This is a genomic window from Enterobacter sp. 120016 (assembly GCF_018383635.1).
In the GTDB taxonomy this organism is placed as follows: Bacteria; Pseudomonadota; Gammaproteobacteria; order Enterobacterales; family Enterobacteriaceae; genus Enterobacter; species Enterobacter asburiae_D.
This window is the reverse complement of sequence record NZ_JAHAWC010000001.1, coordinates 230,687-344,487: the sequence shown is the minus strand read 5'-3', so window position 1 is coordinate 344,487 and position 113,801 is coordinate 230,687. Positions and strand designations below refer to the sequence as shown.

Below are 113,801 nucleotides of genomic sequence, written 5' to 3'. Positions count from 1 at the left end.
ACGGCGCAAACGGTCGTGATTGGTGAGCCGGAGCAGATGGCCGCCAGCGCAAAAGCGCTCTATGACGCCGGGGCCACGCTGTTAAAGGTGAAGCTCGACGATCGCCTGATCAGCGAGCGGATGGTCGCCATTCGCTCGGCGGTGCCCTCGGCCACGCTGATTGTTGACGCCAACGAGTCGTGGCATCCCGAGGGGCTTGCCGCACGATGCCAGCTGCTGGCCGACCTGGGCGTGGCGATGCTGGAGCAGCCTCTGCCAGCGAAGGATGATGCGGCGCTGAAGAATTTTATCCATCCGCTGCCCGTCTGCGCGGACGAGAGTTGCCATACCCGCGAGAATTTGAGCGCGCTTAAGGGCAGCTATGAGATGGTCAATATCAAGCTCGACAAGACCGGCGGGCTGACAGAAGCGCTTGCCCTGGCGGCGGAAGCGCAGGCGCAGGGCTTTTCCCTGATGCTGGGATGCATGCTCTGCACATCCCGGGCGATCGGCGCGGCGCTGCCGCTGGTCAATCAGGTCCGTTTTGCCGATCTGGATGGCCCGACGTGGCTGGCGGTTGACGTTTCACCTGCGCTTAATTTTACCAGCGGCGTGCTTCATCTCTGAGGCTGCCAGCGAAGAAGCTCCATCATCGCTTTCAGGTAAATTTCGCTGGCTTCGTCGGAGGATATCGGCGGGAATTCAGCGGTGATGCAGGGCAGGCTTAAATCGGCGCACCAGCTTCCAAAGGACCCGGGGGTTTCATAACCCACGCTGGTGACGAGCGGCAGGGCGAAAGCCTGCGCCAGCCACGCGCCCAGTTCGGAGTGACGCGGATCTTCAATACAGGCCAGCGGATCGTGGAAGGAGACAACCCATGCGGGGTGGATCTTATGGATAAGCTGGCACAGCGCCTGCGTTTCAGGCTCGGAACCGGGCTTGTCGCCCGTCAGCAGCACCACGTCCCGCTCCTCGGCGGAGCTGTTCCAGCGATAAACCGTTTCTCCGGCGCGCCAGTTTGCCGCCGGGAAATTACGGTTCAGGTCGATCCCCCTCGCATTCGCCCGTAGTCCAAGCTGGCAGCCATCCGGATTCACGGTAAGAATCACATGATGGCGTCGCAGTGAAGGCGTCAGCGTCCGCAGCGCGCATGAAAGCGTGACGATAGACGAGTTCTCATCTCCGTGCGTGCCGGCAATGACCAAACCGCTGTTGCGATCGGCATCGGGCGCCGGGAACCAGATCAGCGATGCGCCTAAAAATGAGCGGCCATATTGCTCAGCGCCCGGCGGAAAGGCCCCGCGCTCCGCTCGTGGTCGGGTGATTGCCATACGAAATCCTGATAAAGAAGTCTCTACTGGCAGTGTTGTGCAAAACTCGCTGTTAATCAAATAGTTTACGTGAAGGCTGAGAATTGCCTCAAATCACTATTCCGGACGAAGGTATTTGCATTTCTCTGTTTCGAAACAAATAATTACGCATCTGCTTGTTACCTGAATTCATTAAAGGGGATCTTATGAAGCATCCTGTTTCGCGTCTCTGTGCTGCACTGTACCTGTGCGGACTCTCTACACTCTCGTACGCTGCTGATGTGCCACAGGGCACGGTACTGGCGCAAAAACAGGAGCTGGTCAGGCATATTAAAGACGAACCGGCTTCGCTCGATCCGGCAAAAGCGGTGGGATTACCCGAGATTCAGGTGATTCGCGATCTTTTCGAAGGGCTGGTAAATCAGAACGAGAAAGGGGAACTGACCCCAGGCGTGGCGACGCGCTGGCAGAGCAACGATAACCGTATCTGGACCTTCACCCTGCGTAACAACGCGAAATGGTCTGACGGTACGCCCGTCACCGCGCAGGATTTCGTCTACAGCTGGCAGCGTCTGGTTGACCCGAAAACCACGTCTCCGTTTGCCTGGTTTGCGGCGCTGGCGGGTATCAACAACGCCCAGGCCATTATCGATGGTAAAGCGGCGCCTGACACCCTGGGCGTGACGGCGGTGGATGCCAGGACATTACGCGTCCAGCTGGACAAACCGCTACCGTGGTTTAGCAACCTGACGGCAAACTTTGCCTTCTATCCGGTGCAAAAAGCGAACGTTGAAAGCGGCAAAGAGTGGACGCGTCCGGGCGCCCTGGTGGGCAATGGCGCATACGTCCTGAACGACCGCGTGGTGAATGAAAAACTGGTTGTCGTTCCGAATACCCACTACTGGGACAATGCGAAAACGGTCCTGAAAAAAGTGACTTTTATTCCAATTAATCAGGAATCATCCGCCACCAAGCGCTATCTGGCGGGGGATATTGATATCACCGAATCGTTCCCGAAAAATATGTATCAGAAGCTCCTGAAGGACATTCCGGGACAGGTGTATACGCCGCCTCAGCTCGGGACCTATTACTATGCGTTTAACACGCAGAAGGGCCCGACCGCCGATGCCCGGGTTCGTCTCGCGCTGAGCATGACTATCGATCGCCGCATTATGGCGGAAAAAGTACTGGGCACAGGCGAGAAGCCGGCCTGGCATTTCACGCCTGACGTGACGGCAGGTTTCACGCCGGAACCTTCACCGTTCGAGCAGATGTCCCAGCAGGAGCTGAATGCGCAGGCGAAAACCTTGCTTCAGGCCGCAGGCTACGGTCCTCAGCGTCCGCTGAAGTTGACCCTGCTGTACAACACCTCGGAAAACCACCAGAAAATCGCCATTGCGGTGGCGTCCATGTGGAAGAAAAATCTCGGTGTGGATGTCAAACTGCAAAACCAGGAGTGGAAAACCTATATCGACAGCCGTAATACCGGCAATTTTGATGTGATCCGCGCGTCATGGGTAGGTGATTACAACGAGCCCTCGACCTTCCTGTCCCTGCTGACCTCAACCCACAGCGGCAATATCTCGCGTTTCAATGAACCGTCCTACGATAAAATTATCAACCAGGCAACGCTGGAAACCACGGCGAAAGCGCGTAATACGGACTACAACATGGCGGAGAAAATCCTCATGGAGAAAGCCCCCATCGCGCCAATTTACCAGTACACCAATGGCCGCCTGATTAAGCCCTGGGTGAAAGGTTATCCCATCAATAACCCGGAAGACGTGGCGTATAGCCGGACGATGTATATTGAGAAGCACTGATGTTTACGAGTCCACTTCTCTAAAATCCAGAACTGGCGCGGAGTTCAGCGCCAGTTGCCCCTTCTGATGCTCTCCCGCCACAGCAAAAAGCGGTACTTTCCTGACGATATTCACTGCTGATAATTGCATGAGTTGAAAATCGCCGTCTACACTTGAAAAAATAATATCCTTTGTCCTACGTATTTAAAACGAGCAGCAAACTCCAGTGAGGTCAACATGTCTGTCACCAACAGAGATTTGCGCGATCTTGTCGAAAAACAATTAAAATATACCCTATGTGTTAGCTTAGATAAGGCTACCAACGGCGATATATTCAATGCTGTTGCGCTGGCGGTGCGGTATTTTCAGCAAGATCACTTTCTTGATAGTCAGGCCCGTCAGCGCGCGGAAAAGAAAAAGCGCGTTTATTATCTCTCAATGGAATTTTTACTCGGGCAGTCATTACGCAATAATCTGATGAACATGAATTTGTTAGATGATATGCGTCAGGTTGTCAATGAACTCGGATTTGATTCCGATAATATTTTTGATGAAGAACCCGATGCGGCACTTGGGAATGGGGGGCTGGGGCGCCTGGCCGCCTGCTTCATCGATTCTATGGCTACGTTAGATATTGCTGCTTCAGGGCATGGTATCAAATACGAATATGGTTTATTCAGGCAGACGTTTGAGAATGGTCAGCAAGTCGAACATCCGGATGACTGGCATTCCAGGCACTCCCCATGGCTGGTTGAACACCATAGCCAGGCAATGCTGATCCCTATTGGCGGTTTTATTGAACACGCAGATGATGCCAATGGCAATTACAATCCAATGTGGATGGGATGGAATACCATCGTGGGCATCCCTAATGATTATTTCGTTTCTGGTTACAGAGGTAGTACCACAAATAAACTTCGGTTATACAGTGCCGTAGCCTCTGATTCCTTCAATATTCATATATTTAATCATGGCGATTATATAAAAGCAGTCAGTGAAAAAATTGCATCTGAAAATATTTCAAAAATACTCTATCCTTCTGATGAAATTCTCTCAGGCAAGGAGCTACGGCTTACCCAAGAGTATTTTCTTGTGGCATGTACTTTGCGTGATATTTTGCGTGAATATGCTGAAACTGAAACGGACATTTCGTTACTGCCGAAGCATGTTGCTATCCAGCTTAATGATACGCATCCCGCGCTGGCTGTTGTAGAGCTGATGAGGATGTTGGTAGATGAATATAGTCTTCCCTGGCAACAGGCCTGGGATATTACACAGAAAACCTGTGCATACACGAACCACACGTTGATGCCCGAAGCGCTGGAAACCTGGCCTGTGGCGCTGTTTGAAAAACTGTTGCCGCGACACCTGCAGATTATTTTTGAGATTAACCATCGTTTTCTTGATGATATCGCCTCCCGTTGGCCGGATAAACCGCATTTGTTGGCTTCCTTGTCTCTGTTTTCGGAGGATAACGATAAGAGAATCAGGATGGCAAATTTGGCCATCGTCGGGAGCCACTCTGTAAATGGGGTGGCGTTACTCCATTCCGAGCTTATCAAAACACACCTTGTCCCTGATTTTTACTTCATAACGCCAGATAAATTCATTAATCAGACCAACGGAATCACGCCGCGCAGATGGCTGCAGCAGGCGAATACTCATCTCGCCGCATTTCTGAATCAACAACTAGGCACCCGATGGCCAACGGATTTACATCTGCTTCGCCAGTTGGAGAAACACGCAGATGATACGGGCATTATCGACCAAATTCGCGGCATTAAATTCAAAAATAAATCCACGCTGAGCCAGATCGTGTCACAGCGTTATGGGATTATGTTGGACCCAATGGCCATGTTTGACTGCCAGGTAAAACGCATTCACGAGTACAAACGTCAGTTGCTGAATATTTTGCATGTTATTTCACTCTATATTGATATCAAAGATAATGGGAGAACCATAGCGCCTAAAGTGCATCTCTTCGCAGGGAAAGCGGCTCCGGGCTATCGAATAGCAAAGCTAATTATTCAGTTAATTAATACTGTCGCGAATAAAATCAACAGCGATACACGTATTGCCGGGCAGTTGAAAGTCGTTTTTCTTGAGGATTACAAGGTTTCGTTAGCTGAAAGGATCATTCCGGCTACAGATCTTTCGGAGCAAATTTCTACTGCAGGTACTGAGGCATCGGGTACCAGTAACATGAAGTTTGCGTTGAATGGTGCATTAACAATGGGCACGTACGATGGTGCGAATATTGAAATACTTGATGCGGTAGGGGCGGAAAACTTCTATCTTTTTGGCGCTATTGCTGAAGATATCAATAAAATACGTTACAATGGTGAAAATAACCATTTTTATAACCAAAGTAATCCGCGAATGATGCGTGTTGTGGACACGCTTACCTCTGGCGAGTTTACCTCCGATCGAGAACTTTTCGCACCTTTACACCATATGCTGACTACAGCCGATAATTATTGCCATCTGCTGGATTTTGACAGCTATAGCCAAACTCAACATCAGGCGATGACGGATTATGAACATCCGCATCAATGGCATCGAAAAGCATTGCTAAATATCAGCCGAATGGCGGAGTTTTCGAGTGATAGAACCATTCAGGGCTATGCAAGAGATATCTGGGGAATAAATTGCTGATGGTTATTTTCCAGGTATCTTTCGGGAGCAATGTCGGTGATTTAATAAGCTAGCATGCTGCGGCAAATGCCGAGGGTGATTATGAACTTTGAAATATATAGTGAAAAAGGCGTACAGATAGTTGTTCCACTGGTTCGCCGGTTGGATACTTCTGTCGAGTTGGCCTTCAAGCAGCAGGTGCTGGAGGTTATTGAAAAGAACAATAAAAAGGTATTGCTGGATTTTAGTCACGTAGATTTTATTGACAGCAGTTGTCTCGGCGCACTGGTGTCGATACTCAAGAGTTTAAACGGCAAAGGTGAACTGGTGCTGTGTTCGCTCAATAGCAACATACATGACCTCTTTAAGTTGACCAGAATGGATCGTATTTTCTCCATCAAGGATAATCGGCAGGATGCATTGCTGATGTTGATGGACTGATATCACAGCGCTTTTTGGTGAAGCATGATGGATTTTTTGCCAACGATTAAAATGAGAACTGGCGCATTCTCGCGCCAGTTCTGCAAAACATGCCCGCTTAGCTGCCGTTATGAGTGGCCTGATGCTCGGTATCTATGATTCTAACAGCGCATTAAACTTCGCCAGCCACTGCGGATGCGCGGGCCAGGCGGGAGCCGTCACCAGGTTGCCGTCTACATGGGCCTGATCGATGCCGATAGTGGCGTAGTGTCCACCCGCGAGGCGTACCTCAGGCGCACAGGCCGGATAGGCGCTACAGGTTCGCCCTTTCAGGATACCCGCGGCAGCAAGCAGCTGTGGGCCGTGACACACTGCGGCAATCGGCTTACGCGCGGCGTCAAATGCCTGCACCAGCTTTAACACGTCCTCATTTAGCCGCAGATACTCGGGCGCTCTCCCGCCGGGGATCAGCAGCGCGTCGTAGTCCTGTTCCTTGACGGTGGAAAAATCGGCGTTGAGGGTAAACCGATGCCCCGGTTTTTCGCTATAGGTTTGGGCGCCGTCAAAGTCATGGATTGCCGTCATGATGTAGTCGCCCTTCGGTTTGTCGGGGCAGACCGCATCCACCTGATGGCCAATCATCTGCAAAGCCTGAAAAGGCACCATGGTTTCGTAATCTTCGGCGTAATCGCCAACCAGCATCAGGATCTTCTTGCTCATCATTCCTCACCTTTTTTTAATAAAGATGATTAAGATATAGCCTGGCATGGCTGAATTGCCGGAAATAAAAAAGCCCGTCAGAGCACGGGCAACATAAGCAAATGAATAAGTGATTCGTTATCAACATTGTTGGAGGATAACGCCGCGTATTTTACGCGGCTGTAAGGGAAGCAGATACCTGACATATTCGGTAGGTGAAACAAGCGATTAAACGTGCGTTACGTTGCGTCGAAGGTCGGGTAAAGGCTATTTTCAAGAAATTCGACGAGATACCAGATCTCACCGCTAAAAATAAACCAGAAGCCAAATATAATAAGGAGTAAAATAATTAAGGTGAGTATTATTTCAGTTTTTCCCATTGCAGCTTTAACCCACCTGAAGCTAATTGATTCGAGGTGGGCATTGTAGCGGGGCTTTCCTGGATACTCCAGTTTCATGCAGCAAGGACTTTATTACGTCCATCATTTTTAGCGCGATATAGCGCATCGTCCACACGCTTAAACAGCTCGTCAATACTCTCCCCCTGCTCATGCCGCGCCACGCCAATGCTGACGGTAAAGCGCGGTAAGCCCGGGATCGTAATGTGGGCAACGGCTGCACGGACTGACTCGGCAATCTGCAACGCGGTATCGAGAGAGGTATGGGGCAGCAGGATGACGAACTCTTCGCCCCCCCAGCGGAACACCAGGTCGCCCTCCCGACTACAGGCTTCCAGCGTCCGGGAAAGGGCGATAAGCACCTCATCACCTTTCAGATGACCGAACAGGTCGTTAATGTTTTTGAAATGGTCGGTATCCACCAGCAGCAGGCTAAATTGCTGCTGCGCAGGAAGTTTATTCAGGTTGCTCTGATCGGTAATCGCGTAGAACTGCCGCCGGTTGAGTAGCCCGGTCATGGAGTCACGTAATGCCGCATGTTCCAGCTCCTGCTCCAGCCTTTTTTGCTCGGTGATGTCGTGGATGATGCACAGCATCAGCTTGTCACCGTAGATCTCAATGGGCCCGGCATACGTCTGAACGTGGCGGGTGGATCCATCGGCAAGGCGGTGAACAAAATTGAGCGGCTTATGTCCGCCGGGCAGCGCGGCAATCGCAGTCATAATAGGCATCACATCACGCCCCAGGGTATTGATTTCCCAGGTATGCTTACTGCACATGTCATCATGTGAATAACCATAAAAATTGAGCGCGGCCAGATTGGCATCGACTATTTGACCATCGCGGGCAGGATCGATTAGCAGCATCGGGGCGCTGTTGGTCAGAAAAAAGCGCGCATAAAAACCCTGTTTTTTCCGCTGGTAGTTGGCGGAACGGCTGGCTTTCAAACCTGAGAGTATTTGTGGGGAGATCCCCTCGAAAACAATCACATCTCCCCAGGGAGCGTAGTGGGCAAGCGAGAGACGACAGGTTAACGGCGTATTCTGTCCATCCCGGCTTAGCGTCCAGATTTCGACGATCTCCTGCTCTGTTTTCAGCTCAGGAACATACATCGACAGGAGGGTTTGCGCACTGGCAGAGTAGATCCCTTTGCGCAGGTCATCGATCGTTTTATCCCCCATGATCTGCGTTGCGGCCACATTCGCAAAAATGATCTGTTCCGACACGGGTGAAATGAGCCACACGGGTGTTTTAATTACATTCAACGCATCAAAACAAGGTTGCGACATAGGCATTTCCTGTTCATCGGCACGCTGGGGCCGACAGTCATGACAGAATTGACTCGCGTGTACTCCTTTGAAACATACTCTACAAAATCCCGTCAGGCATGGTTTTTTTGTGAAGCAAATACATGTTCCGAATGAATTTTACCAATTGGTATAATTTGCTTGTCGGAGTTTATTTGCAGAAGCAGCCATGGCACCTGTTCGGCAGGCAAGGGTCGGGAAAAAAGGTATCCCTGCAGGTAATCGCAGCCGAGACGGGTGAGGACCGCCTGCTGTTCTTCCGTTTCGATCCCTTCTGCCACCACAGTCATCTCCATGGTCCGGGCGATACTGATGATGGTTTCAACCAGCTTGTAGCTTTTTTCATTTTCCAGCATCGACGTTACAAAACTTCTGTCGATCTTAAGCTCTTTAGCCGGAAGCACGCTCAGCATCAGCAGGTTGGAATAGCCCGTACCAAAATCATCAATCGAGACGACGCTCCCCGCATGATTAAACGCATTGAGCAACTCAATGCTGCGGTCGAGATTTTTAAGCGCGGTGCTCTCCGTTACCTCAAGGATCAGCCGCGACGGAGACAGGCTATATTTTTCCAGCATCGACGAAATGATATGGAAAATGTCCGGCTGTTCGAACTGGACGGGGGATAGGTTGAGCGACAACGTCCACTGGCTGAACCCTTGTTCAGTCCAGAAATGAAGCTGTCGGCATGCCGCTTCAATGGCCCAGTTACCTACCGGAATTATTAAGCCTGTTTGTTCCAGCGAGGGGATAAAAAGATTAGGCAGCACAACGCCTTGCTCAGGATGTCGCCAGCGCAGAAGGGCTTCAAAACCGTGAATGGTTTTCTCTCCCGCATGCCAGGTTGGCTGGTACCACAGTTCAAACTGATCGCGTTCAAGCGCCTGGGAGAGCTCCTGCAGGAAACCGGGTTTCGCCGGGATCGCCGTTGACATCTCGGCCCGGTAAATCGCCCAGCCGTTGCGGCCATCTTCTTTGACATGATGTAAGGCTGCATCCGCCTTGAGCTTCAGCTCGTGCAGCGTTTCGCCATCCTGGGGATAGAGGCTGACGCCCGCGCTAATCGTCGTGCTCAACGTATGTCCGCAGATAGACAGGGGGCGACGTACATCCCCGAGCAACGAGGTGAGCAGGACGTTGAGCTTGTCGTCATCACATTCAGGCACCAGCAGGATAAAGGCGTCGCCTCCCAGCCTTGCCAGGGTCATCTCACGCGTGAGTCGGGCCGTGATGCGCTGCGCGACGGTGATCAGTAGCTCATCACCGACGCTGTGACCCCACGTGTCGTTAACGCGCTTGAAATGATCGACGTTTAGGAAAATAACGGCAAATGGCTTCTTGCTCAGCAGCGCGCTGCGCAGACAATCCTGCATGCGGAGATCCATCTGGTGGCGGTTTGCGAGCCCGGTGAGCGCGTCAAAACGCGCCTGTAGCTCAAGCTGGCGGTTGAGCTGCTGCAGATTATCCGTCAGCCGGCTGGTGCGCCGGTGAGAATCGATAAGTGAAATGATTAACATCACCCCGAGCAGGCAGAGCGTGGTGACTGAAACCCAGATGGATAACCCCAGCTCGCCAATCCCACCGGGGAGGGTGTGCGCCATTTCCTGAAACTGCGCGGCGCTCATGCCGGTATAGTGCATCGCGCAAATCGCGGCGCCCATAACGAAAGCCGCGAGAATGCGATCGATAAAGACGCCTTTTTGTTTATCCCGCAGACGGAAAGCCAGCCACAGCGCGGTGCCGGAGGCAACAACGGCAATAACCACGGATACCGCCACAATGCGGCGATCCCAGATGATGCTGTCCAGAATCAGGGCCGCCATACCGATATAGTGCATAGACACCACGCCAGCGCTCAGGATTGCCGTGGCGAGGATCAGTCGAAAGGGAGAACGTTTTTTGCCCGTGACGGCAATATTAAGGGCCGTGGCTGAAGCAACCACCGCGACGCCCAGTGACGCAAGGGTTAACCAGAGGTCGTAGCTCATCATCATGGGCATTTGCATCGACAGCATGCCGATAAAGTGCATTGACCAAATGCCAATGCCTAGCGTAACCCCACCGGCAATGCGCCAGAACAGGGCAGCCTTGCGGCTGGAAAGGGGGATCTTTCCGGCGCTGTCCAGCGCCACAAAGGAGGCGATAAACGCCACCAGATAAGAGATAGCGATTAACACAGGGTCCCACGATATATTGAGCATTATGCAATCCCACGCCTGAGAGGGTCACCGATTTCGCCTGCCGGGTACATCTTTATTGGGCAACGAACATGCGCATTCAAACCATATTAGTTATTTATCGTGAACTATGACCAGTCATATTAAAACTCTAAAACTTATTAAGAATATAAAATATATTCTATTTGTTAATGTATTAAGCATTGCTAAACAAAAACGAATAACAGTAGCAAAGCTCCTTAAATATGAGGGCGATCGTATCGTCTCACCGCGGGCGATACTATCGCTTAAGATGGCTGGAGACCAGTATCACAGCATCCTGCGCAGAACATTTTCACTAATACGCTCTTTTTATCTGACTTAAGACAAATCTCAGGATGCTAACGGCGAAACCAAAAACAAGCGTCGTTTGCGATGAAAAACTTGTGAGCCAATGCTATAAGTCTTAATGCCGACCAAAATATAAAATGTGGGTATTATCATGCTAAAAGATATTAGTGTCAGGACCTTTATTATTGGGTTCCTTTTATCTCTTTTTTTTGTGAATGCAGGTGTCGTTGTTCTATTTTCCAGCAATGCTTCTCTCTTTATTTCGCTTAATGTCATCAACTTCGTTGCGCTATTTTTGCTCTGGGTCTATATGACGAAGTATCTTGTGACGCCGATCAATACGGTGAAGAAAAGTATTGAAGAGGTGACAGCAGGTAACCTTGGCGTCTCTATCCCTGAGTTTGGCAACAACTGTGCGGGCCGACTCATCCCGGGGATCAATAGCCTTTCCGGCAACATTGCAACGCTGGTGCGCGAGATCAGGGCGTCATCGCAAACCGCCATGACCTTATCGGATCAACTCTCGACACGGAGCGCTCAGCTTTCGGTGAAAACCGAGCAGCAGTCTGCGTCTTTAGTGCAAACCGCAGCCAGCATGGAGCAAATGGCCGCGAGCACCAGGAACAATGCCGACAACACCCGTCTGGCGAGCGAGCAGGCCACGGTGGCGACGTTACAGGCGCGCAAGGGCGGCGAGCTGATGGGGCAGGTCGCCAGCAATATGCAGTCTATTACCGAATGCGCACAGCAGATGACGGAGATTATTTCGCTCATTGACGGCATTGCATTCCAGACGAATATTCTGGCGCTTAACGCGGCCGTTGAGGCGGCAAGGGCGGGCGATCACGGAAAGGGGTTTTCTGTCGTCGCGGAAGAGGTAAGACACCTGGCGCACCGCAGCGCAGAGGCCGCAAAGAATATCAAAACGCTGATTGACGTCACCAGCAATAACGTCACCCAGGGGGCCAGCGTTGTGTCACAGGCAGAGAAAAATATGCATGAAATCGTGACCGGCTCGGGGAATGTCAGCCGGTTGATGGACGACATTTCCGCATCGACGTCAGAGCAGGAGAAAGGAATTTCTCAGATTACGCTGGCGCTATCGGAGCTGGAGCGGGTCACGCAAAGTAACGTGGCAATGGCAGAAGAACTCAACGGCTCCTCTGACGTACTGCGCAATCAGGTGATTGAGCTACAGGCCCGAACGCGCAATTTCAGACTCGACCCGGGTTCCTCTTCCTTATCATCTACCGGCTCGCCATCCTTCCTTCAGCGACCAGAGCACTCGCTCTGAAAACCCGCAATCATGTCACCGCTTTTCTTGCCGGGTGGCGCTGCGCTTACCCGGCCTACACTCTGCAACAATATCAATACATTACCCCCTTCACAGTAGGCCCGCGAAAGCGTAGCGCCGCCGGGCGAAACGCACGACATGTACATTTCCTGAACGATATCAGCGCGATGGGATACATAGTTGTTGCTTAACCCCTGATGAAAGCTAGACTGACACCGAAAGAGCTAAAAAGGTGGAGGCGCGGTGGAAAGCATTAAAGGATCTGAACTTAACGTTCCGGACGCAGTTTTTGCGTGGGTGCTGGACGGTCGCGGCGGTGCGCGACCGCTGGAAGATAATGATGTGATCGACAGTGCGCATCCCTGCTGGCTACATCTGAATTACACCCATACGGACAGCGCGGACTGGCTGGCCTCGACTCCGCTCCTGCCTAACAACGTGCGCGATGCGCTGGCGGGTGAAAGCCTGCGGCCCCGCGTGAGCCGAATGGGTGACGGTACTCTGATCACCCTGCGCTGTATTAACGGCAGCACGGATGAGCGTCCGGACCAGCTGGTTGCGATGCGTGTCTACATGGACGATGGGCTGATTGTCTCCACCCGGCAGCGTAAAGTCCTCGCGCTGGATGACATCGTCAACGATCTGAAAGAGGGCACCGGGCCGGTCGACTGCGGCAGCTGGCTGGTGGACGTCTGTGACGCTCTTACCGATCATGCGAGCGAGTTTATTGAAGAGCTTCACGACAAAATCATCGACCTGGAAGATAACCTGCTCGATCAGCAGATCCCGCCGCGCGGTTTTCTGGCCCTGTTGCGTAAGCAGTTGATTGTGATGCGCCGCTATATGACGCCGCAGCGCGACGTGTATGCGCGTCTTGCCAGCGAAAGACTCACCTGGATGAATGACGATCAGCGACGCAGAATGCAGGATATTGCCGACAGGCTTGGGCGCGGGCTGGACGAGATTGATTCCTGTATTGCCAGAACGGCGGTGATGGCGGACGAAATCGCGCAGGTGATGCAGGAGTCGCTGGCGAGAAGAACCTATACGATGTCCCTGATGGCGATGGTCTTTTTACCCAGCACATTTCTTACCGGGCTGTTTGGCGTGAACCTGGGCGGTATCCCGGGCAATGCCTATCGCTATGGCTTTACCGCGTTTTGCGTCATGTTAGTTGTTTTGATTGGTGGTGTTGCATGGTGGTTGCATCGTAGTAAATGGCTGTAAATTTACGCTTTTTTGTTCTTTTACCGGGATCAAAACGCTCTTTTAATTGAGCGAAGTCAATAAACATCTACCCCGTAAGGTGCAATATTACTCCCGCAGGTGAATGCAACGTCAAGCGATGGGCGTTGCGCTCCATATTGTCTTACTTCCTTTTTTGAATTACTGCATAGCACAATTGATTCGTACGACGCCGACTTCATAGTCGGCTTTTTTTTGCCTCCTGATTCTCAGCGTCTACCCTAAAAGGGACGACAGCAAATTCTGGAGGGAATGATGAGCATCCTCAACGCTCTGCTACTGCAACAATCGCGTCAATCCGATCCTATCCCCAGCGATCCGGTGCCAATGCCCGATCCCATCCCGCGCCCGCAGCCGATGCCCGACCCGCCGCCGGATGAAGAACCGATTAAATTGTCGCATCGGACCGCGAGATCTGCGAGGATACGCGCAATCTGACCGCAAAGATGACCACGAGAGACTACTGTGACCGCTTTTTCTACCCTGAATGTTCTGCCCGCCGCCCAACTCGATAACCTCAACGAGTTGGGATACCTCACGATGACGCCTGTTCAGGCGGCCGCGTTGCCCGCCATCCTCGAGGGCCGTGACGTGCGCGTGCAGGCGAAAACGGGCAGCGGGAAGACGGCGGCATTTGGCCTTGGCCTGTTGCAGCACATTGATGCGGCGCTTTTTCAGACCCAGTCTCTGGTGCTATGCCCGACCCGCGAACTGGCAGACCAGGTTGCGGGTGAACTGCGTCGCCTGGCGCGTTTCCTGCCCAACACCAAGATTTTAACCCTCTGTGGCGGACAGCCGTTCGGCGCGCAGCGTGACTCACTCCAGCATGCGCCGCACATTATAGTCGCCACGCCCGGACGCCTGCTGGATCACCTGCAAAAAGGCACCGTCTCACTGGACGCGTTACAAACGCTGGTGATGGATGAGGCAGACAGGATGCTGGATATGGGCTTCAGCGATGCGATTGACGAGGTGATCCGTTTCGCACCGGCCGATCGCCAGACGCTGCTGTTCTCTGCGACCTGGCCGGACGCTATCGCCGCCATCAGCGGGCGCGTGCAGAAAGATCCACTCACCATTGAAATCGACAGCGTAGATGCGCTGCCCGCTATCGAGCAGCAGTTCTTTGAAACCTCGCAGCAGGGGAAAATTCCGCTCCTGCAGAAATTGCTGAGTCAGCATCAGCCTGCATCCTGCGTGGTGTTCTGTAATACCAAAAAAGACTGTCAGTCGGTCTGTGATACCCTCAATGCCGCCGGGCAGAGCGCATTGTCGCTGCATGGCGATCTGGAACAGCGCGATCGCGATCAGACGCTGGTTCGATTCGCTAACGGCAGCGCCCGTGTTCTTGTCGCAACCGACGTCGCTGCGCGCGGTCTGGATATTAAATCCCTTGAACTGGTGGTGAACTATGAGCTGGCGTGGGATCCTGAAGTGCATGTGCACCGTATTGGCCGTACCGCACGAGCAGGGAACAGCGGTCTGGCGATCAGCCTCTGCGCGCCGGAAGAGGCGCAGCGCGCCAACATTCTCTCTGAGATGCTACAGATTAAGCTGAACTGGATGAATGCCCCTGTTGGCGTCAGCCTGGTGCCGCTGGAAGCCGAAATGGCGACGCTGTGTATTGATGGCGGTAAAAAAGCCAAGATGCGTCCAGGTGACGTATTAGGCGCGCTGACCGGGGATGTGGGTCTGGACGGAGCGGATATCGGTAAGATTGCGGTCCATCCGGCGCATGTCTACGTAGCGGTTCGCCAGGCGGTGGCCCATAAGGCATGGAAGCAGCTGCAAAACGGGAAAATTAAGGGTAAAACCTGTCGCGTACGCCTGCTGAAATAAAGAATTAAGCGTCTCAGAAGGTATTTCTGAGACGCTACTCGCTTACTTCACTTCAAGCACGTTCAGACGCAACTCTTCAAACTGACTATCATCTTCTTCCGGCTGCCAGCCGGCTGGCTGCATGGGAATATCTTCCCGGTCAAACGCCAGGTCGCCGCCATTCACCACGTCTGAGTCATGGTTGATGCCTTTAAAGTCGAACAGTTCAACATCCGCGAGATGGGAAGGGACAACGTTCTGCATCGCGCTAAACATGGTTTCGATACGACCCGGATAACGCTTATCCCAGTCGCGCAGCATGTCGCCAATCACCTGACGCTGCAGGTTCGGCTGAGAACCGCAAAGGTTACATGGAATGATCGGGAATCCTTTAGCCTGAGAAAAACGCTCAATGTCTTTTTCACGACAGTAGGCAAGCGGGCGGATCACAATGTGTTTGCCGTCATCGCTCATCAGCTTAGGCGGCATGCCTTTCATCTTGCCGCCGTAGAACATGTTGAGGAACAGCGTTTGCAGGATATCGTCGCGGTGATGGCCCAGCGCAATTTTGGTCGCGCCCAGCTCCGTCGCGGTACGATACAGAATGCCGCGGCGCAGACGAGAGCAAAGTGAGCAGGTGGTTTTCCCTTCCGGGATTTTCTCTTTCACAATGCCGTAGGTATTTTCTTCGACGATTTTGTACTCAACGCCCAGCTTCTCGAGGTATTCCGGCAGAATATGCTCCGGGAAACCCGGCTGTTTCTGGTCAAGGTTGACCGCCACCAGCGAAAATTTCACCGGTGCACTTTGCTGAAGATTACGCAGGATCTCCAGCATGGTGTAGCTGTCTTTACCCCCTGACAGGCAAACCATGATGCGATCGCCTTCTTCAATCATGTTGAAGTCTGCAATGGCTTCGCCCACGTTACGGCGCAGTCGCTTTTGCAGTTTGTTCAGGTTGTATTGCTCTTTTTTGTTAATATCTTGATTTTCTTGCATTTATTACTACCTTCGGAGCCAGTAGGGGCATAATAGGGGCAAAATTTTTTCAGCGTGCCAGCTTATCGTTAAGCATCAGCACCTGTTCGCCATTCATTTCTTCAATCCACGCACCGTAGACTTCATAAACCATTTGCGCGTTTTCATGCCCCATCTGGCTGGCTATGAAAGACGGGTTAGCGCCGGCAGATAAAAGCCAGCAGGCAAAAGTATGCCGCGTATGGTACGGATTCCGGCGGCGAATACCAGCACGTTTTACAGCTGCGTTAAATCTGGAGCCGATACTCGATAAAGAGTAGTAGGCCTTCTGTATGCCCTTGCGCATCTTGGGCATGAAAACAAATCGCAGGTTTTGATATTCCATCGCACCATACTCACGGTGATGAAAAACAATCTCGGTTTTGGGCTGTAACGAAGTCAGCGTACGCTGTGCCTTCAAGGCCTCTAGTGCTGGCTCTAATAGCGTGATAACTCGATCACCTGCATCGGTTTTTGGTGGGACGAACATTCCTAGCGCATTAAGGTTGCGCTGTATATGAGCCGTACCTTTTTCCCAGTCGATATCTTCCCAGGCAAGAGCTGCAAGCTCTCCATGACGGACACCAGTATAAACTGCGAACGTCCACATATTGAGGCTTTGGCCACGCTCGGATTCCGCAAGCAAACTAAACTCCTGCTTCGTTAAAGGATCCGGTTTTACTTTCCCTTTGTGTAGTTTCTTGATCCCTTCAAAGGGTTTGCCACTGATAAAGCCAGATTTGTGTGCAAACCGAAGAAGGGAGCACAGAAGCGATATATAGTTGTTCACGGTACGCACAGTGCGTCCCTGTTTGTTACTTCTGGGATTTGCCAGGTAAAGTGTCTCACCGTTCAACAGCTCCTTCCTGTATTTCAGAATGTCGCTGTGGCGTATAGTTGAAACAGGCGTATCTCCGTTAATGATGTGCATTAACGTACCGAGTTGTGAGCGAGTCTTACGCATGGTATTGGCGCTAATTTCGGTTTCTTTAATGCTCGTCCATAGTTCACACAGTTCTGAAAAGGTTTGAACTGAAACAGTGGTTACGGTTTTTTTTGCTCTGGATGATGAAGGAAAGCGCTGGTGGTAATCAAACTCTCCAAGGTTGATCTCACTAACGATTACAGCCCGAAGATTCCCGGCTTTTTTGATGTTCGCCGGGGTGTTAATCCAACCTTTGAGAATTTCGCGGCAACGCTTTCCCCGGTACATAAACCAGATACAAATCTTATTGTTTCTGATTTCGACACCTGTAGGCAAAGCTGCCATCTTACGCATCCCTTATTAACTGATTAATTCTCGGATAGTTGTACCAGGTTGTGCCACGCAAGGTTTTTTCTCCTGAAGGAGAAACCCGTTTAAAATGGACACCTTCCACCCAACAGCCCTGGCGATACTTCTCAATCTGTCGTTCGGTCAGGCCTGTTTTTTCTGTGAGTCTTGCGCCAACAACCCATTCTTCGTTAAAAATTACCTGCGACATGGTTCACCTCAGGTAACCGGCATGAGTATAGATATGCCGGTCTGTAGTCGTTGATATTTCAGTTTCAGTTTGCCTGGCCGGGCAGGGAACGCAGTCGGCGCATACCGGTCATTGCTGTGGCCACGTAGCTTGCCTTGCAGTTGACCACTTCAACCCAGACCTTCACGCCTTCCACTCTCACCGTATAGGTCTCTTTCATCTTGCTGCGCCCATAGTCACCATATCTTTGCTGGTGGGCTGCGAGTGCGATTTCACATGCCTGGCGAGCCAAAGGGGATTGCTTACTGCCTCTATTAATCAGTCGCATTTCTTCTCCTTGAGGGAGGGTTTCCCCTCCCGATCTCGTTAGTCCACGTATTCCGGTTTCATATCCGCCAGGGTGATGCTGAACTGACCATGCAGCTCGTCGCCCAGATGTCGTTTCGACGATGCAAGAACGCGCTCTACTTCTGCGAACCGCGCAGCTGCATCCGGCTCATCTGAAGATGGCAAGGAATTGATGGCTGCTTCGACTTTGTTCCGTGCATCAACCAGGTAATAACGCTTCACGGCCTTGTTTTTCAGCTCAGTGAACAGGGCAGAACCCAGCGTTGCTTTTACGGTTTCAATATCTGCGCGCAGAGCTTTAGCGCTATCCACATCCTGAGCCGCCTCGATGCGGTCACGAAAATCATCAGCAAGTGCATCGATGTTTTGAGCTGATTCCTGAGCCGTTTGAGTGGTAGTGACATTGTCACCTGAAATGTCTGCAAGGCTAACGTGCTGCGCCGGTGCAGGGTTTACCTCTCGTTCTTCTCGTCGATCATCGAGCTCATCAGGGGTGTAAACGCCCAGAATCACATCCGGGCAGAACAGTCTCGCCCAGCGTTTGACGGCCAGGTATGCCAGCTGCTGGCGGGGGTCGTCAGCCCAAAGGGTAGAGTTTCGGGTTCGGGCCTGAGCCATCAGCAAATCGAGTTCCCTTGGCTGATCTTCTCCTTTCAGGGTTGCGCGGATAATAATGCCGATCCCGGCTTCGTCAGCCAGGGTCCAGCCCGGGACGCGGTACTCGCCTTTGTCGCCTTTACGGATATGGAATTTCCCAACAACCTTTTCCCATGGCCCGTACCACTCATATTCAAAACGGCTGGCCAGCACGCCGCTGCGTGAAATGACGGCATTAACCAGCTGCGCTTCATACCCGAGCACACCGTTAATCAGGTGCGTCTTCTGCGCCACGGCAAAGGGATTCATCTGCCACTGTGCCGCTTGCATCGCAACTGCCATGCAGTCGGCTTGGTTGCCCTGCAGGTGTTTAGGAACAGTGGCAGTGCCCTGCGCCATAATCTGCGCGAACGTGCTGATGGCGTTCAGATACTGGGAATCGAACAAAGCCACGTTGGAGTTAATAACGGTGTTCTGGTCAGCAACGGTAACGTTTGTGTTATGCATAAATCCCCCTTAAGCCTGAGCGCGCAGCGCTTCGAGGCGGCGCAGGTCGAAGTCGTTCAGTTCATCGGTGTAATCGGTAGTTATCGGCGCTGGCCATTCGCTCGTGTCGAATCCGGTTGCGATGGCGCGCATCGTTTTGCGGTACTCGAGCATGCCCAGTTCCAGCAGTTCGGTGGACGCCTCAATGATGGCGATCCAGTGGTAGTTCTCGTCTTTGTTAACGAAAATCCAGAAGAACTGGTCCAGCGCCGCGGTCTCGCAATACATAGCCGCACTGAGGTGATAGTCACGGTCTATGATTTCCCGGTGCAACCTGGCGCGCAGGCTTTCTTGCTTCACATTCCACATGCTGATGGTTTTCAGGTCAGCACCGATGCGCACGCCGTCCAGTTCAATCTCGAGGTCAGGGCGTACACGCACTTCTAAACCTGTTTCGTCGTCAAAACCGAAGTAGCTCACTTCAACGGCGCGGCTTGGATGTGTCAGCAGCATGCCAGCGGTCGGATGCGCCAGGAGTGCAGACTGAATTGCACGCGCTGTGGCCAGCTGCTGGCGGGTAACCAGAATCTTTTCGCCAGGGTTGTCGCGCCAGGCATCCAGCAGTTCGTCGGCGAATATGGCATCGGGCTTAACTGATTTAACTGCCTGGATCATGTCTGCTTTGCTGCCGGAGACTTTCAGCGGCGTCGGTTTCTGCGCTTCCTGTGCGACCAGATCAGGATTGATGATCGCTAATTGCTCGAGTAGCGCATCACGGCTGCCGCTGGTTTTAACCGGCACGGGCAGGGTGGCGTTGTACTCTTTAATGCATGCCTTCATTGCCGTTGCTGTCTGCTTCTGGCCTTCTTCAATACGCTGATACTCAGCAGGGAGAGCCATATAGCTTTGAGCCGTTTCTTCCAGGCTGGCGCCAAGCGGTACTTGAGAGGGAAGGGATGCGTTATGTTCTTCAAGCAACGCTTTAATCTCGTCAACGCTTAGCTGCGCCAGTAGGCTGGCGTTGAACGCATCGATGAACTCGCGCAGAGTTGCGGTGGTGGTGAAAGCACCCTCCGGGATCTCAGGTTCTACGCTGAACTCTGCTTCGAGGTTTTCCGGCTGCAGTGCCAGGGCGTGCACCAGATTTCCCATATCCAGCACTTTGGATGCTGTGCGCGGGATTGTTTTAGCCACATGTCGCGCGTTGAAGTACATCAGGCTGACGCGGGCATCTTTTACCTGGGTTGAGCTAATACCGTTTGCTGCGTGATAAACCTCATTCGACAGACCTTCGTAGCGGCCAGGCTCGAAATAAGCAGGGTATTCGATTACTGGCTCTGACTGCTGCTCTTCCGGCGCTACGGTAACTGCTTGCGTATTAGCTGCATCAGTGCTTTCGCTCGGTGGTACCGAACCAACATCTTTGTCTTTCTCTGGCTTAGCCGTTTCCATCTGCACATCGCTGGTGGTCTCCGCTGTGTATTTCGTTTTTTCGACTTCATTTGAGGAGGTATTGACGACCGGTTCGGTATTTCCACCCATCAGGCCATCGATGGAGAACACGCCGCTGCCGAGATTTTCAACCTGCGGTTGTTCACTTAGGGCTTCAGTCTCAACTGCAGGGGTAGGCAACGGCAGTAACTCCACAGCAGAGTTAAACTCAGCCGTCATGGTTTTATTAACGAACTCAAGATGAGCCGCTGGCGTGTGGTGGATGTTTTCCGGCGCTATGCGGATCAGATTGAAGATTGCCGCACGGTTCACCGCCAGTACGCCGGGCTGATTACGCAGGATGGCGCTCCATGATTTCCATGGTTCTTCTTTCTTAGCCACGATTTCTTTGGCACGTCGTAACACGCTCGAAGGTATTTCGAAGTGGTGGAAGTCCATAGGCAGCAGGGCACAGGCGATCTCGAGATCGAGAGTGTCCAGAGTGTGGTGCGCGCCTTCGCCGCGATCCGTTACATAGCCACCGTCTGCATTGGTCCCAGAATCAGTGCGCTGAACATTACTGATACGATTACTGGCTGCCCACTCGCGAACGAGAATGCCGCGGTCAATATAATCAGTCGCCGCCCAGATTCGGGTGAAACGGAGAACCAAAGCGAGTTCGTGGCGCTTCTCCTGGCTGAACACCTTGCGAATGGCGTCGGTATAGCGCCACAGGTCTTTGGTGTCGTAACCCTTAACCTCTTCGCAGTTTTCTGCCGCCAGCAACAGGTTCTGGACATAGCTGTTGTCAGTGTCCATCTCCAGAGCGCTGATACCTTCGTATTCTTCGCGGGTTAAGTGGTGGCGCAGTTCGTCGGCGGTGAACTGGGCGAGTAGCTGCTTCCGGAACGGCATACGAACGACTGGATAACGAGTGGTTTCGTCATCATTCTCGTCAATCTGAATACCGTTTTCAGGTTCTGGAACCTGATCGGTTGTAACATCGGTGTCGCTGGTGCTTTCTGATTTGAGAAGAGAAAGCTTTCCGCTTCTCCACTCTTCAACTAACTGATTGCGGTCGCCGGCATCTGCTCTCGCCCAGTCAGCCATGAATGCAGCGATAATTTCGGTTTCGTGTGCTTCATCTGGCGTGAATACCAGCTTAATCGCCTGAACCAGTTTCCACTCAGCGTTCAGGCTGAGTTCGGCAACTTCAGGGATGTCGTTTTTTGCCTGGAGCAGGTTCTGGAGATAAGTGTTGCCTTCATCCAGTGACATTTCGCTGGCAGCCAGCTGCTGCTCTTTAGTGATATGTGACTGGTATTTGTCGCTGGTCAGGTGGACAGCAAAACGGACCGCTGGAGTGCGGTTTTCAAGCGGGACACTCTCGACGATAGTTTCGACTTTAACGGTCGTTTCCGGTGCGGCAGTTTTGTCCACGGGTCCAGCCGACTCAGCACCAGCCTTTGGCAGCCAGGTGCGTCCATCGTCTTGGAGTTCGTAGCGCTTGCACCAGGTGAAATCCACTGTGCTTTCTTCAGGCAGATCGTTGTAAACAGGGAAATCGGTGCGAACCGGTTTGGCGTAATCCTTACCGCGGCCGGTTTCAATACCGGCATCTTCCAGCTCAACATCGAGCTGCAGATTGGCACGGGCTTCTGATTTTGCAGTGAACCAAATCACTGCGTCTTCTTTGCCAGATTTCTGCGTTGCCTTGATTAAATGAAAGAATTCCATATCGGGTCCTTAATTTTGGTTGTAAGATACCCGCAGCTAATGATTGCCGCCTTGGGTAGTGGTCATTGGTCAAAACTCGATTCCGGAAAGCTTTGGTCGGCTGACCGGGTACTTAACCCGCCTTGCGCGGGTTTTGTGCTTTTAGGGGCTGGTAACAGCCATTGGTCATAACTCGATTAAAATTTGAAAGCAGGCTGGTGGTCGTCAGCCGGTCTATATGGGTAACACTCTCCTTTTACGTGCTGTTCTTTGGCAGCTGCATCACAGCCAGCTTCGGTTTGGTATACACCGAGCATGATGTCTGAGCATTCCCCGGTGAGGGCGCAGACGGTAACGATCAGGGCAAAGAACGAGTTCATGCTTTTAGCTCTGGGTCACCTTTCTGCGCAAGGAAATAGCAGAGCTTGCGAATCCATACTTCCGCAGTACTGAGGCGGATTGCTTGTTGTCTTGAAGGTGTTCGTGCAAAGTCGATCATTTATCTTTCCTTTTAATTCTGACTGTCGTATCACGGTCCTAACTTCAGTGCTATTGTGGTTATTCCCGCACTCTAATGAGGGAATTAACTGTGGATAAAGAAGAGAAAGTCTTGTATTTAACTCGCTTAGCGGTTGATACATATAACTCTTACCGTTCTGCTCAAATATCTTCTGGCCGGAATCTTTCTGACCCCCACGATCCGGTGGAAGAGATAGAAAAAATCTATGCAAAATTCGAAGTCTTTCTTGACCAGAAACTCTCAGAAGACGAATGGAAATAGGGTTATATGCTTCTCCAGCTAGACCTATTTCTCCAGAGTGAGCTGTTGCAATGTGCATAAAGCTCACTCTTTCTTATGACCGTGTCATCCACAATTTTTCCCCCTATATGCGCCTGTAACGCCGGCCAGCGGAACGTTTACACCTGATGCGCGTTAATCTCTCCACCTCATCCGACTATTCGTATGCCGTCGGCGGCTACTTCGTGGGCGTCCTGCCTTGGTGGTTCGTAGTGCGTCTTGGTGAGTTAGATTAAACACAAAGTTTAAGCCGCAGTCAACAAAATGAGTAATTTTAGATAAACAAAATGTTTATGCGGTGCTTATGGAGAGTGAAATTTTGTCCTTTGGAGGAAAAAAATCGACGAAATGGTACGTGCCGGAAGTCCGCGGAATGGTCGCTTAGTACAAAAGATGTGCTAGTTATTAGAGGGGCATAAAAAAAAGGCCACTTCATGGCCATTTCTTATGGTGGGTCTTTACGATTCATTGCTGAAAGGATTACTCAATCATCCTGCGAACGAATCCGGCCTTTCATATACTTATCATATAGTTCGTCCAGCTCTTTCAGGCGAAGTGCGAAGATGCGAAGCATGTTCTGTTGCTCTTCTTCGGGAAGCTGACGGTAAAGTTCCAACAGGCGTTGTTCGTCCGGCTTCAGTCCATCTTTTTTGCCAACATCTTGGCCAAGCAGCCACTCAAGGCTCACCCCAAGCGCATCCGCCAGCTTAATCGCTGAACTTTTACCAATCGTCCCACGAACGAACCAGTTATTGACCGACTGAGCACTGACGCCGCATATACGGGCCATGTCTGATTTGGTCAACTTCTTGAGCTCAAGAACCTCGTTAAGCCGCTGAACTTGTGGGTGGTTAATCTGATGAGTTTTTTCTTTCATGGACGAATTCTAAACCAAATGTTTATTAGCTCAATATTCAAAATGTTGACACACACATAAACAATATGTTTAATTGCGTTGTTGTTACAGGAGCTATTTATGAAAGCAATTGATAAAGCAATTACCAAAGCAGGAACTGCTACGCGCTTAGCCCAACTGCTAACCGTAAGCGCCATGACTGTTAGTCATTGGCGAAATCGATATCAGGGCGTCGTACCGGCAGATCGAGTTTTGCAAATTTATGGGGTTACCGGCGTAACTCCGCACGAGCTGCGCCCAGATCTCTACCCAAACCCAACAGACGGTTTACCTAAACAGGATCCTTAACTATGCAAACTGTTTCATTTCAACAGAGTAGCAGAGCTTCCTCTAATCCAATGATATTCCCGTGTCATCAAAGCGAATCGGCAGAGCAGGATCTTGATCATCGAGATATTTGTTCTGCAGTCAGGGCGTGGGCAGCGGCAGAAGGGCGCGTAGCTGTTGCGCTTCAAATCCAAGAAGCGGCGGAAGAACTTCAACTTGATGGCGTAGATTTTTCTGGCCAGGCCGATGTCTGGAACGTGAAGCTGTTCCGCTGGCTCGACAACAAAGAAGACTCCGCATCGTACCGAAAGAACGTTGAACAGCTGGTGCCAGTGATCATGTCCGTATTACCGCTTCGATACCGCGACCGTGTCGTAAAGAACGACTCCTTTGCTTACCGAATGGCCCGGCTGGAAAAAGAGGTGAGTGAGGCGAAGCAAGCTTTGATGCTCGATGCACCGAAGACGGAAAAGCTGAAGGAGCTAGGCGAGGGGATTTTCGAAATGTTCAGAGTCGATCCTGACCTTACGGCACCGCTGCTGGCGATGGTCACAACTATGCTGGGGGCGATATGAAGACTTCAGAAAAGGTGAAAGCCGGTCTGCGCTAACAGAACCGACTTTCAGGTGCAAAAGTGGCTAACGATTGCGGAGATAAGTATGTCAAACACAGCTGAAATTATCAATTTCCCCCATAGAAACGAACAACCGGGAGGTCGTATGGCCGACCTGTCGAATGGGTATACCAAGGTCGCTAACGAGATCCAACAGCTCAAGCCTCGTCTGAGAATGTCAGGCCGGGAGTGGCAGTGTTTTGAGGCGGTGATCTGGCTTACCTACGGCTGGAACAAGAAGCAGGACCGCGTTACGAACACGGTGATCGCCGAGCTTACAGGGCTGAGTGATTCCCACGTTTCTGATGCGCTCAAATCACTCGCAGAACGCAAAATTATCTTCAGTCAGAAGCAGGGCGTGATGAAAACGGTCGGTATAAATACTGAACTTTCCGCCTGGATTTTAGACAAACCGAAAACGGGAAAAACCTTCCCGAAATCGGGAAAAGTGTTACCGAAAACGGGAAAAGTCTTCCCGGAAACGGTAGACACCCAAGACTATAACAAGAACAATATTAAAATATCCTCGTCTCGGAATTCTGACGAATCCCGAAACCAGAAAACTCAAAAATTTCTCTCTCGCCATCCAGAAGCTGCCGCCGGGATATACACCCCGGCAGGTAAATCATGGGGATCCGCTGACGACCTCAAGGCCGCTCGCTGGATTTACGACAGGCTTCTCACCGTCAACGCATCGCTATCCGAACCCAACTGGGCTGAATGGGCAAACACCATCAGGCTGATGCGTGTCCAGGACAAGCGCACGCACTACGAAATCTGTGACCTGTTTCAGTGGGCCAACCGGGACGAGTTCTGGAAAGACAACATCCTGAGCCCTTCGAGTCTGCGCAAGCAGTGGGATCAGCTCACCACCAAACGGCTGCGCGCAACCGGAACGGTAAAACCATCCCGGGGCGGCATTGACCTGCATAACACCGACTGGATTGACGGAGTGCTGGAATGAAAAATCTAGCCGAAAGCATTCGCAATTTTGACCGGGAACAGGCGCGCCGCATGGCCCACAACCTGCCTGAGCAGTACACCGAGCGTGAACAAACGCAGCAGGTGGCGCAGATTATCAACGGGCTTTTCGTACAGCTGGCCGCCGCGTTCCCGGCAAGCCTGGTCAATCGTAGTCAGGAGGACATGAACGAGATCCGCCGACAGTGGGTGCTGGCCTTCAAAGAAAACGGGATCACCACTCTGGAGCAGGTTGAAGCCGGTATGCGCATGGTACGTCGCCAGGATCGCCCGTTCCTGCCTTCTCCAGGCCAGTTCATCAAGTGGTGCAGGGAAGGGCGATGCGTGCTGGGGATCACCACTGCTGACGTGATGGCTGAGTACTGGAAGTGGCGTAAGCTGGTGTTTCGGTACCCGAGCAGTGAGCAGTATCCTTGGCCTAAGCCAGTTTTTTACCATATATGCCTCGAACTGCGGCGCCGGGGAACTGATGGCCAACTGAGCCATAAAGAGCTCGAGCGTGAGGCTGGCGATATTCTTGATATGTGGGAAAAGCGGGTGCTGGCTGGGAAGCCGATTCCGCCAGTGCGTCGGGCATTGGCAGCACCAGTTGCTCCGAAGAGGCCGACACCTGCGGAGCTTTTGAAAGCCAAATATGAGCGAATGAAGGCAGATGGAAGAGTGTAACTATGCCAGTAAAGATTCTTATGATTCGTACCGCATGGCGAATGAGTTAAAGGCTTTGTCTTCTTTGCGTGTTATAACCGAGTACAAGCCGCCTCTTCTGGCGACAAAGAGGCATCAGAATGAAATTAAGAATCACAAGAGCAATCGGCCTCAGCAAGTTCTCACCACGTTGGGTTAAGGTTATCTGTTTACGGTTGACTAAAAACGATATTGAGCGCTCCCTCAACGCACTGCTGGCCACAATTAATGAATCTGAACTCACCTCTGAGCAAGTCAAAGCATTGAGGGAATGCGTTGACAGAATTAACCTAGCAAGGGGGAAGGGGATGAAGGCGTGAGCAATTTTGATTAAGCATGTTTCGATGTTGCTTTTTAGAATAGATTTTATGCAAAATCAACGACAAATGTGATGTTGCTACATGCATGAGAGAAAGGTAGACGATATCGTATATACGCCGCGCGTTGGTTACGCCAGTATCGCCGAAGGGGCCGATACCAGCTGAGCTTTTGGAAGCCAAATCGGCCGTCAATTCACGATGGTGCCTATCTTTGATTTTTTTCCTACCGTGTTTCACTATACATTTGATGATTTTCGAACCAGTGAACAAGTGCTGCTAACTGACCGCGATGTACGAGAAAAACGCGGAAGTGTTTTTATGAGACAGACATAACAACTGGAAACCAGCTTAACTGCGCTCGAAAGTGCCTAAACGAAAAGAGAAAATAATCTAATAATGATTAAATAAACCCGTAAGTGGAACATTGAGTAATGATGTTTTGTTTACGAAACAGTTCTATTCTTGTACGCACCCCTATTTTTTTCATGGCATAATTTTTCTGATTATTTATTGTTTTCGGATGTGCATCGAGCCTTTTTGCAATATTCGCTATCGAAACGCCACGCACGTATAGTGTGATAATTCGTCGTTCGCGGACAGTAAGTTGTCTATTGGGAGATTGGTGGTTTAAACAACCATTCGACATAAATTTCATTGTGATTTTTAAAATAGCATCAACCGACAGTTCTAAGCTGGCTATGTGGATGCAAGTAGGTAATTTCAGTAACGAAAGAAATTTCTGGTTGTTATAGGTTGTGAACAACAATAAAGCATTTGAACTTTGGTTTAAAATCCCTTCCAATTGTTTATATTGATATAATACATCTTCTAAGAAATAAATTGTTAACTTGTTTCTTGTCGATAACATCGTGGAATAACTACTTATGACGTTTTTCATTAACTCCATTGTAAGTGCATTGTCACTAATGAGGGATATATTTTGCGATAACATAAAAACACCAAGAGTAAATTAAAATAAATTAGTTCGTGGCTTTTAAGCTGGTATCACACCAGCTTAAAATTTTTGATGAAAACAATAAGTATTGTGTGCAGTGGAGTTGGCTTCAGAATCCGTAGCGAATACCAATATAACCACCAGTGTCACGGTAGTTATCTGTTCCCATTTTAACACTCGCACCAGCCCACGCACTAAGTTCGGGTGTTATATGACCTTCTACTCCGGCTTTCAGTTCAGCAATATCTTTCGCGCCAGATGATGTCATAGCTATGTCATCCATCTGAACACCGTAATCGTGGGTGTTATGAATCCAGTTGAATGCCATAAAGGGTTTTACGTCTGTATTCGTACCATTACTTGTTCTGATATCTGCCTTACCCTTTATACCAAGACGCAGTTGAATGTTGTCCGTCCCTTTACTTTTCACTATCGTCCCATTTGCTTCCTGATGTTCGTCGGCTTTAACACCATTCCAGATCAACTGCGCCTGCGGTTCAATAGCATAATCCGCATCCTGGCTGGCAGAAACATTAAAGGCGTAACCGGCCTCGGCTGAGGCCTGAACCCCACCGGAATTGTAATTCTCTCTCGCCAGATCTTCTCCCTGCACGCTGTTACTGAACCACGCATATTGCATCCACGTGTCAACCCATGCACCGCTGCGTCGATCTTGATTCTCAAACCAGGATGCATAAATACCCATACTGTAGCCTTGAACTTTGCCCCGAGACTTGTACCCACTGAGTTCCGAGTCGGTAGTATTCTGACTGTATCCGTAGCCACCCATCAACCCCAGTCGCCAGTTGTCTTTTCCTGTGAAACTCCCGCCGGTGATATCCCCACCCATTTGTACAACATAGCGATTTTCACGGGTCTCTAGCTGGCCACTGCTGTTGTTAAGATGACGTCCTTCTGAATGTAGCCACATGCTGGTCATCTTCTTCTCCCCAGTCAGCGCATCGATGTAAACCTGTTCACGCCCACGATTTTCCATTCGCATAATGAACATTTCAGTTGCAGCCAGGTTCGCTATATAACTTCCTGCTTCAGGCCGTGTGACATTCGTTTCCGGAGTTACTGGATCCACAGGTAATGGGCCTGGTGAGACCGGAGGAGGTACCGGATCTACACCACCAGTGTTACTTGTCAGATACCAGTTGTGGCTGTTTCCACCTTCGTCTCCTTGAACCAATTGATAGTCATATGCGCCAGCGACAATCCGGCCGGCTTGCTGGAATCCTGCACCTTCAGCAATTTCACCATCTACAGTAATTAGCTTGATACCTTCAACCGTCTGTGAACCTTTACCTCCGAGGTTATTTACTTTGACATTTGTATTGCCTGACATTCCCCCTATAACATAAAGAGAATCTGTTACTGAATTGTCTCCCCCTAAAACACTGTTAAATACCAAAGTGCCACCATCACCATGATAATCACCGTTAACAGTCAGTTTAGTACCGGCCTTTTCCCCGCGCTGATTAAAGTAGACTGTACCAGCATTATAGAATTCTCCCGTTTCTTGGTTATATCCGTTCAGGTCTAGGATTCCAGTTTTTTCTAAATGATGCTCTGAATATGCGCTGGTTACATTCTCATTTTGAGCGCGAAATGTGGCATTGTCGATATCAGTAATGCCACTAATTGTATTTAGCCCATAAAAATCAGTAACTCCATTTTTCAGAATGATATTTCCCTCGCCAGCTATGTTTGTATGAACATCATAATCATCTTTCGTATGATTAAAAATAACGCTTGAATTATTTGATCCCAAATGAATATTTTCAACGTTTAAAAATCCAGGGCTAACTGCTTCACCTATTCCACCAATCGTTATCTGGCTTACACCGTCTCCAGTGTTAATATTTTTTGCGTTAACTGTAGCGCCATCGGAAATAGTCAGCATCCCTATTGAGCCTTCAGTGTCTCCAATGCTAATTACGCCTGCATTCCATTCTGAATCTTCCCCAGAAATGTTGACGTATCCTTTACCACCAGCATTGCCTATGCTGCCGAATGAATTTAATTTGCCACCATTTGTAATATTAACAAAACCTGTTCCGTATTCAGCGCCAACATAAATACCTGAGGCAGAATTAACCTCACCAGCATTTATTTCAAGTATGGCATAGTCAGGTACTTCGCTATTCCCAGCGGCAACGTATAATCCACCAAAGCGAGATGTAAGCACAGCGCCGTCGGAGACATGCACTCTTGCAGCCTGTCCTAACTCACCTTTAATGTTAACTTGACCGACTGAAACTCTTGATCCTTCTGACATGTATAATGTTGAATTATTACCCACTTCTAAAAAAAATCCTGGAGAGTTTGAAACGGTGCTACCATTTGTAACGTGCATTTCAGCCGGTGAATCGATAGCACCATTTAATATGATGTTAGTGCTTGTGTTGATATCTGAATTATCTAAAGTCAATGTGCCATTTTCACCAATGTTAATAGATGTATATGTCTCATTTATAGATTCCAAGGTGATATCATTATTTTCAACCAGCAAAGATTCTTGTGCCGCAAAAGTAACTGGTGATAAAAATAAACAACAGGTTATAAAGTTGGGTTTCATAAGTCTCATTGTGCAATAGTCTCATTGTGCAATAAATTCAAGGTGAATAAAGTTAAGATATAAAGCCATCATGAGAATGGCTGACTGAGGCGTGTAGGATACAATCACTTTAATAAACGTGAGCAAAAATGTCTTTTTCATCCCGGACTGTAACAACTACTTAACAATCGCTTGTCTTAAAAATAAAATTGTTCGATGAAAAAATGTATGTACTAAGAAGGAATCGTTGTACTTTAATTAACGTTATCGACGCTTTGACCAACAGGTGATAATGAAGTTCTTCAATGTTGATTTTTGAATTATTTGTCAGGTGGATATGAATAAAAATCTGTTTAAGATTTGCTCGATTTTGAATGTGCCATTGTTTTACGCAATATAAGTTTGGATTGAAATGTTTTGTCAGATATCTTGAAATGTGCAATAAAAAACTGACAATTAAAAAGTTATTGATTGCTACGGTTAAAATGTTATAAGTATACTTTCAACACACAAACCATTGGTACCAGATAGGTTTTTACAAATTAAAGAGGCTGGGAATGGAAAAAAAAGAAAGCAGTTTTTCACAGGCTGTTATTTACTCTGTCCTTGGTTATATCAATGAGTTAAGCCCGTTTGCGATTACCGTTGAAGAGTTGCAGAAAATGTCCGGATACAGCAAAAGGCACTTAACACGATTGTTTCTTAAACATACAGAGGTCAGGCCGAGTGAGTATATTAGGCTTATGCAGATGTATCGTATTTTTCTTGAGCTAAAATTTACCACATCTACGTATATTGACTTATGTAACAAGTATAACATCAAAGATATTCCTAACTTCAGGGCGAAATTTAAGAAGATTACTGGGTTAGACATTGCCGAGATTAAAGCTACTAACACCTTGAACTTTAATGACCCGCTCACGAGAATAAAAATATGTAAAGATTATTTATCTTGCTCCTTTGTGAGTTTGTTTGACTATAATTTCAGCACGAAAGGCAAGATTTATAAATTCGCACGTCCGATTGATAAAATTATGACGAGTCACTTTGATCTGGTTGAACAGACGGCGAATGCGTTTTGTTCTGATTTTTCATTTGAACGGGAAGCAATATGGACCTGTGTCAGATTTGAACCTGCTGATGAGCTGAATTATATTGTTATAATCTTCCCTTGTTTAGTGAACAGCAGTTGCGGGATTCCAGACAGTACATCTCTTTCTTTGCAGGGCGACTACTTACGCTTCACTTGGGTAGGTAAATTACAGGATACTTTTCCCAAAGTGAAAAATATATATGATCTTTTTTTTATAACTTATGGTGCAGTTCGAAGGGAGGGGTTTGATATTATACATAGAAAAAAAATGGATGGTGTGAGAGGATTCTATGTATTTTCTTATCACATCCCAGTTGTACTCAATGAGTCGATACTTTCTGCATTAAATAACTAACATACTATCAGGAATTTTCTCCGTTAACTGCATTCAGCACAATGCGGACTTAACATTAGCTGTTAGCTCAGAAGATACTATGTAAGGAGATTCTGCTATATGCCCATAATATGGCCCTTGTGAGTCGTGCTTAAAATAGAAACAACAATATTTTGGCTCGGAGAATTATATCTCTAACAACTTTAAGCTCCCATTACTGATGTAAGTTGTGTTTTGCTTACTGGTTACACTGTGCGGATGATTTGCTTTGTTAGCTCCTGAAACGTTGCAAAATCCGAGAGATAAGTTTATAAACATACTGTTCATGCATACAGTTGTTTACTGCGGAGGGAAAAATGAAAATCGAGTTAGCCATTGATCGCATGAAGAAACTTCCTGATGGAGCTATAGCTGCACTCGAGTCAGAACTGCTCAAAAGGCTCAGCAAGCAGTTCGATGATTGCCAGCTGACGATCAAGCGTGCCGGCAATGATGGGTTGACTGTTTTCGGGGGCGACAAGAAAGAGGTCGAACATATCGTGCAGGAGACCTGGGAAAGCGCGGACGAGTGGTTTTATTAATCGCATGATTTTCACTGGAGCAGTTTCAAAGAGTATCGCTGTTTGCGTTCCCCTGGCTGTTCCCGATTACTGTTTACCGCGTCAATAAGTCGCTCTGGGGGAAATAGTGTGTAGTGCAGATGCCTTTAATGCAGATGATCAATGGTACGACGTGGTCAGAAGGGCCGATAAAGCAGTTATCTATAGCTTCCCGGCTGAGGGCAGATATCTGGTTTATCGAGTAAATGGAATAGTTTCATTACGACCGTTACTCGAAGAGGAAGAAATATTCACTCTCAACGGGTTTATGCAATTTGCAAAACGGCTTGGGTACCGAATTACACCACCGTCTGATATTATCCTTTCATAGGCCTGAACAACCTATACCTGATGCGCCACGGAGAGAACCATGGCGCTAGAATTACAACTTATCAAACACCACTCAGGAATACTGATCCCGGCCACACCCGAGACCAGCGATATCCTGCAATCCAAAACCCGGCTCGGCGATGTTCTTGTTGCCGAGTTCAGGCGGGTACGAAACCCGGCCTTTCACAGGCGCTTTTTCGCGCTTCTCAATCTCGGTTTTGAATACTGGGAACCAACCGGCGGGGCCATCTCAAGTAACGAGCGAAAGCTGATAACCGGTTACGCAAAATTCCTCGCATCCTATGCAGGGAACGAGAGCGCGCTGATCGATGCCGCTGAGCAGTACCTTGAGCAAGTCGCATACCGTCGTGTCACGAACGGTATCAGCCTGTGCAAATCCTTCGATGCTTACCGATCCTGGGTGATCGTCGAGGCAGGGCACTTTGATGCTATTCAGCTACCTGACGGCACACTCAAAAAGCATCCACGTAGTATCTCATTTGCCAACATGGACGAGCTCGAGTTCCAGCAGCTCTATAAAGCTGCGCTCGATGTTCTTTGGCGCTGGGTCCTGTCCCGTTCATTCCGCAGTCGCGATGAGGCCGAAAATGTCGCCGCGCAACTGCTTGGCTTCGTGGGGTGACGGGTATGAAATATTCTTGGTTCCATCATACCGACTGCAGCACCGAACAGGCCGACGAACTGGTTAAGCGTTACAAAGCGCGCGGCGTTCGGGTTGAGCGCAGCCTTAACCCGGATTACGTGACCTGGACTGTCAGTGCATTCCTGCCGACTTCAAATACGCCAGCGCGCCCGGACAGCCGCTGGCGAAACCGGATGTGGGGGTGAACGTGAAGACATATCAAATCACTTTACCCTGGCCGCCGAGCAATAACCGGTATTACCGGCACAACCGCGGGCACACGCACATTAGCGCTGATGGTGTCGCGTACCGCTATGCAGTCGCCAGCGTCATTCGAAGCGCCCGGCTTAATATCCGCACGGCCGCACCACTCAAAATCCGTATTGATTGTCACATGCCCGACCGCCGGCGCCGCGATCTGGATAACCTGCAGAAGGCTGCATTCGACGCTTTAACCAAGGCGGGATTCTGGCTGGATGACTGCCAGGTTGTCGACTATCGCGTTGTGAAAATGCCTGTCGTTAAGGGCGGGAAATTAGAACTCACCATTACCGAGCTGGAGACCGCATGAATCTTGAAAATACCCTCAAATATCACTTCGCCAAATCGACAATGATTAGCGACTCTCCGCGCGCTACGGCGTTAGACTCATTAACCGGAACGGATATCATGGCCGCTATGGGCATGACGCAGGAACGGGCAGCATTGGGTTACAGCGCTTTTCTCGGGAAGATGGGCATCAGCAACAATGACCGGGAGAGGGCGATCGAGCTGTTGGCGCAGTACGCGCTGACCAAGTGCGACCGGGTAGCTGCGCTTCGCAAACTGGATGCCAGGGTTAAGCCATTAGTGATGCACCAGTTGGCCACCTTCGCGTTCGAAGACTATTCTCGCAGCGCCGCCAGCGTGAAGCAGTGCGATGGCTGCATTGGGGAAGGGTTTATTGACGCTGAGGTTTTCAGCATGAAGTCTCACACTCCGGCAAAAGAGAAGAAATTCGTGAAGATGTCTTTGCAGATGGGCGTCGAAGATATTCACCCTTCCGACTATGAGGTACGCAGGCAGGTCAGGGAGGTTGCACGCGTTCTCTGCCCTCAGTGTAAGGGTAAGAGGGTCGTTAGTTGTGCCTGTAGAGACTGTCATGGACGGGGGAAAGCCGTTAATCAGGCTCTTACAGAACAGCAGGGTGTTCCGGTTCTGGCTGATTGCAAGCGCTGCAGCGGGCGCGGGTATGAACGAATTCCATCAACTGAGGCTTACGCCGCGATGTGCCAGATAACGGATGCAATCAGCCTCGATACCTGGAAGAAGTCTGTTAAGCCTTTCTACGATCAGCTCATTACCAAGTTTGATATCGAAGAGGCGTGGGCTGATGCGCAGCTCAAGCAGATAACAAAATAGGGCGTTATTTTATCGTGAGCTATTTACATTTCCCGAATCTGTGGTAATTTTTCTCTAACGATGGGTTTTTGCCTTCGTTTAAAGCCCTGCGGTTAACCCCGTGGGGCTTTTTGCTTAATAGCGATTTAAGAATTTCTAAAACCACACAAGCCCGGGGTGACCTATAATTTTCCCAATCACGCAGGAGGGAAAAATGGAAGAAGGTTTCTACTGGATTCAGCACAACGGCAGGATTCAGGTTGCCTACTACACCAGTGGTGTAACCGAAGACCTTGAAACTGGCCTGACTATAACTGGTGTCTGGCATCTGACTCAGGGTGAAGACATTTGCCACAACGGAGAGGCTGAAGTTCTGGCTGGTCCGTTAGCGCTCCCCATCTGATATCAAATTGCACAGTTTAAAATTTTAGTTAAGTGCTGCTTTAACGGTTAGGGGAACCCAGCCGACTTGATCAAGTATATCTAAAGCTTGACTCTCTTGATTCTGTCCTCTTAGGACGATTATATCTTTGGTAGACGTTAAATCTTGTTTAGCTTTATATGAAGATGATGGCATCGTCACTTTTCTAGTTACCTCTTTGCCAATATACAGATTATGTGGTGCGCGGCAGCTTTGAGAGAGGATTAAGGATTGAGTTAGTGTGCATTTCTTTGCTTCAGTTTCCGATAATTGACAAACGTAGATGAGTTCATCAATGTCAGGTTCAAGCATATTATCTTCAACCTCAACTTCATAAATTACAAAAGAGTCTGCCTTTTTGAACATTGCTTCTTTGTTAGCCATATAGGCCGCATAACCCGGGTGATTTGTGAGGTAGATATAGCCATCAGTGGTGGCTAATGCACTGTCACTACCATAAGTTCTGTCAATATTCTTAGCTAAATACCCACATGATTCAATAAGTGCTGCTGAAAGAGATGATGTTCCGTGATAGAGCTTCATTGCTTCTCCATATTGTTAGAAGTTTCAGATGGCATTTGCTGCTTTCATTCTTACGCCAGCGTAAAAGAATGACATAACTCCCTTTTCTTTCAAGCTTATGACACCCACTAATTATGTGAGGTGAGAGTATGTATCGTATGGACAAAATAACCACAGGTGCTGCATATGGCGCTTCAGCTGGTAGCATCCTAAACGGTATGCTGAATGCCTATAGCCCCGAGCAGTGGAACGCTATCGGCGTGCTGGTGGGGATCATCATTGCAGTGATGACTTACCTGACAAACCTCTATTTCAAGATTCGTGAAGACAACCGCCGCAGCAGGAGCCGAGATGAACCCGACGCTCCGAAATAAGCTGGTGGGCGCCGTTGTTGGTGGAGCCAGCGCAATCACTATTGCCGCTGTGATGCTGGGCAATGCGGATGGGCTGGAAGGACGGCGCTATTACGCCTATCAGGATGTGGTCGGTGTCTGGACAGTTTGCGATGGGCACACCGGCGCTGATATTCGCCGCGGTCACCGCTACACAGACAAAGAATGTGACGCTTTGCTTCAATCCGACCTGCGCAAGGTAGCTGTAGCTATCGACCCGCTGATTAAAGTCCATATTCCCGAAACCACTCGTGCCGCACTTTACTCTTTCACCTACAACGTAGGAGCTGGAGCGTTTAGCAGATCGACGCTGCTGAAAAAATTAAATTCCGGCGACGTTCCGGGTGCATGTAAAGAACTGCAGCGCTGGACGTATGCCGGTGGAAAACAGTGGAAGGGGCTGGTATCACGCCGGGAGGTTGAGCGCGAAGTCTGCGAGTGGGGTCAGAAATGAGCCGATTAACAGCCATTATCTGCGCTGTCGTTATCTTCCTGCTGGTTTCCATGGCCTTGGCGCTTAACCACTACCGTAGCAACGCCATCATCTATAAAGGGCTGCGCGATAAAGCTACCGAACAACTGACCCTAGCGAACGCCACCATCAAAGATATGCAGACCCGGCAGCGAGATGCCGCTGCACTGGATGCCAAATACACTAAGGAATTAGCCGATGCGAAATCTCAGCTTGAAGATCTTCAGCGTTGCGTTAGCACTGGTAAGTGTGGGCTGCACGTCAACGCCAGATGTCCCGCGAACGGAACGGCCAGCACCGGCGGCCTGGGCGATGCTTCCAGCCCCCGACTTACTGACTCCGCTGAACGGGATTATTTCATCCTCAGAGAGCGAATCCTCACAGTGACGAAGCAGGTTGGCTATCTGCAGGACTACATCAAAGAGCAGTGTCTCAAATAGAGCCTCTTCCGTAAGTTTCTGACATTATCTATCTGCTGGACACTAAAAATAGCAAATATTTTAAGAGCATTTTGATAGGTTGGGTGATGCCAAAAAAAACCTCTGGTACGGGGCAAGTATGATTAAAGTTTATATAGCATATGCCGATGAACCAATTACAGAAAACTCCCTGATGTTCAAGGTAATAAAATGACTAATGAAACTAATAACGACGATTATAAATCCAATATTAAAAATATTGGCGAGGGTGTTGCTGTAGGTGTCGGTGCCGGCGCAGGAGCTGGGATTGGGGCAGCTATAGGAGTTAGTGGTGCGATTGCTACTGCTGCTGCCGAAGCTGCGGCTGCAGCTGCTATAGCCACGGGCGCGTCAGCTTCAGCGACTACCGCAGCCTTGGCGACTGCAGGTGGTGGGGCAATTGCCGCCGGAGGGACTGGAATGGCAGGTGGAGTAACTGCGATTGCATCTGCTGCTGCTAGTAGCGCTGTAGTGCCCGTAGTTGGTTGGGCCATTGCAGGTGCAGCTGTAACAGGTCTGGCAGCCTGGGGCACATATAAATACTTTACAAAAGACTGAATTGATCACGTTTGTTAAACCAAGCCACCTTCGTGTGGCTTTTTTATTGGAGCAAAAATGGCAAAACCGGACTGGGGCGAGCTTCAGCAACGGTTCCTGTCCGACCATGCCGCAACCGGCGTATCACCAAAGGAATGGTGCGAAGCGCAAGGACTGAACTACGCTACCGCCCGTCGATATATCAAAAAACCTTATGCGCAAACTGCGCAAAAACCTGCGCAGAAAAAAATGCGCACTGCGCAGGAAGATAAAAGCGCAAATGAGCTGGTGGATGATGATGGACTTACCGCTCAGCAGCGCTTATTTGTCGCGGAGTACCTGAAGGACAACAACGCCACTCGGGCTGCTATCCGAGCTGGGTACAGCAAGAAAACCGCGCGGGAGCAATCAAGTCGGCTGTTATCAAATGTTAAGGTTGCGCGGGCTATTGCTCGACAGCAGAAAGCTTCCATTGCGCGCACGCTTGGAAGTGCTGATGAAGTCCTTGCGCAGATGTGGCAGCTCGCCACTTTCGATGCAAACCAGCTTTCGCAGTATCGCCGCGGCGCTTGTCGTTATTGCTGGGGCTTTGGCCATCACTACCAATGGCGCGATGCAGTTGAGTTTGAAGAGGAAACAGCAAAGGCTGAGGGAAGGGAAGGCGCCAGGCAACCAGAAGACACAGGCGGCTATGGCTACGACCACACCCGAGAGCCTAACCCTAAATGCCCGCGCTGCAATGGCGATGGTGTTGGTCAACCTTACTTCCCAGACACTCGCAAACTCCCGGCTGCTTCCAGGCTCGCATACTCCGGCGTAAAGGTCGGCAAAAATGGCGTCGAAATCACAGCCATCAGCCGTGAAAGAATGTTCGAAGCGGTGATGAAACGCCTTGGCCTTGCTGATAGCGAGTTCGCCCAGCGCCTCCAGCAGATTGAAATCGAGCGCCGGCAGCTTGAGGTCGAGAAACTCCGTAAAGAGCTGGCCGGTGATGGTGAGGACGATGAACCAACGCCAGTTGCAATCAATATCAACGTAGTGGATGCGAGGGCAGACGATGGGGATCAGCCCGACACTTAACATTCCTCAGGCGCGCTTCCTCGCAATGCAGCACAAGTTCAAAGCCTACGTTGCCGGGTTCGGTTCCGGTAAGACGTGGGTGGGTTGTGGCGGCATCTGCAAAGGGATGTGGGAGCACCCTAAAATCAACCAGGGTTACTTCGCGCCGACATACCCGCAGATTCGTGACATCTTCTACCCGACGATTGAAGAGGTGGCCTTCGACTGGGGGCTGAGCGTCAAAATCAATGAGGGGAACAAAGAGGTTCACTTTTACGAGGGGCGGCGCTACCGCGGGACAACCATCTGCCGCTCGATGGAGAAGCCCGGCTCGATAGTCGGTTTCAAAATCGGTAATGCGATGGTTGATGAGCTGGACGTCATGGCGGCTGCTAAAGCGCAGCAGGCCTGGCGAAAAATCATCGCTCGTATGCGTTACAACATTCCCGGTCTGAGAAATGGAATTGACGTCACGACAACGCCGGAAGGCTTCAAATTCGTCTACCAGCAGTTCGTGAAGGCTGTGCGTGAAAAACCAGAGCTTGCGGCGCTGTATGGACTGATTCAGGCCAGCACGTTCGACAATGCGAAGAATCTACCGCCTGATTACATTCCATCGCTGCTGAGTTCTTACCCTGACGAACTGATTCAGGCCTATCTGCGCGGGAAGTTCACCAACCTTAACAGCGGGACCATTTACCACACCTTTAACCGCAAGCTGAATAACTGTTCTGACGAGATTCAGGACGGGGATCCGCTGTTTATCGGTATGGACTTCAACGTTGGAAAAATGGCCGCGATTGTTCACGTTAAGCGTAATGGCCTGCCGCGCGCAGTCCGTGAGCTGGTGAAGGTCTACGACACGCCAGCGATGATTAAGCGTATCCAGGAAGAGTTCTGGCGCTACGAGGATGGCCGATACGTTAAAAGCCGGGAGATTTACATCTATCCGGATGCGTCAGGCGACTCCCGCAAGTCCCAGAACGCCAGCAAGACCGATATCGCCCAGCTCAACGATGCCGGATTCAGCGTCATTGTTGATGATGCCAACCCGCCGGTTAAGGACCGTATCAACTCAATGAACGCCATGTTCTGCAACGCCAACGGCGAACGCCGCTATCTGGTGAACGTTCAGAACTGCCCGGTTTACACCGAGAGCCTCGAGCAGCAAATCTGGGCGGCCAATGGCGAACCGGACAAATCAGCTGATAACGATCACCCCAATGATGCTGGTGGGTACTTCATCGTGAAGGATTACCCGATTGTGAAACCGGCATACTCAATCACTATGGACACCACTTTCTGATATGGCAAACGACGACATCACCTGGGTTCGACCAGAACACCGGGCGGCTTCTGCTGCCTGGAGGAAATACAGGGACTTCTGCAAAGGGGCTGAGGCCGTAAAGGCGGCGGGTAATAAATATCTGCCTTATCTCGACCCAACCGATAAATCCACTCGCAATCGCAAGCGCAATGAGGACTATCTTAGCCGCGCGGTTTTCTATGCCATTGCAGGAAATACGAAGATCGGCATGCTTGGGATGGCATATCGCAAGGACCCCACGTTTAACGGTCCGGAGAAGCTGAAGTACCTGTTGGACAATGCGGACGGAGCCGGTACCAGCATCTATCAGCAGTCGCAACTGGTGGCAGAGAACGTGCTGGAGGTCGCGCGAGAGGGTATTTATGTCGATTACGCCGAAGCCTCCGATGAGGCGATCATCCTCCGCTATCCGGCAGAGAACATCATCAACTGGCGAACAAAGCGAATTAACGGGCGCGATCAGCTGGTGCTGGTGGTACTGCGTGAATGCGTAGAAGAGCCGGATGGTTACGCTTATAAGGATGAAATCCAGTACCGCGAACTGGCGCTGGAAGAAGGCCGGTTCATCTGCCGGGTATGGCGCCGGGCTGGTGGCACTGCAAGCGGAACCTACACCGTTGACAGTGAGTACCACCCTAAGCCGAAAGGAAAGGACTACTGGGACGAAATCCCGTTCACATTCGTCGGGGCCCAGAACAACGATCCTACCATTGATGATTCACCGCTGGCTGCACTGGTGGAGATAAACCACGGTCATTACCGTAACAGTGCTGACTATGAAGACAGCGTATGGTTCTGTGGCCAAGTGCAGCCGTACATGACCGGGCTTGATACCAACTGGCGCGATCACCTCGAGAAGAAGGGTGTGAAAATTGGTTCCCGATCACCGCTTTTGCTTCCCAAGGAGGGCTCCTTTGGTTATGCCCAGGCGCAGCCCAACATGCTGGCTAAAGAGGCCATGGACAGCAAACGCGATTACATGGTTCAGCTGGGCGCCCGACTGATTGAGCAGAACGCCACGGCTAAGACTGCGACGCAGGCGAGTGGTGAGCAAACATCCTCAACATCAGTGCTCGGTATCTGCGTCTCAAACGTTTCTGAGGCATACACACTTGCTCTTGGCTGGTGTGCGAAATACCTCGGCATCAAGGGCGAGACAACGAGTTACACCATCAATCAGGAATTCATCGCGAAGGTTGCGGAGTCTGGCATGGTGACGGCAATCGTCAACGCCTGGCAGTCCGGTGCGCTGCGCGATAGCGATATGATTCGAGCACTGCAGAAGCTCGATCTCATTGACCCGGCCGACAGTCCGGACGAGGTTATTGATGTGCTTCGCAATCAGGCACCAACGTTGACAGGAGGCTGATATGCCTACCGTTAACGAAAGCCTGCGCGATGAGTCGATCGCACATTCCGTCTGGTTAAGTCGCTACGCCACCGGTGTGGCAAACCGGATGGTGAAGTTGCTTAACGAAACGGACGCGGATCTTTCGGCACGGCTACTAGATGCGCTGGACAGATTGCCGCCGGAGAGCTTCACCGTTAACCGTCTGGAGAGTTTACTGGGCAGCGTGCGCGAACTTAACCATCAAGCAGTAGCGTCCATGCAGGCAGGGCTCGAGAGTGAACTGGTGGGGCTGGCAAAGAACGAAGCCAGTTATCAGCTGAGCCTGTTCGATTCCCTTCTGCCATCACAGGTCTTGTCTCACTATCCGCTGCAGGGCATCACCACCGATATGGTGTATGCCGCGGCGATGGCGCAACCCTTTCAGGGGAGGCTGCTGAGTGAATGGGCGGAGAATCTGGAATCGGACAGGCTGGCGCGGATAGTGAACGCCGTTCGAAGGGGGTATCTTGCCGGCGACACGGTAGAAACAATCGCGCGCAGTGTTCGCGGCCACGCCAATAAAGGTTATCGCGACGGCGCGCTGCAGATGAGCAGGGCAAATGCCGCCAGCATCGCTAAAACAGCCGTGAATCATCTGGCTGCCACAGCACGCAACAGCTTCACCAGTGCCAACAGCGATATCGTGAAAGGTAAACAGTGGCTGTCTACGCTGGACAATAAAACCAGCCACGACTGCATTATTCGTGACCTGCTGCGCTACACACTGGATAACAAACCGGTCGGGCATAAGGTGCCTTACCTACAGGGACCTGGGAAGATTCACTTCTGCTGTCGTTCTACTGAAACCCTGATTCTCAAGTCCTGGCGCGAACTCGGCATTGATATTGATGAGATGGACGAGGGCACTCGTGCCAGCATGGATGGACAGGTACCAGCTAAAACCACGTATCTGGAATGGCTCGCGCGTCAGCCCGCTCAAAGACAGGACCAGGTGTTAGGCGCCGAGCGCGGCCGTCTGTTTCGAGCCGGTGAAATCAACCTGGCTGATATGTTTACTGACAAAGGTGAATGGATATCCCTAGAACGCCTTAAGCAGTTATCAGGTACTGACTACTAACAACCATTACTTTCTTCACGCCCTGGCACCCGCCGGGGCTTTTTTATGGGCGAGGCCCGGCAAAATCCCGAGGGGAAAATATGTTAATTCGAAACATGCTTCTGAAATTCTATGCACCAGAAAGCGGCGGAGAGGGCAGCGGTGGCGGTGGTATCGAAATCACCCCAGAAATCCAGAAGCTGATTGATGAGCGCGTGACCAGCGAAGTCACTGGCCTGAAATCAAAAAACTCTGAGCTGCTGGGCACTATCAAGCAACAAAAAGAAAACCTGTCTCGCTTTGATGGTATCGATCCTGATGCAGTGCGCGGGATCCTCCAGCGTTTTTCCGACGACGAAGAGGCCAAGCTGATTGCCGCCGGAAAAATCGATGAGGTGCTCGATAAGCGCACCGAGCGTCTGCGTGCTGACGTCGATAAGCAAATCAAAGCCGCAAATGAACGCGCGGACAAAGCCGAAGCGTTCTCCAACAAATTCCGGGATCGAGTTCTGGGCGATGCAATCCGTGCAGCAGCCTCAAAAGCTGGCGCGCTGCCGGAAGCATCCGACGATCTGATTCTGCGTGCCAAAGGCACATTCCAGCTCAACGACGAAGGCGAGGCCGTAGCAGTTGATGCAAATGGCGATGTTCTGTTCGGTAAAGACGGCAAAACCCCACTAAGCCCGCTTGAGTGGGCGGAGTCTCTTAAGGAGACGGCTCCGCATCTGTTCCCACGCGCGGAAGGCACCGGCGCGGGCGGACACAAACCAAACGGTGGTGGCAGCCTCAAACGTTCCGAAATGAGCGCCAGCGACAAAGCGGACTATATCCGCAAGCATGGCCAGCAGGCCTTCCTCAAACTTCCAAAATAAGGGATTAACCCATGTCTACCACTGTTAATAGTGACCTGATCATTTATGACGACCTGGCGCAGACCGCTTTCCTTGAGCGACGACAGGATAACCTCGCAATCTTCAACGCCTCTTCCAACGGTGCGATCCTGCTGGATAACGAGCTGATTGAAGGCGATTTCCGCAAGCGAGCCTTCTACAAAGTGGGCGGTTCTATCGAATCGCGTGACACGAACTCCACCGATAAAGTGACGGGCAAGAAGATTGGCGCCGGCGAATCCGTATCCGTCAAAGCACCGTGGAAATATGGCCCGTATGAAACCACCGAAGAGGCATTCAAACGCCGCGGCCGCTCTGTCGACGAATTCTCCGAAGTGATCGGCGTTGATGTGGCAGATGCCACGCTGGAAGGCTACGTGAAATATGGCCTGAAAGCACTGACTGCGGCGATTGGTGCTAACACCGACATGGTCGTAACTGCCGACATTGAGACCGACGGTAAAAAGACCCTGACGCGTGGCCTGCGCAAATATGGTGACAAGTTTAACCGCGTGGCTCTGTTCGTGATGCACTCTGCGACCTATTTCGACATTGTCGATGAGGCGATTGCCAACAAAATCTACGAAGAAGCAGGCGTGGTGGTTTACGGCGGGCAGCCGGGCACGCTGGGTAAACCTGTGCTGGTGACCGACACCATGGACGCTGATGCGATCCTTGGGCTGGTGGCTGGGGCTGTTACAGTCACTGAGTCTCAGGCGCCGGGATTCCGTTCCTACGATATCAACGATCAGGAAAACCTTGCGGTTGGCTATCGCGCTGAAGGTACCGTGAACGTTGAACTGCTGGGCTACAGCTGGGATACCGCAAAAGGTGATAACCCTGACCTGACCGCCATTGGAACTGCGGGAAACTGGAAGAAGCACTTTACCAGCAACAAATCTACGGCAGGCGTGCTGATTAAGCTGGGATCCGCAGCGGGGGAGTAACGCTGTCAGCGGATAAAACCTCCGCAACCGCTGACAGCACAGATGCGGTCACCATTTCCCTGAAGTACACGCTAAACGGCGCAGGTGTTTCCGGCAAAACCGTTGCCTGGAATTCAACCGGCGGCACGCTCAGCACTGCCAGTTCTCAAACCGGCTCTGCTGGTGGGGCGACGGTCAAACTTACCTCTGATACGGCAGGTACTTTCACAGTCACTGGTACTGTTGATGGTATTGCTAAATCAAGTGAGGAAATCACCTTCACCGCACCTGCAGCTGGCTAATCGATGGGGCGTAAGCCCCATTCACCGGATGCTCAGATGATTAATACTGATATCACCGCCGCTGACGTTAACAGTTACGCCAGCGAAGATGAACTGGCGTCATTTGCTGCGCTGAGAGGGATTGAGCTGCCTGACAAGCTCACACCGTTACTGATTAAGGCGATGGACTACCTGGAAGGGCTTGATTGGGTAGGTTCCAAAGCAGACCCTCGACAGCCGCTGGCCTGGCCACGCGCAAATGTCATTCTGGATGGACACGACTTCCCACCCGACCAGGTGCCGCGGCAGGTTATCACCGCACAATGCATGCTGGCTATCGAGGTAATTGATGGCGATTTGCTTTCAAGCGTTCGTGAGGCCGCGGTTAAAACCGAACGTGTCGAAGGCGCCGTAACCATGACCTATGCGGTTGCCGATGGTGAGGCGTTTACACCTTCTTACCCGGCGGTAATGGCTATTCTCGGCGACCTGGCTGGTGGGCGTGGATATGCAATCAATGCTTTCGCGGAGCGCGCGTAATGGCCATCAACTATCACCGAATGCAGGCGACAACGACTCGTTTGCTCAAGCAGAACGGCATTGCATACAACGTCACGCGTAAGGGCACGTTAATCGTCATCGGTGGTGTGGAGCATCGTTCCGAAGATATCCAGTTCACCGCCACAGGAGTGAAGACGGATTACGTACCAGGAGAAATTGACGGAACGGTCATAGAAAACGGCGATGTTCGGATTGTCTTCACCGCTGAGAAGGAAATTAAAACCGGCGATCTTATCGACATGGACGGCGTAATGCATCGCGTGGTTAAGCCTAATCCGGTGAAACCGGGCGGTGTGGTGCTCTGCTACAAATCTCAGTTGAGGGCATAGCATGAGCGATAACAAGGCGTTCACGGCTGCCATCACCGCGTTTGTGGACAAAGCCAAAGCGAATCAGGAAGCAGTCGTACGCGCAGTCGGCATTCGGATCCTTAATCAACTGGTGATGATGTCACCTGTCGGCAACCCCGAACTCTGGGGCATCAACCAGACGGCAGCTTCTTACAATCAGGCGGTATACGACCATAACGAAGCGCAAAAATCGGACCCTGCCAACCTGACTAAAACCGGACGACTTAAGAAGAAGGCTCGACTGGTGGATGGGATGAATATCAAAGCGCCGCCCGGATATACCGGTGGACGGTTTCGGGGCAACTGGCAGGTGTCTTTTGATGCACTGACCACAGATGAAACGGGCCGTATAGATAAAACCGGAAATCTGACAAAAGCCGCAGGGAATTACACGCTGTCGCTGTTCAAAGTCGGGATGAAGGCTATTTATTTCTGCAACAACGTCCCTTATGCGTACCGACTGGAGATGGGGCACTCTTCCCAGGCTCCGGGAGGGATGGTACGCATTACTGCTGCTGAGTTTCAGCGATTTTTTGAGGAAGCAGTAAGGGAGGTGACTAAATGATTCCCGATATCGCGGCGGCGCTGGCCGCCAGGCTTGGCGAGTGGGCTGATGCTGAAGGTATCCCGGTTGCCTGGGAAAACGTGCCTTTTACACCGCCGTCTGATGGGCTCTATCTTGCAGTCCATGACATGCCCGCCACGCCGCGTACGCTGGACCTTGGATTGCGCTGCCGCATTTATTCAGGTGTATACCAGATTAACGTTGTGGCCCCAGCAGGCACTGGCCGTACCGATGTTGCGGCTCTGGCTGACCGCGTGGCTGAATTGTTCCCCGAGGGGCAGGAGATTGAAGGCAGGGGTTTTACATGCTGGATAGATCAAACGCCTGGTGTTTTCCGCGGTATCACTACATCTGTTTCTTATACCGTTCCCGTTAGTCTCAATTACCGAGCTGATATCTCCAGCTAATCCTCACAACCTTCTAAACCTGACCGGCTCTTTGCCGGTTTTCCCGTTTCTAAAGGAGTAACCAATATGGGCTTTGCATTGCCTAACGGCGCTCACGTCTATCTGGCATCGGGTTATGGCCCAGCCATTACTTTCACTGGGGCGACGAACGCCGAAAATATGGTGATCACAGTGAGTGAAGCGGACGCTCTCAAGGTAGGTGATATTGTTCATGTGAACTGCAACTGGTCCGGTGTTGATAACGTCATTGCAAAAATTGATGCGATTGCCGAAAGCGCCGTAACTCTTCGCAATATCAATACCACCAACAAAAACAAATATGCCGCTGGTGGCGGTACCGGTTCGATCCGCAAGGTGCTTGAATGGACCGAGCTGCCGCAAATTACTGAGGTGTCGAAATCTGGTGGCGATCAGAACACCACACAGATTCAGTTCCTGAGCGACGACCGCCAGCGAAACCTGAATACCTATAAATCCGCAGTCTCTCAGACCTACTCGATCGCTCACGACTCAACTCTCCCGGTATATCCGTTGCTGCGCCAACTGGACGAAGATGAAGAGACCGTTGCGGCTTACATGTACGTGCCGAAGGCGAAGGAAAACCGTTACTGGGCGGCCACGGCGTCCTTTGACGATACGCCAACTACTGCGGTTAACGAGGTAGAGACAGTAAGTGTGGTGCTGAACCTGCAGTCACCGGCGATGACGTTCTACAAGGTGACTGACGCTGCCGCCTGACCCGTCAGAGCTTTCACTATTCCATGCCTCCCATCACGGAGGCTTTTTTTCGTTAAGAGGTATCGATGGCGACCAAATTCACCCTTCAGCCCAAACCTACATTCAAGGCCAATGTCTCGATCCCCCGCGCTGGCGATGAGGATGGCGTGCTGACGTTCACGTTCAACCACAAGCCACTTAAAGAACTGGCTGACCTCGAAAAACTCGAAGGTAAAACCGCCACTGATTTTCTGATGGAAATCATTGCTGGCTGGGCACTTCCCGATGCATTCAACGCGGAAAACCTGTCGGTGCTGCTGGAAAACTATCCGGCGGCGATGAAGGCCATCCCGGAAACCTACTACCGCGAGCTCCTGGGGCAGCGTGAAAAAAACTGACAGCGGTTGCCTCTGCGTTCTATACGCCTGAACCCACAGCGGCAGAACTGGCGCCTTACGGGCTTACGCCGGATGACTACGACGATCAATACATCGACGTCTGGCCAGATGTATGGCCTTCATTTCTGGTGTTTCAGGCTGTCAGTACGCAATGGAGAACGGGAATGGGCGGCGTGTCCGGGCTCGACTATAACGTTTTGCCCTGGGTGATGCGTCTGCACAACGTCGACGACGAGGCAACCGCGCTTTCGGACATCCGGGTGATGGAAAGTGCTGCGCTAAAAATTATGCATAAAGAGAGGGCGGAATGAGTAACGATATCGCCACGATTTCCCTGCGCGTAAATACCAGTGAGCTGGAGCGCGGTAATCAGGCACTGGATCGCTTTCAGGAGACCGCGTCCGCCGCGGCAGGTAAAGCGGATGACCTGAACAGTACGTTCCGCACCGGTATCGATAACCAAAAGAAAAACAGCGAAAGCCTGAAGCAACAGCGCCAGGAGCTGCAGAACCTGCTGAATAAAATTAGCCCGGTCAACAAGGCACTGGATGAACTGGACACGATCCAGGAGAGCCTAGCGAAGTTTCGCGGTAAAGGGCTGGTGGGAGACGAGGACTTTACTCGCTACAACAGCGTGCTTGAGACGACCCGAGCTAAACTGGCGCAGGTCATGGAGTCTGAGACCGCAGAGGGGCGGGCTCGCATTGAACAGGCACAGGCAGCGCAGCGTGCAGCTGCGGCGGGCAAAACCTTTATCGATTCGCTGGAAGAGCAGGTCACAGCAATCGGAAAAACGCGCGCAGAATTGTTAGAGCTAAAAGCAGCCCAACTTGGCGTGTCCGATCGTGCTGCACCGATGATCGCCCGACTGAAAGAGCAGGAGGAAGCGTGGAAGTCAGGAGCGATCAGCGCAGGGCAATACCGCAACGCGATGCGTTATCTACCAATGCAAATGACCGACATCGTAACTTCATTGGCGTCCGGTATGCCGGTTTATATGGTAGCCATTCAGCAGGGCGGCCAGCTGCGCGATTCGTTTGGCGGTGTAGGCAATGCTCTGAAAGCGATGTTGTCGATGGTGACTCCTGCCCGAGTGGCCATTGGTGGCCTGGCCGGTGCTGTTCTGATTGCTGCAAAAGCGGGAGCGGACTACTTCACAGCCTACGACGAAATTAACAAGGCCATTATCAGGACTGGCAACATTGCAGGCACGTCAGCGCTCCAGGTAATGGCTTCCTCCCAGTCGATTGCTGCCTCTACTGGCGCTACTGTAGAAACCGTTCAGAGTCTGATGACTGAACTGATTAGCATGGGATCGCTCACACAGCAGCAGCTTGAAAAAGCGGCGGGCTCTACGGCACTTGCAGTTCAAACCGGTATTGTTTCGGCGCAGGACATCACCAAGGCATATCAGGATATTGAAAAGGATCCGGTCAAAGCCCTTCAGAGCCTAAACGAACAATACAACTTCCTGACTGTTTCGCAGCTTAAGCACATTGATGAGCTGGTGAAGCAGAAGGACCAGACTGCTGCAGTTACACAGGCCATGGACCTGTTTGGCGATACGATGGCACAACGTGGAGAACAGGCTTACGACTCATTGACGCCGTTTGGTCGCCTGTGGCTGGATATCAAGGGCTGGGCATCTGAGGCCATGCAGAGTATCGGTCAGTGGGTAGCTGAACTGGCATCAAACACACTGAAGGAATTCAACGCAATTTATTACAGCGTAGCGATCGTTTTCCAGAAGCTGAACCAGATCATTTCTTCCTCTATCGCGGCTGCGATTAATCTCATTCCTGACTGGGCGAAAACGGATACTTTGCAGGGATGGCAGGACTATAACGAACAAATGGCCAGCGCTTATGGCGACAGCGTCTCTCAGTTGAAAAAAGACTGGGATGCCGCTGATATCAGTGCAGGTAAATACCTCGATACGACTAGAAAGATAAGTACTGCAACCACCCAGAAGGATCGGGAAGAGGTTGCTGCTTTTGGCAAAAAGACGAAAACCGGAAAGCAGGGCACTTTATCGGCTGGCGATCGCAGCACGGATGCTGCCCAGGCCGAGCTACTGGCGCTTCAGGTACAGTTACGTGCGCTGCAGCAGCATAAAGGGCTGAACGACACTATCAGCCAACAGCGCAAAGACCTTTGGACTACGGAAGCGAAATTTCAGGTGCTGGAAGAGGCCTCCCGATCTCGCTCACTGACAAAGCAGGAGCAATCTCTGCTCGCGAGTAAAGACCAGGTGCTACAGTTAGCGCGGCAGAAAGCCCTGTTGGGTGATCAGATTTTCGCGCAGGAACTGCTGAACAAGCGCATGGATACCTCGCAGAAATACGTCACGCAGATGGCTGAGAAACAGGCCGCATTACTGGGTGGCGCGGGGATGAGTGACCGCCAGGCGCAGCGAGAGCTGGCAAAGAGCCAGCTCGCCGCCGGCTGGAAAAATTCAGGTGGTTCGCTGGATGATGGCGGATATCAGAAGCAGCTTAAAGCGGCGAATGATTACTATGATGCAGAGGACAGGTTGCGTGGCGACTGGTTGACCGGCGCGAAAAAGGGCTGGGCTGATTTCGAAGACAGCGCGACCAATGTCTACTCCCAGGTGCAGACGGTTACCAGCAACGCATTCACCGGCATGGCCAGCACCCTGACTGATTTCTTCACAACAGGTAAATCTAACTTCTCAGATTTCCTTTCCACTTTCCTCAAGGGCATCGCCCAGATGCTGACCCAACTGGCTCTGGTTAATGGAATGAAGTCAGCGTTTGGTGGAACCAGTATCGGCGCGTTCTTTGGTTTCTCAGGTGGTGGTTTGGTCCCCGGTTTTGATGGAGGCGGCTACACGGGAGATGGCGGTAAATACCAACCGAAAGGCGTTGTACACGGCGGTGAGTTTGTGTTTACGAAGGAAGCGACAAGTGCATTAGGTGTCGGCAATCTCTATGCGCTTATGCGTGGAGCTCAGGGGTATGCAAACGGCGGTTATGTTGGCACAGCCCCAATGTATGGGCTGCAATCGAATGCAGCTGGTGGCGTAACCGTTCAAACTTCCGTGGTCGTTCAAAACCAGAACACTCACCAGCAGACTTCCGGCAATAACGATGCTATTTCTCGGGCTTACAAACAGACCATCGATCAGTCTGTTCGTGCTGGAATTGCTAAGGAGTTGCAACCCGGAAGGTTGATTTGGAACGCTATGAAAAGCCGTTGATAAACTGATAGCAGTCCCTTGTTTGAGCCTGCTATCACAAGATTAATTATTTACGGGGCAGATACTTATGGGTTGTATATGTCCCACCCTTGTGTGAGGAGCCTTTCCCGTAGGTGTAATGACCACGAGAACCTTTTGCATAAGTGATCGAGGGCGCCACAAGCGCTAAAGAAAGAGCTGCGATTAGTAGTGTTTTCATGAGAACTCGCTGTGTAGTGAAGTAGTGTAATAGCCATTCAAATATACGTAATGAATCGACAATTGGAGATGAAATTTCTTTCAGCGACTAATCGAATTATACCCGCTTCGGCGGGTTTTTTTATGCCCGGAGGAAAAGTGACGATCGAAACATTTACCTGGCGAACCCAGATTCAAGCGGGTATGGAAGGGGAGTTCACTTACACAACACGCTCTGCATCCTTTGGAGACGGCTTTGAACAGATCGCCGGTGAAGGTATCAACCCTGAAAAACAGTCATGGCCGATGACCTTAACGGGAAAAAAAGCTGAGATGCTCGATGCGCTGAGTTTTTGCCGCAAGCACATCACAAAATCCTTTATCTGGACGTCTCCTGTTGGCGAAACCGGTTTATACCGGATTGAAGCTGATTCCATTAAAGCCCAGCCGCTATCCAGCAAAGTGATGACCATAAAAGCAACCTTCAAACAGGCATACGCACCATGATTACTGAAGATTATCAACGCCTCGATCCTGGTGAAAAAATACGTCTTCTTGAGGTAGACGGTTCTGCGTTTGGTCTGGACGACGTTCTGCGCTTTCACGCTTATAACCTCCCGCATACTGAAGAAGAGATTGCGGCTGCTGGTGGCGACGAATCAAAGTTAAAGGCGAAGAGTATCTGGTGGCAGGGCGAAGAGTATGGTGCCTGGCCATATAAGCTCGAGGGACTGGAAGCTTCAACCGATGGCAGTAGCGCCCAGCCGACGCTCACCGTTGCCAACATTGACAGCTCTATCACTGCGCTCTGTCTGGCCTATGACGATATGCTGCAGGCCAAAGTTACGATTCATGACACTTTTGCGCATTACCTGGATGCGCGCAATTTCCCGGATGGAAATCCAACAGCAGATCCCTTGCAGGTGAGAAAGCGGGTTTTCTATATCGACGGTAAAAATAGCGAGCTTCCCGGTGAAAGTATCGAGTTTGTTCTTACAAGCCCGATGGATCTGCAGGGATTGATGATTCCGACCAGACAGCTGCATTCCCTTTGCACATGGTGCATCCGGAATAGGTACCGCACCGGCGATGGGTGCGATTATGCCGGCACGTTTTACTTCGACAGAAACAACAATCCGGTAAGCGATCCCTCATTGGATGAATGCAACGGCACGCTCACCGCCTGCAAGCTTCGGTTTGGTGAACATAATGAACTTCCTTTCGGTGGTTTTCCGGGAACATCTTTGATCAGGAGTTAACATGCGTCAAAAAACGATTCAGGCCATCCTGTCGCATGCTGCGAAAGAAAATCCCCGCGAATGCTGTGGCGTGATAGCGCAGAAAAGCCGGGTGGAACGCTATTTCCCATGCCGTAATCTGGCTGCCGAACCAACGGAACAGTTTCACCTTGCACCAGAGGATTACGCTGCTGCTGAAGACTGGGGGACGATAACGGGAATCGTACATAGTCACCCTGATGCGACGACCCAACCAAGTGAACTGGACAAGGCTCAATGCGATGCAACGTTGCTGCCCTGGCATATTGTCAGTTGGCCGGAAGGAGACTTTCGTACCATTACTCCCCGCGGAGAATTGCCGCTGCTCGGGCGCCCGTTTGTGCTCGGACACTACGACTGTTGGGGGCTAGTGATGAGCTATTTCCGGCAGGAGCATGCTGTCGAACTTCAGGATTACCGTGTTGATTATCCGTGGTGGGAGGACTCCTATCCGGATAATTTCTATCAGGATTGCTGGTACGAATGTGGGTTCCGAGAATTCAGTGGATCACCAATGCCGGGCGATTTGATCATCATGCAGGTGGAATCGAATAAGTGGAACCATTCAGGGATCTTGCTGGAGGGGAACATGCTTCTCCATCATCTTTATGGTCACCTCAGTCAACGTGTGCCATATGGAGGTTACTGGATGGAGAGAACCATGAAAATTGTCAGGCATAAAAGCCTAATCATGCAGGAGGGATAATGTGCGAATCCGTCCGTACTGTTCGTCTATATGGTGTTTTGGGTACTACGTTTGGCCGCGAATTCCAACTTTCGGTAGCCTCACCAAAAGAAGCCATCCGCGCATTGTGCGTTATCGTGCCAGGCTTTGAGCGTTTTTTGAATACCAGCAAGCAGCGCGGCCTAACCTACGCTGTTTTCAGCGGTAAGCGTAACCTGAACGATGATGAGCTCTCTATGGATCAGAGTACAGCTGACATCCGTATTGCGCCGGTTATCCTCGGGAGCAAACGTGGTGGAGTATTCCAGACCATCTTAGGCGTGGCTTTGGTCGCAGTTGGTGCTGTGGCGTCATACTTTGGCGGTGGTGCTGTCGGCGTTCCTCTAATGCAATTTGGCGCTGCGATGGCCCTTGGCGGTGTCGTTCAAATGCTTTCTCCACAGACAACAGGACTAGCCAGCAAGCAATCGGCAGACAATAAGGCCAGCTACGCATTTGGTGGAGTAACCAATACGACAGCCCAGGGTAATCCTGTGCCGCTCCTTTACGGCAAACGCCGCATCGGTGGAGCGATCATCTCCGCCGGTATCTATGTTGAAGATCAGCAGTAAGCATGCTGTAATGGGCTTACTTAATTTGGGGTAACTTGAGCTTAGATTCAAAAATGAAAAAAATATCTACTCTTTTCCTTTGTACTTCCTTATTTTCAGGCATGGCTTTAGCTGATAACCATTACATACCTCTCCTCTATAATTTATCTACTATGTTTGATTTCAATCCAGTTAAAGGAGCTGTCAAATCATTAGATACTGATGTTGAAGAAAATGGTAAGGTCACTTATAAAATCGCCATCAGACTAGCTAAGAATGGTTGTGTCGAAAGCTTAAATCTTGATAACGTTTCGTCTGGTCATGAAACAAATCTAAAAAATAGCAATGGAAGTCTTGTTGGCCAGAGAGATGGTAAGCCTTTCTCTATACAGCTCGATGAAAAATGTAATATTTTGAGTAAGAATGAAAATGGTGACGAGTTGCGATATAGTCTTTACTCGAATGGCTTAATTAAAAATACCTATTATTTAGGTAAGAAAATATCTGAGCATTTTTATGATGATAATTCTAATTTGATACGTTCTGAGTTTTATGGTTCTGGAAAGGTCCTCTCTAAAAACGAAATATCTTATGTTGATAAAGACAGGAAGCCTCTTGATTATAAAATTATAAACACATCAGTTTACTCGGACGGTTATACAGCAACGAATACGTGTCATTATAGCGAAAAGCTTGTTCCTGAAATATGTAAAGTAACAATGCAGAGCGCAGGGAATCCTGTGCCGAAGCCAGTACTAATGACAGCGAATACGAAAGTTGAATTCTACTAGATTAAACACATTTCAATAAGCCACCTCTGGGTGGCTTTTTTTATGGGCGCAATATGGCTATAGCAACCGCTATTAAAGGCCGCAAGGGCGGCAGTTCAAGCTCAAGAACTCCTACAGAACAGCCAGACGATCTGCAGTCAGTAGCCAAGGCAAAAATCCTTCTCGCGCTGGGAGAGGGGGAGTTTGCTGGTGGCCTTACTGCGCGCGATATTTATCTCGATGGCACCGCACTTGAGAACGCAGATGGTTCACAGAACTTCAGCGGTGTGGCGTGGGAGTTTCGTTCTGGAACTCAGGCGCAAAAATACATTCAAGGGATCCCGGGTACCGAAAATGAAATCAATGTAGGTTCCGAAGTTTCCAGCTCTACAGCGTGGACGCGCACGTTCACCAATACGCAGCTTTCAGCTGTTCGCCTGCGTCTAAAATGGCCTTCCCTCTTCAAACAGGAGGATGATGGCGATCTGGTTGGCTATTCGGTCAACTACGCAATTGACCTGCAGACAGATGGCGGCACCTGGCAGACGGTGCTAAATACCAGCGTGACAGGGAAAACCACCTCTGGTTATGAACGCAGCCACCGTATTGATTTACCTCAGGCAGGCAGCACCTGGACCATCAGGGTGCGCAAGATTACAGCTGACGCAAATAGCGCGAAGATTGGCGACACGATGACGCTGCAAAGCTTCACAGAAGTAATCGACGCCAAACTGCGCTATCCGAATACCGCGCTACTGTACATCGAATTTGATTCGAGCCAGTTCAATGGCTCGATACCGCAAATATCCTGCGAGCCTCGCGGACGTGTTATTCGTGTGCCCGATAACTATGACCCAGAAACACGAACGTACAGCGGCATCTGGACGGGCGCTTTTAAGTGGGCATGGACAGATAACCCTGCGTGGATATTTTACGATCTGGTGGTCACTGACCGCTTCGGCCTTGGTAATCGGCTAACGGCAGCCAATATCGACAAATGGACGCTTTATCAGGTCGCTCAATATTGTGATCAACCGGTACCGGATGGTAAGGGTGGTAGCGGAACTGAACCGCGTTACACCTGCAACGTATACATTCAGGATCGAAATGACGCTTACACCGTCCTGCGAGATTTTGCCGCCATTTTTCGAGGCATGACCTACTGGGGAGACGACCAGATTGTTGCCCTTGCAGACATGCCCAGAGATGTCGATTTTACCTACACGCACGCTAACGTAGTCGACGGCAAATTTGTGTATTCCAGCAGCACAACCAAAAGTCGCTACACAAACGCTCTTGTATCCTGGTCTGATCCGGCAAATGGCTATGCTGATGCAATAGAGCCAGTCTTCGAACAGGAGCTGGTGGCGCGCTATGGTTTCAACCAGCTTGAGATCACCGCCATCGGTTGCACCCGGCAGTCTGAGGCTAACAGAAAAGGGCGCTGGGGGATCCTGACCAACAATAAAGATAGGATTGTAACGTTTGACGTTGGTCTGGACGGCAATATTCCTCAGCCGGGGTACATAATTGCTGTTTCTGACCGAAATCTTTCAGGGAGAGATTTAGGCGGTCGATTATCCGCGGTTAATGGTCGAGTCCTCAAGCTTGACCGGGTGCCAAGTGCTAAGGCCGGTGACAGGATAATGGTAAACCTGCCGTCGGGTATCACTCAATCCCGAACGATTCAGTCCCTGTCCGGCGAAATGGTCACCGTAACAACTTCCTTTAGTGAACTTCCGCAGGCTGAGGCTGTATGGGTAATTGAATCTGATGAACTTTATGCGCAGCAGTACAGGGTAATTAGTGTCACCGATAACAATGACGGGACATATACCATCACGGGGGCAAATCACGATCCGGATAAATATGCCCGAATCGATACGGGTGCCATCATTGATCAGCGGCCGGTAAGTGTCATCCCTCCAGGTAATCAGTCGCCGCCAGCCAACATCGCGATCAGCTCGTTTTCGGTGGTTCAGCAGAATATCAGCGTCGAAACCATGCGCGTAAGCTGGGACCAGGCACAAAATGCCATCGCTTATGAGGCGCAGTGGCGCCGCAACGATGGGAACTGGGTTAACGTGCCTCGTAGCTCCACTGCTTCCTTTGACGTTTCCGGCATCTACGCCGGACGGTACCTGGTGCGCGTGCGTGCTATCAATGCAGCGGAAATTTCATCCGGGTGGGGATATTCAGAAGAGAAGACGTTGACCGGCAAAGTGGGCAATCCGCCCAAGCCAGTGGGCTTTATGGCTACGGGCATTAACTGGGGTATTCGTCTGAACTGGGGGTTCCCGGGAAACACCGGCGATACCCTCAAAACAGAAATCCAGTACACGGCCAACAGCGACTTTTCCGATCCGTTGCTGCTATCGGACGTACCTTATCCATCTGCTGAATATACCCAGCTCGGGCTGAAAGCCGGGCAGGAATTCTGGTATCGCGCGCAGTTGGTTGACAGAACGGGTAACGAGTCCGGTTACACCGACTGGATTAGGGGGATGTCTAACGATAATGCTGATGATTATCTGGGTGAAATCGCAGACGATTTCCTTACCTCGGCCGACGGCGACCGCCTGACCAGCGATATTGATACCAATCTTGAAGCTGCAATGCAGAACGCGCTGGCCAACCACGGAACAGTTGAACATCAATGGGCGCAATACGGAGAAGTACGCGCCGATATCCTGGTTGTGAAAACGACTATTGCTGAGGTGGATAGGGCAATGGCCGAAATGTCGACACAGGTGCAGGCGCAGATCGACAACGTCACCGCTTCTCTGGAAGACAAGCTTACAGCCGTCGTCGATGCCTCCGGTGCTTCGGCAATCTACACCCTTAAAACAGGCGTGAGGATAAACGGGGTGATGTACAACGCCGGGATGTCGATTGCTGTGCTTGCTGAGGCCGGGAAGCCGGTAGTTACCCGTATTGGGTTCAACGCTAATCAGTTTGTATTGATGAGTGGCAGTGGTGACGCCCAATATTCACCGTTCGCGGTGGTTAATGGTCAGGTCTTTATGAGCTCAGCGTTTATTCAGGATGGCACGATCACCAATGCCAAAATTGGCAACTTCATCCAGTCCAACAATTACGTCCCAGGGCAGTCCGGGTGGAAGCTGGATAAAGGGGGGGCCTGGGAGAACTACGGCAGTGACGGGCAGGGCGCAAGAAAGACCACGAACGTTACTGACAGCATCAGGGATGCGAATGGCGTCCTCCGCGTACAGATTGGTAAACTTACAGGGGTATTTTAATGACGTGGGGCATTCAGACATGGGATGCCAATGGCAACCCGAACAATTATGGTATTAAGCCAGTTTCAGTGGTCGGCCATATTCAACTTTCTGAGGGGCAGAACAGCGGAAGCTGGTCTTTTACCATTCCCGCAGGAATGAAGGTCGGGTTTGTCGTCTCTCTGGATAAAGGAGCGGTCTCGGTGGGGCGCCGTATTGTCGCCAGCGGAAATACGATAACTCTTGGAACGGCAAGCAGCGTAGGGATTGGAAACTATCCAGCCTCTGAATGCGAGCTTGTAGTTTTTGTGGAGAAGGCATAATGGCTGATTATGGCGCACTGATAGCCCTGGATAATGGGAATCCCTTTATTACGCCACAGTCCACACCATTTTGCCTCTACAGGAGGGTAGTGGTTAACTCAGTAGCAAGCGGGGTATATCACAGCGCATCTGCAACAGTAGCTCTGGACGTTTCTTACCCAGCAATGGTTTTTTGCAAAACGAGTGACACTGCTCAGCCTACTATGGTTAGTGCAGCCAGATCAGGAGGTAATATTCTTGTTGGTTCAAGCAATGCCTATGGACAGGCACATACATTAACGGCTTACATCTTTGCTATTTATCCTCAGACATTGCCAAAATGGGGATTTGCTATCTGGGATGCAACCGGGAAGTTGGTTCTGACAAACGAGAGTCGGATATTGAGTGACCTTGTGACTGTTGGAACGCCTGGAGCTACGACAGGTGGAATTAATATTGACGTCACTCTGCTTGGTAGTTATGCGGTGGCACCCGCTATTCTTGGCTCCCAGATCATCCAGAACAATAACACTAAACCACCCACTATTGTGAATATCACAGCCTACTCAGGATGTCGGTTTAATGGTTCATCAAGCAGGATTAATGCCGCACCTTCGACAACGGTTACCGGTTCTGCTGCGGGAGGAACTACGACTGGAATAGCTTTGACGGCAATCAACACGGCTGCATTTGATTAATTGATCGTTTAAAACGATCAATTAATCGATATTGATCTGTTCAATCTATTTTTATTAATTTTCCCGTCAGGTTAAGTTTCAAAGTACGAATTACCTCAGGGATAAAAAATGAAAAAAATACTCGGCAGTTTGCTAATTGTCTGTCTTCTTTCTGCTTGCTCAGCAAACATTTTTGAGAAGCAGCTTCCTGTGTGTGAGGCTGTAACCCTTTTAGGTGGGCAGGAACAAACCGTACAGATATATGGTGTGCGACAAGTAGCAAGCCAGGTTGAATACAAAGCTGGATATCCCTTCAGCTGGCGGTGGATAAGTAAAAACAACTTTACCAGGTCGACCTGTTCAAAATGAACAACACGAAAACCCGCTCCGGCGGGTTTTTTATTATCTGAATTCAGGAGTCCTTTATGTCGGCAGGTACCATCACCCTGACAAACGGGTCCGCCATTGTTGGCGGTTCCGGAACCTCATTCGCAACAGAACTCACCGCTGGTGACTTCATTGTCTCTACTGTGGGCGGCGTTCCTTTTACACTGCCGGTGAAATCAGTCGAGAGCAATACCCAGTTGACACTGGTCAGCAACTTTACCGGGCCAACTCAATCCGGCGCGGCCTGGTCAGCGGTCCCTCGCGTGGCGCTTAACATGGTCACTGCCGCGCTGGTGGCGCAAAGTGCTGAAGCGCTGCGTGGATTGAATTACGATAAACAGAACTGGCAGCAGGTTTACAGCGCCGCCGGAAATATCACAGTGAAGCTGCCAGATGGTACGACATTCACCGGCTCTTCATGGAAATATCTGTCTGACAATATGGCAACTAAGAGCGGCGGGGCCGTACCTGTTAACCAAGGCGGTACCGGATCGACAACCGCATCAGGCGCTCTCACAAACCTCGGTTTAGGAGACAGCGCCACCAAGAACGTCGGCGCAGCGGCGGGAACGGTCGCCGCCGGCGATGATTCGCGCTTAAATACTGTCGATCAGAAAGCGGGTGGGAAAATTACGAGCCCAATTACAGTCCAGCCAGGGATTAACGGTAACCCCGGATTTGCCATCAATTCTGGGGATAATGGTGGCGGCGGATTGATGAATAATGGCATCAGCCTGGTCGTGGCCAGTGGCTATAACCCAAATACAGGTAATTACGTCAACCTCATCAAAGGCACTTGGTATACAGGAGAATGGTCTTTCGGGGGAGCCCGTGGTGGCGGGGCTAATTTTGATAATGTCACACTAAACCTGAAAGGGTCGAATCAGGAAGGGATGGTCACTTGGGTTTTCCATTCCAATGGCGCTGCCACAGGCAATTGGGTAACGGCATCTGATGAGCGTATCAAAGAAAATGTATCGGTAATCGCTGATCCACTTATGAAAATGCAGCAGTTTCGAGGCGTTGAATGGGACCGCCTCGACACTCCTGCGCATGGGTATGGCTTCATAGCTCAGGAAGTCGAGAAGGTTTTTCCTGAAGCAGTTAAATCATATGGAAAAACAACCTTACGAGATGGCTCAGAAATAGAGGATGTAAAATCAGTCGATACCTTCGGTGTAGCCGCCGCCCTTCACCATGAAGCCATCCTTGCGCTAATGGATGAAGTTAGTTGCATCAAAAGGCTAATCAAAGAACTGGATGTAGGGGCTTTGGATTAAGACTACTCAATTGGAGTTTGAAGCGAATAATTTACAAAAGTCATAATTCGAAACGAGAGAGAAACTTAGAAACGAAACGGCGAAGCTTTAAGCAGTCACGGTAGGGCCTGTATCTTGCGGACACTTACAAATAAAACTACTGTATATAAAAACAGTATTTGAGGTGTACGTAATGGAATTCATCAGGCCAACAGAACTGCGAGAAATTATCACTCTTCCGCTTTTCAGTGACTTAGTTCAGTGTGGTTTCCCAAGTCCCGCGGCTGATTACGTTGAACAGCGTATCGATCTCAATGAGTTACTAGTTTCCCACCCTAGCTCAACATATTTCGTTAAGGCGGCCGGTGACTCAATGATCGAAGCCGGGATCAGCGACGGTGATCTGCTGGTGGTCGACAGCTCGCGCACTGCTGAGCACGGTGACATTGTTATCGCCGCTGTGGAAGGGGAGTTCACTGTTAAACGTCTGCAACTGCGCCCGACCGTACAACTCAATCCTATGAACAGCGCTTACAGTCCAATTGTTGTTGGCAGTGAAGACACACTAGACGTGTTTGGCGTTGTTACTTTCATCGTTAAATCTGCGAGCTGAATATGTTTGCCCTCTGTGATGTGAATTCGTTCTACGCATCATGCGAGACGGTGTTTCGGCCTGATTTGAGGGGACGCCCGGTTGTCGTTCTCTCGAATAATGATGGCTGTGTAATTGCGAGATCGGCAGAGGCCAAGGCGGCTGGAATTACCATGGGGGAGCCGTTCTTTAAGCAGAGAGAACTGTTCCGACGAGCTGGCGTCGTTTGCTTCAGTAGTAACTATGAGCTGTATGCTGATATGTCGAACCGGGTTATGACAACGCTGGAAGAAATGAGCCCTCGCGTCGAAATTAACAGTATCGACGAAGCTTTTTGCGACCTGACAGGTGTTCGCAACTGCCGGGACCTGACGGAGTTCGGCAAAGAGATCCGCGCTACGGTTCAGAAGCGTACGCACCTGACAGTAGGGGTAGGTATTGCTCAAACAAAAACACTCGCAAAGCTGGCAAATCACGCCGCCAAAAAATGGCAGCGGCAAACGGGCGGGGTAGTGGACCTATCCAATCTCGATCGCCAGCGCCGACTGCTTGCTCTGGTTCCGGTGGAGGACGTATGGGGCGTCGGCAGACGCATCAGTAAGAAGCTGAACGCCATGGGCATCAAAACGGCTCTGGACCTCTCAGAGCAGAGTACGTGGATTATCCGTAAACACTTTAACGTGGTACTCGAGCGAACGGTCCGGGAGTTGCGCGGTGAGCCTTGTCTGGATCTGGAGGAGTTTGCACCGGCTAAGCAGGAAATCGTCTGCAGTCGGTCATTCGGCGAACGCGTGACTGAGTATGAGCAGATGCGCCAGGCTATCTGCAGCTATGCCGCCCGTGGTGCTGAAAAACTGCGTGGTGAGCATCAGTACTGCCGCTTTATCTCTGCGTTCGTGAAAACCTCTCCCTTTGCGCTTAACGAGCCGTATTACGGTAACAGTGCATCTATGAAGCTTCTTACACCCACTCAGGATTCCCGCGACATTATCAACGCCGCGGTAAAGTGCCTGGACAAAATCTGGAAGGACGGGCACCGCTATCAAAAGGCAGGAATCATGCTGGGAGATTTTTTCAGCCAAGGGGTGGCGCAGCTGAACCTTTTCGAAGAGAACGCGCCGCGCGCTGGTAGCGAAAGGTTGATGGAAGTGCTCGATCACCTGAACGCAAAAGACGGAAAAGGAACACTCTACTTTGCCGGACAGGGCATTCAGCAGCAGTGGCAGATGAAGCGTGAAATGCTTTCGCCACGATATACGACGAGATATTCAGATCTGCTTAGAGTCCGATAAATTTTCCTGATGTCTTGGTCCGCGCCGTGCCAGAAGCGGACGCTTTCTCTCAGCCTGAATCTGATCAAATGCCAGAGGTTATATTTTGTGCGCTGCAAATCGGCTTTCTGGTAATCCGGCAAAAAAAGGTGACCGAATGCTGAAAAGCGCACCGTCATAAGCGGTTGGCTCTGCGAGTCCTACACGGGCACTGGTACAAGAAAGGGTGTGGAGTGACGAACCACCAAGCACCGGGCAGGTTGTCTGGAGGGCTGGCGCAGAAAGAATGCTGTGTATTTCTCCCCCCGGACTGTATCGGACAACCCGACTGCCGCCCCATTCTGCGTTCCACAGATAGCCCTGGGCATCAATGCAGGAACCATCAGGCGCGCCGCCGCCTTCGATTTTGGTGAACACGCGCTGGTTTTGCAGCGAGGGGTAATCGCAGCACATAATCTTACCCTGCATCGAGTCACAGTAATAGAGCGTGCCACCATCGGGGCTGAAACAGATGCTGTTCGGTATAGCGACATCGGGCAGTGCAAACGTCTCAACAGTCAGCGTTGCCGCATTGAGTCGATGAAACTTACCGATGACTTTAACGGGATAATCGTCATCCATCGTCCCGAAGACAAAATTACCGGCACGGTCGCACCGTCCATCACCTATACGGGTGCCGGTGTCTCCCGGTGAAGCAGCCACTGGGATAATTAATCCGCTGTTAAGATCATAGAAAGCCAGACTTGTCGCGAATCCCATCAGCAGAATGTGATCCTGTTCAGTCAGGGCAAAGGAGCCAAGACGTTCAGGCAGCGACCAGCGCATCACAGCATCAATACCTTCTTCTATGGCGAGAAGTTCACTGGCTTCAATGTCAGTCCAGTAGAGCCTGCGGGTTCTTTCACACCACAGCGGGCATTCTCCAAGCGTATTCCTGACATCAGCTGCAATTGAAAACATGTTAATCCTCCGGATATAAAAGATCGTACTGCACGATGCCAAAAGTGGATAAAGCAGTTACTGCAGAAAACGTGCGGAGAGCTGATCACCGAAAAGCATGACAGCAAGTCCGAGTAGCATGACAACCATTCCCCCCAGTCTGACTAACGAAACCGGGCGCTGCACAGCGCCCAGCAAGCCAAAATGGTCAATCATCTGCGAGGAAAGTAACTGTCCGACAATTGCCAGCCCGAGCAGAGCTGAAAATCCGATTTTCGGCGCCAGCACGACATAGCTGAACAGGGCACATGCGCCTATCAGGCCGCCCACAAGACTCCAGAGGGGTTGTGACGGGATCGCCGTCAGCGATGTCATTAGCCCGCCCCTGAGCAGTGCGTAAATCCCCAGACTGAACGCGCCCGTCGTGAAGGAAAACAACGCCGCAGTGACCGGATCACCTTCCAGTCCCCTTGCCAGCTGGCTGTTCAGGGTTGTCTGCAGGGTGATCCCCAGACCTGCGGCAAACGCGATTACGTAATAAATCATGCTTTTCATCCCGGTCAGTCTGCCTGCTCCAGCGGCAGGAAGGCGTCAGCAAAAATGTCAGGCTGGTAGCCAGAGGCGGCAAACAGGTGCTCACGCGACTCATCAACCGCTGCACGCAGTCGCGCGCTGTCTACGCCCAGCACCTTACCGTTCTGTTTAACGATGCGCCCGCCGATCATGACGGTATCGATATTGCTGCGCTCGGCGGCATGTACAACCGTGCCAAAGGCATTTCCGGACGGGTACAGGTTGAGATCACTGGCGTTAATCAGCACCAGGTCAGCCTGCTTGCCTGGCGTCAGGCTGCCCACTTTGTCCTGCAGCCCTGCACAGGCCGCACCATCAAGAGTCGCGGCTTTAAGGAGTTGCGCCGCCGGAAGCGTTTTCAGCATTTGTTCAGCATCGCAGCACTGCTGCTGATGCATGCCCATTACCCGCTGCAGGTAAAAGGCGACGCGCATCTCCATAAACATGTCGGTGCTGTACGACGTTTCATTGTCCACACTCAGGCCAGGCTTGATGCCATGACGCTGCGCGGCTTCAATGGCGAACATCCCGCTTTCGATGCCATAGTGCGAATCTGAGCGTGGGCAGACGTTTACCCGCACACCTGCTTCCCGCAGAATTTCCCATCCCCGGTCAGGCAGCGCCGTGCAGTGATTGAAAATATTGTCCGGCCTCAGAAGCCCCTGCTGATGCAGCGACTCAAGTTCAGCCCCCATCTCAGCGCCAAAGAACTCCGTGACAATCGACAGCCCCAGCCTGCGGGCCTCGGCCCACAACTCTGGCTCCAACTGGGCCATGACGGCGAGAGTGACCAGGCTTTCAGGGTTGTCGGTGAAATACTTCTCCTGCAGACGCTGCCAGTTTCCGGGCCAGTGCGCTTTATCCCATTCGCCGGCTACCGGTGCACCGGAAGCATGAATGGCGCGAATACCGGTATCAAGCAGGGCCTCGACGGCGGCATCGGCATGCGCTGCAGTTCGGCTGTTGTGCGAGTTATCAATCATCGTGGTGATGCCCGCATCAATAGCGCCCAGCGCCGTCAGCAGGTTGCCGACATAGATATCGGCAGGACGGTAATATTTAGCGAACGAGAAGTGTGTGGCGTTGCTGTAGTCGTCCAGGCAGGTGGCGTTTGGGTTAATGCGGCGCAGCTGTCCTTCCCATGCATGACGATGAGAATCGACCATTCCCGGCATGGCAATCATATTGGTGGCATTAATGACTTGTGCCCCCGGCACATCAAGGTTCTGGCCCACAGCGGTAATCGTTGAGCCGTTGATGAGAATATCACCACGCTCAATGTTACCTATGTTCTCGTCCATGCTCAGTATCGTCGCGCCACGAATCAACGTAGCCTGTGAAGTGACATTTTGATTGTTAACAATATTTCTGATGTAACTGGCCATAAACTCGCCTCTTTCCTGATCAATGGGGAAACGATACGCCACACCATTAGCCTGAAAAAGATGCGTAAAGTGTTTTCATAATTCATAATTCTCGAATAATCGGACTCACTTTTACCCGGAGCAGAACGATGGATCGGATTCAGGCTATGCAGGTTTTCACGCGGGTTGCTGAAGCAGGGAGTTTTGTTCGCGCGGCAGAAACACTTTCACTGCCTTCTTCCACCGTTACCAGCACGATTAAAAACCTGGAGAAATACCTGCAGGTGCGCCTGCTGAACCGCACGACAAGACGGGTCAGCCTTACTCCTGAAGGTCTGCAGTATCTGGCGCAGTGCCGGGAGATCCTGTCGCTGATTGAGCATAGTGAATCCAGCCTGACTGATTCCCTCAGACGCCCTCAAGGGCGGCTGCGGGTTGATATGCCTGGTGGGATCGCCCATTTAATCGTCATGCCCCACCTGAAAGACTTTTACCGGCTATATCCGGATATTTACCTGATGATTGGTGTGAGCGATCGGCAGGTCGATCTTGTGCAGGAAGGGGTGGATTGCGTCATACGAACCGGTGAATTAACGGACTCCACACTGGTTGCCCGTCCGCTTGGCCGGTTTCGCTGGGTGACCTGCGCCTCGCCGGACTATCTCAGAAAGTTCGGTGTCCCTGAGACGCCTGAAGCGTTGTCACAACATCGGGCGATTCATTACTTTTCCGGTTCTGGAAGACGCAATAGTGAACTGCGTTTTACACGAGGCACTGAGGCCTTCTCTGTTCCGGTTGAGGGGGATGCAGCCGTTAACGAAACGGGACTCTACATCAGACTGTGTCTTGAAGGTTTTGGGCTGGCGCAGCTCGCTGAGAATGTGATTTCGGAGAATCTGCAGCAAGGCAAACTGATCGAGGTTCTGGCAGACTGGCAGCCCCCCTCCGTGCCGGTAACGATGCTCTATCCGCATCAGCGTTTTCTCTCTCCCGCCGTGCGTGCTTTTGCTGACTGGATCTCCGGACTTTTCAACGAGGGCGCAGGTGAGAAAGGTCTTTCCGGTAAAAGACGGCTCCGGTAAGAGGACGGCTCTTCAGTACGACAATTAATAACCCCCTCAGCAGAGGAACCGAACGTTCCCCTGCTGTGTCTGTGAATTCAGCCCGGCTGCAGTGCAGATTCCAAGTGAGCGTTTCGTCCGGCAGCCATTCCGGTGCAGGCGCCTGCGACTGCGATTGCTGTGGTCATCAGTAATGGCACCGTCCAGCCTCCGGACAACTCTTGTACTTTGCCCAGCAACAGCGGACCCGTCGCCGCCATCAGATAACCGACACTCTGCGCCATGCCTGACAAGGCGGCAGCATCACCCGCATTTTTAGTACGCAGCCCGATGAATGTCAGCCCCAGCATCATGCTGGCACCTGAGCCGAAGCCGAGAAGCGCGGCCCACAGCATCGCCATAGCCGGCAGATACAGGATGCCGATAAAGGACACTGCGGTTAACAGGCTGACGCCAGCAGCAGCTAATTTCTGATCGTTGAGACGACGCAGCGTGGCCGCCAGAATCAGGCCGGGAATGGCGGTGGTCAGCTGAAGGATGCCGTGTACCTCGCCAGCCTGAGCTGAGGAGAGTCCACTGTCCGTAAGAATGGCTGGAAGCCAGCCCACCGCAACATAAAACGGCATCGCATTCAGGCCCATAAACAGGGTGACCTGCCATGCCAGAGGCGAGCGCCAGACCGCGACGGACGCCGCTTGTTTCTCACCCGCTGCTGACAGCTGATGCTTGTTCGTTAACTGCGGCAACCATAAAAGCAGCGCAAGGAACGGTGCTATAACCAGCATGGCTAACGCGATGTTCCATCCCCAGCTCTGCGTCAGAGGAATGACAATGGCTGAACCAATGGCACCCGCGGCACCCATGGTGATGGAATACGCCCCCGTCACAGAAGCCACGTTGCCGGAAAAGTCACGTTTGATAAGACCTGGCAGAAGGACATTGCCCAGGGCAATCCCGATACCTATTAATATGGTTCCGCCATAAAGCGCCCAGACACTGCCTGTGGAGCGAAGCAGGATGCCTGCAGAAATCACGGTCAGGGCACCAAAAAGGGTGCGTTCCAGGCCGTACTTGCGGGAGATGGATGCGCTCAGGGGAGAAAAGGCGGCAAAGGCCAGTAAAGGTAGCGAGTTAAGCAACCCAACGGCTGTGATACTTAGCCCAAAATCATGGCGAATAGACTCTAAAACGGGTGCGATAGCGGTAAAAGGAACACGCAGGTTAATGGCGATAAAAAGGATGCCGGTCACAAGTATGCCTGAAGACCATTTGTTCGTCGTGTGGGACATAAATTTTGCTTTCTCTGGAAAAAAGAAAGACTTTAAAGAACGCATGAGTTACAGAATATAGATAACCTGACAATATATAGCTAAATCATGCCAGTTAATAAAAAAATCGTGACCTCGCCGGAGGAGTTTAACGCCGATGCTTTCAGTCAGGCTGCTATTGCCCTGCATGTATCATCGTCAGGCGAGTATGCCGGGCAGAGTCCGCACACTCATCGCAAGGGACAACTTATTCTCTCTTTGCGCGGTGCAGTGAGCTGTGAGGTTGAGGATGCGCTGTGGCTTGTTCCACCGGGACATGCAGTCTGGGTTCCGGGTGAAATCCCTCATAGTTGCCGGATTACGAAGAATGCAGATACCTGCTTTCTGTTTATCGAACCCGGCGCGGCGGTGATGCCGGAAATCTGCTGTACCCTGGCGATTACGCCTCTGGTCCGCGAGCTTGTTATGTATCTTGCAGAGCAGGAACAGGTTTATTCTCCTGACAGTAAAACCGCCAGGCTCGCAGCAGTGCTACTGGAACATATTCCGGATGTGCCGGTTAAAGCGCTCCATCTTCCCGTATCGGATCATCCTAAAATCCGGAAAATGGCTGAGGCACTTTTTAATGAGCCTGATGACCGGCGAACGTTAAAGCAGTGGGCTGCTCATCTGGCCATCAGCGAGAGATCTCTGGCCAGACGGATAAAAGAGGCAACAGGAATGAGCTTTGGTCGCTGGCGTCAGCAACTGCATTTGATGATAGCCCTGAGCCATCTGGCAGAAGGTCAGTCCGTGCAGCGCGTCGCCGGAATGCTGGGATATGATTCGGTCAGCGCGTTTATTACGATGTTCAGAAAAGCACTGGGTAAATCACCGACGCAATATTTTTCGTCTCTAAACTAATGCAAAACAACACAAACCGGGTTTTTATAAAGAACGCCAGGGTCCGCTTTTCGCTCATAGCAGACGTGGCTGGTCTCTTTTACGTTTCATTGTACTGCATCGATTAGCTCCGGCCCCTGGTTCTTCACATTACCCACGGCGCGCGTCACGGCATGCCAGATAAACTTGTCTGCTGGCACAGCACCGTCGGCCGCTATCTCTTCAGCCTCTTTTCCGCCTATATCCAGGCGCATCCACTCCCGGGCCGCTTCAGGCGACAGAACCAGTGGCCTACGGTCGTGAATGTCGACCAGTCCTTTGTCAGCTGCAGACGTCACTATCAGGAAACCTTCTGCTTCATCGCAGCGTTCGAATGGCGTACTGCCGATCGCGGCCATAAATATCGGCTGACCGTCTGCCCGGTGAATAAAATATGGCTGCTTCTTGTCGCCTTCCTTCTTCCACTCGAACCATCCATCAGCAAAGCAGATTGCCCGGCCATGCTGCCAGAGAGGTTTGAACATCCTGCTGGTGGCCGCTGTCTCGACACGCGCGTTTATCAATGGTGCTTTATTCCACCACCCGGGCGCGTAAGACCACAGGACCGGATCGAGATGCAACTGCTCGTCACGTTCGCTCAGCAACAGAACTTTGGTACCTGGCGCCACGTTGTAACGTCCAATAGGTTCAGGGTCGTATGCGATGTCGCGATCGGCTTCATCGGCCAGGTAAGCCAGATATTCTTCACGCGTTTGAGCTTGTGCAAAGCGTCCACACATAGAAACCTCGAACCAGATGTCAGACTTAAAGTATAGGGCAGGGAGAAGAAGGGGGGCGCACTGTCTAAAGTTAGGGGCAAATTTAGGGGCAAAAATGCGAAATAGGGGCAAAACAAGGGCACAAAAAATGTAGTTCTGGGTAGCTTCAGGGAGAAGTTATTATGCTATAACTAATTGAATTAAATGATAAAGTGAATGATATCAATGGGTTGGAAAAATCAGCGTAGCTTATTCAGGTTGTATTGTTCTTTTTTGTTAATCTCTTGATTCTCTTGCATTTAGTACTACCTTCGGAGCCAGCAGGGGCAAAAATTGTATGCCGCGTATGGTACGGATTCCGGCGGCGAATACCAGCACGTTTTACAGCGGGGTTATATCTGGCGTTGCTACGCGCTGTCAGCGTGCGCTGTGGTTTCAAGACCTATAGCATCTTACTCGTCCTGGTTTTCCATATTTGTTATATGACGGCAGGGAACTTATATGGCATAAGACTATTAAACGATTATCAAAAGGAAAGACGTTATGTCGCTTTATGACCTCAAAACTGAAGCACTTGCATTACCGGAGACCTGGCACTCTCAAGTATTAGGCCGCATTGGAACTGCGAATCTCAAAGTTTTACGAATGGATGAACGCTCAGTGATTGAAGAGGTTCATGAGTATGACGAGGGGCTACTGGTCATTGATGGACGTCTGGAGCTGAGCGTGAAAGGTAAAAAAATCTCTGTAACGTCTGGACAGCTTTATGTAGCCAAAGCTGGCACTCCCCATACTGTAGAAACAGGCAGTTTTGGCACACTGGTTATCATTGATTTACCAGAAGCGGAAGCGGGCTCACTTTAAGCGCGGCTTGCGATGAGGTCACAGATTGTCAGGATTGTTCGACGTGCTGATCCAAACTTTAATCAAACTCAACGTTATCAACCCCATCACAACGGCAACAGTGGTTACTACAATATAAGATGTCATAAAATAATCTTTTCTGGTAAAGGTCTTCATTCGACTCATTTCTTTTGCATTAGTTCCTGCAAAGAGCAAAATTTTAATGAAAAGAAGTGTCGGGTTTTAGTCTGTGTTATGTAAATAAAAGCGAGGAGGGGTGTGATTATAGGTTTTAAAAAAACGCCTGCATTTAGCAGGCTTTAATAGTAAGACCTTTTTATTATTTTAATTCAAAAGATAAATCCTAAAGGTGCTCTCTGAAAATACTGGCGATTTTACTGAGATTTAGCCGGAAACGCATATCACAAATGGTTTTTTGCGGCATCAAGTATCTTCTGAGAGGTGAGTTCTCTATCAGAGGCAACGTAGACAAAGCTGCGATCTCCGGTTAAAGATGGGAAACCAGCAGACATAATCTGAAGGTATATTTCTTCTCCATCCGGATACTCCTGCCTTACGGACGTAACGCCTTGTTGTACCGTGACAACTTTACCAGGCTTCCCATTGAAAAAAACGATGACATTCTTCATAAACCACCCTGTGTTTTTTGAGAACATACGAAAACTAAAGCAAGCATTTTTTAGCTTTAACGTGTATTGTGGCAGTCCGTAAAATCAGGAGATGCCTATGTCTGGACGTAAAAATACACAATCCCATCGAAATCATTTAGTCAAATGTTCATGCCCAAATTGCTCTAAAGATTCAGAGCATAGTTTTAATCGCGTGCAAAAGGGCGCTCAACTTGTCTGCCCGTACTGCCACGCTTTGTTTAAATCTACTCAACGATTCTAAACCAAAGTAGTTGACAAAATGAGTTAGCTTTGAGTTTTAGACCACTCATGCAGCAGTTCTGTACTTCATCACATTGGTAGCGCACTCGTTAAGAAAATATGCTGGCTGTTGATTAGAATAACAGTCATATTATCCAGGGCCCGTTTACTTAAGACAGCTTTTTGGTAATCACGGGCCATTGATAATATTATCTATCCAGAAGAATGACATTGGCAGCAGCAGGGCCTTTATCGCCGCTTAGAATCGCAAATTCGACCTTCTGGCCTTCAAATAGTGTATTAAAGCTTTCTCCCTGCAGGGCAGAGAAATGAACAGAAACATCCTTACTGCCATCAAGTGGGGAGATAAAACCAAAGCCTTTATCTTCATTAAACCACTTAACCAGACCTTGAATTCTTGAAGACATAAATACTCCTTTTAAAGACTCTTTAAATGATAAGAAGTGACAAAACGTATGGACTCAAAAGGAGGGGATATCAGCGATAGCGCCTGGTTATGAGGACTGCCTGGTAAAATAGTGTATTCGGTATTGCATCGAACTAACTAAATCATTAAGGCACGGACTGAGTTGATAAGCAAACGTTATTTTAGCCATCCGGGCGGCTGCCTTGGCGCGCTTCCAGTCACGTTGAATCTGCTTCAATTCTCGATAAAAAGTCCTCGGCTCTATGTTCTTCTTTGCGAATCCGGGGCCGGAAAAAGAACTGCGCGCATTGACCTTGTGAATATATTTTGATTAGGCTATGTGTGTCCAGCACCACGCTTTTTCTTAAAATTTTTATCCCATTGGAAGGGTTTTACGTGTTCAAACTTAATTCATCTCTACTGGCCATTCTCCTGCTGTCAGGTTGTAGTTCTGATCTGGTTCTCAGTCCACCTCAACAACCCGAATACAAGGCTATGCCAGAAATAACCCAGTCTGTGACGCCATCACAGCAGCGTGCAATCATGGCTGGCGAGAGGCCTGACTGGTCAGAAAGAACGCCAGTCAACGCTACAAAGCGCTATTAATAAAAACGTCTCCGCAGGGCTGCCATTCGGTGGCCTTTTTGTTTCCCCTCGATTATGTCGTTTATTGCGCCGTGGGAGCAGAACAACTATTCGGGTCTGAACGAAAATTTTCGACACCTGATATGGTAATTATTACGTTATCTACCATGATTAAGACGATGACAATTCAATCACTTCAGCATCGTTGAAGCGGTTACTTTACTCTAACCGAGAACCCTAAATGCGCCATGCATCTATCCCCGTAGCTGCAGCCACGGCAATATTTTTGCTGGGCGTTTTTATCATCAATTTACAGGTTTGGTATTCTGCACGGGCTGACAGCCTTGCAGGGGCGCACTATGTTGTGCGGAACATGAATGTCATTCTTAAAGAAGCTCGTCATGCAACTCAGCTGGCGAAGCAACTTGCTGAGAATGAGTGTGATGCTGAAGGACAATATCGGCTCGGCACCGAGGCTGCATTACAGCCTCACCTCAGAACGATCATTATTCTGAAAAATGATGCGGTCTGGTGCTCTTCTTTACCAGGAAACCGCGTGTTGTTGGTCAACAGCGCGGTGCTACCAGAATCATCATTGCTGCTCGTCCCTGCGGGAAGTACCGTCAACGGCCTGCCTGTGCTCTTATACCAGACAAATCACGCCGGAAGTCGAATCATCGTAAGCATCAGCGATAGCCATATCCGGGGTGCACTGGATATGCCATTAAATGGCGTTGAATATTCACTTCGAGTAGGCAATACCCTTTTGGGTATGTCAGGCGATGTGGTGACGGCAGGCCATTCGAAGAAAGAGGTATTGACGGTAAAAGCCTCTAATTATCCTTACGAGATACAGTTTAACTCTCCAGTCCTTTTCAGCCTTAAGAGATTATTTAATCGAGCCGGCGGCGTGGTGTTATTCCTGCTGATAATATCGTCTCTTTCTGCTTATATACTTCAGCGATATCTGTCAAAAGATGTTTCACCAGAAGAATCACTGCGTACCGCCATTTACAGAAATGAAATTACGCCCTATTACCAACCCGTTGTTAGCGGCAGGGAGGGAACTTTGCGAGGTGTGGAAGTGCTGGCCAGATGGAAGCATCCGCAGTCAGGATTTATTTCTCCCGCATCCTTCATTCCTCTTGCTGAAAAATCGGGTTTAATTATTCCTCTGACTCAGAGCCTAATGAAACAGGTTGCAAAACAAATGAACTCTATTTCAACATTGCTGCCAGAAGGGTTTCATATAGGGATTAACTTCAGCGCTTCTCATATCGTTGCGTCCACCTTTGTGGAAGAGTGTCTCCACTACAAACACAGTTTTATTCAACAGGATCTTAACCTTGTTATTGAGGTAACCGAGCGCGAACCGCTCCACATCGATGAACATCTCGTCAGGACGCTGAATGAGCTGCATAACAACGGATTTGCCATTGCGCTGGATGATTTTGGCACGGGATATTCCGGTCTATCGTACCTGCAAGAACTGCATATTGATTACATTAAAATCGACCAAAGTTTTGTTGCCAGGGTTAACGCCAATGAGGACTCAACCCTGATCCTGGATTCGGTACTGGAACTGGCAAAAAAACTTTCAATTAGTATTGTGGCGGAAGGGGTTGAGACACAAGATCAACTTGATTACCTCATCCGCAATAACATCCGTTTTTTACAGGGGTTCTTCTTCTACAAACCTCTACCTTACAAGGAGCTGGTCAAAGTCCTCTTGTCGAAGCCTAAAGTTAAAGTGAGGGTGGAGTGAGGTTTATCCAGCACATGACTAAGATAGGGTATAATGCGTCTTCCAAAACCGCTCAACAACCCAGTGACGCATTCAATGACCCTCAATCGCTTTTGTTACTTACTCTTGATTTTCGCTGCGATCGGCAGCCTTTTATCGTCGAATCCTGTGGTCGTGTGGTTTCTGCTGATCAATGTGCTGACGATAGTCATATATGGTGCCGATAAAATGGCGGCTCGTAAGGGGATGCGCAGGGTTCCGGAAGCGACGTTGCTGGTATTTGGCGTGACCGGAGGCTGGCCTGGCGCCATTGCGGGGCAACAGCTCTTTCGCCATAAAACGCAAAAGCAGCCTTTCAAGACCTATTTTTTCATCAGCATTGTCGTCAGCATCGCCGTGATGGCGGCGGTTTACCATTTATCGGCTTATTCTCCCTTATATTAATCCCTCGGTTACTGCCAATAGTAGTAGGACTATTCTTAAGGGGTTGCTGTTTTTTGCACAATCTGAATAATACGTGCAACAACACGGACGACAACATCCCATGAAAATAGAATCTATTATGCTGGCAGTGCTGGTGGTCTTTTCTGCGCCTTCCTGGTCCGCTTTTCAGGAGCGGGAATATAATACCTGGTATATGAAAAATGCGGTGCTCTACGATATGACGCAGACCTCGGCAGGTTATCCCGTCCTGGTGAGCGTATCCCAGCCTGGAAGGAAATCCGCTAATTTGCTCGTGTCATATATTACGGAAGGACGCTGTGGTGAGAATAATCTGCCGCTAAATGTGAATGGTAAAGTGCTGCCCGCAAAATATAATTGTGTCCAGATAGGGCAAAACAGAATTGAGCATTTTTCAGTGGTGGATGCGGAAAGCGTCAATGGCATGGTGATGCACCTGAAATCTGATTTCACTATTCTCCTGCAAAATGATATTAAAATTTGGGCGGCAAATATCAAAACGCCAAAATATGGACTGGCACCGAGATTCTAACTATGAAATGCCTGTATTACGACAGGCATTTTTTTGGGATGTAACGCAATCATTTCTAAGTTAATAGTTTTAATGCATTACTAATCAATATAAAGGGTAAGTGGCCCTGGTTTTTTACGTATTTAAATGGACTGTATGCTAAACGGTACAAAACCGCATAAATAATCCTTTCTGACGTTATGGATAAAGCGCATTACCAGACTTACGCTTGCTAGCGGCGTTTTAGTTGTTCAACACATCCTTACTGGTAAGGAGCAGAAAATGTCGCAACGTAATAGTCTGGATTTACTAAGCCGTAAAGAAGGAATGTGTCTGTTAGAGCAAAGCATGGGTTTTGTCTGGCAGGCAGCGCTTCGGGCGGTCGCGGTATTAGGCGTCGCAGATCGTCTGGTTGAAGGAAAAAAATCCGTCAAGCAACTGGCGAAGGAGTTGAATGTTGACGTCGACTATCTTCATCGAATCATGCGATTATTGTCCTCTCGTGGAGTTTTCAACGAATTATCTGAAGCTGAATACAGTCTCAGCCATTCAGCACAATTCCTCTGTTCTGAGCATGAATTTTCCTTGCGCGCGGCGGTGCTCATGCTAACAGACCAAACATTCTGGCAGCCAGCGGCTAAAATGGATGAGATATTGCAAGGCAAACCTGTTTTTAACGAATTGTTTGGTAAGCCTTTTTACGACTACTGGCAGCATGACGATAGGGGGCCTGACAGCAACGTTTTTCATGCCGGTATGGCCTCTATGTCATCCGTAGAGAATGAAGTCATCGCAGATAGCTATTCATTCCCTCAAAACGCTGTCGTTGCCGATATCGCCGGTGGGCTGGGTAATTTATTGCTGACCGTTTTACGTCGAAATCCGACCTTAACGGGGATCCTTTTCGATCAAAAAGACGTGCTTGAGCGGAATAGACTGCACCTGTTAAAGGATAATCGTCGATGGGAGACCGTTGAGGGCAGCTTTTTTGAAGCCTGTCCTGTAGCGGACATTTACCTGCTTAAGTATATTTTGATGGATTGGCCTGATGAGAAGGCCATTCAGATCCTTCAATGCTGCAGAAAGGCTATGAAAGAAAACGCCCGACTATTAATTTTTGAGCCGCTTATTAAAAAAGAAAATAATGAGCTGGGACGATTCGAAATTGACCTTCTTCTGTTAACAAGCTTTGATGGGGGGCGGGCACGAACAGAGTCTGCGTATCAGGCCTTGTTTGAGCTGACCAATCTGAAGTTGAACAAAATAATAGACACCCACTCGTATCTGTCAATTTTAGAAGTCGTACCTGTCTGAACTGTTTAAATAATATTCACAGAGCATGTGCCCCGCATTCCGTTTTACCGTATTCCTGCTACGCTTGTTTGTTGTACCAGGAGCATGAATATGAAAAACAAAGATGAACAAACCGGATTAGTGGGGCTGGCGATTGGGGCCGCCGTTATTGGGCTGGTTTCAGCGCAAAAACCGATCCACCGCAACAGTATTGTCGATGAGCTGGTCAGGCTCGGGAGGCAAAAAGGTGATGGTGTAGAAGACGAGGTTTTCGTGAAAGCCGCCGAGCTGGTGAGAAAAGGGGTATAGCCTATGGCTGAAAGACGTAATGCGAAGTGCCATTGCGGCGCGGTGGCATTCACCGTTGAGCTTACCGATGGCATGAACACCGCGCGGCGCTGCAGCTGTTCTTTTTGTCGAATGCGAGGCGCGGTCGTCGTCTCTGCGCCGCTGTCGGGGATTACGGTGACCAAAGGTGAGGATAAGCTCACCGAGTATCGCTTTAACACGGGAACGGCACGGCATTTCTTTTGCTCGGTGTGCGGAATTTACACGTTCCACCAGCGGCGTTCTAATCCTAATGAATACGGCGTGAACGTCGCCTGTTTTGAAAGCGTTTCTCCGTTTGATTTCCCGCAGGTAACCGTGATGGACGGCGTCAACCATCCCACGGATGGGGAAAGTGGAGTATTTGGCTATCTCACTTTTCGCGAGAAAGGGAAAGAGCAGGCATGATTGCCGCCTGGCCACTCTTTAATCAGCCTGGCTATAGTGGAAAGTGGTTATCTGAAACAGGAGAAACTATGCTCTGTGTTGAAAAAGACGATCCGCGTGAGGCCCCTGAATCAGGTGATAAAAAGCCTCAGCCTGTGAAAAAATAACGCGAGGTATGCGTTTACCCGCCACCGGCACTGCTGGTGGCTTTTTATTTCCCCGTAAACCCTGTTAACTGCCATCCAGATGGTTTAACAGCGCGCCGAGATGCCCGACAATATCACCAAAATCAAAAATTAACGCCATCCACAGCACGGCTAAAAGGGTAAGTACAGCAAGGGATACACGACCAAACAACGCTGTAATCCTTAGTGATGAAAGGGCTATCACCTGAGTTTAACCAGCTTTCTTTCAACTTACCCTCAACCAATCCCTTTCTGAAACTGTCTTTTGTGACGGACTTCAAAAAATGGGTGAGCCCGCATCATAATGCGGGCTCGGATAATCAGAACTGGTAAACCAGACCTAACGCTACGACGTCATCGGTGCCGATTCCGTTGTTTTTGTAGAAGCTGTCATCTTCATCCAGCAGGTTGATTTTGTAATCAACGTAGGTGGACATGTTTTTGTTGAAGTAGTAGGTCGCGCCTACGTCAGCGTATTTAACCAGATCCCGATCGCCCTGACCGTTGCCCAGGTCCTTACCTTTAGACTGCAGGTAGGAAAGGGTTGGACGCAGGCCGAAGTCAAACTGGTACTGTGCGGTCACTTCGAAGTTCTGGGTTTTGTTCGCTACGGCGTCGGTGTTATCACCATACGGGGTCATATTGCGGGTTTCAGAATACATTGCCGCCAGGTAGATGTTATTGGCGTCATATTTCAGACCCGCAGTCCATGCATCCGCTTTGTCACCACCCGCTGTGGTATTCATCACCTGCTCGTTGGTACGGTCAGAAGAGGTGTAGGCGGCACCCGCAGTAATCCCCATGCCGAAGTCATAGGTAGTAGAGATACCGAAGCCATCACCATTCTCGTGACGCGTGTCGCGACCGTTGTTGGTGCCTTCCTGATTGTTGCTGGCATCTTCATTCTTGCCCTGATACTGCAGCGCAAAGTTCAGACCCTGCACCAGACCATAGAAGTCGGTGTTACGGTAGGTTGCCACGCCGTTTGCGCGGCCCGTCATGAAGTTGTCTGCTTTGGTGTAGGAGTCGCCGCCGAACTCAGGCAGCATATCGGTCCAGCCTTCCACGTCGTACAGCACGCCATAGTTACGACCGTAATCGAAGGAACCGTAGTCGCCCACCTTCACACCGGCGAAGGCCAGACGCGTCCAGGACTGGTTATCAGACCCTTCGGTGTTGTTGGCCTGAATGTTGTATTCCCACTGCGCGTAGCCGTTCATCATGTTGTTGATCTGGGTTTCGCCTTTGAAGCCCAGACGCATATAGGTTTGATCTCCGTCAGCGCCTTTATCGTCGGAGAAATAGTGCAGACCATCTACTTTTCCGTACAGATCTAATTTGTTACCGTCTTTATTATAAATTTCTGCTGCATGTGCAGAGCCAGCCATTAACAGAGCCGGAATCATCAGAGCCAGTACTTTTCTTTGCATTGTGATATTCCTTTGCAGTTGTTTTTATTTAATTACCTGTTGAACTTTCAGAATGAGAAAGTTGTCTCATGCTAAATCACTCCTGTGTAAGAGTAATAAAATATAATTGTTACGAACTAAGTAAAATCTAAACCGAATAAATCGGCGGAAATGATCATTGATTTGATGAATGATTTAAAGATAAGTATATTAAATTGAAATTATTAATCAGGCGTTAATTAAGGTAATCTTGCTGGCGTTATATGCCTTTAAGATGATTCATCCATAATTAACATGAATGCTATTAAGGAAACTTAATAGATATTCATTGATTATCTGGATTCGCCCGGTGTGAATACACCGGGCTTTTTTATGGCAAAAAAATGCCCGGACAGGCCGGGCAGAGGAACTAGTCGCTGGTCGGTTTTTCGGCTTTACCCGCCATTTGCGCCAGGAAGTCATAGCGTTTTTGCAGGTCAGCTGCAGCGTCTTTCCAGAGCTGTTCGGCCACTTCCGGCTGCTGCGCGTTAAGGCGACGGAAGCGTTGTTCCTGCATTAACGTCTCGGCCAGAGCATCTGACGGCGGACGCGAATCCAGCGCCAGCGGTAATTTACCCTCGTCAGCACGACGCGGGTCGAACCGGTACAGCGGCCAGAAGCCGGTCGCGGTCAGCTGACGCATCTGGTCGTGGCTGAGCGCCAGGTCGTAGCCATGCTCTTCGCAAGGGCTGTAGGCAATGATCAGCGACGGGCCTGGATACGCCTCCGCTTCCTGAATGGCTTTTACCGTCTGGTTAAGCTGGGCTCCCAGCGAGATTTGCGCGACGTAAACGTGGCCGTACATCATCATGCTCACACCGAGATCTTTGCGCGCCTTGCGTTTACCGTGTTCACCGAATTTCGTCACGGCGCCTAACGGCGTGGCTTTCGATGCCTGCCCACCGGTATTGGAATAACACTGCGTATCCAGAACCAGGATGTTGACGTTTTCGGTCAGGCTCAACACGTGATCCAGTCCGCCAAAGCCGATGTCGTAGGCCCAGCCGTCGCCGCCAATCAGCCAGATCGATTTTTCGACCAGGGCGTCAGCATCGGTCAGCAGCTGTTCAGCTCCCGCCACGCCCTGAAGCACGCGACGCAGCTCGGCAACCTGCTCACGACGTTCTTCTGGCGTCGCGTCCGCATGAAGCGCGTCATTGAGCTCAGCAGGGATCTGCCCGGCAAACTGCTCCAGCAGGCGCATCACGCGCGCGCGGTGCTGGTCGACGGTCAGGCGGAAGCCCAGTCCGAATTCGGCGTTATCCTCGAATAACGAGTTTGCCCACGCCGGACCGCGACCATTCGCGTCGGTGGTGTACGGAGTGGAAGGCAGATTACCGCCATAAATTGAGGAACAGCCGGTTGCGTTGGCAATCAGCATCCGGTCACCGTACAGCTGGGTAAGCAGCTTGATATACGGCGTCTCACCGCAGCCGGAGCAGGCCCCGGAGTACTCAAACAGCGGCGTAATCAGCTGTGAAGTACGAATATCAATACGTTCCAGTTTGCTACGATGGATTTCCGGCAGATTCAGGAAGAAGTCATAGTTGACCTTCTCCTCTTCAACGTGCTCCAGACGCGACATCATATTGATGGCTTTGATCTCCGGATCCTGCCTGTCTTTCGCCGGACACACCTCGACGCAAAGGTTACAGCCGGTGCAATCTTCCGGCGCGACCTGCAGAACGTATTTCTGTCCGCGCATATCACGAGATTTCACATCCAGTGAATGCAGGCTGGCCGGCGCGGCTTCCATCTCTTCCGGTGACACCACTTTGGCGCGAATAGCAGAGTGCGGGCAGGCCGCAACGCAGTGGTTGCACTGGGTACACAGCTCTTCTTTCCAGATGGGGATCGCTTCGGCAATGTTACGTTTTTCCCAGCGCGTGGTGCCCATCGGCCAGGTGCCATCCGGCGGGAGCGCAGAGACGGGCAGGGCATCGCCCAGACCGGCCAGCATCGCCGCCGTCACGGTCTTAACGAAATCAGGCGCCTCATCGGACACCACCGGAGGGCGATTCGGACTTGCGGCATTCACCGGCTGCAGCGGTACCTCAAACAGCGATTCGCGCGCCAGCGCCAGCGCCTGCCAGTTTCGCTCGACCAGTTCCTGGCCCTTGCTGCTGTAGCTTTTGGCAATCGCACCCTGCAGTTCCACCAGCGCGCTGTCGCCCGGCAGGATATTGGTTAGATGGAAGAAAGCCATTTGCATTACGGTATTAATACGCGCAGCAAGGCCACATTCTCGGGCAATTTTTGCGGCGTTGACCACATAGAAACGGGCTTTTTTCTGGTTCAGCACCGCCTGAACTTCCTGCGGCAGCCGCGCCCAGACTTCGTCCGCGCTGTAAGGCGTATTGAGGAGGAAAATACCGCCGGGCTTCAGGCGCTCGGCCATCTGGTATTTATCGATAAACTGCAGCTGGTGGCAGCCAACAAAATCAGCCTGAGAAATAAGATACGCGGAGCGGATGGGCTGTTCGCTCACGCGCAGGTGGGAAACGGTCAGGCCGCCTGCTTTTTTGGAGTCGTAAACGAAGTACCCCTGGGCGTACCACGGCGTTGAGTTGCCGATGATTTTGATGTTGTTTTTAGTCGCGGATACGCTGCCGTCGCTGCCCAGACCATAGAACAGCGCCTCAAGTTTGGCGGTCGAGGGCAGGGTATTATCCGGTAACGACAGGGACAGGTTTGTCACATCATCATAAATGCCGACGGTAAAGCGCGGCTTGGGCTTCGCTTCGCTTAACTCGCTGAATACCGCCAGCACGCAGTCTGGCCCAAACTCCTTGGAGGACAAACCATAGCGACCCCCGATCACGCGCGGCAGCGTTTCACGTTCGCCCTGATTAAAGGCTTCAGCCAGGGCGGTCATCACATCCAGATAGAGGGGTTCCGCCTGTGCGCCAGGCTCTTTGGTACGGTCGAGCACCGCCACAGCGCGGGCGCTTTCAGGCAGAGCCGAAAGCAAATGTTTAGCCGAGAAAGGACGATAGAGACGCACTTTAAGCACGCCAACTTTTTCGCCGCGCGTCAGCAGCTCGTCAACCACCTCTTCACACGTCCCAATGGCTGACCCCATCAGCACAATGACCCGTTCCGCCTGCGGATGGCCGTAGTACTCAAACGGTTTGTACTCCCGGCCGGTCGCGGCGGCAAAGTCATTCATTGCCTGCTCAACATGGTCGTAAACCGCGTTGTACCAGGGGTTCGTGGCCTCGCGGGACTGGAAATAGGTATCCGGGTTGGCCGATGTCCCGCGAATAACCGGGTGTTCAGGATTCAGAGCCCGGGCGCGATGCGCGTCGATTTCCGCCTGCGGCAGCAGATTCAGGATAGTATCGTCGGCCAGCGGGACGATTTTGTTGATTTCGTGAGAGGTGCGGAAACCATCAAAGAAGTGAATAAACGGCACGCGGCTTTTGAGCGTGGCGATATGCGAAATTAAGGCAAAGTCCTGCGCTTCCTGAACGCTGCTGGCGCATAGCATCGCGCAGCCGGTCTGGCGCACGGCCATCACGTCAGAGTGATCGCCAAAGATAGAGAGCGCGTGGGTGGCAACGGTACGCGCGGCAACGTGCAGAACGAAGGGCGTCAGCTGACCGGCGAGTTTGTACAGCGTTGGGATCATTAACAACAATCCCTGAGAAGAGGTAAACGACGTGGAAAGCGCGCCGGTCTGAAGCGCACCGTGTACCGTGGCAATCGCCCCGGCTTCAGACTGCATTTCAACCACTCTTGGGACATCGCCCCAGACGTTTTTTAACCCGTTACCCGCCCATGCATCTGCCTGCTCGGCCATGGTAGAACTTGGCGTAATCGGGTAGATGGCGATAACTTCACTGGTGCGAAACGCGACTGAGGCAACTGCACCATTACCGTCAATAGTTTGCATAGGACAACACCCTTACATTGCGCAAAAAATAGGGGCCTGTATTACGGCAACAAACCCTGAATATTATCTGTGTATTCTAGCAAATGCAGGATTTAACGATTTTCGCTTTTGTGTCCTTGGTATTCTCTCCATCAATGAGTAGATCAAACTTTTGGCGAAAAAATTGCGAGAAATTGTTTCTGGAGCGCATAAATACGCACTTCCGCTCTCGACGACACGGGATGTGATGCCTATTATGCATAGGTTTCGCATTATTCATGGGGGAGAGAGCATGCGCTCAGCATTTTTGGTAGGGTGTGCCGCATTATTGTTGTCGGCATGTAGCAGTGAGCCAGTCCAGCAGGCAACGGCAGCCCACGTGGCGCCGGGAATGAAGGCGGCGATGTCCAGTTCTGGCCAGGCCAACTGCGCAATGATTGGCGGTTCGCTGTCTGTCGCCCGCCAGCTTGATGGTTCTGCTATTGGGATGTGCGCTTTGCCAAACGGCAAACGCTGTAGTGAACAGTCGCTTGCCGTTGGAAGCTGCGGTAACTACTGATTATTCTGCACGCTTAAACATCAGCGTTTTATCGGCTGTCGCCAGGGTTAACTGGTCCTCAGTCAGGTCGACCTGCGCCCCTTTGCGCAGCATGTCGCTGATGGCCTGATCCAGCTCATTCAGCTGCGGTTCAGTACAGAGCTTGCGCGTCATGGCCAGCGTTTTAACCTTAAGCTCGCCTTCGGACAATTTCCCCTGTCCGTTGAAGCGGTTACACATCTGGCCAGAAACGCTGATGTTATTAACCAGGCTGATATCTGGCAGCGCGCTAAAACCAATCTCAGGTTGCGTTGTCGAGGTCTTCACGGCCTTACCGTTTACATTTTCCAGCACAAAGCGGTGGTTTTTAAGTTGCTCCGGCTGTACGGAGGCTTTACCCGGATTAACGCACCCGGTAAGGACAAGACTAATAACACTTAACGCAATGAGCTTTTTCATTTTTCTTCTCAAACTATAAATACTGTGAATCTTTTTCCAGTGTAACGATACTCTGCCGTGCGTTAATGGGGTTTATCTGAAAGTGCGGGGGGAAGTGCCGGGCAACGCAGCGGTTGCCCGGAATGGCGTTAATGCGATTTAAACCCTGCCGCCGTCATCAGCATACGGAAGAGCATACTGACAGCAGCCAGCGCCAGTACGCTGCCGCCCCAGATAACGGCCAGCCACAGTAATCTTTTCCAGACCGGTTGTTGCATCAGTGATAACCCTCCCCATGCTGAACTTTGCCGCGAAATACGTAGTAGCTCCAGAAGGTGTAGACCAGAATAACGGGAATGATCAACAGCGCGCCCACCAGCATAAAGCCCTGGCTTTGAGTCGGTGCGGCGGCCTGCCACAGGGTGATCGACGGCGGAATGATATGCGGCCAGATGCTGATCCCAAGCCCGCTAAAGCCGAGGAATATCAGCCCCAGCGTCAGGATAAACGGACGGCTATGGCTGTCGGGATTATTCAGGCAGCGCCACTGGTACAGGCTAAAAATCACCACCAGGGCGGGGACAGGCAGCAGATAAAACAGATTCGGCAGCGTAAACCAGCGCGCAGCGATGGCCGGTTGCGCCAGCGGCGTCCAGAGGCTGATGGCCGCAATAAACGCCAGCAGCACGATTAACAGCGTTTTCGAAACCTCACGCATCCGCTGCTGCAGCGCGTTTTCGCTTTTCATCACCAGCCAGGTAGAGCCTAACAGCGCGTAAGCCACCACCAGCCCCGCGCCGCAAAACAGGTTAAACGCGGTAAACCAGTCAAAGGGGCCGCCGGTATAGGCCCGACCGGTGACGGTAAAGCCGTTAATGACGGCGCCTACCGTCACGCCCTGGGTAAACGTTGCCAGAATTGAACCGCCTATAAACGCCTTATCCCAGAAGGGGCGGTGGGCCAGCGTGGCTTTAAAGCGAAACTCAAATGCCACCCCGCGGAAAATAAGTCCGATCAGCATTAACGTCAGCGGAATGGTGAGAGCATCAACGATCACCGCATACGCCAGCGGGAATGCGCCGAACAGTGCGGCACCGCCAAGCACCAGCCAGGTTTCATTTCCGTCCCAAACCGGCGCGACGCTGTTGACCATCACGTCGCGATCGTCGGCGTTTTGCGTTGCCGGGAACAGAATACCGATCCCCAGATCAAAACCGTCCATCACGATATACATCAGCGTGGCAAAGACGATAATGACAAACCAGATAATGGAAAGATCGATACCCATTATGGCTGCTCCTTATGTTCAGTTGTGACGGCAGAAAGCGGGCGCGCCGGACGTCCGTCGGACTCGGTGGCGAATGATTCATGCGGCTGCGGGCCTTTTCGGATGAGGCGCACCATATAGCTGTAACCCACGCCGAATACCGAGGTATAGACGACGAAGAAGGCCAGCAGGCTCACGCTCATGTGCAGGTCACCGTGGGCAGACACCGCATCCTTCGTTCGCTGGAGTCCGTAGACCACCCACGGCTGGCGGCCCACTTCGGTAGTGATCCACCCGGCCAGGATGGCAATCAGCCCGGTTGGCCCCATCAGCAGCGCAAACCACAGGAAAGGGCGCGACGAATACACGCGTTTTTTGTAGCGCAGCCAGAGTGCCGTCACTCCAAGCAGCAGCATCAGCATGCCCAGGCCCGCCATAATGCGGAATGACCAGAAGACGATGGTGGAATTCGGACGGTCTTCCTTCGGAAACTCTTTGAGGGCCGGAACCTGTTTATCCAGGCTGTGCGTCAGGATAAGACTCCCCAGCGCCGGGATCTCAAGCCCAAAGCGGGTGCGCTCCTGTTCCATATCCGGCCAGCCAAACAGCAGCAGCGGGGTAGGCTCGCCCGGGGGATTTTCCCAGTGGCCTTCAATGGCGGCAATCTTGGCGGGCTGGTGCTTTAAGGTGTTCAACCCGTGCATATCGCCAACCATGGCCTGGATGGGGGCGACAATCAGCGTCATCCACAGCGCCATCGAAAACATCGCGCGGATGGCAGGGGTATTATTCCCGCGCAGCAGATGCCATGCCGCCGATGCGCCCACAAACAGGGCGCTGCTGAGGAATGCGGCTATCGACATATGCAGCAGACGGTAAGGGAAGGAGGGGTTAAACACCACGGCGAACCAGTCCACCGGTACCACCTGACCGTTGACGATCTCATAGCCCTGCGGCGTCTGCATCCAGCTGTTCGATGAGAGGATCCAGAAGGTGGAGATAATGGTGCCCAGCGCCACCATGCAGGTGGCGAAGAAGTGCAGACCCGGCCCGACCTTGTTCCAGCCAAACAGCATCACGCCGAGGAACCCGGCTTCGAGGAAGAAGGCGGTGAGCACTTCATAGGTCAGCAGCGGGCCGGTAATGCTGCCCGCAAACTGTGAAAATCCGCTCCAGTTGGTGCCAAACTGGTAGGCCATCACCAGCCCGGAGACCACGCCCATGCCAAAGTTGACGGCAAAAATCTTCGACCAGAAATGGTACAGCGAGCGCCAGACCGGATTTTTTGTTTTCAGCCACAGCCCTTCGAGTACGGCAAGGTAGCTTGCGAGACCAATGGTGATGGCCGGGAAAATAATGTGAAAGGATACGGTAAAGGCAAACTGTATCCGTGCAAGGTGAAAAGCATCTAAACCAAACATGCACAGCCTCAATGTCAAACGGTGTGCTGTTATGGTATAGGGGCGAAGTTCGGACTATCAGACGCAGAAAAGTGATTTTTAACCATAACAGTTGGCATAAATCTCATGCTTTAACCATCTGATATACTTCGCGCTGAGGAATAAAAACTGTATTTTTATGATTTTTACGCATAAAACCGCTTGCTTTGTCGTCAGCGCCGTGCGTTAATGGTCTTCTGGTTTTGAGTCCAAATAAATATCTGACGTAGTTTTATAAAGCAGTTCTCATCACGTTGTGCCTCTCCGCAGCCTCTCTTGGGTCTTTATCTACTTTCCGATTCGTTTTGTTTAAAACCATTATTGCCCAATCGGCCCATTAGTAATTTACGTTTTACGTTTCAGGAGAATCCTATGACTTCTTATATCCATTTTCGCTGCCCATGCTGCCATGGCTCGCAGTACCGTACCTCAGTCTTTGACATGTCTGAGAAAAACCCACTCGGCGCGAAATGCATCTTTTGCAAATCGTCGATGATTACGCTCGATCACCTGGCCGCTGCGCGTCAGGCGCAAAGCCACGTTACCGAGTACCGTAAGTAATTCATTTCGCGAACTATAACAGTTAGCTAAATCTTCTCTTTTTCTCCTGCTGATATACACTGTCGGTCATAAGGAGAATCTGATGAAAAAATACCAGCGTCTGGCGCAACAAATTATCTCGCAGATTGAGCTTGGCGTATGGCTGCCGGGCGATAAGCTGCCTTCGCTGCGAGAGCAGGTGGCAAGCAGCGGTATGAGTTTTATGACCGTTGGCCACGCGTATCAGATGCTGGAAAGTCAGGGGCGCATTGTCGCCAGACCGCAGTCGGGCTATTACGTTGCCTCGCGCCCGACCGCACAACAGCCTGCTCCACCTGCCCAGGTGATGCGTGACGAAGTGGTGGATATTAACACCTACATCTTCGACGTTTTACAGGCCAGCCGCGACCCGTCCGTTGTTCCTTTTGCCTCCGCGTTTCCCGATCCCCGACTTTTCCCGCTGCAGCAGCTCAACCGCTCGCTGGCGAACGTCAGCAAAACCGCGACGGCGATGAGCGTGATTGAGAACCTGCCGCCGGGTAACGTCGATCTTCGCCACGCCATTGCTCGTCGCTACGCGCAGCAGGGAATGAACATCTCCCCGGAAGAGATCGTGATCACCGCAGGCGCGCTTGAAGCGCTCAATCTCAGCCTGCAGGCGGTGACCGAGCCGGGCGATTGGGTGATAGTCGAAAACCCGTGTTTCTACGGCGCGCTGCAGGCGCTGGAACGCCTGAAGCTCAAAGCGTTGTCGATTGCGACGGATGTCCGCGAGGGGATTGACCTCAATGCCCTTGAACAGGCGCTGAATGAGTACCCGGTTAAAGCCTGCTGGGTCATGACCAATAGTCAGAACCCGCTTGGCTTCACGCTGAGCGCGGAGAAAAAAGCGCAGCTTGTGGCGCTGTTAACGCAGCACAATGTTCCCCTGATTGAAGACGATGTCTACAGCGAGCTCTATTTTGGCCGCGAAAAGCCGCTCCCGGCGAAAGCATGGGATCGTCAGGACATGACGCTGCACTGCTCGTCCTTTTCAAAATGTCTGGTGGCCGGTTTTCGCATCGGCTGGGTTGCGGCAGGAAAACACGCGCGACGCATCCAGCAGCTGCAGCTGATGAGCACGCTCTCAACCAGCTCTCCCGTGCAGCTGGCGCTGGTGGATTACCTGGCGACTAAACGCTACGACGCCCATCTGCGACGACTGCGGCGTACGCTTGCCGAGCGAAAGCAGCAGGCCTGGCAGTCTCTTCTGCGCCATATGCCTGCCGGCGTCAAAATTCACCATAACGACAGCGGCTACTTTTTATGGCTGGAGCTTCCGGCGCAGCTCGATGCGGGGCTGCTGAGCGAAAAAGCCTTAACGCACCACATCAGCATTGCCCCCGGAAAGATGTTTTCCACCTCTGACGCATGGACACCGTTCTTTCGTTTTAATACCTCCTGGGCCTGGGGAGAGCGAGAAGAGCAGGCGGTCATTCAGTTAGGAAAATTAATTAGCGCGATGCTGGAATAAACTTTTCTGCGTTATTTAAATAATCAATTCTTATCCTGATGACGGCACGGCGAATATTTCGCGGTGCCCAGTCATAGGAAATCTGCATAGCGTCTCTCGCGGCTAACTCCTTGTCTATAATCCAGTTAACGGGGAATGCGCCCTCGGTCACACCTTGATGAAATTTCCTGAAGCCGTACGGTGCGGCGCATTTGCGCGGTCTACGTTTAATAAGGGAGATATTTTTACGGCACGGCTGCCGCTAAATTTCATTGCGACAGGAGTAACTCTTATGAGCAAACATTTTGCCCGCAGCAGCCTGTGCGCGCTCGGCATGACTATCATGACAGCGCAAGCCGCAGAACCACCAAAGGCCATCGGCGACGGGGAAGGTCGGCTGGATATTATCGCCTGGCCGGGATACATCGAACGCGGACAGACGGATAAAAATTATGACTGGGTCACCCAGTTTGAAAAAGAGACCGGGTGTGCGGTCAACGTCAAAACGGCGGCCACGTCGGATGAAATGGTCAGCCTGATGGCGAAAGGGGGATATGACCTGGTTACCGCCTCGGGTGATGCCTCCCTGCGCCTGATCATGGGGAAACGCGTTCAGCCCATTAACCCCGACCTCATCCCCAACTGGAAAACCCTCGACGCGCGGATTGTGAAAGGGGAATGGTTTAACGTCGGCGGTAAAGTCTACGGCACGCCGTACCAGTGGGGGCCAAACCTGCTGATGTACAACACCAAAACCTTCCCGACGCCGCCGGACAGCTGGAGCGTGGTCTTTACCAAACAGGATCTGCCTGACGGTAAAACCAACCTGGGACGCGTGCAGGCGTACGACGGCCCGATTTATATCGCCGATGCCGCGCTGTTCGTCAAAACCACGCAGCCGCAGCTGGGCATCAAAGACCCGTACCAGCTCACCGAAAAACAGTATGCCGCCGTGCTCAAGGTGCTTCGCGACCAGCATGCGCTGATCCACCGCTACTGGCATGACACTACCGTCCAGATGAGCGACTTTAAAAATGAAGGCGTCGTGGCCTCCAGCGCCTGGCCGTATCAGGCGAATGCCCTGAAGGCAGAGAACCAGCCCGTTGCTACCGTCTTCCCGAAGGAGGGGGTGACCGGCTGGGCGGACACCACCATGCTGCACGCGCAGGCAAAACACCCGATGTGCGCCTACAAGTGGATGAACTGGTCGCTGACGCCGAAAGTGCAGGGCGATCTGGCGGCATGGTTTGGCTCCCTGCCCGTGGTTGCAGAAGGGTGTAAGGCCAGCACGCTGCTGGGTGATAAAGGCTGCGAAACAAACGGTTATAACGAGTTCGACAAAATCTTGTTCTGGAAAACCCCCATCGCAGAAGGCGGCAAATTTGTCCCTTACAGCCGCTGGACGCAGGATTACATCGCCATCATGGGCGGTCGTTAATTGCCCGGGAGCAGAACATGACGTACGCGGTAGAGTTTAACAATGTTTCCCGTCTGTACGGCGACGTACGGGCGGTGGATGGGGTCACCATTGCTATTCGTGACGGAGAGTTTTTCTCCATGCTGGGGCCTTCGGGCTCCGGCAAAACCACCTGCCTGCGTCTGATTGCCGGCTTTGAGCAGCTGTCAGGCGGCACGATTTCTATCTTCGGCAAAGAGGCGAGCGCGCTGCCGCCGTGGGAGCGGGATGTGAACACCGTCTTTCAGGACTACGCGCTGTTCCCGCATATGTCGATCCTCGACAATGTCGCCTACGGGCTGATGGTCAAAGGTATCGACAAGAAAAAACGCCATGCGCAGGCCCGTGATGCCCTGGAAAAAGTGGGCCTGAGCTTTGCCGTTGCCCGCAAACCTTCGCAGCTTTCCGGCGGCCAGCGGCAGCGTGTCGCCATCGCCCGCGCGCTGGTCAATGAGCCGCGCGTCCTGCTGCTGGACGAACCCCTGGGTGCGCTCGATCTCAAACTGCGTGAACAGATGCAGTTCGAGCTGAAGAAGCTTCAGCAGGAACTCGGCATCACCTTTATTTTTGTCACCCACGATCAGGGCGAGGCCCTTTCCATGTCAGACCGGGTGGCGGTGTTCAATAACGGGCGCATCGAGCAGGTGGATACCCCGCGCGATCTCTACATGCGTCCGCGCACGCCGTTTGTCGCCGGTTTTGTCGGCACCTCTAACGTCTTCGATGCGGGCCTTGCGCAGAAAATATGCGGTATGGAAGGCAGCTATTCCCTGCGTCCGGAACATATTCGCCTTGATGAGGGCGGAGACGTTCAGGTTCAGGGCATCGTGCAGGCCGTTCAGTATCAGGGGGCGGCCACGCGGCTGGAGCTGAAACTCGCCGATGGCGCCAAGCTGCTGGTGAGCCAGGCTAATCTCAGTGAAACCTCGCCGCTGAGCGGCATTGCGCCGGGGCATGTTGTCACGGCGTCGTGGTCACGCGAGGCGATGATTCGCCTGCTCGAGGAGAGGTGAAATGGATATGAGCGTTGCGCATCCTCCCGCCTCGCGCGGCCGCTTAAGCCGCATGACGGCGCTGTTCTGGCGTAAACCGTCGCTCGGCCTGTTCCTGCTTCTGCTCGCGCCGCTGATGTGGTTTGGCATCGTCTATTTAGGATCGCTTCTGACCCTGCTGTGGCAAGGGTTCTACACCTTTGACGATTTCACCATGGCCGTCACGCCGGATCTGACCCTGGCGAACATTCAGGCGCTTTTCAACCCGGCCAACTACGACATCATCCTGCGCACGTTAACGATGGCGATTGCGGTGACGATTGCCAGCGCCATCCTGGCATTCCCGATGGCGTGGTACATGGCGCGATACACCCACGGCAAGTGGAAAGCGTTTTTCTATATCGCTGTAATGCTGCCAATGTGGGCGAGCTACATCGTCAAAGCCTACGCCTGGACGCTGCTGCTGGCTAAGGACGGGGTGGCGCAGTGGTTTCTTAGTCATATGGGGCTGGAGCCGATCCTGACCTCACTCCTTACGCTCCCGGCGATTGGCGGCAACACCTTGTCCACCTCCGGGCTGGGGCGGTTTCTGGTCTTCGTCTACATCTGGCTGCCGTTTATGATCCTGCCGGTCCAGGCGGCGCTGGAACGCCTGCCTGCCTCGCTACTGCAGGCCTCAGCCGACCTCGGCGCGCGTCCTCGCCAGACCTTCCGCTATGTCGTTCTGCCGCTGGCGATCCCGGGTATTGCGGCAGGCTCAATATTCACCTTTTCCCTGACGCTGGGGGATTTCATCGTTCCACAGCTGGTGGGGCCGCCGGGCTATTTCATCGGCAATATGGTTTATTCCCAGCAGGGGGCTATCGGCAATATGCCGATGGCCGCCGCGTTCACGCTGGTACCCATCGTGCTGATTTCACTCTATCTGGCGTTCGTGAAACGTCTGGGAGCATTCGATGCACTCTGAACGCGCACCGCTGTTCCTGAAAGTGGCAGCCTGGGGAGGCGTCATCTTCCTGCACTTCCCGCTGCTGATTATCGCGACCTATGCCTTTAACACCGAAGACGCGGCCTTCAGCTTTCCGCCGCAGGGGCTGACGCTGAAGTGGTTTAGCGTGGCCGCGGGGCGCGGCGATATCATAGAATCCGTGACGTTGTCACTTCAGATTGCGTCGCTATCCACTGCGATAGCCCTTGTGCTTGGCACGCTTGCTGCAGCGGCGCTGTGGCGAAGCGAGTTTTTTGGCAAGAATGCGATCTCACTGCTGCTGCTGTTACCGATTGCGTTGCCGGGGATCATTACCGGCCTGGCGCTGCTGACAGCATTCAAAACGATCGACCTTGAGCCTGGCTTTTTCACCATCGTGGTCGGACACGCCACCTTTTGCGTGGTGGTGGTGTTTAACAACGTGATTGCCCGGTTCAGACGCACCTCCTGGAGCCTGGTGGAAGCGTCGATGGATCTCGGGGCCGACGGATGGCAAACCTTCCGCTATGTGGTGCTGCCCAATCTGGGTTCCGCGCTGCTGGCCGGGGGAATGCTGGCGTTTGCCCTGTCGTTTGACGAGATAATCGTCACAACGTTTACGGCGGGACACGAGCGCACATTACCGCTGTGGTTGCTCAATCAGCTCGGCCGTCCGCGCGACGTGCCGGTCACTAACGTCGTTGCACTGCTGGTGATGCTGGTGACAACTATCCCCATTCTGGGAGCCTGGTGGCTAACCCGCGACGGCGAGAGCATCGCCGGCAGCGGGAAATAACAGTGAATTCAACAGGAAAATGCTATGCAAACACAACTGCTGATAGAGGGAAAACTGGTAACCGGAGAGGGAGAAAAACAGCCGGTCTATAACCCGGCCACTGGAGAGCTCCTGCTGGAAATTGCTGAGGCGTCAGCGGCTCAGGTCGACGCGGCGGTTCAGGCGGCCGACCGTGCTTTTGTGGAGTGGGGACAAACCACACCGAAAACCCGTGCCGAGTGCCTGCTGAAGCTGGCGGATGCGATTGAAGCGTATGGGGAGGACTTTGCCCGGCTCGAATCCCTCAACTGCGGCAAGCCGCTGCACTGTGCTCTGGGCGATGAAATTCCGGCGGTGGTCGACGTTTTCCGTTTCTTTGCCGGGGCCGCCCGCTGTCTGAACGGGCTGGCCGCCGGGGAGTACCTTGACGGCCACACGTCTATGATCCGCCGCGATCCGGTGGGCGTGGTTGCCTCTATTGCCCCCTGGAACTACCCGCTGATGATGGCAGCCTGGAAACTGGCGCCCGCCCTGGCGGCAGGTAACTGCGTAGTGATTAAGCCCTCCGAGATCACGCCGCTGACCGCGCTGAAGCTGGGAGAGCTGGCAAAAGATATCTTCCCGGCAGGCGTTCTGAACGTCCTGTTTGGCCGGGGGAAAACGGTCGGCGATCCGCTTACCGGGCATGAAAAAGTCCGTATGGTCTCGCTGACCGGTTCGATTGCTACCGGGGAACATATCATCGGCCATACGGCGTCCTCCATTAAACGCACCCACATGGAGCTGGGCGGTAAAGCGCCGGTTATCGTCTTTGATGATGCCGACCTGGATGCGGTTGTCGAAGGGGTGCGGACGTTTGGTTTCTACAATGCCGGGCAGGACTGTACGGCCGCCTGCCGTATTTATGCCCAGAAGGGCATTTATGCCGCGCTGGTGGAAAAGCTGGGCGCAGCGGTCGCCAGCCTTAAAATGGGTGCGCCGGAGGATGCTTCGACCGAACTGGGCCCGCTCAGCTCGGCCGCCCATCTTTCACGCGTCTGTCAGGCCGTCGATGACGCGAAAGCGCTCGGCCATATCCGCGTTGTCACTGGCGGGAGCAAAAAAGAGGGGGCGGGCTACTACTTCCAGCCAACCCTGCTGGCGGGGGCAAAACAGGACGACGCCATCGTTCAGCGCGAGGTGTTTGGCCCCGTGGTGAGCGTTACCGAGTTTGACGACGAGGCGCAGGTGCTCGCCTGGGCGAACGATTCGCAGTATGGACTGGCGTCATCGGTCTGGACCAAAGACGTGGGCCGCGCCCATCGCCTGAGCGCGCGCCTGCAGTACGGCTGCACCTGGGTGAATACCCATTTTATGCTGGTGAGCGAAATGCCGCACGGCGGCATGAAATTATCCGGCTACGGCAAAGACATGTCGGTCTACGGGCTTGAGGATTATACGGTTGTCCGGCATGTGATGATCAAACACTAAACCCGTCATGCCTGGTCGCATTCGCGGCCAGGCGTTCGCCACGCCCGCCATGAGTGTTATGCATGATACTCAATTGTTATTATCCATTAATTTTAAGTGGTTATTCTGTAACGAAAAAACTTGATCTGTATCAACATATGACGCATATTGCGTGCGGTTATTTTTTCGGCTCTGGTATACAGAATGACGTTGTATCAAAAGATGTTGGTTTTTTACGCAATCATGGCTTCCATCTGCGCATTAATTACCTGGTTCCTCTCCAAAGACCGCAAACGTATCCGCCTGCTCAGCGCTTTTCTGGTGGGGTCAACCTGGCCAATGAGCTTTCCCGTTGCGCTGCTGGTCTCGCTTTTCTGAAGCACGCTTCCATTTTTAAAAGATGAATATGGCATTCCAGATACGATAACTGTATAAATACACAGTGCATCGTAAAAGGAGTGCTTATGAACAGTTTTTACTCGCAGCAGGCCGGTTGCACCGTGCGCTGGCATGACCTGCCCGGCACCGGCGATCCCGTGGTGTTCATTCACGGGCTGGGCTGCGCCTCTTCCTATGAATATCCCCGTGTCGTTCATGACCCGCTGTTTGGCGCGCGCAGAGCGATTCTCATCGATTTGCCCGGCAGCGGCTACAGCGACAAGCCTGAGCACTACAGCTATAAAACCACCGACCAGGCGCACGTTGTGGCGGAACTGATTGACCACCTTCAACTGGATGCCTTCTGGTTATACGGACACAGCATGGGCGGCAGCATCGCTATCGAAACGGCGGGGCTGCTGGCCTCGCGCGTGAAGGGGCTGATGGTGTCAGAGCCCAATTTTCATGCGGGGGGAGGGATGTTTAGCCGGTCTATTGCAGCGCAAACCGAGCAGCAGTTTCTGAACCAGGGCTATGACGCCATGCTCAGCGCGGAAAAAACGGCGTGGGCGGGGTGTCTGCGGAGCAATGCGCCGTATGCCGTCTGGCGGGGCGCATCGAGCCTGGTGGCGGGCGTTGAGCCCGAATGGGACGCGCAGTTCCTGTCACTTCCTTGCCCGGTAACGTTGATTTTCGGCGAGCTGTCTCTGCCGGATGACGATGTGGATAATCTGAAGCAAAAGGGCGTTGAGGTAAAAATTATCCCTGCGGCGGGGCATTCAATGTCATGGGAAAACCCGTCTGCGCTGGCACAGACGTTAGCCGGGTGTATGACGGAGTGATGAGCGCAAAAGTTTCGCCCGGCGGCGCTACGCTTGCACGGGCCTACAACGATGAAGAGTGTAGGCCGGGTAAGCGGCAGCGCCACCCGGCAAGAAATGCGGCTACATTGTTAATCAGCGTTTAGCTTAATAATGCGTGCAAGGCCTGACGCGCGTCAGGCTGAACATCATGCGGATGCTGGTAATCAATGTTCTCTATCGCGCGGCTATAGAGGGCGACCAGCCAGTCGTAAACGTACGCGGTAGCCGCATGCACAGGCTGTTCCCCCAGGCGCGTCAAGCGGGGCTCGGCGCTGCTGACCACCGGCGTAACGAAGATTGCCTGGCCCTTGCGGATGCGGCTTGCCGGACGTACCGCCACGGGCGTCTGGTCGTAACCCAGCCAGCCAATGAAATTGCCCATCACGGCATGCAGTTGCGCAGCGCTACTTTTATCCGCTTCGACGATACGCTGAAGCTGTTGAGGCAGTTCAAGCCGATAGCTGGTGACCACCAGGACATCTGCGATTTGCTGTAACACCGCAGGTTCCAGCCCAAGACGGGCGGCCGCGGCCTCATTGCGACTCCACTGGCGCAGATGATTTATCCAGACTCTGTGCGCCAGTCGCGCTTTGTCTTTTGTCTGGAACAGGCCGTTGCTTTCCTGCGCATTCTCGGCAAACAGGTCAATGGTGTCCGTAAACAGCCCGTTCACCTGCTCCTCGCGAGGCTGCTGAACGGCGAGCAGCGTTTCAAAGGCTTTCAGCGGCGGCAGCAGGCCTTCAAGCAGCTCACCGTGGCGGGCGGCGCTATTTTGCAGCGTGCGCACCATGCTTTCGGCCTGAGCACGTCTTGTCCCCGGCTCCTCAACCAGCGGCGCAAGATAGCTTTGCATCAGCGATGAGAGCTCCTGTCGCAGCAGGCCTTTCAGCGTGCTGAGACGCTTGTGTCGCTGCGCGGGCAGCGTGGCCTGAGAGAGCCACTCGATGACGCGCTGCATGCTGTGGCTGTCCAGCGCCTGCAGCGTGCCCCAGCGTAAACCCGGCTTTCCGAGCAGATGCTGTACGGCTTCATCGAGATTCTGCCGGGTGGTAAAGCGGGCGTCATGGGGGGTAATCGCCCACACCAGACCCGGAAGGGCAGACTCTTCAGCAGGCTGCGTCTCCTTCACCCAGTTCATCAATACTTTTGCTTTTTTGGCCGTCTGTTCATGCTGCACCGTCGCATTACAAATCACCAGCACATCAGGCTGAAGCTGCTGACGGTAATGCTCGAGCAGCCACTGGGATTTCGCCTGGCGTAGCGGGTCGGCACGGTTATCTTCAAAAACCGGAATATCAATAATATCGACGTTATCCAGCGCGCCGTTCTCAACCGGCAGCACCAGCTCGCGGGTCAGGAAGGCCAGCACATCAACGGGGATGCTGATGGCGTTAAGCATTTCACCGCTGTTCAGCGGATGAAGCAGCGTCTCCTGCGCGTCCTGAAGGTCTAACGTGCCGTCATGCGTCAGGAAACCTTCACCCGGCAGCCCAAAGCTGTCCACCAGCAGGCTAAGCGGGGCAGCAAGCTCACCGGCATGGCTGGTCTGGTGCAGCACATGGGCCAGTTTTAACCACTGCTGGGTCAACTCCTGCTGCTCGCCCCACAGCAGCGACCAGACGCTGGCCCGCGTGCTGAGATCGAGCGATGGTACCAACTGGGCAAATTCATGCCACAGGGCATCGTCAATTTGCTGTTTCGCGGCGGGTACGGTGCTTTGCCAGAAGCGGGCAATCGCACCCACTTCCTGACCCGTGATGCCGGGCACGCCCTGCGGCTGGCGCAGCCCGCGCCATTTCTCCAGACGTGTTTCAATGACCGCCTTATCCACGGCGCGCATCTGCGGATGGAGGGTCGTGCGGGCAATAAACAGCTGTACCAGCTCGGTCTCGGTGACCAGACGCAGACGCAGCGGGAACGCCTCATCAGCCACCTCCGGGTTATCCCGGGTGAAGCGGACGGCCATGTTGGTGAGGGCATGTCCCGGATTGATATGCGAAAAATAGTCAAAGGTGCGCTGGCCCGGCGTCACGTTCAGGCGTCCATTACCGCTGCCGCACAGAGACAACAGCAGGTGTGCTTTCGCGCTCTGCGAATGACCGTAAAGCCCAATGCTGCTCTGGCGGGACATGGCGCGTTCAATGGCCTGCTCCCGCGCCTGCGCCGCGTTGATGCGAGCAAGCAGGGCGTCAGCATCGTTATCCAGCACAGGGGCGTTCAGGCGCGTCTCATTAATCCACCCGATTAAGGCCTGAGTGGTGGTCGTCGTCGCTGTCATTTCAGGTATACGCTCCCGCTGTCGATCCAGTAGTGGCTACCGCTGTGTCGGCGATCGGCCAAAGTATTCAGTTTGAAGGTTAATGCGTCAGGCGCAACCGGCGTGCCGTCCTGCAGCCAGGCATCGCTCAGCTCGAAGGCCTCCGGGCCTTCCTGCTTGCTGCCGCCGCAGAGTTTCAGCCGCACGTTCAGCACGCCGTCACCGGCAATGGCTTTCGCCAGTTCAGCCGAGTTAATGCTGAGCGTGTAGAGCGGCGTGGCGGGCCAGCGCGCGTTCGCCAGCTGGCGGAAGCCGAGAGTGACGTTACCGCGCAGCGGGAAGTGCAGGCGTGCGTCGAGCTTCGCGCCGGGTTTATCAAGATCGATATCCTGATACCAGACGTTTTCCTCGCGCAGGGTATTGACGGTGTTATCCAGCACGCCGAGATACCGCACGGTTGAATACGCGCCAATGTCCGCGGCTTTAAAGTTGAAGCGCGGCAGACGCAGGTCGAGCGCCAGGCTGCAGAGCATGGCCCCCACCGCGGCCGTCGATTTCGGGTTGCCAATGCGCCCCTGCTGGCTGAACGGATACCACTCGTGCACCTGGTATTTATCCAGCCAGACGATGCGGTTGACCGGCACCGGCTGCAGATGACGAATGAGCGCCTGAACGCCAGGCAGGCAGCCGGGGCGCCCGGTGATCAGCAGAATATCGCAGCTGTAATGGGATATCGCCTCACACACCGCGTGAAGCGGCGAGGCCAGCGTAAACTGCCCGCCGAGCATCGCATCCTGCATTTCGCGGAAATTCACGTGCAGCGGCACGGCGAAGAGGTCAAACGCGTCTGAACCCGCCGGCAGGGCATGATCGATCGCCTGCTGCAGGTAATTCATCACGTTACGGGTCGGCTTCTGCGGAAGGAGATCGCCAAAGGTGGCATGCAGACCGGCCAGCGGATCGTCAACGTCGCTCGATTCCCACGCGGCAAGAATGGCATGGCCAATTGGCATAAAGAGCTGAAGCGCCGTTTGCTGGCGGAGTACGGCCTGGGTATCAATGCGTCCGGAGTCGCCGAACAGCGACGCCATCAGCAGCGAGGCGTCCGCGATGCCGGATTTCTGCAGCTGCGTTTGCAGGGCAGGCAGCACGTAGCGCTGAATCACGTCCAGAAGCGTATCGTCACCCGCAACCTTAAAGCCTTCGCGGAACAGCAGCTGTGGGGTGATCTTGACGTTATTGCCGGAACCGTCATCCAGCTGATAATGGGTGATCGCCATATCCGTTGTGCCGCCGCCGATGTCGATGGACGCGACGCGCAGCGCGCGGCCCGGCTGGCTACCCGGCTCAGGCTCACGGTCCGGGCGAGCCAGGGAGGCGAAGAAGGCTTCGGTCTGACCGCCAAAGCGGGAGATCGCTTCGTTATACAGCCAGACCAGTTGACCACAGCTGGCTTCATCCCACTCCATCTGGATTTCAGGCACTGGCACCACGCTTTTATCCTGCTGTTTGCGGGTGACAAAGTCCTCATCCTGCGGGTGCCATCCCATCGCTTTCCAGACGATGGCGATGGCTTCAAACATGCGGCGACGGAAAATCTCGCGCTCCTGCTTTGGCATGGCCGAGGGCAGCGTCAGGATCAGGGTGCGCAGCTGGCGCGGCGACGCCGGGAAGCCCAGACGCAGGCGCGTGGCGACGCTGTTGATCTGCCCCAGCGCCTGCGCCAGCAGCTCGCAAAGCATGTGCGTCATCAGGGTGCTGCGGCTGTACTGCGGCGAGAAGACCGGCAGCCGCTCGTCCTGCGGCAGCGTGAAGAGCGGCTCTCCGTCATCGTTCATCAGGTTCATCAGCGGAAACGCGGTGGCAAGCGGTTCACGCTGGGTTTTGCTGTTCATCTGGCTAAAGCGCCAGTCCTGTACGACCGGCGTTTCATCCCACAGATAGCGGCGCGGGCTGGAGATGCCGCTATTGCCTTCCGTTCCCAGACGCTGCATCGCCAGCTTGCGGGCTTCATCGCCGACGCGAACAATCGACGGCCAGACAAAGGCGTCTTCGCGACCGCTTTCAACCGAGAAGTGCTGCTTGCCAAAACGCGCTTCCGAAAACTCGAGACGGCTGGTGAACAGCGGCTCGTTCAGGAACTGCGGCTCGCTTAACGAGCGTACCTGCAGCTCGGCGGTCTGGCGCAGTCCATCGTTGGCGTCGCCGTGGTCTTCAATAATGACGCCGCAGGTGTGGGTATTGCCCACGTCGAGGATCAGGTCGACCGGAATGGCAGGCGTGCTGAGCGTGTGGGTAACAAATTTCACTTCCGGCACGGTAAGCTGTTCACCGAGCATGGTCATCAGGTTGAGCCAGTGGGCCTGATATTCAAAACCGCGCATCGCCTGCTGGAGATCGCGTTCCGAGCGGTTTTCAACGCCGTCGGCATACTGGGTAAATGCCTCGCGCAGCCAGCCGTCAATCCAGGTCTGGTCGAGGAAACTTTCGACCTCATTGTCTCGCCAGGCCAGCGCGAAACGGGTCCCGTTCAGAATATCGTTTTCAACCGGAGACAGGGCGGACGTGGCGTGTTCAGCTATCTGGCTGTCGAGGGCGAGGGTGACGCGGTGCGTATTGCCTGCCGTATCGGGTGTATCCAGCCTGCGCACCTGAACGCGGGCCCAGTTATCCGGCCCCTCAACAAAGGTTCGCGGTGGGTTGAAGCGCAGGAACGGAACCGGAAGCCAGACGCCGTCCAGCACCGTCAGAGACTGATGCAGCGGGAGGGTGGTTTCCGGTTTGACCACTTCAGGCTGCCCGCCGTTCGTCCCCGGCACGGTATAACGTCCGTTGACCAGGTCGAAATCGAGTCGCAAAAGCGGGCCGTTCGCGGTTTTACGTACGAAGCGCCCGTTGCTGGCGGTGTCCTGCGGCGTCAGACCGAAATCAAGGAACTGCACGCCGCTGTTGGCAATAAGCGTGACGCTTTGTTTATAGTCGCAAAGATTAACCAGCATAGGATCAGGCACCTGCTTTCTTGAACGTCAGAGGGACGACGGTATTGGCATCATAACGGGCGCGACATTCTGCGATATCGCTGGCGCCTGCTTTACAGGCAACCTCCGGCATCGGGTAGCGGGAGCCGTCGGTGCAGCGGGCAGTACCGCGACTTTTAATCATCAGCTCGCCGTTGCTGTGCAGCCCGGAGAAGACCTCCGCGCGGCAGACAACGTTGTCGCCATGGACAACCCGGGCGAAACCTTTATTGTTCTGAATTTGATAGCGCATTGACGGCGGCTTGCCGGTGACCGGATCTTTCACGTCGAGAACCGCACGCCAGGTGCCGTTCAGGAAACGCGTCGATCCCGCTTTTACCTGATTCGCTTCCATTACCATGGCATCTTTCGGGATGGCGACAATCACCACCGGGGCGGGCTGTGGCGCAGGAACGGGTGCAGGCTCTTTTTCTTTGCTTGCCAGGACCTCAGCCTGATGCAGCGGTAACTTCATTGCCAGCGGCTCAACCGCTTTGATCGGCTTAGGCGCAATCTCGACGGGCACAGGCGCGGGCGCCGGGGCGGGCTCAGCGGAAGGCGACTGTTTTGGCCACAGCAGCGGTGCGGCAACGGCGGCAACGATCGCGACGGCAACCGGCAGCGTCCACAGGGGAACGCGGCGCTTTTTCGCGACGATCGGCACAGCCTGTTCCTGAATGGGTTGCGCCACAACCGGGGCTGTCTCTGGCTCATACAGGTCTTCCGGCGTAATGCGCACCACCGTGGAAGGGGCGATCAGCGGCTCGTCGGCGTGTTCAAAGGCCACGACCGGTTCTGGCTCGGGTTCTGGTTCAGGATCTTCAATGACAACGGGGGTAGGCTCAGGGACCAGCGATTCACGCAGGCAGTCGAGGACATCGTCGCGCGCATTCTCGTTCAGGTTTACAAACCCCCAGAAGCTGATGACCGGCTTTCCGTCTACCAGGAAGAGGAAGTTTTCACCCGGGAACTGAAACGCCTTCGACAGCAGAGAACCAAAAAGCTGTTGCGCGGTTTTGGGGGACTGGAGGCATTTCTTGCTTAACGACTCGACGCTGGCCAGCGTGTTTTCCAGATAGCGCAGGGCGCGATAACGGTCATCTTCATCGGCCGCTTTCCAGCTGGTTACGCTCCCTTCCACAGGGGAATACCAGTCCACGCGGTCACCGCTGTCGTTGACCTGAGGAATAGCCAGGCAGTCGACGATGGCCTGTTGTTTGCGCAACCGGAGCGCTTCCCGGATTTGTAACGCTGATTCAAAAACGGCTTGTCCGCCGCCGCCAACGGCCTGAAAGTCATCCAGGTTACCGCTGCGTAAAAGAGTTTTTGCCACGATTTGATCCCATATACTTCTTCACACCGTTACTTTAACGAAACGAGGAAGCAACCAAACGGGGGAAGAGACGCTAAAAGGGCCGATTTCTTGCGGCATAGAAAGTGACGGTTGTGCTTGACGAATAATGGCCCTTAAGGCAAATCACGGTTTAGGGCGCTGGCGGTTAAAACAGCAAAAAACGCGGCTTTAGAATAACCTGATAGTGTTTCGTTATTTGCCAGGTCAAACCGCCTGTGCTGTTATTACTGTCTTATATAATAAAACTGTCAGGGTTATAACCATGTCTACAGGGAAAACACTGCTCGCCCTTGCGCTGAGCGCTCTTCTACCAGCCGGTGCCGCATGGGCGGCAAACAGCGACACGCTTATTTACTGTTCTGAAGCGTCCCCGGAGTCCTTCAACCCGCAAATCGCCAGCTCTGGCCCGTCATTTGTGGCCAGCTCTCAGGTGCTGTACAACCGCCTGATCAATTTCGACCCGGTGAAAAACACCCCGGTCCCGTCGCTGGCAGAGTCCTGGACGATTTCACCGGACGGCAAGACCTATACCTTTGCGCTGCGCAAAGGGGTGAAGTTCAACAGCAATAAATACTTCAAACCGACGCGCGACTTTAACGCCGATGACGTTATTTTCTCGGTCATGCGTCAGAAAGACCCTAAACACCCGTACCATAATGTGTCGCAGGGCAACTACGAATACTTTAACGATGTCGGGCTCGATAAGCTGATTCAGGACGTTAAAAAGGTCGACGATTATCACGTTCAGTTTACCCTCAGCGAGCCCAACGCCGCGTTTCTGGCCGACTGGGGGATGGATTTCGCCTCCATTCTCTCTGCCGAATACGCCGACGCGATGCTGAAAAAAGGCACGCCTGAAAACGTAGACACTTGGCCGATTGGTACCGGGCCTTATGTCCTGCAGCAGTACAAGGTGGATTCGCTGATCCGCTATGTTGCTAACCCGAACTACTGGGAAGGCGAAGTGCCGACGAAGCATCTTATCTTCTCCATTACGCCAAATGTGGAAACCCGCCTGGCGAAGCTGCAGACCAACGAGTGCCAGATTATTCCTGCGCCGTCTCCGGTTCAGTTTGACGCGATCAAGAACAACAAAGACCTGACGCTGCATTCGGTCGATGCGCTGAACGTCGGCTATCTGGCGTTTAATACCGAGAAAAAACCGTTTGATAACGTGCTGGTGCGTCAGGCGCTTAACTACGCGACCGACAAGAAGGCTATCGTCAATGCGGTCTTTATGGGTTCCGGTACGGTGGCAAAATCGCCGATCCCGCCAAATATGCTGGGCTTTAATAAAGACCTGAAGGACTACAGCTACGATCCAGAAAAAGCGAAAGCGCTGCTGAAGCAGGCGGGCCTGGAGAAGGGGGCGGAAGTCACGCTGTGGTCAATGCCGGTTCAGCGTCCGTATAACCCGAACTCGCGTCGTATCGCGGAGATGATCCAGAGCGATTGGGCCAAAGTCGGCGTGAAGGCCAAAATTGTCTCTTACGAGTGGGGTGAATATCTCTCCGGGATGCGTAAAGGCGAACATGACTCCGCGCTGTTTGGCTGGATGTCCGATAACGGCGATCCGGACAACTTTGCCGACGTGCTGCTGGGCTGTAACAGCATTAAAACCGGCTCCAACGCCGCGCGCTGGTGCGATAAGGGTTATGATTCTCTGGTGCAAAAAGCGAAGCTGACCAGCAGCCCGGCCGAGCGCGCGAAGCTCTACGGCCAGGCGCAGGAGATTTTCTACCAGCAGGCGCCGTGGATCGCACTGGCAAACGGGAAAACGTTCTATGCAACCCGCAGCAACGTGACCGGATACAGCGTGAGCCTGATGGGCAGCGATTTCTCCAAAGCGAAGCTGAACTAAGCCTTTTATCGCCGGGTGGCGGCTACGCCTTACCGGGCCTACATTTGGACCCCGTAGGCCCGGTAAGCGTAGCGCCACCGGGCACATAACAAGGAGTGACAATGTCACATTTAAACGACGTTACCGCCCGTGTGGATGCCGCCATCGAAGAGAGCGTGATTACCCACATGAATGAACTGCTGATTGAATTAAGCGATGACGCAGAGCTCAGCCGTGAAGATCGCTACACCCAGCAGCAGCGGCTGCGTACCGCGATTTCACACCACGGTAAGCAGCATAAAGAAGAGATGGACGCGCGTGAGGAACAGCTGACCAAAGGCGGCACCATACTGTAACGATCAAAACTGGCGTCGCGCCACCAGCCAGGCCCCGACGACCAGCATCACAGCGCCGCACGCCGGGCCAATCAGGGCGCGGAGCGGAACGCCGTGGCTCCTCAGCACGTCCATCACCAGCCCGCCAATCAGCTGGCTTGCCACCAGCACGGCGATAGTCGTCGCCGCGCCAACGTTCTGATACCCGCTAATGCTGGCAAAAACGAAAAACGACCCCAGCAGCCCTGGTATAAGCGTCCACCAGCGTACCGTTGCGGCCAGTTCGCTAAACCCGGCGAAGCCCTGTTTCAGCAGCAGAATGCTGACAAATAGCACAATGCCGACCAGGGAGTTCAGCAGCATCGCGATAAGAATAGTGGAGGAGGACTGGGTGATACGCACCATTAAGGTGTTTTGCACCACCAGACCTATTCCCGCCGCCACCAAAAACGCCAGCGTCAGTGACTGATTCATGGGATGGCGTCCGGATCGCTGCGCTCGTCCAGCTGAAGCTGCATAAAGGTTAAGTCTAGCCAGCGGCCAAACTTGGTCCCCACCTGCGGCATCTGCCCCGTTGTCACAAAACCGAGCGTTTCATGGAGATGAATCGAGGCATGGTTTTGCGCTTCAATACCGGCCACCATCACGTGTTTACCAATGGTGCGGGCCTCGTTAATCAGCGCGTTCATCAGCGTGCGGCCAATGCCCTTGCCCTGATGATCCGGGTGGACATAGACCGAATGCTCAACCGTATGGCGAAAGCCGTCGAAGGCGCGCCAGTCGCCAAAAGAGGCGTAACCGGTAATCGCACCGTTTTCTTCACTCACCAGAACCGGGTAACCCGCGAGCGTGCGCGCCTCAAACCACGCGATGCGGTTATCGGTATCGACGGTTTTATCGTTCCAGATCGCGGCAGTATGCAGCACCGCGTGGTTGTAGATTTCTCCTATCGCGGCGCAGTCTTCTTTGCAGGCATGACGAACGATCATGATTAACCCTCTGTGTGTTGTTCACTATAGTATTACGTTATTCCTACGATATTACACAATGGCATTGCCCGAACGCTACGGCATAAGCCATATTTTTTTGTTATCAAAAGCCCATTGAAATGCCGTTCATACACTATAGTATGACGTCATGAACACCATAACAGACACGATGAATCAACGGATTAGCGCAAGAATTCGCCTTGAACGCGAGTCTCGCGGATGGTCCCTGAGCGAGCTTGCTGACCGGGCAGGGGTCTCGCGCGCGATGATCCACAAGATAGAACGCGGAGACAGTAGCCCGACGGCCACATTGCTTGCCCGACTTTCCGGCGCGTTTGGCATCAGCATGTCCACGCTCATTGCCCGGGCCGAAATGCAGGAGGGCAAGCTGCTGCGCCTTGCAAACCAGCCCGTCTGGCGAGATCCACAGACGCACTACCTCCGCCGCCATGTTTCTCCCCGTACCGATCTGCCCATCGACCTTGTTCAGGTTGAACTGCCTGCGGGCAGCGATGTTCCTATGCCTGCATCTTCTTACGCGCTGGCACGTCAGCTTATCTGGCTCCAGTCCGGTGAGCTGGTGTTTCAGGAGGGCGATACCCGGCACGAGATGCACGCCGGAGACTGTCTCGAGCTGGGGCCGCCAAATGACTGCCGGTTCATCAACGAAACGAATGAAACCTGTATCTATCTGGTTGTAAGGCTTAACCAGTCTGCCTCGTAATGCTAATGCGATAACGCCGATCGTGAGCCAGGCTGTAATGACATGTGTACCAGAAGGAGATCCCAATGAATCAACCTGTTTCGCAAAATCGCCGCTGGGTACTGGCCTCTCGTCCACAGGGCGCGCCGGTCGCGGAAAATTTTCGTCTCGAAACGCAGCCTGTTCCAGCACCCGCTGAGGGGCAGCTTTTGCTGCGCACCGTCTGGCTGTCGCTGGACCCGTACATGCGGGGGCGCATGAGCGATGCGCCATCCTATTCACCGCCGGTTGAGCTGGGCGCGGTGATGGTGGGGGGAACGGTCAGCCGCGTTGAACAGTCAAATCATCCCGACTTCAAAGCCGGAGAGTGGGTGCTGGGCTATAGCGGCTGGCAGGAGTATGAACTCTCAGACGGCAGCGGCCTGGTGAAGCTGGGCGAAAATCCGTCACACCCTTCCTGGGCGCTGGGTATTCTGGGCATGCCGGGCTTTACCGCCTATATGGGGTTGCTGGATATCGGTCAACCAAAAGCGGGTGAAACGCTGGTGGTCGCCGCGGCGACAGGCCCGGTTGGCGCGACCGTCGGGCAGATCGGTAAAATCAAAGGTTGCCGGGTGGTCGGCGTCGCCGGTGGCGCTGAAAAATGCCGCCATGCCGTTGAGGTTCTCGGGTTTGACCTGTGTCTGGATCATCACGCGGCCGATTTTGCCGAACAGCTGAAGCGTGCCTGCCCGAACGGGATTGATGTCTATTATGAAAACGTCGGCGGGAAAGTGTTTGACGCCGTGCTGCCATTATTGAATACCTCCGCGCGCGTGCCGGTGTGCGGCCTGGTGAGCGGCTACAATGCGACGGGCCTGCCCGAGGGGCCGGATCGCCTGCCGCTCCTGATGGCGACCATCCTGAAGAAACGCATTCGTATGCAGGGCTTTATCATCGGTCAGGACTACGGGCACCGCATTAAAGAGTTCCAGGACGCGATGGGACGCTGGGTGCAGGAAGGCAAAATTCACTATCGTGAACAGGTCACGGACGGGCTGGAGAACGCGCCCGAGGCGCTGATTGGCCTGCTTGAAGGGCGGAACTTCGGCAAAGTCGTGATTCGCGTCGCGAGTGACAATAAATAAACAGCATTATGGCGGGGTTTCCCGCCATATTTATTTGTGAAGATACGATATATTGTCTTTAATTAATGGACATGGCATTTCGCGCCCGCATCCCGGATGGGCCCGAAACCAATAAAAAAACAAACTTTGCTTTTTTTGATGTTTTTACGTACTTCCCACCACCAGGCATGACGATACAGGATATATCGGACCAGCGTCGTTTTATTAAAACTGGCGTTTAAAAATAGCATTAAGTTTTAGCTACAGGAATTGAACATGCTTGATTTGGATCACTTAGAAAAAGCCCAAAGGATCAGTCTTACCATGCAAGTTGAACTCAGTTTGAAAGGCGCGTTAATTACGGGCTCCCTCAAACCTGGGGCACGACTGATTACGAAAGAGATCGCCGATAAATTAGGAACCAGTATTACCCCGGTTCGCGAGGCGCTTTTGCGTCTGGTGTCATCAGGGGCGTTACACGCCACGCCCGCGCAGGCATTTCTGGTTCCGGAGGTGACGCTGGAGCGTTATAACGAGATTAACGCCATCAGAAAACAGCTTGAGCCGATGGCGGTCGCCGCAGCATGCCAGAATATGTCAGAAGGCAAGCTGGAGGCGTTGCGCAAAATGTCAGAGGCATTCCATGAGGCCATGCGCAACGGAAACGTTCAGCAGGCGCTTCATGCAAATCGCGTCTTCCGCTTTACGCTTTATCAGTATGCGGAAATGCCGACGCTTAATGCCTTAATTGAACAGCTCTGGGTGCGCATCGGGCCCTGTATGAACTATCTGCATCAGGAGCTTAACGACATCAAAGCGTCGACATATCACTATGACGAACTCCTTTCCGCCCTTGAGCGAAGAGATGTTGCTGCCTGCCAGAAGGCGATTGATAAGGTGATTGATGAAGCGAATTTGCTTTTACAGCGACAATATTTTAACTGAGAGATTATTTAACAGAGCGACTATATACCGCACCTAATTATTTATCTGGTGAATAACTCCTGATGGCAATAAGCCATCAGGAGGGTTATTTCATTAATAAAATAAACGTTTCTTTTTGCTTACTCGAAGCGATAAGAGACCGACAGCCCGACCCCGTAGTTACGGCCTGGTGCTGGTTCGTAATAACGACCGTTGGACTCGTTGACAATAACCGAGCCCGCGTACTCTTTATCGAACAGGTTATCGACGCGGCCAAAGACGTCCATGCCCCAGTTGCCGTAGTTGAATTTATACCCGGTGTTCAGCCCGACCACCGTATACGATGGCGCTTTCGCCGTGTTCTCGTCGTCGGCCATGATATCGCTCATGTAGCGCACGTCAGAACCCGCGTACCAGCCTTCTTCAGGCTGCCAGCCAAACGAGGCGTAGCCCATGTTGCGGGCGATACCCGGCATACGATTACCGTTACAGTCTGCGTCGCTGCAGACGTTGGTGCGGTAGGTCGCGTCCAGGTAGGTCCACGCCAGCTTCAGCTTCCAGTTCTCAGCAAACTGCTGGTCGAGGGAGACTTCCACGCCCTGACGACGGGTTTTACCGGCGTTTTTATAGCTGGTACGTCCGCCAGAGCTGGCATCCACCACGATCTCATCATCCGTATCGGTGCGGAACAGGGCAGCGGTCAGCAGGCCATTGCCGATGCGCGTTTTGCTGCCCACTTCGTACGTGTTGTTGGTGGACGGCTTAAGGCCAATGTTCAGACCGCCCTGGTTATCGGCACGATAGGAGAGTTCGTTGATGGTTGGCGTTTCAAAGCCGCGCCCTGCGGCAGCGTAAAGATTCCATGCGTCCGTCACAGCATACTTCACGGAGCCTGCCGGGAGCCACTTGTGATAGCTCGCGTCACCGCTGTCATCGCCGTTGCCCAACGTAACGTAATGGTCGTTGGAATCAAACCAGACCGAGCTGTAGCGCACACCCGCATCCACCGACAGCTTCTGCGTCAGCTGCCAACTCGTTTGCAGGTAAGGATCGACGTTCCACATCAGGTTACGTTCGTTTCGACGCTTGTCACCCTTCACGCCGTAATCCGGCACGCCGTTGTTCATCACGAAGTTCTCGTATCCGCGACGATCTTCGCTCAGGTTTTCGTAGTTCAGGCCGGTGGTAAACGTCACCGGCACCAGCAGCTCGCCGCGGTGCGTCCAGCGGGTATCGATGCCCTGATAATGACGCTGCATATCAATCACCCCGCCGGAGTGGGAGGCTTTTAGCTGCGGCTGATAGGGAATCGACTGGTACTGCGTCATTTCACGCTCACCGGCGTACATCATCACGCTGAGGTCGTCCTGCGCGCTGAGCTGGCGATCGTAGCGCAGACCTGCCTGGGTCTGTTTGATGGTCTTGCGGGTGTTGTACTGATCGCCGCGCGGAGACTGACGCGGATTATTCTGCCACTCCTGATAGCTCAGCCCGCCCGGATCGTTGGCCTTCATGTCCACGCTGTTGAAAATCAGCGTCAGCTTGCTGACGTCATCAATACGCACGCCCAGCTTTGCATTGGCCAGATTCTTCCGCGCGCCGCTGTGGTCACGGTAGCCTTTGGTGGTGAAGCGGGTGGTGGAAACGGTGTAATCCACATCGCCCGCGTGGGTGCCGTCTCCCATCGCACCGGTGGCCTTCATGCCGTAGCGCCAGGTACCGTAGCTGCCGTAATAGCTGCTGGCTTCAATGGTCGGCGGCTGCTGCCCGGTCTGGGTGTTGATGTTAATCACCCCGCCAGAAGCGTTGCCGTACAGGGCAGAGAAGGGGCCGCGCAGCACTTCAACGCTCTCCACGCTGGAGAGATCGATGTTGGAGGTCTGGCCCTGTCCGTCCGGCATGGTGGCAGGGATACCGTCGACGTACATACGGATACCGCGCACGCCAAACGTTGAGCGGGCGCCAAACCCGCGCATTGAAAGCTGGAGATCCTGAGCATAGTTCTGGCGGTTCTGAATTTGCAGTCCCGGGACGCTGCCGAGGGATTCAGACAGGTTGATGCGAGGCGCGGCGTGGCGCATGTCATCGCCGTTGACGACGCTGACCGCGGCCGGGGTATCCAGCTCCGATACGGTTTGCGGCGTGGCGCTGACGATCATGGTCTGTTCCTCCGCGCTCATTGCGGTTAGCGGCGCGAAAGTAACGGGAACCAGCAGCAGCGGGAGAGAGGCCTTACGGGCAGAAATGATTTTCATGAATAAAACCGGTTGTGGTGTATAAACGAACCAAATGGAACATGTCCATACATGTTAAAGGTTTTGTAAATGTTTTGAAAACTATAACCGCACATTGCGTTAATGAAAGGCGAGGCGCGAAAGAAAAACTCCACATTCCGCTCATTAATGATTACTATTCTCATTATCAAAAGGCAATGCCATGACGTTGCCTGCCGGAAGTAATGTCAGCGGAAACCCCTCTTTTCAGAAAAGGAATTGTTATGTCTTTACGTCATCTGTGCTCGCCGCGTCTGAGCCTGTCACTGCTGTCTGCCACTTTACTGCTTGCCGGAACGTTCCAGGTGCATGCCGCCGAAGAGGTGCTGCGTAAAGCGGTGGGCAAAGGGGCGTATGAAATGGCGGTCAGCCAGCAGGAAAATGCGCTGTGGGTGGCGACGTCGCAAAGCCGTAAAACCGATAAGGGCGGGGTTATCTATCGCCTTGATCCGGTCACGCTGGACGTGACGCAGGCGATTCATAGCGATCTCAAACCCTTTGGCGCCACTCTCGACGGCGCGACGCAAACCCTGTGGTTTGGCAACACCATCAACGGGGCGGTGACGGCCATCGATGCGAAAACGGGTGACGTGAAAGGGCGTCTGGTGCTCGATAATCGCCAGCGCAGTGAAACCGTCAAACCGCTGCAGCCGCGCCAGCTGGTGGCGGATGACGCGAGCAACACGATTTACATCACCGGTGTCGGCAAAGAGAGCGTGATTTGGGTGGTGGATGGCGCAACGCTGAAGCTGAAAGAGACCATTGCCAATACCGGTACCTATAGCACCGGCCTGGCGCTGGATGCGCAGGCGAAACGCCTCTATACCACGAATGCGGACGGCGAGCTGGTAACCATTGATACGGCAACGAACAAAATCCAGAGCCGTAAAAAAGTGCAGGATGACGGTAAAGAGCACTTCTATCTGAACCTGAGCCTCGACGCTGCCGGTCAGCGTGCCTTCCTGACCGATTCAAAACAGCCGGAAGTGCTGGTGGTTAGCCTGAAAGACGGCAGCGTAATGGAGAAGATCGCCGCGCCGGAATCACTGGCCGTCCTGTTTAACCCAACGCGCAATGAAGTCTACGTGACGCACCGCGAAGCGGGCAAGGTGAGCGTGATTGATGCGAAAACCTACAAGGTGACCAAAACGTTCGACACGCCGGTTTACCCGAACAGCCTGGCACTCTCTGCGGATGGTAAAACGCTGTACGTGACGGTGAAACAGAAGTCGACTCGCCAGCAGGAAGCTACCCAGCCTGATGATGTGATTCGTATCGCGCTGTAAGATAAAAAAAGGGAAGGCATTTGCCTTCCCTTTTTAATGCTTTCCGGATGCTTAACGCGAGGTTTCTTCTACCAGCGGCGCGTCGTGTTTTTCATCATCGTGATGAACCGGCGCGGTGCTGTGGATCTCGTGAACGCGCTTACGCACGCCGAACCAACCGGCAATCAGCAGCACGGCCAGCAGCGGAATGGTCGCGATGGTATAGGTACCGTTCGGGTAGTCGAACGCCATCAGCACCAGCACGCTGAACAGGAACAGCAGGGTGAGCCAGGAGGTCACCGGTGCGCCCGGCATCTTGAAGCTCACATCAGCCGCTTTGCCTTCTTTAATCGCTTTGCGCAGACGCATCTGGCAGACCACAATAAAGGCCCAGGAGGCGATAATCCCCAGTGCAGCCACGTTCAGAACGATCTCAAATACGCGGGACGGCACCAGATAGTTCAGGAACACGCCAAAGACGTAAACCACCAGCGTTGCCAGAATCCCCGCGTAGGGAACCTGCTGCTTGCTCATCTTCGACATGAACTTCGGCGCGGAACCGCCCATCGACATAGAGCGCAGGATACGACCGGTAGAGTAAAGGCCTGAGTTCAGGCTGGAGAGCGCTGCCGTCAGAACCACGATGTTCATGATGCTGCCAACGTAAGGTACGCCCAGCTTAGAGAAGAAGGTCACGAACGGGCTCTGACCCGCCTGATAGGCAGTCCATGGCAGCAGCAGAACCAGCAGCACCACGGAACCGACGTAGAACAGACCGATACGCCAGATCACGCTGTTGATGGCTTTTGGCACCATCGTCTGCGGATCTTTACATTCACCTGCTGCGGTGCCCACCAGTTCGATGGAGGCGAAGGCGAACACGACGCCCTGAACCAGCACCAGGGCAGGCAGCAGACCGTGCGGGAAGAATCCGCCGTTATCGGTTATCAGGTGGAAGCCGGTGGCATTGCCGTCCAGCGGCTTGCCGCTGCCGAGGAAGACGGTACCCACGACCAGGAAAATCACAATGGCCAGCACTTTTACCAGTGCAAACCAGAACTCCATCTCCGCGAACCACTTCACGCCGATCATGTTCATGGTGCCGACAATAGCCAGCGCGCCAAGCGCAAAGACCCACTGCGGCACGTCACCGAACGCGCCCCAGTAGTGCATATACAGCGCAACGGCGGTGATATCGACAATACCGGTCATTGCCCAGTTGACGAAGTACATCCAGCCCGCAACGTAGGCCGCTTTTTCACCGAGGAATTCACGGGCGTAAGAGACGAAGCTTCCGCTGGAAGGGCGATGCAGTACCAGTTCGCCCAGCGCGCGTAGAATGAAGAAAGAGAAGATCCCGCACACCAGATAGACCAGGGCGAGAGCCGGGCCAGCCATTTGCAGACGCGCACCAGCACCTAAAAACAGACCCGTTCCGATAGCGCCGCCGATGGCGATCATTTGAACCTGACGGTTGCCCATCGCTTTGTGGTAGCCCTCTTCGTGGGAGTTCAACCAGCGACGTTTAGCAGCATGATGATCGGCTGCGCTTTTATTGCTTGTTTTCATTGAGTTACCTGTTTGCCTGTCTGAACCATTATCGTGATAGTCCTGCCTGGCAGAGCGCAATACAAACGATTGCTTCTGCGCAAACACATGTCGCCTTCCCAGTCATTCTGCGTATGGATAAGGCGAAACATGGCGAGGCATCCTACCTGCAATTCATAAGCGACGCAAAATATAACCGTGCCGAAAGTGATGCACGTCGAAGGAAATCGTGTGGTCAGAGCAGACGGCGATCACAACACGCTGAATCGTGGTGAGTTTTTAGACAAAACAGTTGACGGGTTGATTATTTAATCATCAGATTTTCTTAATTATTACCAGGTGGTCAAGATTTTGACTGCTGTAGAGCATCTAACAGTAACCTGAAAGCGGTAGTGTGCTGGCGACGGCTCGGATAATAAAGGTGATACCCCTCGAAAGTAGGGCACCACGCTTCAAGAACCCTGACCAGCCGTCCGTCACTCAGCGCTCCCAGAACCGACGCCTCCGGTACGTATGCGAGTCCGAGTCCACTCTCAGCGGCGTCGATGCGCTGCGACAGGTTGCTCAGCGTAAGCTGCCCCTCAACCCGCACGCGAAGCTCGCGCCCGTCGCGTTCAAATTCCCAGTGATACAAGCCCCCGCGCGTGGGCAGGCGCATATTGATACAGCGGTGATCAGCGAGCTGCTCCGGCGTCTGCGGAACGCCAAAGCGTGCCAGATAATTCGTGGAACCAACCACGGCCATGCGCATATCCGGCGCGATCCGTACCGCAATCATATCTTTTGCCACCTGTTCACCCAGGCGAACTCCCGCGTCGAAACGGCCATCCACGATATCCGTCAGGCCGTTATCTACCGTCACTTCGACGTTAATCTCAGGATACTGCACCATAAACGCCTTCAGTACCGGCCAGAGTACGACGTCCATCGCATGCTCGCCAGCAACGATGCGGATAGCGCCGGCGGGTTTGTTGCGCGCGCTGCGAAGCGCCGTGAGCTCCTGCTCAATCTCCAGCAAATGCGGGCTTAAGCGCGCAAAGAGCTGCTCACCTGCCTGGGTGGGAACAACGCTGCGGGTTGTGCGGGTTAAAAGGCGAACGTCGAGCCGCGCTTCAAGCTTGCGCATGGCATGACTCAGCGCCGATTGCGAGACGCCCAGCTGCGCCGCTGCGCGCGTAAAGCTGCGCTCGCGGGCGACTATCATAAAAGAGAGCAGGTCGTTGAAATTATCTTTTAGCATTGCGATTGCCTCTATTTATGAATTTCAATCATATTTCCTATCTGATTATGCACGCTAATGCTCCGGATTGCATTGCGCTACTGTTAACGCAACAGTAAATGAGGAGCAAAAGATGAAAATTATCCGCAGCGGGTCATTACCTTCAGCAAAGGGACCGGAAGCCTGGTTCACCGGTACCGTCCGCATTGACGCGCCATTTCAGGCGAGCGAACCTGCCAGCGTCGGCGGGGCAACCGTAACCTTTGAGCCGGGCGCGCGCACCGCGTGGCATACGCATCCCCTTGGGCAAACGCTGATTGTGACGCAGGGGCGCGGCTGGTTACAGGAGTGGGGCAAAGAGGCGGAAGTATTGAATCAGGGGGATATCGCCTGGATCCCACCCGGCGTAAAGCACTGGCACGGCGCAAGCGC

Annotated in this window: 119 protein-coding genes and 1 pseudogene (2 of these 120 running past the window's edge); 79 read left to right on the top strand and 41 right to left on the bottom strand. The window is 52.4% G+C overall.

The window, feature by feature from the left end; genetic code table 11:
• On the top strand, nt 1-606 hold the 3' portion of the coding sequence (gene ycjG, locus KIF87_RS01660; RefSeq protein ID WP_213327714.1) for an L-Ala-D/L-Glu epimerase. It extends 360 nt beyond the left edge of the window; 606 of the gene's 966 nt are visible here — the last part of the coding sequence; its start codon lies beyond the left edge, outside the window; its stop codon occupies nt 604-606.
• Here ycjG and mpaA read toward each other — a convergent pair.
• The gene (gene mpaA, locus KIF87_RS01655) at nt 597-1,310 is read right to left on the bottom strand and encodes a murein tripeptide amidase MpaA (protein WP_213327713.1); all 714 of its coding nucleotides are present in this window, start codon (nt 1,308-1,310) and stop codon (nt 597-599) included. The genes ycjG and mpaA overlap by 10 nt on opposite strands.
• 185 nt (nt 1,311-1,495) lie before the next feature.
• On the opposite strand from mpaA, the gene KIF87_RS01650 reads away from it, so the two are divergent.
• The 3 genes from KIF87_RS01650 (at nt 1,496) to KIF87_RS01640 (ending at nt 6,166) form a co-directional block, all read left to right on the top strand.
• Nucleotides 1,496-3,112, top strand: coding sequence for a peptide ABC transporter substrate-binding protein (locus KIF87_RS01650; RefSeq protein WP_213327712.1), 1,617 nt, complete (start codon nt 1,496-1,498; stop codon nt 3,110-3,112).
• A gap of 216 nt (nt 3,113-3,328) precedes the next feature.
• Nucleotides 3,329-5,746 (top strand): glycogen/starch/alpha-glucan phosphorylase, encoded by a 2,418-nt coding sequence (locus KIF87_RS01645; protein WP_213327711.1) that lies wholly within the window; start codon nt 3,329-3,331, stop codon nt 5,744-5,746.
• A gap of 81 nt (nt 5,747-5,827) precedes the next feature.
• A complete protein-coding gene (locus KIF87_RS01640) occupies nt 5,828-6,166 on the top strand; it encodes an STAS domain-containing protein (RefSeq protein ID WP_213327710.1) in 339 nt (112 codons plus the stop codon).
• A gap of 132 nt (nt 6,167-6,298) precedes the next feature.
• On the opposite strand, the gene KIF87_RS01635 is transcribed toward KIF87_RS01640, so the two are convergent.
• The 4 genes from KIF87_RS01635 to KIF87_RS01620 all read right to left on the bottom strand — a co-directional run bounded on the left by KIF87_RS01635 (nt 6,299) and on the right by KIF87_RS01620 (nt 10,750).
• Nucleotides 6,299-6,865 carry a DJ-1/PfpI family protein gene (locus KIF87_RS01635; protein WP_213328013.1) on the bottom strand — a complete coding sequence of 189 codons (567 nt, stop codon included), beginning with the start codon at nt 6,863-6,865 and terminating at the stop codon, nt 6,299-6,301.
• 218 nt (nt 6,866-7,083) lie between these two features.
• Nucleotides 7,084-7,224 carry an Ecr family regulatory small membrane protein gene (locus KIF87_RS01630; protein ID WP_213328012.1) on the bottom strand — a complete coding sequence of 47 codons (141 nt, stop codon included), beginning with the start codon at nt 7,222-7,224 and terminating at the stop codon, nt 7,084-7,086.
• A gap of 74 nt (nt 7,225-7,298) precedes the next feature.
• Nucleotides 7,299-8,531 (bottom strand): sensor domain-containing diguanylate cyclase, encoded by a 1,233-nt coding sequence (locus KIF87_RS01625; RefSeq protein ID WP_213327709.1) that lies wholly within the window; start codon nt 8,529-8,531, stop codon nt 7,299-7,301.
• Nucleotides 8,532-8,623: 92 nt separating this feature from the next.
• Nucleotides 8,624-10,750: a putative bifunctional diguanylate cyclase/phosphodiesterase gene (locus tag KIF87_RS01620; protein WP_213327708.1), complete on the bottom strand. Its 2,127-nt coding sequence runs from the start codon at nt 10,748-10,750 to the stop codon at nt 8,624-8,626.
• A gap of 457 nt (nt 10,751-11,207) precedes the next feature.
• Between KIF87_RS01620 and KIF87_RS01615 the strand changes: the two genes are divergently transcribed.
• The 4 genes from KIF87_RS01615 to dbpA all read left to right on the top strand — a co-directional run bounded on the left by KIF87_RS01615 (nt 11,208) and on the right by dbpA (nt 15,434).
• Nucleotides 11,208-12,350, top strand: coding sequence for a methyl-accepting chemotaxis protein (locus KIF87_RS01615; protein WP_213327707.1), 1,143 nt, complete (start codon nt 11,208-11,210; stop codon nt 12,348-12,350).
• A gap of 243 nt (nt 12,351-12,593) precedes the next feature.
• Nucleotides 12,594-13,577 (top strand): zinc transporter ZntB, encoded by a 984-nt coding sequence (gene zntB / locus KIF87_RS01610; RefSeq protein ID WP_213327706.1) that lies wholly within the window; start codon nt 12,594-12,596, stop codon nt 13,575-13,577.
• Nucleotides 13,578-13,850: 273 nt separating this feature from the next.
• A complete protein-coding gene (gene ynaL, locus KIF87_RS23210; RefSeq protein ID WP_071787463.1) occupies nt 13,851-14,033 on the top strand; it encodes a proline-rich small protein YnaL in 183 nt (60 codons plus the stop codon).
• Nucleotides 14,034-14,060: 27 nt separating this feature from the next.
• Entirely contained in the window at nt 14,061-15,434 is a 1,374-nt protein-coding gene (gene dbpA, locus KIF87_RS01605) for an ATP-dependent RNA helicase DbpA (RefSeq protein WP_213327705.1), read from the top strand.
• Between the two features lie 42 nt (nt 15,435-15,476).
• Here the strand turns inward: dbpA and ttcA are convergent, their stop codons facing one another.
• The 8 genes from ttcA to KIF87_RS23390 form a co-directional block, all read right to left on the bottom strand.
• Entirely contained in the window at nt 15,477-16,412 is a 936-nt protein-coding gene (gene ttcA / locus KIF87_RS01600; protein ID WP_213327704.1) for a tRNA 2-thiocytidine(32) synthetase TtcA, read from the bottom strand.
• Nucleotides 16,413-16,461: 49 nt separating this feature from the next.
• A complete protein-coding gene (locus KIF87_RS01595; protein WP_213327703.1) occupies nt 16,462-17,700 on the bottom strand; it encodes a site-specific integrase in 1,239 nt (412 codons plus the stop codon).
• 1 nt (nt 17,701) lies between these two features.
• Nucleotides 17,702-17,914 carry an excisionase family protein gene (gene xisR, locus KIF87_RS01590; protein WP_014884030.1) on the bottom strand — a complete coding sequence of 71 codons (213 nt, stop codon included), beginning with the start codon at nt 17,912-17,914 and terminating at the stop codon, nt 17,702-17,704.
• Between the two features lie 64 nt (nt 17,915-17,978).
• Nucleotides 17,979-18,221 carry a DUF4060 family protein gene (locus KIF87_RS01585; RefSeq protein WP_020882485.1) on the bottom strand — a complete coding sequence of 81 codons (243 nt, stop codon included), beginning with the start codon at nt 18,219-18,221 and terminating at the stop codon, nt 17,979-17,981.
• A gap of 38 nt (nt 18,222-18,259) precedes the next feature.
• Entirely contained in the window at nt 18,260-19,345 is a 1,086-nt protein-coding gene (locus KIF87_RS01580; RefSeq protein WP_213327702.1) for a RecT family recombinase, read from the bottom strand.
• Between the two features lie 9 nt (nt 19,346-19,354).
• Nucleotides 19,355-22,492 carry a RecE family exodeoxyribonuclease gene (locus tag KIF87_RS01575; protein WP_213327701.1) on the bottom strand — a complete coding sequence of 1,046 codons (3,138 nt, stop codon included), beginning with the start codon at nt 22,490-22,492 and terminating at the stop codon, nt 19,355-19,357.
• A 176-nt stretch (nt 22,493-22,668) separates the two neighbouring features.
• Nucleotides 22,669-22,851 (bottom strand): DUF1482 family protein, encoded by a 183-nt coding sequence (locus tag KIF87_RS01570; protein WP_202783276.1) that lies wholly within the window; start codon nt 22,849-22,851, stop codon nt 22,669-22,671.
• Entirely contained in the window at nt 22,848-22,970 is a 123-nt protein-coding gene (locus KIF87_RS23390; protein ID WP_265096644.1) for a hypothetical protein, read from the bottom strand. The genes KIF87_RS01570 and KIF87_RS23390 overlap by 4 nt, the downstream gene beginning before the upstream one ends.
• A 90-nt stretch (nt 22,971-23,060) precedes the next feature.
• Here KIF87_RS23390 and KIF87_RS01565 point away from each other — a divergent pair, with 90 nt between their 5' ends.
• Nucleotides 23,061-23,252: a hypothetical protein gene (locus KIF87_RS01565; protein ID WP_133550391.1), complete on the top strand. Its 192-nt coding sequence runs from the start codon at nt 23,061-23,063 to the stop codon at nt 23,250-23,252.
• Nucleotides 23,253-23,754: 502 nt separating this feature from the next.
• Here the strand turns inward: KIF87_RS01565 and KIF87_RS01560 are convergent.
• Nucleotides 23,755-24,147, bottom strand: a complete 393-nt coding sequence (locus KIF87_RS01560; RefSeq protein WP_059311998.1) for a helix-turn-helix domain-containing protein — start codon at nt 24,145-24,147, stop codon at nt 23,755-23,757.
• Between the two features lie 99 nt (nt 24,148-24,246).
• On the opposite strand from KIF87_RS01560, the gene KIF87_RS01555 reads away from it, so the two are divergent.
• From KIF87_RS01555 to KIF87_RS01540, 4 genes are all read left to right on the top strand, one after another.
• Nucleotides 24,247-24,474, top strand: coding sequence for a transcriptional regulator (locus KIF87_RS01555; RefSeq protein WP_083264079.1), 228 nt, complete (start codon nt 24,247-24,249; stop codon nt 24,472-24,474).
• A 2-nt stretch (nt 24,475-24,476) separates the two neighbouring features.
• The gene (locus KIF87_RS01550; protein WP_213327700.1) at nt 24,477-25,028 is read left to right on the top strand and encodes a toxin YdaT family protein; all 552 of its coding nucleotides are present in this window, start codon (nt 24,477-24,479) and stop codon (nt 25,026-25,028) included.
• An 84-nt stretch (nt 25,029-25,112) separates the two neighbouring features.
• Nucleotides 25,113-26,030 carry a phage replication protein O gene (locus KIF87_RS01545; protein ID WP_213327699.1) on the top strand — a complete coding sequence of 306 codons (918 nt, stop codon included), beginning with the start codon at nt 25,113-25,115 and terminating at the stop codon, nt 26,028-26,030.
• Nucleotides 26,027-26,713, top strand: coding sequence for a replication protein P (locus tag KIF87_RS01540; RefSeq protein WP_213327698.1), 687 nt, complete (start codon nt 26,027-26,029; stop codon nt 26,711-26,713). The genes KIF87_RS01545 and KIF87_RS01540 overlap by 4 nt, the downstream gene beginning before the upstream one ends.
• Nucleotides 26,714-27,451: 738 nt before the next feature.
• Here KIF87_RS01540 and KIF87_RS01535 read toward each other — a convergent pair.
• Together KIF87_RS01535 and KIF87_RS01530 are read right to left on the bottom strand one after the other, a co-directional pair.
• On the bottom strand, nt 27,452-27,949 hold the full coding sequence (locus KIF87_RS01535) for a helix-turn-helix domain-containing protein (protein WP_213327697.1): 498 nt from the start codon (nt 27,947-27,949) through the stop codon (nt 27,452-27,454).
• Nucleotides 27,950-28,115: 166 nt separating this feature from the next.
• Nucleotides 28,116-30,590 (bottom strand): autotransporter outer membrane beta-barrel domain-containing protein, encoded by a 2,475-nt coding sequence (locus KIF87_RS01530; RefSeq protein WP_213327696.1) that lies wholly within the window; start codon nt 30,588-30,590, stop codon nt 28,116-28,118.
• Between the two features lie 536 nt (nt 30,591-31,126).
• Here KIF87_RS01530 and KIF87_RS01525 point away from each other — a divergent pair.
• The 7 genes from KIF87_RS01525 to KIF87_RS01495 all read left to right on the top strand — a co-directional run bounded on the left by KIF87_RS01525 (nt 31,127) and on the right by KIF87_RS01495 (nt 35,351).
• Nucleotides 31,127-32,017 (top strand): helix-turn-helix transcriptional regulator, encoded by an 891-nt coding sequence (locus KIF87_RS01525; RefSeq protein ID WP_213327695.1) that lies wholly within the window; start codon nt 31,127-31,129, stop codon nt 32,015-32,017.
• A 335-nt stretch (nt 32,018-32,352) separates the two neighbouring features.
• Nucleotides 32,353-32,577 (top strand): DinI family protein, encoded by a 225-nt coding sequence (locus tag KIF87_RS01520; RefSeq protein WP_213327694.1) that lies wholly within the window; start codon nt 32,353-32,355, stop codon nt 32,575-32,577.
• 388 nt (nt 32,578-32,965) lie between these two features.
• Nucleotides 32,966-33,568: a DUF1367 family protein gene (locus KIF87_RS01515; RefSeq protein WP_213327693.1), complete on the top strand. Its 603-nt coding sequence runs from the start codon at nt 32,966-32,968 to the stop codon at nt 33,566-33,568.
• 5 nt (nt 33,569-33,573) lie between these two features.
• Nucleotides 33,574-33,774: a hypothetical protein gene (locus KIF87_RS01510; protein ID WP_071957454.1), complete on the top strand. Its 201-nt coding sequence runs from the start codon at nt 33,574-33,576 to the stop codon at nt 33,772-33,774.
• Nucleotides 33,775-33,776: 2 nt separating this feature from the next.
• Nucleotides 33,777-34,139 (top strand): crossover junction endodeoxyribonuclease RusA, encoded by a 363-nt coding sequence (rusA, locus tag KIF87_RS01505; RefSeq protein ID WP_213327692.1) that lies wholly within the window; start codon nt 33,777-33,779, stop codon nt 34,137-34,139.
• Nucleotides 34,136-34,969 carry an antitermination protein gene (locus KIF87_RS01500; protein WP_213327691.1) on the top strand — a complete coding sequence of 278 codons (834 nt, stop codon included), beginning with the start codon at nt 34,136-34,138 and terminating at the stop codon, nt 34,967-34,969. Before rusA ends, KIF87_RS01500 begins: the two co-directional genes overlap by 4 nt.
• A 193-nt stretch (nt 34,970-35,162) precedes the next feature.
• Nucleotides 35,163-35,351 carry a hypothetical protein gene (locus KIF87_RS01495; protein WP_213327690.1) on the top strand — a complete coding sequence of 63 codons (189 nt, stop codon included), beginning with the start codon at nt 35,163-35,165 and terminating at the stop codon, nt 35,349-35,351.
• Between the two features lie 24 nt (nt 35,352-35,375).
• Here KIF87_RS01495 and KIF87_RS01490 read toward each other — a convergent pair whose 3' ends face one another.
• The gene (locus KIF87_RS01490; RefSeq protein ID WP_213327689.1) at nt 35,376-35,912 is read right to left on the bottom strand and encodes a hypothetical protein; all 537 of its coding nucleotides are present in this window, start codon (nt 35,910-35,912) and stop codon (nt 35,376-35,378) included.
• A 128-nt stretch (nt 35,913-36,040) separates the two neighbouring features.
• Here KIF87_RS01490 and KIF87_RS01485 point away from each other — a divergent pair, with 128 nt between their 5' ends.
• From KIF87_RS01485 to KIF87_RS01340, 31 genes are all read left to right on the top strand, one after another.
• A complete protein-coding gene (locus KIF87_RS01485) occupies nt 36,041-36,265 on the top strand; it encodes a class II holin family protein (protein ID WP_213327688.1) in 225 nt (74 codons plus the stop codon).
• Nucleotides 36,243-36,737: a lysozyme gene (locus KIF87_RS01480; RefSeq protein ID WP_213327687.1), complete on the top strand. Its 495-nt coding sequence runs from the start codon at nt 36,243-36,245 to the stop codon at nt 36,735-36,737. The genes KIF87_RS01485 and KIF87_RS01480 overlap by 23 nt, the downstream gene beginning before the upstream one ends.
• Nucleotides 36,734-37,195, top strand: coding sequence for a lysis protein (locus tag KIF87_RS01475; RefSeq protein WP_213327686.1), 462 nt, complete (start codon nt 36,734-36,736; stop codon nt 37,193-37,195). Before KIF87_RS01480 ends, KIF87_RS01475 begins: the two co-directional genes overlap by 4 nt.
• Before the next feature lie 189 nt (nt 37,196-37,384).
• Entirely contained in the window at nt 37,385-37,771 is a 387-nt protein-coding gene (locus KIF87_RS01470) for a hypothetical protein (RefSeq protein ID WP_095451522.1), read from the top strand.
• Between the two features lie 57 nt (nt 37,772-37,828).
• Nucleotides 37,829-38,830, top strand: a complete 1,002-nt coding sequence (locus KIF87_RS01465; RefSeq protein ID WP_213327685.1) for a terminase small subunit — start codon at nt 37,829-37,831, stop codon at nt 38,828-38,830.
• Nucleotides 38,808-40,115: a terminase large subunit domain-containing protein gene (locus KIF87_RS01460; RefSeq protein ID WP_096927330.1), complete on the top strand. Its 1,308-nt coding sequence runs from the start codon at nt 38,808-38,810 to the stop codon at nt 40,113-40,115. The genes KIF87_RS01465 and KIF87_RS01460 overlap by 23 nt, the downstream gene beginning before the upstream one ends.
• Before the next feature lies 1 nt (nt 40,116).
• A complete protein-coding gene (locus KIF87_RS01455) occupies nt 40,117-41,505 on the top strand; it encodes a DUF4055 domain-containing protein (RefSeq protein WP_213327684.1) in 1,389 nt (462 codons plus the stop codon).
• Nucleotide 41,506: 1 nt separating this feature from the next.
• Nucleotides 41,507-42,604 (top strand): phage minor head protein, encoded by a 1,098-nt coding sequence (locus KIF87_RS01450; RefSeq protein WP_213327683.1) that lies wholly within the window; start codon nt 41,507-41,509, stop codon nt 42,602-42,604.
• Between the two features lie 80 nt (nt 42,605-42,684).
• Entirely contained in the window at nt 42,685-43,455 is a 771-nt protein-coding gene (locus KIF87_RS01445) for a hypothetical protein (protein WP_024907199.1), read from the top strand.
• An 11-nt stretch (nt 43,456-43,466) separates the two neighbouring features.
• The gene (locus KIF87_RS01440) at nt 43,467-44,420 is read left to right on the top strand and encodes a major capsid protein (RefSeq protein ID WP_073001205.1); all 954 of its coding nucleotides are present in this window, start codon (nt 43,467-43,469) and stop codon (nt 44,418-44,420) included.
• On the top strand, nt 44,402-44,701 hold the full coding sequence (locus KIF87_RS23550; RefSeq protein ID WP_162791116.1) for an Ig-like domain-containing protein: 300 nt from the start codon (nt 44,402-44,404) through the stop codon (nt 44,699-44,701). Before KIF87_RS01440 ends, KIF87_RS23550 begins: the two co-directional genes overlap by 19 nt.
• A 36-nt stretch (nt 44,702-44,737) precedes the next feature.
• A complete protein-coding gene (locus KIF87_RS01430) occupies nt 44,738-45,220 on the top strand; it encodes a DnaT-like ssDNA-binding protein (protein ID WP_213327682.1) in 483 nt (160 codons plus the stop codon).
• Nucleotides 45,220-45,570 carry a hypothetical protein gene (locus KIF87_RS01425; RefSeq protein ID WP_024907202.1) on the top strand — a complete coding sequence of 117 codons (351 nt, stop codon included), beginning with the start codon at nt 45,220-45,222 and terminating at the stop codon, nt 45,568-45,570. The genes KIF87_RS01430 and KIF87_RS01425 overlap by 1 nt, the downstream gene beginning before the upstream one ends.
• A 1-nt stretch (nt 45,571) precedes the next feature.
• A complete protein-coding gene (locus KIF87_RS01420; protein WP_213327681.1) occupies nt 45,572-46,156 on the top strand; it encodes a hypothetical protein in 585 nt (194 codons plus the stop codon).
• Nucleotides 46,153-46,563, top strand: coding sequence for a DUF4128 domain-containing protein (locus KIF87_RS01415; protein ID WP_087822686.1), 411 nt, complete (start codon nt 46,153-46,155; stop codon nt 46,561-46,563). Before KIF87_RS01420 ends, KIF87_RS01415 begins: the two co-directional genes overlap by 4 nt.
• A gap of 66 nt (nt 46,564-46,629) precedes the next feature.
• Nucleotides 46,630-47,301 (top strand): phage tail protein, encoded by a 672-nt coding sequence (locus tag KIF87_RS01410; RefSeq protein ID WP_046092062.1) that lies wholly within the window; start codon nt 46,630-46,632, stop codon nt 47,299-47,301.
• A gap of 65 nt (nt 47,302-47,366) precedes the next feature.
• On the top strand, nt 47,367-47,678 hold the full coding sequence (locus KIF87_RS01405; protein WP_047652150.1) for a phage tail assembly chaperone: 312 nt from the start codon (nt 47,367-47,369) through the stop codon (nt 47,676-47,678).
• Nucleotides 47,675-47,989, top strand: coding sequence for a DUF1799 domain-containing protein (locus tag KIF87_RS01400; protein WP_193939957.1), 315 nt, complete (start codon nt 47,675-47,677; stop codon nt 47,987-47,989). Before KIF87_RS01405 ends, KIF87_RS01400 begins: the two co-directional genes overlap by 4 nt.
• Complete coding sequence (locus KIF87_RS01395; RefSeq protein ID WP_213327680.1) at nt 47,986-50,898, top strand: phage tail tape measure protein; 2,913 nt, start codon at nt 47,986-47,988, stop codon at nt 50,896-50,898. Before KIF87_RS01400 ends, KIF87_RS01395 begins: the two co-directional genes overlap by 4 nt.
• 336 nt (nt 50,899-51,234) lie before the next feature.
• Complete coding sequence (locus tag KIF87_RS01390; RefSeq protein ID WP_049136378.1) at nt 51,235-51,582, top strand: phage tail protein; 348 nt, start codon at nt 51,235-51,237, stop codon at nt 51,580-51,582.
• A complete protein-coding gene (locus KIF87_RS01385) occupies nt 51,579-52,334 on the top strand; it encodes a phage minor tail protein L (protein ID WP_213327679.1) in 756 nt (251 codons plus the stop codon). The genes KIF87_RS01390 and KIF87_RS01385 overlap by 4 nt, the downstream gene beginning before the upstream one ends.
• Nucleotide 52,335: 1 nt before the next feature.
• Nucleotides 52,336-53,058, top strand: a complete 723-nt coding sequence (locus tag KIF87_RS01380; RefSeq protein WP_213327678.1) for a C40 family peptidase — start codon at nt 52,336-52,338, stop codon at nt 53,056-53,058.
• Nucleotides 53,058-53,648: a tail assembly protein gene (locus KIF87_RS01375; protein ID WP_087822681.1), complete on the top strand. Its 591-nt coding sequence runs from the start codon at nt 53,058-53,060 to the stop codon at nt 53,646-53,648. Before KIF87_RS01380 ends, KIF87_RS01375 begins: the two co-directional genes overlap by 1 nt.
• 53 nt (nt 53,649-53,701) lie before the next feature.
• Complete coding sequence (locus KIF87_RS01370; protein ID WP_213327677.1) at nt 53,702-54,418, top strand: YnfC family lipoprotein; 717 nt, start codon at nt 53,702-53,704, stop codon at nt 54,416-54,418.
• 53 nt (nt 54,419-54,471) lie between these two features.
• Complete coding sequence (locus KIF87_RS01365) at nt 54,472-57,657, top strand: TipJ family phage tail tip protein (RefSeq protein ID WP_213327676.1); 3,186 nt, start codon at nt 54,472-54,474, stop codon at nt 57,655-57,657.
• Nucleotides 57,657-57,959 (top strand): hypothetical protein, encoded by a 303-nt coding sequence (locus KIF87_RS01360; protein ID WP_213327675.1) that lies wholly within the window; start codon nt 57,657-57,659, stop codon nt 57,957-57,959. Before KIF87_RS01365 ends, KIF87_RS01360 begins: the two co-directional genes overlap by 1 nt.
• On the top strand, nt 57,959-58,636 hold the full coding sequence (locus KIF87_RS01355; protein ID WP_213327674.1) for a hypothetical protein: 678 nt from the start codon (nt 57,959-57,961) through the stop codon (nt 58,634-58,636). The genes KIF87_RS01360 and KIF87_RS01355 overlap by 1 nt, the downstream gene beginning before the upstream one ends.
• 108 nt (nt 58,637-58,744) lie before the next feature.
• A complete protein-coding gene (gene cor, locus KIF87_RS23545; RefSeq protein WP_249665772.1) occupies nt 58,745-58,984 on the top strand; it encodes a phage exclusion lipoprotein Cor in 240 nt (79 codons plus the stop codon).
• Between the two features lie 56 nt (nt 58,985-59,040).
• On the top strand, nt 59,041-60,282 hold the full coding sequence (locus KIF87_RS01350) for a tail fiber domain-containing protein (RefSeq protein WP_213327673.1): 1,242 nt from the start codon (nt 59,041-59,043) through the stop codon (nt 60,280-60,282).
• Between the two features lie 172 nt (nt 60,283-60,454).
• Entirely contained in the window at nt 60,455-60,874 is a 420-nt protein-coding gene (locus KIF87_RS01345) for a translesion error-prone DNA polymerase V autoproteolytic subunit (protein WP_192545083.1), read from the top strand.
• A gap of 2 nt (nt 60,875-60,876) precedes the next feature.
• Complete coding sequence (locus KIF87_RS01340; RefSeq protein ID WP_213327672.1) at nt 60,877-62,145, top strand: Y-family DNA polymerase; 1,269 nt, start codon at nt 60,877-60,879, stop codon at nt 62,143-62,145.
• Nucleotides 62,146-62,223: 78 nt separating this feature from the next.
• Here KIF87_RS01340 and KIF87_RS01335 read toward each other — a convergent pair whose 3' ends face one another.
• From KIF87_RS01335 to KIF87_RS01325, 3 genes are read right to left on the bottom strand one after another with little or no spacing between them, the layout of a single operon-like run.
• Nucleotides 62,224-63,084, bottom strand: coding sequence for an SMP-30/gluconolactonase/LRE family protein (locus KIF87_RS01335; RefSeq protein ID WP_213327671.1), 861 nt, complete (start codon nt 63,082-63,084; stop codon nt 62,224-62,226).
• A 57-nt stretch (nt 63,085-63,141) separates the two neighbouring features.
• Nucleotides 63,142-63,609 (bottom strand): DMT family transporter, encoded by a 468-nt coding sequence (locus KIF87_RS01330; protein ID WP_213328011.1) that lies wholly within the window; start codon nt 63,607-63,609, stop codon nt 63,142-63,144.
• Between the two features lie 14 nt (nt 63,610-63,623).
• Nucleotides 63,624-65,021: an amidohydrolase family protein gene (locus tag KIF87_RS01325; protein ID WP_213327670.1), complete on the bottom strand. Its 1,398-nt coding sequence runs from the start codon at nt 65,019-65,021 to the stop codon at nt 63,624-63,626.
• A gap of 128 nt (nt 65,022-65,149) precedes the next feature.
• On the opposite strand from KIF87_RS01325, the gene KIF87_RS01320 reads away from it, so the two are divergent.
• Nucleotides 65,150-66,082: a LysR family transcriptional regulator gene (locus KIF87_RS01320; RefSeq protein ID WP_213327669.1), complete on the top strand. Its 933-nt coding sequence runs from the start codon at nt 65,150-65,152 to the stop codon at nt 66,080-66,082.
• 77 nt (nt 66,083-66,159) lie between these two features.
• Here KIF87_RS01320 and KIF87_RS01315 read toward each other — a convergent pair whose 3' ends face one another.
• Nucleotides 66,160-67,350 (bottom strand): MFS transporter, encoded by a 1,191-nt coding sequence (locus KIF87_RS01315; protein ID WP_213327668.1) that lies wholly within the window; start codon nt 67,348-67,350, stop codon nt 66,160-66,162.
• 87 nt (nt 67,351-67,437) lie between these two features.
• Here KIF87_RS01315 and KIF87_RS01310 point away from each other — a divergent pair, with 87 nt between their 5' ends.
• On the top strand, nt 67,438-68,232 hold the full coding sequence (locus tag KIF87_RS01310; protein WP_213327667.1) for an AraC family transcriptional regulator: 795 nt from the start codon (nt 67,438-67,440) through the stop codon (nt 68,230-68,232).
• Between the two features lie 86 nt (nt 68,233-68,318).
• Here the strand turns inward: KIF87_RS01310 and KIF87_RS01305 are convergent, their stop codons facing one another.
• Together KIF87_RS01305 and KIF87_RS23540 are read right to left on the bottom strand one after the other, a co-directional pair.
• On the bottom strand, nt 68,319-68,990 hold the full coding sequence (locus tag KIF87_RS01305) for an SOS response-associated peptidase (protein ID WP_213327666.1): 672 nt from the start codon (nt 68,988-68,990) through the stop codon (nt 68,319-68,321).
• 313 nt (nt 68,991-69,303) lie between these two features.
• A pseudogene (locus KIF87_RS23540) lies at nt 69,304-69,372 on the bottom strand (hypothetical protein); the annotation flags it as partial.
• A 140-nt stretch (nt 69,373-69,512) separates the two neighbouring features.
• Here KIF87_RS23540 and KIF87_RS01300 point away from each other — a divergent pair.
• Nucleotides 69,513-69,833: a cupin domain-containing protein gene (locus KIF87_RS01300; RefSeq protein ID WP_213327665.1), complete on the top strand. Its 321-nt coding sequence runs from the start codon at nt 69,513-69,515 to the stop codon at nt 69,831-69,833.
• An 18-nt stretch (nt 69,834-69,851) separates the two neighbouring features.
• Here the strand turns inward: KIF87_RS01300 and KIF87_RS23535 are convergent, their stop codons facing one another.
• A complete protein-coding gene (locus KIF87_RS23535; protein WP_353511636.1) occupies nt 69,852-69,959 on the bottom strand; it encodes a YnaM/YnfT family protein in 108 nt (35 codons plus the stop codon).
• A gap of 275 nt (nt 69,960-70,234) precedes the next feature.
• Nucleotides 70,235-70,462 carry a hypothetical protein gene (locus KIF87_RS01295; RefSeq protein WP_029741521.1) on the bottom strand — a complete coding sequence of 76 codons (228 nt, stop codon included), beginning with the start codon at nt 70,460-70,462 and terminating at the stop codon, nt 70,235-70,237.
• A gap of 91 nt (nt 70,463-70,553) precedes the next feature.
• Between KIF87_RS01295 and KIF87_RS01290 the strand changes: the two genes are divergently transcribed.
• Nucleotides 70,554-70,724, top strand: coding sequence for a YnfU family zinc-binding protein (locus KIF87_RS01290; protein WP_306432126.1), 171 nt, complete (start codon nt 70,554-70,556; stop codon nt 70,722-70,724).
• Between the two features lie 187 nt (nt 70,725-70,911).
• Here the strand turns inward: KIF87_RS01290 and KIF87_RS01285 are convergent, their stop codons facing one another.
• A complete protein-coding gene (locus KIF87_RS01285; protein ID WP_047647596.1) occupies nt 70,912-71,130 on the bottom strand; it encodes a cold shock domain-containing protein in 219 nt (72 codons plus the stop codon).
• Nucleotides 71,131-71,955: 825 nt separating this feature from the next.
• Here KIF87_RS01285 and pdeG point away from each other — a divergent pair.
• The 7 genes from pdeG to KIF87_RS23195 all read left to right on the top strand — a co-directional run bounded on the left by pdeG (nt 71,956) and on the right by KIF87_RS23195 (nt 76,605).
• Nucleotides 71,956-73,479, top strand: a complete 1,524-nt coding sequence (gene pdeG, locus KIF87_RS01280) for a cyclic di-3',5'-guanosine monophosphate phosphodiesterase PdeG (RefSeq protein ID WP_213327663.1) — start codon at nt 71,956-71,958, stop codon at nt 73,477-73,479.
• A gap of 75 nt (nt 73,480-73,554) precedes the next feature.
• On the top strand, nt 73,555-73,902 hold the full coding sequence (locus KIF87_RS01275; RefSeq protein WP_213328010.1) for a DUF1294 domain-containing protein: 348 nt from the start codon (nt 73,555-73,557) through the stop codon (nt 73,900-73,902).
• Between the two features lie 100 nt (nt 73,903-74,002).
• A complete protein-coding gene (locus KIF87_RS01270) occupies nt 74,003-74,452 on the top strand; it encodes a hypothetical protein (protein ID WP_213327662.1) in 450 nt (149 codons plus the stop codon).
• Between the two features lie 261 nt (nt 74,453-74,713).
• Nucleotides 74,714-75,745, top strand: a complete 1,032-nt coding sequence (locus KIF87_RS01265; protein ID WP_213327661.1) for a methyltransferase — start codon at nt 74,714-74,716, stop codon at nt 75,743-75,745.
• A gap of 90 nt (nt 75,746-75,835) precedes the next feature.
• A complete protein-coding gene (locus tag KIF87_RS01260; RefSeq protein WP_023312007.1) occupies nt 75,836-76,033 on the top strand; it encodes a hypothetical protein in 198 nt (65 codons plus the stop codon).
• Nucleotides 76,034-76,036: 3 nt separating this feature from the next.
• Nucleotides 76,037-76,459 (top strand): GFA family protein, encoded by a 423-nt coding sequence (locus tag KIF87_RS01255; protein ID WP_213327660.1) that lies wholly within the window; start codon nt 76,037-76,039, stop codon nt 76,457-76,459.
• 68 nt (nt 76,460-76,527) lie between these two features.
• The gene (locus KIF87_RS23195; protein WP_223239581.1) at nt 76,528-76,605 is read left to right on the top strand and encodes a hypothetical protein; all 78 of its coding nucleotides are present in this window, start codon (nt 76,528-76,530) and stop codon (nt 76,603-76,605) included.
• Between the two features lie 64 nt (nt 76,606-76,669).
• On the opposite strand, the gene KIF87_RS23385 is transcribed toward KIF87_RS23195, so the two are convergent.
• The 3 genes from KIF87_RS23385 to nifJ form a co-directional block, all read right to left on the bottom strand.
• On the bottom strand, nt 76,670-76,795 hold the full coding sequence (locus KIF87_RS23385) for a hypothetical protein (protein ID WP_283771115.1): 126 nt from the start codon (nt 76,793-76,795) through the stop codon (nt 76,670-76,672).
• Between the two features lie 148 nt (nt 76,796-76,943).
• Nucleotides 76,944-78,053 carry a porin OmpC gene (gene ompC, locus KIF87_RS01245; RefSeq protein WP_213327659.1) on the bottom strand — a complete coding sequence of 370 codons (1,110 nt, stop codon included), beginning with the start codon at nt 78,051-78,053 and terminating at the stop codon, nt 76,944-76,946.
• 388 nt (nt 78,054-78,441) lie between these two features.
• Nucleotides 78,442-81,966: a pyruvate:ferredoxin (flavodoxin) oxidoreductase gene (gene nifJ, locus KIF87_RS01240; RefSeq protein ID WP_213327658.1), complete on the bottom strand. Its 3,525-nt coding sequence runs from the start codon at nt 81,964-81,966 to the stop codon at nt 78,442-78,444.
• A 271-nt stretch (nt 81,967-82,237) separates the two neighbouring features.
• Between nifJ and KIF87_RS01235 the strand changes: the two genes are divergently transcribed.
• Nucleotides 82,238-82,504, top strand: a complete 267-nt coding sequence (locus tag KIF87_RS01235) for a putative hemolysin (protein ID WP_032658293.1) — start codon at nt 82,238-82,240, stop codon at nt 82,502-82,504.
• On the opposite strand, the gene hslJ is transcribed toward KIF87_RS01235, so the two are convergent.
• From hslJ to KIF87_RS01215, 4 genes are all read right to left on the bottom strand, one after another.
• On the bottom strand, nt 82,505-82,942 hold the full coding sequence (gene hslJ / locus KIF87_RS01230) for a heat shock protein HslJ (RefSeq protein ID WP_213327657.1): 438 nt from the start codon (nt 82,940-82,942) through the stop codon (nt 82,505-82,507). It abuts the gene before it with no gap.
• Between the two features lie 128 nt (nt 82,943-83,070).
• On the bottom strand, nt 83,071-83,199 hold the full coding sequence (locus tag KIF87_RS01225; RefSeq protein ID WP_045354196.1) for a DUF2474 domain-containing protein: 129 nt from the start codon (nt 83,197-83,199) through the stop codon (nt 83,071-83,073).
• The gene (gene cydB / locus KIF87_RS01220) at nt 83,199-84,209 is read right to left on the bottom strand and encodes a cytochrome d ubiquinol oxidase subunit II (protein WP_213327656.1); all 1,011 of its coding nucleotides are present in this window, start codon (nt 84,207-84,209) and stop codon (nt 83,199-83,201) included. Before cydB ends, KIF87_RS01225 begins: the two co-directional genes overlap by 1 nt.
• Nucleotides 84,209-85,609, bottom strand: a complete 1,401-nt coding sequence (locus KIF87_RS01215; protein WP_032647488.1) for a cytochrome ubiquinol oxidase subunit I — start codon at nt 85,607-85,609, stop codon at nt 84,209-84,211. Before KIF87_RS01215 ends, cydB begins: the two co-directional genes overlap by 1 nt.
• A 390-nt stretch (nt 85,610-85,999) precedes the next feature.
• On the opposite strand from KIF87_RS01215, the gene ymcF reads away from it, so the two are divergent.
• The 9 genes from ymcF (at nt 86,000) to KIF87_RS01170 (ending at nt 94,518) form a co-directional block, all read left to right on the top strand.
• Nucleotides 86,000-86,188: a cold shock small protein YmcF gene (gene ymcF, locus KIF87_RS01210; RefSeq protein WP_023335881.1), complete on the top strand. Its 189-nt coding sequence runs from the start codon at nt 86,000-86,002 to the stop codon at nt 86,186-86,188.
• Between the two features lie 82 nt (nt 86,189-86,270).
• On the top strand, nt 86,271-87,680 hold the full coding sequence (locus tag KIF87_RS01205) for an aminotransferase-like domain-containing protein (protein WP_213327655.1): 1,410 nt from the start codon (nt 86,271-86,273) through the stop codon (nt 87,678-87,680).
• A 271-nt stretch (nt 87,681-87,951) separates the two neighbouring features.
• The gene (ydcS, locus tag KIF87_RS01200) at nt 87,952-89,097 is read left to right on the top strand and encodes a putative ABC transporter substrate-binding protein YdcS (protein ID WP_213327654.1); all 1,146 of its coding nucleotides are present in this window, start codon (nt 87,952-87,954) and stop codon (nt 89,095-89,097) included.
• Between the two features lie 17 nt (nt 89,098-89,114).
• Nucleotides 89,115-90,128, top strand: coding sequence for an ABC transporter ATP-binding protein (locus tag KIF87_RS01195; protein ID WP_213327653.1), 1,014 nt, complete (start codon nt 89,115-89,117; stop codon nt 90,126-90,128).
• Between the two features lie 7 nt (nt 90,129-90,135).
• The gene (locus tag KIF87_RS01190) at nt 90,136-91,074 is read left to right on the top strand and encodes an ABC transporter permease (RefSeq protein ID WP_502757622.1); all 939 of its coding nucleotides are present in this window, start codon (nt 90,136-90,138) and stop codon (nt 91,072-91,074) included.
• The gene (locus KIF87_RS01185; RefSeq protein ID WP_213327651.1) at nt 91,064-91,870 is read left to right on the top strand and encodes an ABC transporter permease; all 807 of its coding nucleotides are present in this window, start codon (nt 91,064-91,066) and stop codon (nt 91,868-91,870) included. Before KIF87_RS01190 ends, KIF87_RS01185 begins: the two co-directional genes overlap by 11 nt.
• A 24-nt stretch (nt 91,871-91,894) precedes the next feature.
• Nucleotides 91,895-93,319, top strand: a complete 1,425-nt coding sequence (patD, locus tag KIF87_RS01180) for an aminobutyraldehyde dehydrogenase (protein WP_213327650.1) — start codon at nt 91,895-91,897, stop codon at nt 93,317-93,319.
• A gap of 183 nt (nt 93,320-93,502) precedes the next feature.
• Nucleotides 93,503-93,676, top strand: coding sequence for a GhoT/OrtT family toxin (locus KIF87_RS01175; protein WP_013096478.1), 174 nt, complete (start codon nt 93,503-93,505; stop codon nt 93,674-93,676).
• Between the two features lie 86 nt (nt 93,677-93,762).
• The gene (locus tag KIF87_RS01170; RefSeq protein WP_213327649.1) at nt 93,763-94,518 is read left to right on the top strand and encodes an alpha/beta fold hydrolase; all 756 of its coding nucleotides are present in this window, start codon (nt 93,763-93,765) and stop codon (nt 94,516-94,518) included.
• A gap of 121 nt (nt 94,519-94,639) precedes the next feature.
• On the opposite strand, the gene KIF87_RS01165 is transcribed toward KIF87_RS01170, so the two are convergent.
• From KIF87_RS01165 to KIF87_RS01155, 3 genes are read right to left on the bottom strand one after another with little or no spacing between them, the layout of a single operon-like run.
• The gene (locus KIF87_RS01165; RefSeq protein WP_213327648.1) at nt 94,640-96,817 is read right to left on the bottom strand and encodes a virulence factor SrfC family protein; all 2,178 of its coding nucleotides are present in this window, start codon (nt 96,815-96,817) and stop codon (nt 94,640-94,642) included.
• Nucleotides 96,814-99,795 (bottom strand): virulence factor SrfB, encoded by a 2,982-nt coding sequence (locus tag KIF87_RS01160; protein WP_213327647.1) that lies wholly within the window; start codon nt 99,793-99,795, stop codon nt 96,814-96,816. Before KIF87_RS01160 ends, KIF87_RS01165 begins: the two co-directional genes overlap by 4 nt.
• A 4-nt stretch (nt 99,796-99,799) precedes the next feature.
• Nucleotides 99,800-101,146, bottom strand: a complete 1,347-nt coding sequence (locus tag KIF87_RS01155) for an SrfA family protein (protein ID WP_213327646.1) — start codon at nt 101,144-101,146, stop codon at nt 99,800-99,802.
• 283 nt (nt 101,147-101,429) lie between these two features.
• Here KIF87_RS01155 and KIF87_RS01150 point away from each other — a divergent pair, with 283 nt between their 5' ends.
• Nucleotides 101,430-103,028 carry an ABC transporter substrate-binding protein gene (locus KIF87_RS01150; RefSeq protein ID WP_213327645.1) on the top strand — a complete coding sequence of 533 codons (1,599 nt, stop codon included), beginning with the start codon at nt 101,430-101,432 and terminating at the stop codon, nt 103,026-103,028.
• A gap of 101 nt (nt 103,029-103,129) precedes the next feature.
• Entirely contained in the window at nt 103,130-103,363 is a 234-nt protein-coding gene (locus KIF87_RS01145) for a YdcY family protein (protein WP_182400666.1), read from the top strand.
• A gap of 3 nt (nt 103,364-103,366) precedes the next feature.
• Here KIF87_RS01145 and KIF87_RS01140 read toward each other — a convergent pair whose 3' ends face one another.
• Nucleotides 103,367-103,816, bottom strand: coding sequence for a DMT family transporter (locus KIF87_RS01140; RefSeq protein WP_213327644.1), 450 nt, complete (start codon nt 103,814-103,816; stop codon nt 103,367-103,369).
• Nucleotides 103,813-104,331, bottom strand: a complete 519-nt coding sequence (locus KIF87_RS01135; protein WP_159514293.1) for a GNAT family N-acetyltransferase — start codon at nt 104,329-104,331, stop codon at nt 103,813-103,815. The genes KIF87_RS01140 and KIF87_RS01135 overlap by 4 nt, the downstream gene beginning before the upstream one ends.
• A 148-nt stretch (nt 104,332-104,479) precedes the next feature.
• Between KIF87_RS01135 and KIF87_RS01130 the strand changes: the two genes are divergently transcribed.
• The 3 genes from KIF87_RS01130 to KIF87_RS01120 all read left to right on the top strand — a co-directional run bounded on the left by KIF87_RS01130 (nt 104,480) and on the right by KIF87_RS01120 (nt 107,085).
• On the top strand, nt 104,480-105,055 hold the full coding sequence (locus KIF87_RS01130) for a helix-turn-helix domain-containing protein (protein WP_023311983.1): 576 nt from the start codon (nt 104,480-104,482) through the stop codon (nt 105,053-105,055).
• A gap of 65 nt (nt 105,056-105,120) precedes the next feature.
• On the top strand, nt 105,121-106,161 hold the full coding sequence (gene curA, locus KIF87_RS01125; RefSeq protein WP_159514292.1) for an NADPH-dependent curcumin/dihydrocurcumin reductase: 1,041 nt from the start codon (nt 105,121-105,123) through the stop codon (nt 106,159-106,161).
• Nucleotides 106,162-106,416: 255 nt separating this feature from the next.
• On the top strand, nt 106,417-107,085 hold the full coding sequence (locus tag KIF87_RS01120; protein WP_213328009.1) for a GntR family transcriptional regulator: 669 nt from the start codon (nt 106,417-106,419) through the stop codon (nt 107,083-107,085).
• A 119-nt stretch (nt 107,086-107,204) separates the two neighbouring features.
• Here KIF87_RS01120 and pqqU read toward each other — a convergent pair whose 3' ends face one another.
• On the bottom strand, nt 107,205-109,319 hold the full coding sequence (pqqU, locus tag KIF87_RS01115) for a TonB-dependent receptor PqqU (RefSeq protein ID WP_213327643.1): 2,115 nt from the start codon (nt 109,317-109,319) through the stop codon (nt 107,205-107,207).
• A 242-nt stretch (nt 109,320-109,561) separates the two neighbouring features.
• Here pqqU and yncE point away from each other — a divergent pair, with 242 nt between their 5' ends.
• Entirely contained in the window at nt 109,562-110,623 is a 1,062-nt protein-coding gene (gene yncE, locus KIF87_RS01110; RefSeq protein WP_213327642.1) for a 7-bladed beta-propeller protein YncE, read from the top strand.
• A 51-nt stretch (nt 110,624-110,674) separates the two neighbouring features.
• Here yncE and ansP read toward each other — a convergent pair whose 3' ends face one another.
• Both ansP and KIF87_RS01100 read right to left on the bottom strand, forming a co-directional pair.
• The gene (gene ansP, locus KIF87_RS01105) at nt 110,675-112,171 is read right to left on the bottom strand and encodes an L-asparagine permease (protein WP_047651051.1); all 1,497 of its coding nucleotides are present in this window, start codon (nt 112,169-112,171) and stop codon (nt 110,675-110,677) included.
• Nucleotides 112,172-112,493: 322 nt separating this feature from the next.
• The gene (locus KIF87_RS01100; protein ID WP_213327641.1) at nt 112,494-113,390 is read right to left on the bottom strand and encodes a LysR family transcriptional regulator; all 897 of its coding nucleotides are present in this window, start codon (nt 113,388-113,390) and stop codon (nt 112,494-112,496) included.
• Nucleotides 113,391-113,502: 112 nt separating this feature from the next.
• Here KIF87_RS01100 and KIF87_RS01095 point away from each other — a divergent pair, with 112 nt between their 5' ends.
• Nucleotides 113,503-113,801, top strand: partial view of a (R)-mandelonitrile lyase gene (locus KIF87_RS01095; RefSeq protein WP_202773096.1) — the 5' portion only. Its footprint extends 100 nt past the window's final position; only the first 299 of its 399 coding nucleotides appear in the window; the start codon lies at nt 113,503-113,505; its stop codon lies off the right edge, out of view.

Coding starts and splice junctions, on each gene's coding strand:
- KIF87_RS01585 (WP_020882485.1), bottom strand. CDS start 18,221: ATGCGACTGATTAATAGAGGCAGTAAGCAATCCCCTTTGGCTCGCCAG.
- KIF87_RS01215 (WP_032647488.1), bottom strand. CDS start 85,609: ATGTTTGGTTTAGATGCTTTTCACCTTGCACGGATACAGTTTGCCTTT.
- KIF87_RS01100 (WP_213327641.1), bottom strand. CDS start 113,390: ATGCTAAAAGATAATTTCAACGACCTGCTCTCTTTTATGATAGTCGCC.
- KIF87_RS01425 (WP_024907202.1), top strand. CDS start 45,220: ATGGCCATCAACTATCACCGAATGCAGGCGACAACGACTCGTTTGCTC.
- KIF87_RS01580 (WP_213327702.1), bottom strand. CDS start 19,345: ATGCATAACACAAACGTTACCGTTGCTGACCAGAACACCGTTATTAAC.
- cor (WP_249665772.1), top strand. CDS start 58,745: ATGAAAAAAATACTCGGCAGTTTGCTAATTGTCTGTCTTCTTTCTGCT.
- KIF87_RS01555 (WP_083264079.1), top strand. CDS start 24,247: ATGAAAGCAATTGATAAAGCAATTACCAAAGCAGGAACTGCTACGCGC.
- mpaA (WP_213327713.1), bottom strand. CDS start 1,310: ATGGCAATCACCCGACCACGAGCGGAGCGCGGGGCCTTTCCGCCGGGC.
- KIF87_RS01375 (WP_087822681.1), top strand. CDS start 53,058: ATGTGCGAATCCGTCCGTACTGTTCGTCTATATGGTGTTTTGGGTACT.
- KIF87_RS01140 (WP_213327644.1), bottom strand. CDS start 103,816: ATGAATCAGTCACTGACGCTGGCGTTTTTGGTGGCGGCGGGAATAGGT.
- hslJ (WP_213327657.1), bottom strand. CDS start 82,942: ATGAAAAAGCTCATTGCGTTAAGTGTTATTAGTCTTGTCCTTACCGGG.
- KIF87_RS01135 (WP_159514293.1), bottom strand. CDS start 104,331: ATGATCGTTCGTCATGCCTGCAAAGAAGACTGCGCCGCGATAGGAGAA.
- KIF87_RS01595 (WP_213327703.1), bottom strand. CDS start 17,700: ATGGCAGCTTTGCCTACAGGTGTCGAAATCAGAAACAATAAGATTTGT.
- KIF87_RS01645 (WP_213327711.1), top strand. CDS start 3,329: ATGTCTGTCACCAACAGAGATTTGCGCGATCTTGTCGAAAAACAATTA.
- KIF87_RS01335 (WP_213327671.1), bottom strand. CDS start 63,084: ATGTTTTCAATTGCAGCTGATGTCAGGAATACGCTTGGAGAATGCCCG.
- KIF87_RS01340 (WP_213327672.1), top strand. CDS start 60,877: ATGTTTGCCCTCTGTGATGTGAATTCGTTCTACGCATCATGCGAGACG.
- KIF87_RS01650 (WP_213327712.1), top strand. CDS start 1,496: ATGAAGCATCCTGTTTCGCGTCTCTGTGCTGCACTGTACCTGTGCGGA.
- KIF87_RS01525 (WP_213327695.1), top strand. CDS start 31,127: ATGGAAAAAAAAGAAAGCAGTTTTTCACAGGCTGTTATTTACTCTGTC.
- KIF87_RS01170 (WP_213327649.1), top strand. CDS start 93,763: ATGAACAGTTTTTACTCGCAGCAGGCCGGTTGCACCGTGCGCTGGCAT.
- KIF87_RS01630 (WP_213328012.1), bottom strand. CDS start 7,224: ATGGGAAAAACTGAAATAATACTCACCTTAATTATTTTACTCCTTATT.
- ydcS (WP_213327654.1), top strand. CDS start 87,952: ATGAGCAAACATTTTGCCCGCAGCAGCCTGTGCGCGCTCGGCATGACT.
- KIF87_RS01365 (WP_213327676.1), top strand. CDS start 54,472: ATGGCTATAGCAACCGCTATTAAAGGCCGCAAGGGCGGCAGTTCAAGC.
- KIF87_RS01640 (WP_213327710.1), top strand. CDS start 5,828: ATGAACTTTGAAATATATAGTGAAAAAGGCGTACAGATAGTTGTTCCA.
- KIF87_RS01195 (WP_213327653.1), top strand. CDS start 89,115: ATGACGTACGCGGTAGAGTTTAACAATGTTTCCCGTCTGTACGGCGAC.
- pdeG (WP_213327663.1), top strand. CDS start 71,956: ATGCGCCATGCATCTATCCCCGTAGCTGCAGCCACGGCAATATTTTTG.
- KIF87_RS01515 (WP_213327693.1), top strand. CDS start 32,966: ATGGCGCTAGAATTACAACTTATCAAACACCACTCAGGAATACTGATC.
- KIF87_RS01345 (WP_192545083.1), top strand. CDS start 60,455: ATGGAATTCATCAGGCCAACAGAACTGCGAGAAATTATCACTCTTCCG.
- KIF87_RS01430 (WP_213327682.1), top strand. CDS start 44,738: ATGATTAATACTGATATCACCGCCGCTGACGTTAACAGTTACGCCAGC.
- KIF87_RS01205 (WP_213327655.1), top strand. CDS start 86,271: ATGAAAAAATACCAGCGTCTGGCGCAACAAATTATCTCGCAGATTGAG.
- KIF87_RS01315 (WP_213327668.1), bottom strand. CDS start 67,350: ATGTCCCACACGACGAACAAATGGTCTTCAGGCATACTTGTGACCGGC.
- KIF87_RS01160 (WP_213327647.1), bottom strand. CDS start 99,795: ATGCTGGTTAATCTTTGCGACTATAAACAAAGCGTCACGCTTATTGCC.
- KIF87_RS01235 (WP_032658293.1), top strand. CDS start 82,238: ATGCGCTCAGCATTTTTGGTAGGGTGTGCCGCATTATTGTTGTCGGCA.
- KIF87_RS01450 (WP_213327683.1), top strand. CDS start 41,507: ATGCCTACCGTTAACGAAAGCCTGCGCGATGAGTCGATCGCACATTCC.
- KIF87_RS01260 (WP_023312007.1), top strand. CDS start 75,836: ATGAAAAACAAAGATGAACAAACCGGATTAGTGGGGCTGGCGATTGGG.
- KIF87_RS01545 (WP_213327699.1), top strand. CDS start 25,113: ATGTCAAACACAGCTGAAATTATCAATTTCCCCCATAGAAACGAACAA.
- KIF87_RS01385 (WP_213327679.1), top strand. CDS start 51,579: ATGATTACTGAAGATTATCAACGCCTCGATCCTGGTGAAAAAATACGT.
- KIF87_RS01620 (WP_213327708.1), bottom strand. CDS start 10,750: ATGCTCAATATATCGTGGGACCCTGTGTTAATCGCTATCTCTTATCTG.
- KIF87_RS01120 (WP_213328009.1), top strand. CDS start 106,417: ATGCTTGATTTGGATCACTTAGAAAAAGCCCAAAGGATCAGTCTTACC.
- KIF87_RS01150 (WP_213327645.1), top strand. CDS start 101,430: ATGTCTACAGGGAAAACACTGCTCGCCCTTGCGCTGAGCGCTCTTCTA.
- KIF87_RS01295 (WP_029741521.1), bottom strand. CDS start 70,462: ATGAAGAATGTCATCGTTTTTTTCAATGGGAAGCCTGGTAAAGTTGTC.
- KIF87_RS01265 (WP_213327661.1), top strand. CDS start 74,714: ATGTCGCAACGTAATAGTCTGGATTTACTAAGCCGTAAAGAAGGAATG.
- KIF87_RS01510 (WP_071957454.1), top strand. CDS start 33,574: ATGAAATATTCTTGGTTCCATCATACCGACTGCAGCACCGAACAGGCC.
- KIF87_RS01410 (WP_046092062.1), top strand. CDS start 46,630: ATGGGCTTTGCATTGCCTAACGGCGCTCACGTCTATCTGGCATCGGGT.
- nifJ (WP_213327658.1), bottom strand. CDS start 81,966: ATGCAAACTATTGACGGTAATGGTGCAGTTGCCTCAGTCGCGTTTCGC.
- KIF87_RS23390 (WP_265096644.1), bottom strand. CDS start 22,970: ATGATCGACTTTGCACGAACACCTTCAAGACAACAAGCAATCCGCCTC.
- KIF87_RS01300 (WP_213327665.1), top strand. CDS start 69,513: ATGTCGCTTTATGACCTCAAAACTGAAGCACTTGCATTACCGGAGACC.
- KIF87_RS01270 (WP_213327662.1), top strand. CDS start 74,003: ATGAAAATAGAATCTATTATGCTGGCAGTGCTGGTGGTCTTTTCTGCG.
- KIF87_RS01495 (WP_213327690.1), top strand. CDS start 35,163: ATGGAAGAAGGTTTCTACTGGATTCAGCACAACGGCAGGATTCAGGTT.
- cydB (WP_213327656.1), bottom strand. CDS start 84,209: ATGGGTATCGATCTTTCCATTATCTGGTTTGTCATTATCGTCTTTGCC.
- KIF87_RS01290 (WP_306432126.1), top strand. CDS start 70,554: ATGCCTATGTCTGGACGTAAAAATACACAATCCCATCGAAATCATTTA.
- curA (WP_159514292.1), top strand. CDS start 105,121: ATGAATCAACCTGTTTCGCAAAATCGCCGCTGGGTACTGGCCTCTCGT.
- KIF87_RS01175 (WP_013096478.1), top strand. CDS start 93,503: ATGACGTTGTATCAAAAGATGTTGGTTTTTTACGCAATCATGGCTTCC.
- KIF87_RS01225 (WP_045354196.1), bottom strand. CDS start 83,199: ATGCAACAACCGGTCTGGAAAAGATTACTGTGGCTGGCCGTTATCTGG.
- xisR (WP_014884030.1), bottom strand. CDS start 17,914: ATGTCGCAGGTAATTTTTAACGAAGAATGGGTTGTTGGCGCAAGACTC.
- ompC (WP_213327659.1), bottom strand. CDS start 78,053: ATGCAAAGAAAAGTACTGGCTCTGATGATTCCGGCTCTGTTAATGGCT.
- ansP (WP_047651051.1), bottom strand. CDS start 112,171: ATGAAAACAAGCAATAAAAGCGCAGCCGATCATCATGCTGCTAAACGT.
- KIF87_RS01440 (WP_073001205.1), top strand. CDS start 43,467: ATGTCTACCACTGTTAATAGTGACCTGATCATTTATGACGACCTGGCG.
- KIF87_RS01445 (WP_024907199.1), top strand. CDS start 42,685: ATGTTAATTCGAAACATGCTTCTGAAATTCTATGCACCAGAAAGCGGC.
- patD (WP_213327650.1), top strand. CDS start 91,895: ATGCAAACACAACTGCTGATAGAGGGAAAACTGGTAACCGGAGAGGGA.
- pqqU (WP_213327643.1), bottom strand. CDS start 109,319: ATGAAAATCATTTCTGCCCGTAAGGCCTCTCTCCCGCTGCTGCTGGTT.
- KIF87_RS01310 (WP_213327667.1), top strand. CDS start 67,438: ATGCCAGTTAATAAAAAAATCGTGACCTCGCCGGAGGAGTTTAACGCC.
- KIF87_RS01570 (WP_202783276.1), bottom strand. CDS start 22,851: ATGAACTCGTTCTTTGCCCTGATCGTTACCGTCTGCGCCCTCACCGGG.
- KIF87_RS01255 (WP_213327660.1), top strand. CDS start 76,037: ATGGCTGAAAGACGTAATGCGAAGTGCCATTGCGGCGCGGTGGCATTC.
- KIF87_RS01320 (WP_213327669.1), top strand. CDS start 65,150: ATGGATCGGATTCAGGCTATGCAGGTTTTCACGCGGGTTGCTGAAGCA.
- KIF87_RS01625 (WP_213327709.1), bottom strand. CDS start 8,531: ATGTCGCAACCTTGTTTTGATGCGTTGAATGTAATTAAAACACCCGTG.
- KIF87_RS01360 (WP_213327675.1), top strand. CDS start 57,657: ATGACGTGGGGCATTCAGACATGGGATGCCAATGGCAACCCGAACAAT.
- KIF87_RS01535 (WP_213327697.1), bottom strand. CDS start 27,949: ATGAAAAACGTCATAAGTAGTTATTCCACGATGTTATCGACAAGAAAC.
- KIF87_RS01285 (WP_047647596.1), bottom strand. CDS start 71,130: ATGTCTTCAAGAATTCAAGGTCTGGTTAAGTGGTTTAATGAAGATAAA.
- KIF87_RS01575 (WP_213327701.1), bottom strand. CDS start 22,492: ATGGAATTCTTTCATTTAATCAAGGCAACGCAGAAATCTGGCAAAGAA.
- KIF87_RS01350 (WP_213327673.1), top strand. CDS start 59,041: ATGTCGGCAGGTACCATCACCCTGACAAACGGGTCCGCCATTGTTGGC.
- KIF87_RS01475 (WP_213327686.1), top strand. CDS start 36,734: ATGAGCCGATTAACAGCCATTATCTGCGCTGTCGTTATCTTCCTGCTG.
- KIF87_RS01305 (WP_213327666.1), bottom strand. CDS start 68,990: ATGTGTGGACGCTTTGCACAAGCTCAAACGCGTGAAGAATATCTGGCT.
- KIF87_RS01395 (WP_213327680.1), top strand. CDS start 47,986: ATGAGTAACGATATCGCCACGATTTCCCTGCGCGTAAATACCAGTGAG.
- KIF87_RS01380 (WP_213327678.1), top strand. CDS start 52,336: ATGCGTCAAAAAACGATTCAGGCCATCCTGTCGCATGCTGCGAAAGAA.
- KIF87_RS01460 (WP_096927330.1), top strand. CDS start 38,808: ATGGGGATCAGCCCGACACTTAACATTCCTCAGGCGCGCTTCCTCGCA.
- KIF87_RS01455 (WP_213327684.1), top strand. CDS start 40,117: ATGGCAAACGACGACATCACCTGGGTTCGACCAGAACACCGGGCGGCT.
- KIF87_RS01480 (WP_213327687.1), top strand. CDS start 36,243: ATGAACCCGACGCTCCGAAATAAGCTGGTGGGCGCCGTTGTTGGTGGA.
- KIF87_RS01470 (WP_095451522.1), top strand. CDS start 37,385: ATGACTAATGAAACTAATAACGACGATTATAAATCCAATATTAAAAAT.
- KIF87_RS01145 (WP_182400666.1), top strand. CDS start 103,130: ATGTCACATTTAAACGACGTTACCGCCCGTGTGGATGCCGCCATCGAA.
- KIF87_RS01405 (WP_047652150.1), top strand. CDS start 47,367: ATGGCGACCAAATTCACCCTTCAGCCCAAACCTACATTCAAGGCCAAT.
- KIF87_RS01550 (WP_213327700.1), top strand. CDS start 24,477: ATGCAAACTGTTTCATTTCAACAGAGTAGCAGAGCTTCCTCTAATCCA.
- KIF87_RS01520 (WP_213327694.1), top strand. CDS start 32,353: ATGAAAATCGAGTTAGCCATTGATCGCATGAAGAAACTTCCTGATGGA.
- KIF87_RS01530 (WP_213327696.1), bottom strand. CDS start 30,590: ATGAAACCCAACTTTATAACCTGTTGTTTATTTTTATCACCAGTTACT.
- KIF87_RS01130 (WP_023311983.1), top strand. CDS start 104,480: ATGAACACCATAACAGACACGATGAATCAACGGATTAGCGCAAGAATT.
- KIF87_RS01635 (WP_213328013.1), bottom strand. CDS start 6,865: ATGAGCAAGAAGATCCTGATGCTGGTTGGCGATTACGCCGAAGATTAC.
- KIF87_RS01415 (WP_087822686.1), top strand. CDS start 46,153: ATGATTCCCGATATCGCGGCGGCGCTGGCCGCCAGGCTTGGCGAGTGG.
- ttcA (WP_213327704.1), bottom strand. CDS start 16,412: ATGCAAGAAAATCAAGATATTAACAAAAAAGAGCAATACAACCTGAAC.
- KIF87_RS23195 (WP_223239581.1), top strand. CDS start 76,528: ATGCTCTGTGTTGAAAAAGACGATCCGCGTGAGGCCCCTGAATCAGGT.
- KIF87_RS01325 (WP_213327670.1), bottom strand. CDS start 65,021: ATGGCCAGTTACATCAGAAATATTGTTAACAATCAAAATGTCACTTCA.
- KIF87_RS01485 (WP_213327688.1), top strand. CDS start 36,041: ATGTATCGTATGGACAAAATAACCACAGGTGCTGCATATGGCGCTTCA.
- KIF87_RS01370 (WP_213327677.1), top strand. CDS start 53,702: ATGAAAAAAATATCTACTCTTTTCCTTTGTACTTCCTTATTTTCAGGC.
- yncE (WP_213327642.1), top strand. CDS start 109,562: ATGTCTTTACGTCATCTGTGCTCGCCGCGTCTGAGCCTGTCACTGCTG.
- ymcF (WP_023335881.1), top strand. CDS start 86,000: ATGACTTCTTATATCCATTTTCGCTGCCCATGCTGCCATGGCTCGCAG.
- KIF87_RS23535 (WP_353511636.1), bottom strand. CDS start 69,959: ATGACATCTTATATTGTAGTAACCACTGTTGCCGTTGTGATGGGGTTG.
- KIF87_RS01560 (WP_059311998.1), bottom strand. CDS start 24,147: ATGAAAGAAAAAACTCATCAGATTAACCACCCACAAGTTCAGCGGCTT.
- KIF87_RS01465 (WP_213327685.1), top strand. CDS start 37,829: ATGGCAAAACCGGACTGGGGCGAGCTTCAGCAACGGTTCCTGTCCGAC.
- ynaL (WP_071787463.1), top strand. CDS start 13,851: ATGAGCATCCTCAACGCTCTGCTACTGCAACAATCGCGTCAATCCGAT.
- KIF87_RS01275 (WP_213328010.1), top strand. CDS start 73,555: ATGACCCTCAATCGCTTTTGTTACTTACTCTTGATTTTCGCTGCGATC.
- KIF87_RS01330 (WP_213328011.1), bottom strand. CDS start 63,609: ATGATTTATTACGTAATCGCGTTTGCCGCAGGTCTGGGGATCACCCTG.
- KIF87_RS01190 (WP_502757622.1), top strand. CDS start 90,136: ATGAGCGTTGCGCATCCTCCCGCCTCGCGCGGCCGCTTAAGCCGCATG.
- KIF87_RS01490 (WP_213327689.1), bottom strand. CDS start 35,912: ATGAAGCTCTATCACGGAACATCATCTCTTTCAGCAGCACTTATTGAA.
- KIF87_RS01615 (WP_213327707.1), top strand. CDS start 11,208: ATGCTAAAAGATATTAGTGTCAGGACCTTTATTATTGGGTTCCTTTTA.
- KIF87_RS01185 (WP_213327651.1), top strand. CDS start 91,064: ATGCACTCTGAACGCGCACCGCTGTTCCTGAAAGTGGCAGCCTGGGGA.
- KIF87_RS01500 (WP_213327691.1), top strand. CDS start 34,136: ATGAATCTTGAAAATACCCTCAAATATCACTTCGCCAAATCGACAATG.
- KIF87_RS01165 (WP_213327648.1), bottom strand. CDS start 96,817: ATGACAGCGACGACGACCACCACTCAGGCCTTAATCGGGTGGATTAAT.
- KIF87_RS01355 (WP_213327674.1), top strand. CDS start 57,959: ATGGCTGATTATGGCGCACTGATAGCCCTGGATAATGGGAATCCCTTT.
- KIF87_RS01420 (WP_213327681.1), top strand. CDS start 45,572: ATGAGCGATAACAAGGCGTTCACGGCTGCCATCACCGCGTTTGTGGAC.
- KIF87_RS01540 (WP_213327698.1), top strand. CDS start 26,027: ATGAAAAATCTAGCCGAAAGCATTCGCAATTTTGACCGGGAACAGGCG.